114 protein-coding genes and 1 tRNA gene (2 of these 115 cut by a window edge) are annotated in these 115,343 nt (G+C 55.9%); 57 read left to right on the top strand and 58 right to left on the bottom strand.

Annotated features, from left to right (window positions below; genetic code table 11):
• From CA948_RS02150 to CA948_RS02100, 11 genes are all read right to left on the bottom strand, one after another.
• Window positions 1-1,973, bottom strand: partial view of a phage terminase large subunit family protein gene (locus CA948_RS02150; RefSeq protein WP_108727189.1) — the 5' portion only. 85 nt of this gene lie to the left of the window's left edge; the window shows 1,973 of its 2,058 coding nt (coding positions 1-1,973); it begins with the start codon at window positions 1,971-1,973; the stop codon falls past the left edge of the window.
• Window positions 1,973-2,464 carry a terminase small subunit gene (locus CA948_RS02145; RefSeq protein ID WP_042481300.1) on the bottom strand — a complete coding sequence of 164 codons (492 nt, stop codon included), beginning with the start codon at window positions 2,462-2,464 and terminating at the stop codon, window positions 1,973-1,975. Before CA948_RS02145 ends, CA948_RS02150 begins: the two co-directional genes overlap by 1 nt.
• Complete coding sequence (locus CA948_RS02140; RefSeq protein ID WP_108728679.1) at window positions 2,461-3,240, bottom strand: hypothetical protein; 780 nt, start codon at window positions 3,238-3,240, stop codon at window positions 2,461-2,463. The genes CA948_RS02145 and CA948_RS02140 overlap by 4 nt, the downstream gene beginning before the upstream one ends.
• 448 nt (window positions 3,241-3,688) lie before the next feature.
• Window positions 3,689-4,339, bottom strand: a complete 651-nt coding sequence (locus CA948_RS02135; protein ID WP_035267819.1) for a hypothetical protein — start codon at window positions 4,337-4,339, stop codon at window positions 3,689-3,691.
• A 70-nt stretch (window positions 4,340-4,409) separates the two neighbouring features.
• Entirely contained in the window at window positions 4,410-4,802 is a 393-nt protein-coding gene (locus tag CA948_RS02130; protein WP_108727188.1) for a DUF1492 domain-containing protein, read from the bottom strand.
• A complete protein-coding gene (locus CA948_RS02125; RefSeq protein WP_108727187.1) occupies window positions 4,799-5,179 on the bottom strand; it encodes a RusA family crossover junction endodeoxyribonuclease in 381 nt (126 codons plus the stop codon). Before CA948_RS02125 ends, CA948_RS02130 begins: the two co-directional genes overlap by 4 nt.
• A gap of 169 nt (window positions 5,180-5,348) precedes the next feature.
• A complete protein-coding gene (locus CA948_RS02120) occupies window positions 5,349-6,023 on the bottom strand; it encodes an ATP-binding protein (RefSeq protein ID WP_238988632.1) in 675 nt (224 codons plus the stop codon).
• Window positions 6,024-6,060: 37 nt separating this feature from the next.
• Window positions 6,061-6,879, bottom strand: coding sequence for a hypothetical protein (locus CA948_RS02115; RefSeq protein WP_108727185.1), 819 nt, complete (start codon window positions 6,877-6,879; stop codon window positions 6,061-6,063).
• Window positions 6,876-7,397, bottom strand: coding sequence for a DUF968 domain-containing protein (locus tag CA948_RS02110; protein WP_108727184.1), 522 nt, complete (start codon window positions 7,395-7,397; stop codon window positions 6,876-6,878). Before CA948_RS02110 ends, CA948_RS02115 begins: the two co-directional genes overlap by 4 nt.
• Window positions 7,394-7,654 (bottom strand): hypothetical protein, encoded by a 261-nt coding sequence (locus CA948_RS02105; protein ID WP_042481319.1) that lies wholly within the window; start codon window positions 7,652-7,654, stop codon window positions 7,394-7,396. Before CA948_RS02105 ends, CA948_RS02110 begins: the two co-directional genes overlap by 4 nt.
• A complete protein-coding gene (locus CA948_RS02100) occupies window positions 7,651-8,172 on the bottom strand; it encodes a phage regulatory CII family protein (protein WP_108727183.1) in 522 nt (173 codons plus the stop codon). The genes CA948_RS02105 and CA948_RS02100 overlap by 4 nt, the downstream gene beginning before the upstream one ends.
• A 103-nt stretch (window positions 8,173-8,275) precedes the next feature.
• Between CA948_RS02100 and CA948_RS02095 the strand changes: the two genes are divergently transcribed.
• The 5 genes from CA948_RS02095 to CA948_RS17545 all read left to right on the top strand — a co-directional run bounded on the left by CA948_RS02095 (window position 8,276) and on the right by CA948_RS17545 (window position 12,626).
• Window positions 8,276-8,479: a hypothetical protein gene (locus CA948_RS02095; RefSeq protein WP_108727182.1), complete on the top strand. Its 204-nt coding sequence runs from the start codon at window positions 8,276-8,278 to the stop codon at window positions 8,477-8,479.
• 67 nt (window positions 8,480-8,546) lie between these two features.
• Window positions 8,547-8,858, top strand: a complete 312-nt coding sequence (locus tag CA948_RS17550; protein WP_159086098.1) for a hypothetical protein — start codon at window positions 8,547-8,549, stop codon at window positions 8,856-8,858.
• Between the two features lie 479 nt (window positions 8,859-9,337).
• Window positions 9,338-9,715, top strand: coding sequence for a hypothetical protein (locus tag CA948_RS02080; RefSeq protein ID WP_159086097.1), 378 nt, complete (start codon window positions 9,338-9,340; stop codon window positions 9,713-9,715).
• A 230-nt stretch (window positions 9,716-9,945) separates the two neighbouring features.
• On the top strand, window positions 9,946-11,151 hold the full coding sequence (locus tag CA948_RS02075) for a P63C domain-containing protein (RefSeq protein WP_009459005.1): 1,206 nt from the start codon (window positions 9,946-9,948) through the stop codon (window positions 11,149-11,151).
• Between the two features lie 497 nt (window positions 11,152-11,648).
• Entirely contained in the window at window positions 11,649-12,626 is a 978-nt protein-coding gene (locus CA948_RS17545) for a BstA C-terminal domain-containing protein (RefSeq protein WP_152978304.1), read from the top strand.
• A 133-nt stretch (window positions 12,627-12,759) separates the two neighbouring features.
• Here CA948_RS17545 and CA948_RS02060 read toward each other — a convergent pair whose 3' ends face one another.
• Together CA948_RS02060 and CA948_RS02055 are read right to left on the bottom strand one after the other, a co-directional pair.
• Window positions 12,760-13,062, bottom strand: a complete 303-nt coding sequence (locus CA948_RS02060) for a hypothetical protein (RefSeq protein WP_108727178.1) — start codon at window positions 13,060-13,062, stop codon at window positions 12,760-12,762.
• An 84-nt stretch (window positions 13,063-13,146) separates the two neighbouring features.
• Complete coding sequence (locus tag CA948_RS02055; RefSeq protein WP_108727177.1) at window positions 13,147-14,526, bottom strand: SNIPE associated domain-containing protein; 1,380 nt, start codon at window positions 14,524-14,526, stop codon at window positions 13,147-13,149.
• Window positions 14,527-15,591: 1,065 nt separating this feature from the next.
• On the opposite strand from CA948_RS02055, the gene CA948_RS02045 reads away from it, so the two are divergent.
• Together CA948_RS02045 and CA948_RS02040 are read left to right on the top strand one after the other, a co-directional pair.
• Window positions 15,592-16,260, top strand: a complete 669-nt coding sequence (locus CA948_RS02045) for a hypothetical protein (RefSeq protein ID WP_108727175.1) — start codon at window positions 15,592-15,594, stop codon at window positions 16,258-16,260.
• 169 nt (window positions 16,261-16,429) lie between these two features.
• Window positions 16,430-16,657 carry a hypothetical protein gene (locus tag CA948_RS02040; protein ID WP_108727174.1) on the top strand — a complete coding sequence of 76 codons (228 nt, stop codon included), beginning with the start codon at window positions 16,430-16,432 and terminating at the stop codon, window positions 16,655-16,657.
• A 65-nt stretch (window positions 16,658-16,722) separates the two neighbouring features.
• Here CA948_RS02040 and CA948_RS02035 read toward each other — a convergent pair whose 3' ends face one another.
• A complete protein-coding gene (locus tag CA948_RS02035; RefSeq protein ID WP_159086096.1) occupies window positions 16,723-17,337 on the bottom strand; it encodes a hypothetical protein in 615 nt (204 codons plus the stop codon).
• A 66-nt stretch (window positions 17,338-17,403) separates the two neighbouring features.
• On the opposite strand from CA948_RS02035, the gene CA948_RS02030 reads away from it, so the two are divergent.
• The gene (locus CA948_RS02030; protein WP_108727172.1) at window positions 17,404-18,327 is read left to right on the top strand and encodes a recombination-associated protein RdgC; all 924 of its coding nucleotides are present in this window, start codon (window positions 17,404-17,406) and stop codon (window positions 18,325-18,327) included.
• On the opposite strand, the gene CA948_RS02025 is transcribed toward CA948_RS02030, so the two are convergent.
• Entirely contained in the window at window positions 18,314-18,964 is a 651-nt protein-coding gene (locus CA948_RS02025) for a hypothetical protein (protein ID WP_108727171.1), read from the bottom strand. The genes CA948_RS02030 and CA948_RS02025 overlap by 14 nt on opposite strands.
• A 168-nt stretch (window positions 18,965-19,132) precedes the next feature.
• Between CA948_RS02025 and CA948_RS02020 the strand changes: the two genes are divergently transcribed.
• The 6 genes from CA948_RS02020 to CA948_RS01990 all read left to right on the top strand — a co-directional run bounded on the left by CA948_RS02020 (window position 19,133) and on the right by CA948_RS01990 (window position 24,308).
• The gene (locus CA948_RS02020) at window positions 19,133-20,074 is read left to right on the top strand and encodes a phosphoadenosine phosphosulfate reductase domain-containing protein (protein ID WP_108727170.1); all 942 of its coding nucleotides are present in this window, start codon (window positions 19,133-19,135) and stop codon (window positions 20,072-20,074) included.
• 205 nt (window positions 20,075-20,279) lie between these two features.
• Window positions 20,280-21,227, top strand: coding sequence for a UvrB/UvrC motif-containing protein (locus CA948_RS02015; RefSeq protein ID WP_159086095.1), 948 nt, complete (start codon window positions 20,280-20,282; stop codon window positions 21,225-21,227).
• A gap of 151 nt (window positions 21,228-21,378) precedes the next feature.
• Window positions 21,379-22,278, top strand: coding sequence for a hypothetical protein (locus CA948_RS02010; RefSeq protein WP_108727168.1), 900 nt, complete (start codon window positions 21,379-21,381; stop codon window positions 22,276-22,278).
• Between the two features lie 189 nt (window positions 22,279-22,467).
• Window positions 22,468-22,740, top strand: a complete 273-nt coding sequence (locus CA948_RS02000) for a hypothetical protein (RefSeq protein ID WP_108727166.1) — start codon at window positions 22,468-22,470, stop codon at window positions 22,738-22,740.
• On the top strand, window positions 22,737-22,964 hold the full coding sequence (locus CA948_RS01995) for a hypothetical protein (RefSeq protein ID WP_108727165.1): 228 nt from the start codon (window positions 22,737-22,739) through the stop codon (window positions 22,962-22,964). Before CA948_RS02000 ends, CA948_RS01995 begins: the two co-directional genes overlap by 4 nt.
• Window positions 22,965-23,258: 294 nt before the next feature.
• Complete coding sequence (locus CA948_RS01990; RefSeq protein ID WP_108727164.1) at window positions 23,259-24,308, top strand: tyrosine-type recombinase/integrase; 1,050 nt, start codon at window positions 23,259-23,261, stop codon at window positions 24,306-24,308.
• A 38-nt stretch (window positions 24,309-24,346) separates the two neighbouring features.
• Here CA948_RS01990 and CA948_RS01985 read toward each other — a convergent pair.
• Window positions 24,347-24,423, bottom strand: a tRNA-Met gene (locus tag CA948_RS01985).
• A gap of 312 nt (window positions 24,424-24,735) precedes the next feature.
• On the opposite strand from CA948_RS01985, the gene CA948_RS01980 reads away from it, so the two are divergent.
• The 3 genes from CA948_RS01980 (at window position 24,736) to CA948_RS17670 (ending at window position 27,116) form a co-directional block, all read left to right on the top strand.
• Entirely contained in the window at window positions 24,736-26,139 is a 1,404-nt protein-coding gene (locus tag CA948_RS01980; RefSeq protein ID WP_108727163.1) for a GntP family permease, read from the top strand.
• Between the two features lie 188 nt (window positions 26,140-26,327).
• Window positions 26,328-26,600, top strand: coding sequence for a hypothetical protein (locus CA948_RS01975; protein WP_094196159.1), 273 nt, complete (start codon window positions 26,328-26,330; stop codon window positions 26,598-26,600).
• A 231-nt stretch (window positions 26,601-26,831) separates the two neighbouring features.
• A complete protein-coding gene (locus CA948_RS17670; protein WP_203226737.1) occupies window positions 26,832-27,116 on the top strand; it encodes a DUF6548 family protein in 285 nt (94 codons plus the stop codon).
• Window positions 27,117-27,134: 18 nt separating this feature from the next.
• Here the strand turns inward: CA948_RS17670 and CA948_RS01965 are convergent, their stop codons facing one another.
• From CA948_RS01965 to CA948_RS01955, 3 genes are all read right to left on the bottom strand, one after another.
• Window positions 27,135-28,154, bottom strand: coding sequence for a tripartite tricarboxylate transporter substrate binding protein (locus CA948_RS01965; RefSeq protein WP_108727162.1), 1,020 nt, complete (start codon window positions 28,152-28,154; stop codon window positions 27,135-27,137).
• Between the two features lie 22 nt (window positions 28,155-28,176).
• Complete coding sequence (nadC, locus tag CA948_RS01960) at window positions 28,177-29,076, bottom strand: carboxylating nicotinate-nucleotide diphosphorylase (protein ID WP_108727161.1); 900 nt, start codon at window positions 29,074-29,076, stop codon at window positions 28,177-28,179.
• Window positions 29,077-29,170: 94 nt separating this feature from the next.
• Entirely contained in the window at window positions 29,171-30,106 is a 936-nt protein-coding gene (locus CA948_RS01955) for an NUDIX hydrolase (protein ID WP_162496925.1), read from the bottom strand.
• Between the two features lie 407 nt (window positions 30,107-30,513).
• On the opposite strand from CA948_RS01955, the gene CA948_RS01950 reads away from it, so the two are divergent.
• Window positions 30,514-32,244 carry a methyl-accepting chemotaxis protein gene (locus tag CA948_RS01950; protein WP_108727159.1) on the top strand — a complete coding sequence of 577 codons (1,731 nt, stop codon included), beginning with the start codon at window positions 30,514-30,516 and terminating at the stop codon, window positions 32,242-32,244.
• A gap of 286 nt (window positions 32,245-32,530) precedes the next feature.
• Window positions 32,531-34,186 carry a methyl-accepting chemotaxis protein gene (locus CA948_RS01945; RefSeq protein WP_108727158.1) on the top strand — a complete coding sequence of 552 codons (1,656 nt, stop codon included), beginning with the start codon at window positions 32,531-32,533 and terminating at the stop codon, window positions 34,184-34,186.
• Between the two features lie 160 nt (window positions 34,187-34,346).
• Here the strand turns inward: CA948_RS01945 and CA948_RS01940 are convergent, their stop codons facing one another.
• Window positions 34,347-35,663, bottom strand: coding sequence for a DUF445 domain-containing protein (locus tag CA948_RS01940; protein ID WP_108727157.1), 1,317 nt, complete (start codon window positions 35,661-35,663; stop codon window positions 34,347-34,349).
• A gap of 129 nt (window positions 35,664-35,792) precedes the next feature.
• On the opposite strand from CA948_RS01940, the gene CA948_RS01935 reads away from it, so the two are divergent.
• The 3 genes from CA948_RS01935 (at window position 35,793) to CA948_RS01925 (ending at window position 42,742) form a co-directional block, all read left to right on the top strand.
• A complete protein-coding gene (locus CA948_RS01935; RefSeq protein ID WP_238988631.1) occupies window positions 35,793-37,934 on the top strand; it encodes a PhoX family protein in 2,142 nt (713 codons plus the stop codon).
• A 420-nt stretch (window positions 37,935-38,354) separates the two neighbouring features.
• Entirely contained in the window at window positions 38,355-39,431 is a 1,077-nt protein-coding gene (locus CA948_RS01930; RefSeq protein WP_108727156.1) for a FliC/FljB family flagellin, read from the top strand.
• Between the two features lie 158 nt (window positions 39,432-39,589).
• Window positions 39,590-42,742 carry an O-linked N-acetylglucosamine transferase, SPINDLY family protein gene (locus tag CA948_RS01925; protein ID WP_159086094.1) on the top strand — a complete coding sequence of 1,051 codons (3,153 nt, stop codon included), beginning with the start codon at window positions 39,590-39,592 and terminating at the stop codon, window positions 42,740-42,742.
• A 74-nt stretch (window positions 42,743-42,816) separates the two neighbouring features.
• Here CA948_RS01925 and CA948_RS01920 read toward each other — a convergent pair whose 3' ends face one another.
• Window positions 42,817-43,578, bottom strand: a complete 762-nt coding sequence (locus tag CA948_RS01920; protein ID WP_108727154.1) for an RNA polymerase sigma factor FliA — start codon at window positions 43,576-43,578, stop codon at window positions 42,817-42,819.
• Between the two features lie 238 nt (window positions 43,579-43,816).
• Here CA948_RS01920 and CA948_RS01915 point away from each other — a divergent pair, with 238 nt between their 5' ends.
• From CA948_RS01915 to fliR, 20 genes are all read left to right on the top strand, one after another.
• Window positions 43,817-44,218 carry a flagellar protein FlaG gene (locus CA948_RS01915; protein ID WP_230018696.1) on the top strand — a complete coding sequence of 134 codons (402 nt, stop codon included), beginning with the start codon at window positions 43,817-43,819 and terminating at the stop codon, window positions 44,216-44,218.
• 89 nt (window positions 44,219-44,307) lie between these two features.
• A complete protein-coding gene (fliD, locus tag CA948_RS01910) occupies window positions 44,308-45,693 on the top strand; it encodes a flagellar filament capping protein FliD (protein ID WP_108727153.1) in 1,386 nt (461 codons plus the stop codon).
• 6 nt (window positions 45,694-45,699) lie between these two features.
• Window positions 45,700-46,131 (top strand): flagellar export chaperone FliS, encoded by a 432-nt coding sequence (fliS, locus tag CA948_RS01905; RefSeq protein WP_094196137.1) that lies wholly within the window; start codon window positions 45,700-45,702, stop codon window positions 46,129-46,131.
• Between the two features lie 78 nt (window positions 46,132-46,209).
• The gene (locus tag CA948_RS01900; RefSeq protein WP_108727152.1) at window positions 46,210-46,545 is read left to right on the top strand and encodes a flagellar protein FliT; all 336 of its coding nucleotides are present in this window, start codon (window positions 46,210-46,212) and stop codon (window positions 46,543-46,545) included.
• Window positions 46,542-47,831, top strand: a complete 1,290-nt coding sequence (locus CA948_RS01895) for a flagellar hook-length control protein FliK (RefSeq protein ID WP_108727151.1) — start codon at window positions 46,542-46,544, stop codon at window positions 47,829-47,831. The genes CA948_RS01900 and CA948_RS01895 overlap by 4 nt, the downstream gene beginning before the upstream one ends.
• A complete protein-coding gene (locus tag CA948_RS01890) occupies window positions 47,821-48,141 on the top strand; it encodes an EscU/YscU/HrcU family type III secretion system export apparatus switch protein (RefSeq protein ID WP_108727150.1) in 321 nt (106 codons plus the stop codon). The genes CA948_RS01895 and CA948_RS01890 overlap by 11 nt, the downstream gene beginning before the upstream one ends.
• A 142-nt stretch (window positions 48,142-48,283) precedes the next feature.
• The gene (gene fliE, locus CA948_RS01885) at window positions 48,284-48,619 is read left to right on the top strand and encodes a flagellar hook-basal body complex protein FliE (RefSeq protein ID WP_094196133.1); all 336 of its coding nucleotides are present in this window, start codon (window positions 48,284-48,286) and stop codon (window positions 48,617-48,619) included.
• Window positions 48,620-48,732: 113 nt separating this feature from the next.
• Entirely contained in the window at window positions 48,733-50,457 is a 1,725-nt protein-coding gene (gene fliF, locus CA948_RS01880; protein WP_094196132.1) for a flagellar basal-body MS-ring/collar protein FliF, read from the top strand.
• Entirely contained in the window at window positions 50,444-51,454 is a 1,011-nt protein-coding gene (gene fliG, locus CA948_RS01875; protein WP_094196131.1) for a flagellar motor switch protein FliG, read from the top strand. Before fliF ends, fliG begins: the two co-directional genes overlap by 14 nt.
• An 85-nt stretch (window positions 51,455-51,539) precedes the next feature.
• Window positions 51,540-52,280: a flagellar assembly protein FliH gene (gene fliH / locus CA948_RS01870; protein WP_108727149.1), complete on the top strand. Its 741-nt coding sequence runs from the start codon at window positions 51,540-51,542 to the stop codon at window positions 52,278-52,280.
• Window positions 52,281-53,723 (top strand): flagellar protein export ATPase FliI, encoded by a 1,443-nt coding sequence (fliI, locus tag CA948_RS01865; RefSeq protein WP_108727148.1) that lies wholly within the window; start codon window positions 52,281-52,283, stop codon window positions 53,721-53,723. It abuts the gene before it with no gap.
• A gap of 2 nt (window positions 53,724-53,725) precedes the next feature.
• Complete coding sequence (fliJ, locus tag CA948_RS01860; RefSeq protein WP_108727147.1) at window positions 53,726-54,175, top strand: flagellar export protein FliJ; 450 nt, start codon at window positions 53,726-53,728, stop codon at window positions 54,173-54,175.
• Between the two features lie 12 nt (window positions 54,176-54,187).
• Window positions 54,188-55,543 carry a flagellar hook-length control protein FliK gene (locus CA948_RS01855; RefSeq protein ID WP_203226736.1) on the top strand — a complete coding sequence of 452 codons (1,356 nt, stop codon included), beginning with the start codon at window positions 54,188-54,190 and terminating at the stop codon, window positions 55,541-55,543.
• A gap of 176 nt (window positions 55,544-55,719) precedes the next feature.
• Entirely contained in the window at window positions 55,720-56,241 is a 522-nt protein-coding gene (locus CA948_RS01850; RefSeq protein ID WP_094196127.1) for a flagellar basal body-associated FliL family protein, read from the top strand.
• Window positions 56,242-57,249 (top strand): flagellar motor switch protein FliM, encoded by a 1,008-nt coding sequence (fliM, locus tag CA948_RS01845; protein ID WP_094196126.1) that lies wholly within the window; start codon window positions 56,242-56,244, stop codon window positions 57,247-57,249.
• Complete coding sequence (gene fliN, locus CA948_RS01840) at window positions 57,246-57,752, top strand: flagellar motor switch protein FliN (protein WP_094196125.1); 507 nt, start codon at window positions 57,246-57,248, stop codon at window positions 57,750-57,752. The genes fliM and fliN overlap by 4 nt, the downstream gene beginning before the upstream one ends.
• Before the next feature lie 30 nt (window positions 57,753-57,782).
• Window positions 57,783-58,058, top strand: a complete 276-nt coding sequence (fliO, locus tag CA948_RS01835) for a flagellar biosynthetic protein FliO (protein WP_094196124.1) — start codon at window positions 57,783-57,785, stop codon at window positions 58,056-58,058.
• A 7-nt stretch (window positions 58,059-58,065) separates the two neighbouring features.
• On the top strand, window positions 58,066-58,833 hold the full coding sequence (fliP, locus tag CA948_RS01830) for a flagellar type III secretion system pore protein FliP (protein ID WP_107685427.1): 768 nt from the start codon (window positions 58,066-58,068) through the stop codon (window positions 58,831-58,833).
• Window positions 58,834-58,842: 9 nt separating this feature from the next.
• On the top strand, window positions 58,843-59,112 hold the full coding sequence (gene fliQ / locus CA948_RS01825) for a flagellar biosynthesis protein FliQ (protein WP_003804652.1): 270 nt from the start codon (window positions 58,843-58,845) through the stop codon (window positions 59,110-59,112).
• Window positions 59,113-59,210: 98 nt separating this feature from the next.
• Window positions 59,211-59,996 (top strand): flagellar biosynthetic protein FliR, encoded by a 786-nt coding sequence (gene fliR / locus CA948_RS01820; RefSeq protein WP_094196122.1) that lies wholly within the window; start codon window positions 59,211-59,213, stop codon window positions 59,994-59,996.
• On the opposite strand, the gene CA948_RS01815 is transcribed toward fliR, so the two are convergent.
• The 16 genes from CA948_RS01815 to flgB form a co-directional block, all read right to left on the bottom strand.
• On the bottom strand, window positions 59,993-60,682 hold the full coding sequence (locus tag CA948_RS01815) for a 3'-5' exonuclease (protein WP_108727146.1): 690 nt from the start codon (window positions 60,680-60,682) through the stop codon (window positions 59,993-59,995). The two genes, fliR and CA948_RS01815, sit on opposite strands and share 4 nt — an antisense overlap.
• Window positions 60,679-62,589, bottom strand: coding sequence for a DUF294 nucleotidyltransferase-like domain-containing protein (locus tag CA948_RS01810; RefSeq protein ID WP_094196120.1), 1,911 nt, complete (start codon window positions 62,587-62,589; stop codon window positions 60,679-60,681). Before CA948_RS01810 ends, CA948_RS01815 begins: the two co-directional genes overlap by 4 nt.
• Before the next feature lie 121 nt (window positions 62,590-62,710).
• Window positions 62,711-64,417, bottom strand: coding sequence for a methyl-accepting chemotaxis protein (locus CA948_RS01805; protein WP_094196119.1), 1,707 nt, complete (start codon window positions 64,415-64,417; stop codon window positions 62,711-62,713).
• Between the two features lie 21 nt (window positions 64,418-64,438).
• Entirely contained in the window at window positions 64,439-64,876 is a 438-nt protein-coding gene (locus tag CA948_RS01800; protein ID WP_094196118.1) for a hypothetical protein, read from the bottom strand.
• Window positions 64,876-66,252 carry a methyl-accepting chemotaxis protein gene (locus tag CA948_RS01795; protein ID WP_319802199.1) on the bottom strand — a complete coding sequence of 459 codons (1,377 nt, stop codon included), beginning with the start codon at window positions 66,250-66,252 and terminating at the stop codon, window positions 64,876-64,878. Before CA948_RS01795 ends, CA948_RS01800 begins: the two co-directional genes overlap by 1 nt.
• A gap of 123 nt (window positions 66,253-66,375) precedes the next feature.
• Window positions 66,376-67,593, bottom strand: a complete 1,218-nt coding sequence (gene flgL, locus CA948_RS01790; RefSeq protein ID WP_094196116.1) for a flagellar hook-associated protein FlgL — start codon at window positions 67,591-67,593, stop codon at window positions 66,376-66,378.
• Between the two features lie 35 nt (window positions 67,594-67,628).
• Window positions 67,629-69,344, bottom strand: coding sequence for a flagellar hook-associated protein FlgK (gene flgK, locus CA948_RS01785; RefSeq protein ID WP_108727145.1), 1,716 nt, complete (start codon window positions 69,342-69,344; stop codon window positions 67,629-67,631).
• A gap of 105 nt (window positions 69,345-69,449) precedes the next feature.
• The gene (gene flgJ, locus CA948_RS01780) at window positions 69,450-70,415 is read right to left on the bottom strand and encodes a flagellar assembly peptidoglycan hydrolase FlgJ (RefSeq protein ID WP_108727144.1); all 966 of its coding nucleotides are present in this window, start codon (window positions 70,413-70,415) and stop codon (window positions 69,450-69,452) included.
• Complete coding sequence (locus tag CA948_RS01775) at window positions 70,415-71,545, bottom strand: flagellar basal body P-ring protein FlgI (RefSeq protein WP_108727143.1); 1,131 nt, start codon at window positions 71,543-71,545, stop codon at window positions 70,415-70,417. The genes flgJ and CA948_RS01775 overlap by 1 nt, the downstream gene beginning before the upstream one ends.
• Before the next feature lie 26 nt (window positions 71,546-71,571).
• Window positions 71,572-72,258: a flagellar basal body L-ring protein FlgH gene (locus CA948_RS01770; RefSeq protein WP_108727142.1), complete on the bottom strand. Its 687-nt coding sequence runs from the start codon at window positions 72,256-72,258 to the stop codon at window positions 71,572-71,574.
• 19 nt (window positions 72,259-72,277) lie between these two features.
• On the bottom strand, window positions 72,278-73,063 hold the full coding sequence (flgG, locus tag CA948_RS01765; RefSeq protein WP_094196111.1) for a flagellar basal-body rod protein FlgG: 786 nt from the start codon (window positions 73,061-73,063) through the stop codon (window positions 72,278-72,280).
• 44 nt (window positions 73,064-73,107) lie between these two features.
• On the bottom strand, window positions 73,108-73,857 hold the full coding sequence (gene flgF, locus CA948_RS01760) for a flagellar basal-body rod protein FlgF (RefSeq protein WP_108727141.1): 750 nt from the start codon (window positions 73,855-73,857) through the stop codon (window positions 73,108-73,110).
• Window positions 73,858-73,865: 8 nt separating this feature from the next.
• Entirely contained in the window at window positions 73,866-75,098 is a 1,233-nt protein-coding gene (flgE, locus tag CA948_RS01755) for a flagellar hook protein FlgE (RefSeq protein WP_108727140.1), read from the bottom strand.
• A 53-nt stretch (window positions 75,099-75,151) separates the two neighbouring features.
• A complete protein-coding gene (locus tag CA948_RS01750) occupies window positions 75,152-75,844 on the bottom strand; it encodes a flagellar hook capping FlgD N-terminal domain-containing protein (RefSeq protein WP_108727139.1) in 693 nt (230 codons plus the stop codon).
• A 23-nt stretch (window positions 75,845-75,867) separates the two neighbouring features.
• Window positions 75,868-76,272, bottom strand: a complete 405-nt coding sequence (gene flgC, locus CA948_RS01745) for a flagellar basal body rod protein FlgC (protein ID WP_094196107.1) — start codon at window positions 76,270-76,272, stop codon at window positions 75,868-75,870.
• Window positions 76,273-76,284: 12 nt separating this feature from the next.
• On the bottom strand, window positions 76,285-76,701 hold the full coding sequence (gene flgB, locus CA948_RS01740) for a flagellar basal body rod protein FlgB (protein WP_094196106.1): 417 nt from the start codon (window positions 76,699-76,701) through the stop codon (window positions 76,285-76,287).
• 174 nt (window positions 76,702-76,875) lie between these two features.
• On the opposite strand from flgB, the gene flgA reads away from it, so the two are divergent.
• From flgA to CA948_RS01715, 5 genes are all read left to right on the top strand, one after another.
• Window positions 76,876-77,580 carry a flagellar basal body P-ring formation chaperone FlgA gene (gene flgA / locus CA948_RS01735; protein ID WP_094196105.1) on the top strand — a complete coding sequence of 235 codons (705 nt, stop codon included), beginning with the start codon at window positions 76,876-76,878 and terminating at the stop codon, window positions 77,578-77,580.
• Window positions 77,581-77,664: 84 nt separating this feature from the next.
• A complete protein-coding gene (flgM, locus tag CA948_RS01730) occupies window positions 77,665-77,952 on the top strand; it encodes a flagellar biosynthesis anti-sigma factor FlgM (RefSeq protein WP_094196104.1) in 288 nt (95 codons plus the stop codon).
• 15 nt (window positions 77,953-77,967) lie between these two features.
• On the top strand, window positions 77,968-78,417 hold the full coding sequence (gene flgN / locus CA948_RS01725; RefSeq protein WP_108727138.1) for a flagellar export chaperone FlgN: 450 nt from the start codon (window positions 77,968-77,970) through the stop codon (window positions 78,415-78,417).
• A gap of 249 nt (window positions 78,418-78,666) precedes the next feature.
• Entirely contained in the window at window positions 78,667-78,930 is a 264-nt protein-coding gene (locus CA948_RS01720; RefSeq protein ID WP_052363008.1) for a helix-turn-helix domain-containing protein, read from the top strand.
• Between the two features lie 20 nt (window positions 78,931-78,950).
• Window positions 78,951-80,225 carry a type II toxin-antitoxin system HipA family toxin gene (locus CA948_RS01715; RefSeq protein WP_108728675.1) on the top strand — a complete coding sequence of 425 codons (1,275 nt, stop codon included), beginning with the start codon at window positions 78,951-78,953 and terminating at the stop codon, window positions 80,223-80,225.
• 41 nt (window positions 80,226-80,266) lie between these two features.
• On the opposite strand, the gene flhF is transcribed toward CA948_RS01715, so the two are convergent.
• From flhF to flhD, 14 genes are all read right to left on the bottom strand, one after another.
• Window positions 80,267-82,615, bottom strand: a complete 2,349-nt coding sequence (gene flhF / locus CA948_RS01710) for a flagellar biosynthesis GTPase FlhF (RefSeq protein ID WP_094196102.1) — start codon at window positions 82,613-82,615, stop codon at window positions 80,267-80,269.
• Window positions 82,612-84,723 (bottom strand): flagellar biosynthesis protein FlhA, encoded by a 2,112-nt coding sequence (gene flhA, locus CA948_RS01705; RefSeq protein ID WP_094196101.1) that lies wholly within the window; start codon window positions 84,721-84,723, stop codon window positions 82,612-82,614. The genes flhF and flhA overlap by 4 nt, the downstream gene beginning before the upstream one ends.
• A complete protein-coding gene (flhB, locus tag CA948_RS01700) occupies window positions 84,720-85,880 on the bottom strand; it encodes a flagellar biosynthesis protein FlhB (RefSeq protein ID WP_094196100.1) in 1,161 nt (386 codons plus the stop codon). Before flhB ends, flhA begins: the two co-directional genes overlap by 4 nt.
• A gap of 215 nt (window positions 85,881-86,095) precedes the next feature.
• Window positions 86,096-86,737: a protein phosphatase CheZ gene (gene cheZ / locus CA948_RS01695; RefSeq protein WP_108727136.1), complete on the bottom strand. Its 642-nt coding sequence runs from the start codon at window positions 86,735-86,737 to the stop codon at window positions 86,096-86,098.
• A 13-nt stretch (window positions 86,738-86,750) separates the two neighbouring features.
• A complete protein-coding gene (cheY, locus tag CA948_RS01690; protein WP_094196098.1) occupies window positions 86,751-87,140 on the bottom strand; it encodes a chemotaxis response regulator CheY in 390 nt (129 codons plus the stop codon).
• Window positions 87,141-87,184: 44 nt separating this feature from the next.
• The gene (locus CA948_RS01685) at window positions 87,185-88,243 is read right to left on the bottom strand and encodes a protein-glutamate methylesterase/protein-glutamine glutaminase (RefSeq protein ID WP_094196097.1); all 1,059 of its coding nucleotides are present in this window, start codon (window positions 88,241-88,243) and stop codon (window positions 87,185-87,187) included.
• Between the two features lie 63 nt (window positions 88,244-88,306).
• Window positions 88,307-89,149 (bottom strand): CheR family methyltransferase, encoded by an 843-nt coding sequence (locus tag CA948_RS01680; RefSeq protein ID WP_230018714.1) that lies wholly within the window; start codon window positions 89,147-89,149, stop codon window positions 88,307-88,309.
• A gap of 4 nt (window positions 89,150-89,153) precedes the next feature.
• Window positions 89,154-90,890: a methyl-accepting chemotaxis protein gene (locus CA948_RS01675; protein ID WP_108727135.1), complete on the bottom strand. Its 1,737-nt coding sequence runs from the start codon at window positions 90,888-90,890 to the stop codon at window positions 89,154-89,156.
• Between the two features lie 127 nt (window positions 90,891-91,017).
• Window positions 91,018-91,518: a chemotaxis protein CheW gene (locus CA948_RS01670; RefSeq protein ID WP_094196094.1), complete on the bottom strand. Its 501-nt coding sequence runs from the start codon at window positions 91,516-91,518 to the stop codon at window positions 91,018-91,020.
• Window positions 91,519-91,534: 16 nt separating this feature from the next.
• Window positions 91,535-93,631 (bottom strand): chemotaxis protein CheA, encoded by a 2,097-nt coding sequence (gene cheA, locus CA948_RS01665; protein ID WP_108727134.1) that lies wholly within the window; start codon window positions 93,629-93,631, stop codon window positions 91,535-91,537.
• Between the two features lie 86 nt (window positions 93,632-93,717).
• Window positions 93,718-94,656, bottom strand: a complete 939-nt coding sequence (gene motB / locus CA948_RS01660) for a flagellar motor protein MotB (protein ID WP_108727133.1) — start codon at window positions 94,654-94,656, stop codon at window positions 93,718-93,720.
• A 12-nt stretch (window positions 94,657-94,668) separates the two neighbouring features.
• Complete coding sequence (motA, locus tag CA948_RS01655; protein ID WP_108727132.1) at window positions 94,669-95,544, bottom strand: flagellar motor stator protein MotA; 876 nt, start codon at window positions 95,542-95,544, stop codon at window positions 94,669-94,671.
• A gap of 193 nt (window positions 95,545-95,737) precedes the next feature.
• A complete protein-coding gene (gene flhC, locus CA948_RS01650; protein ID WP_094196090.1) occupies window positions 95,738-96,388 on the bottom strand; it encodes a flagellar transcriptional regulator FlhC in 651 nt (216 codons plus the stop codon).
• A 30-nt stretch (window positions 96,389-96,418) separates the two neighbouring features.
• The gene (flhD, locus tag CA948_RS01645; protein ID WP_094196089.1) at window positions 96,419-96,745 is read right to left on the bottom strand and encodes a flagellar transcriptional regulator FlhD; all 327 of its coding nucleotides are present in this window, start codon (window positions 96,743-96,745) and stop codon (window positions 96,419-96,421) included.
• Window positions 96,746-97,180: 435 nt separating this feature from the next.
• Between flhD and CA948_RS01640 the strand changes: the two genes are divergently transcribed.
• A complete protein-coding gene (locus CA948_RS01640; protein ID WP_108727131.1) occupies window positions 97,181-97,678 on the top strand; it encodes a C40 family peptidase in 498 nt (165 codons plus the stop codon).
• Window positions 97,679-97,804: 126 nt separating this feature from the next.
• Here the strand turns inward: CA948_RS01640 and CA948_RS01635 are convergent, their stop codons facing one another.
• Entirely contained in the window at window positions 97,805-99,403 is a 1,599-nt protein-coding gene (locus CA948_RS01635) for a glycerol-3-phosphate dehydrogenase/oxidase (protein WP_108727130.1), read from the bottom strand.
• Between the two features lie 199 nt (window positions 99,404-99,602).
• On the opposite strand from CA948_RS01635, the gene glpK reads away from it, so the two are divergent.
• The 4 genes from glpK to CA948_RS01615 all read left to right on the top strand — a co-directional run bounded on the left by glpK (window position 99,603) and on the right by CA948_RS01615 (window position 104,928).
• Entirely contained in the window at window positions 99,603-101,096 is a 1,494-nt protein-coding gene (gene glpK / locus CA948_RS01630; RefSeq protein ID WP_108727129.1) for a glycerol kinase GlpK, read from the top strand.
• Window positions 101,097-101,123: 27 nt separating this feature from the next.
• Window positions 101,124-101,576, top strand: a complete 453-nt coding sequence (locus tag CA948_RS01625) for a TM2 domain-containing protein (RefSeq protein WP_108727128.1) — start codon at window positions 101,124-101,126, stop codon at window positions 101,574-101,576.
• Between the two features lie 528 nt (window positions 101,577-102,104).
• A complete protein-coding gene (locus tag CA948_RS01620; RefSeq protein WP_203226734.1) occupies window positions 102,105-103,826 on the top strand; it encodes an arylsulfatase in 1,722 nt (573 codons plus the stop codon).
• A complete protein-coding gene (locus tag CA948_RS01615) occupies window positions 103,813-104,928 on the top strand; it encodes a formylglycine-generating enzyme family protein (protein WP_108727127.1) in 1,116 nt (371 codons plus the stop codon). Before CA948_RS01620 ends, CA948_RS01615 begins: the two co-directional genes overlap by 14 nt.
• A 122-nt stretch (window positions 104,929-105,050) precedes the next feature.
• On the opposite strand, the gene CA948_RS01610 is transcribed toward CA948_RS01615, so the two are convergent.
• On the bottom strand, window positions 105,051-106,751 hold the full coding sequence (locus CA948_RS01610; RefSeq protein WP_108727126.1) for a SulP family inorganic anion transporter: 1,701 nt from the start codon (window positions 106,749-106,751) through the stop codon (window positions 105,051-105,053).
• A gap of 199 nt (window positions 106,752-106,950) precedes the next feature.
• Window positions 106,951-109,260 (bottom strand): heavy metal translocating P-type ATPase, encoded by a 2,310-nt coding sequence (locus CA948_RS01605; protein ID WP_108727125.1) that lies wholly within the window; start codon window positions 109,258-109,260, stop codon window positions 106,951-106,953.
• A 78-nt stretch (window positions 109,261-109,338) separates the two neighbouring features.
• Here CA948_RS01605 and cadR point away from each other — a divergent pair, with 78 nt between their 5' ends.
• Window positions 109,339-109,770, top strand: coding sequence for a Cd(II)/Pb(II)-responsive transcriptional regulator (gene cadR, locus CA948_RS01600; protein WP_094196082.1), 432 nt, complete (start codon window positions 109,339-109,341; stop codon window positions 109,768-109,770).
• An 18-nt stretch (window positions 109,771-109,788) separates the two neighbouring features.
• Here the strand turns inward: cadR and CA948_RS01595 are convergent, their stop codons facing one another.
• From CA948_RS01595 to CA948_RS01585, 3 genes are read right to left on the bottom strand one after another with little or no spacing between them, the layout of a single operon-like run.
• Window positions 109,789-110,199: a DUF6691 family protein gene (locus CA948_RS01595; protein WP_094196081.1), complete on the bottom strand. Its 411-nt coding sequence runs from the start codon at window positions 110,197-110,199 to the stop codon at window positions 109,789-109,791.
• 10 nt (window positions 110,200-110,209) lie between these two features.
• Window positions 110,210-110,641: a YeeE/YedE family protein gene (locus CA948_RS01590; RefSeq protein WP_199827863.1), complete on the bottom strand. Its 432-nt coding sequence runs from the start codon at window positions 110,639-110,641 to the stop codon at window positions 110,210-110,212.
• Entirely contained in the window at window positions 110,628-110,954 is a 327-nt protein-coding gene (locus CA948_RS01585; RefSeq protein WP_094196080.1) for an ArsR/SmtB family transcription factor, read from the bottom strand. The genes CA948_RS01590 and CA948_RS01585 overlap by 14 nt, the downstream gene beginning before the upstream one ends.
• A gap of 74 nt (window positions 110,955-111,028) precedes the next feature.
• Between CA948_RS01585 and CA948_RS01580 the strand changes: the two genes are divergently transcribed.
• Window positions 111,029-111,895: an MBL fold metallo-hydrolase gene (locus tag CA948_RS01580; protein ID WP_094196079.1), complete on the top strand. Its 867-nt coding sequence runs from the start codon at window positions 111,029-111,031 to the stop codon at window positions 111,893-111,895.
• Window positions 111,896-112,012: 117 nt separating this feature from the next.
• Window positions 112,013-112,393 carry a SirB2 family protein gene (locus CA948_RS01575; protein ID WP_094196078.1) on the top strand — a complete coding sequence of 127 codons (381 nt, stop codon included), beginning with the start codon at window positions 112,013-112,015 and terminating at the stop codon, window positions 112,391-112,393.
• Window positions 112,394-112,470: 77 nt separating this feature from the next.
• Here CA948_RS01575 and CA948_RS01570 read toward each other — a convergent pair whose 3' ends face one another.
• The gene (locus CA948_RS01570) at window positions 112,471-113,526 is read right to left on the bottom strand and encodes a YeiH family protein (protein ID WP_094196077.1); all 1,056 of its coding nucleotides are present in this window, start codon (window positions 113,524-113,526) and stop codon (window positions 112,471-112,473) included.
• 100 nt (window positions 113,527-113,626) lie between these two features.
• Between CA948_RS01570 and CA948_RS01565 the strand changes: the two genes are divergently transcribed.
• Window positions 113,627-114,532 carry a LysR family transcriptional regulator gene (locus CA948_RS01565; protein ID WP_108727124.1) on the top strand — a complete coding sequence of 302 codons (906 nt, stop codon included), beginning with the start codon at window positions 113,627-113,629 and terminating at the stop codon, window positions 114,530-114,532.
• Between the two features lie 122 nt (window positions 114,533-114,654).
• On the top strand, window positions 114,655-115,343 hold the 5' portion of the coding sequence (locus tag CA948_RS01560) for a patatin-like phospholipase family protein (protein WP_094196075.1). The gene runs 535 nt beyond the window's last position; the window shows 689 of its 1,224 coding nt (coding positions 1-689); its start codon is at window positions 114,655-114,657; its stop codon lies off the right edge, out of view.

Genomic DNA, 115,343 nt, shown 5'->3' with positions numbered 1-115,343 from the left:
GAAACAGAAACGCCCGCAGTTGCGGGCGTTTTCTGTGGAGTTTCGGTGGGACCTGGATCATCGCCAGGCTCGTCAACGCCGAGCTTCTCAGCGAAGTTCGCCCACCATCTGTCTGTCTTTCTGGCCAATTCAAGGTGAGCCTCAAGCCAAAGCGCATAGACACAGCAGTCGAGCACTTCGTTTCGCTTACGAATTGGCGTCCATACTGAACGTGAGCCGAATGCGGTACGACGCACCGCTCGAACTTCAGCGGCAAACTGTCTGAACCACTCTTGCGACATATCTGCCGCTAAGTGAACATAGCCTCGACCCGGTTCTTCAACCTGCAGTCGCCCAAACAAAAGATCCTTGGCCATATTGGTGCCGACGTACCAAAGCCGTACACCTTTCTTGACACGCTTCCCGCGCCAGTCGATGTCCACTTGTGTGACACCATCCTTGATGTGCTTCTCACCCGTCGGCCGTCCCCGGATCGCATATACTCGGCGTGCACGATTCTTCCGAGCATATTCATAGACAGCATGAGAGTGGTGGCCGCCCGTATCGATGGCAGTAGCGTAGATTGGCATCTGTTGCCCGCCCTCATGCAAATATCGGCGTTCAAACAGCAGCTCATCCAGCTTGGTCCACACCTCGTCCTCAGACGGGTTCCCAAATAGGATTTGGTGGTCTACGACCCACATTTCCCCGCCCTTACCTACTCCCCATACCCCAACCTCAATACGGTTACCCTGTATGTCAGCTCCCGCCAGCAACAGCATGCATCGTTTGGGGACCAACCCATCATCAAGACCAGGGGAGCGGTAGCCTTCAACTTCAGCTCGGCGCTGTAGCTCATCGGACTCCATGCGCTCGATTTCACCCTCCCAGGTGCGACCGAGTGTGGTGTTCCAGAATGTACGCAGCTCCTCATCCTCACCAGTAGATGCTTTCTTGTGGGCTTCCATAAACTCCTTAACGATCTTGGGCCATGAAACCAAGGGGCTATATGCGGTCCACACGTGGAAAGCAACACGCAGATGCGGCTGGATTAAATTACCTTCTGAGTCGCGGAACACGCCATCTTGATCAATGGTGGTCCCATCACTCCCAACCCAGATACCGCGCTCTGCAGCAGCTAAATACTCACCTTGAGTCGCCAAGGCACCGCAATGCGGGCAAAGATGGCGCACCGTTTCAGGATCACCATCAACCCACTTGAAGCCATGGGGCTCACCCTTCCCGCCCCACTCCAAGTCATGGAGCTCGTCACAATGGGCACAAGGGATATGGTAGGTATAGCGAGCGTCCGCCCCCTCTGCCCGCTTTTCCATTAAGCACAGGCCTTTGATCTTCGGTGTGGAACCGACAACCAACTTGGGGAATGTCGCCCCCTCCAATCGCTTCAGTGCGAGCTTGCCGGGATCGCCTTCCCCATCAATATTGCTATCGAACGAGCTGAACTCGTCCAAGTACCCGACGCTGACCGACAATCGACGGTAGTTATCTGCTGACTTCCCCCCGCGCAGGTGAAGCATGCTGCCAATGAACTTCTTTACCAGAAGCGTATTGTCTTTGTGCCTGGCCTCCCGCATGGGGAATATCGGATGAAGAACCGAAACGTCACGAATCATCGTGTCCAGTTCGGTTTTTACAAACTCATCCCGCGCCGAATCAGTCGGCTGCCACAATACTTGGTTGCGTCGTCTATGCTCCGCAAAGTATCCAACCGCCGCCAGCAAGATCTTGGTATAACCAACCCGCGCCGATTTGATGACATCCACCTCATGAACATCATCACAACCGATGCAGGCCAGAATGCCACGCTGAAACGGCCAGGCTTCCCAACGCTGCTCCACATACGAGGACTCAGCTGACAGATAAAAGTGACTTTCAGCCCACTCCCGCAAAGAAATTGGCTCTTGTGCGGCAAAGCCAGCCAGGCCACGGCGCAAAGCGCGTGCAATCGCTGCTCGATTCTGCGTGACCAGCATTATTTCGCCTCATTTTCGTCTGCCTCGACATCCTCCAGGTTCAGATTTGCAACCGCGTTGCGGGCCTTCGCAATTTCTCGCCTGACGAAACCGATGTCAGAATCCGTCAGTGACGGTATGCGGCGTTTTAAAGATGCCGGTATCGTGTCGAGCTGTGCTGCGATCTTGCCGCCTGCCCGCACAAGCACTTCCTCCAGCACAGCAACAGGAGCAAGCTCCCCCTTTTTGACGTTGTTTTCCATCTCAATCTTGTCTGCCTGGGCGGCAGCCAATCTCGCCTTCTCAGAGACCAGATCAATTGAGTCGTCAGACTGACGGGTGCGACCAGCCGCTATCTCACGCAAATGCCCACAGTACGACAAGAGCCAGTTTCCGGCGTTGTCGCCCACCGTTAAGACTCCTTGAGCAAGCAAGCCACTGACAGCAGGCTGAGTAATGCCCACAACTTGAGCAAACCTGGCCTGGGTGATTTTTTTATCTAGATCAATCATCGTGCGGTGGCCATGGCCTGCTCAAAAGCTTGGGTGAACTCATCCTCAAACCGCTTTCCATAAACCTCATCAGCGGTCTCATAAAAGGGTAGACGCTTCGTATAGCTCACGTTATCGACGTGTAGCAGCACCGGTGCCACGTCTGCCCCATGTGTACCAGTCTTACGCCATACGCCCGCTGGTAAATGCTGCGTCCGGTTCCCCGATACCGTGCCCTTTCCTCTGGAAATGAAGTACATGACCCCATTGATGCGACGGTAGCCAGCTTCACTGCGCCGTACCTTCTCGGTACGTGCACGACTCTTATCTGTCGCATTCGCCCGATATCCCTGCTCCCCAAAGGCCTGCAAGTAGGACAGCAGCTTGACGATCTGACCGCGTGACATATTCCCGTAGGCGTCTTGATCAGCACCACCAGCAGGAACGTAGTAACCGCTGGGGCCAATCCGGCCCAGGGCATTTTCGAATCGCTTCTGGCGACGCTTGCCGCCATCGACCTGGGGACGCAGATATTTACTTGCCGCCGTCCCCTTGCCTGCAAAGTCTTTATAAGCAACGGACGCTGTCAGGTTCTGTTTTGTTGCCCGCTGCAACCGCAGCGATCGCAATGTATAGGGCGTTGGGCGGTCAAACACTTGTCCCATTTGCTCAACAAGCGCTTTTTGAATTGCTGATGCCGTCTTATTAAGTGCCAGCGACGTTGCGTAGGGCACTTGGCGTTCGCCACGGCTGAGCCACCGAGCGCCCTCTTTCGCGGTGCTGGTGTATTCAAGCATGGGACGCCCCAAAAATATAACCCCCCTCGAAAAATATAACCCCCCTCTTTCAAGGGAGGCCATTTTTTTCAAGGAAGGCGCATGTGCATTAGCTTTAGAGGGGAAAAAATATAACCCCCCCATTGAAAAAACTCGTGAACAGCGAGAGTCCGGGGTTCGAATCCCCCTTACCGGGTCTATTGCCCTAGGGGCCCCCGGCTTTTCCCAAACAAAAGGGCCGCTCCAAAAAGGAACGGCCCTAGACCAGCAAAGCTTTCCCACCCTCTCAGGCTCGGCATCTACCGATTTAAGTATGCTTGGCCTTCAAGCAGAAACAAAAAGCCCCACCATCACTGGCAGGGCTCCTTTTGTCAGGCTGAGCAATATCCAGCCTACGGGATTTATTCTGATTGAGTATAGACACTTCGTCAACGTGTCTAGACAAAATAGTTTGATATACCTACGCAACTCACTTAATTTTGCTTACAGCCCAAACCAAGTACTGCTTCACCACGTTTAAACCATATACCTCACTAACTTGATCTTTATTGTTCTTATATGGCCAGCCAATATAGCGGGTCGCCACCTTATCCCCATCCTTAATCGAAGCTAGTATGTTTTTGCTTTGGCTCTTTGAAAACCCACTTGCCTCTCCGGCTGTAACTACTTGCCCGTTATTAACACGTATAGATATATTGCTACCCGGATATTTATCACCCATTAAGTCAACCAAGAACCCGTCGCTCTTCGAGTAAAACACCAACAGATCTCCTCTGTTTGCACGGCAAGTTACGCGGTCATTCATGGCATCCTTATTGCATGATATTGACCAATTCATCCCATCAAATCGGAGATACGACAAATCATTTTCAGCATCTCCAGCTATTCTTCCACTGCCATCTGAGTGATAAAACAGATACTTAGCTCCATCCTTTTCCCCTTCTTCTTTGATTGACAATCTCTTGCCACCGCCCAAGGCATCCTCTTCCGACCGAGTCTTCTTGGAGGAATCAGAAAAACTGTGCTCCTCCGAGATTAGGTCGCTCGCATAAGTAGATGACGTAATAAAAGAAAATGCCGCGACAGCCACGCAAGCAGATAGCGCTTTAAAGCCTTTCATCCTATTCCCCAGTGCAAAAGAATAGGAAATAGTAACAACCCATACGTATAAAGCGCCACCCATGCCCAAACTACGTGCCTCGCGCTGCAGCCCCCTGTTGAGCTGCCGATACACCAGGTGGCACAAACCCCATCTGAAACGCCAGCTGCTTGGTCGCGAACTCCAGCCGGAAGTAATACAGCGCTCTGGAGATATTCAGTCGTTCCAATTTCTCCTTGATAGCCCCTGGCCGGACATAATGCATGGACAGAATTGCTCGATATTCCGGGTGTATAGCATTTACCTCCACGTCCAAGCGCTCTACTTCTTTATCGGACACAAACTCTGATGGGTCCATGTGAGTACCGCCATCCACCCGCATGACCATGAAAGCCGCTTTTTTCGGATAGCCCAATACACTCCGATTCTCACCACGCTTCCAGCGGCCCCACTCACCCAGCAAGATTTCAATCTGCGATTTCATACATTCCCCACTTCAATCTTCAGATACCCGCGCTTAGCTGGGTCCAATCCATCATCAACAATCAGCGGTCGAAACCGTTTGTCATCCACCCCAAGGGCTTTGGCGATGCCGTCAATTTGCGGCTTGATGCAGGCCAGCAGGTTGTCCAGGTCGCGCCCTCTGCGGTCTGGTGACATGAAAGTCACTTTCACTGGGATGCGGTCCCCGCCGATAAAGCGCCGCCGACCAAGCTCTACGACTGCCGTCACACGCCCGTCGCGCCTGGCCTGCTCCTTGGCTGACTGGACGCCGCCCCAGTGTCGACCGTTCTTGCGATTAGGCATCAGCCGCATATCCGGCCAAGGCAGCAATAGAGCCAAACCCGTTACTTCACTCATTCCGCTTCTCCTACTGCTCGCTGAGCCATCCAAATCACTGTCGGTGACCGCCCTGCCGGGTTAGCGAGAATCTTCTTTGCCCAAGCCTTGTGATCTCGCTGCGGATCCACCACCGTCCATCCATCCAACTTTTGCATTGCCTTCTCTGCTGCTTCCCGCTTCTGCGGACTCATCCACGCCCCCGGTAGCTATCCCAGGCAAACGTCACAGCCCGACCGTCTCCCTCGCGTAATCGGTCAAAGACACGTTGGCCCAGGCAGTCCTTGATGCCAGCCATGTCCAGATTGCTGATCACGATGGTGGGCCGCATGCTCTCGTACCGGCCATTCAGGATTTCGAACAGATACAAGCGCTCGGTATCGCTGCTGAACTGCACACCGACCTCGTCCAGAATCAGCAGGTCAGGCTCAACCAGGCGGGCAATGGCCTGAGACTCGGTCAGCTCACGGCGCCCGTAGGTTTCCTTGATGCTGCGTACCGCCCCCATGACCGAAGTAAACAGTGCCGAATAGCCCTGTTGCATCACCTCATGAGCAATGCCCACGGCCAGGTGAGTCTTGCCCGCCCCCACGTTGCCGATGAAAATCAGGCTGCGTCCAGAACCCATGGCCTGCTGGAACGTGTCCGCGTACTGCTGGGCAACCTGCAAAGCCTTGGCCGCTTCCGGACAAGTGGGCAGATAGTTGCTCAGGCGACGATTGGCAAAGCGAGGTGGGATGGCGGCACGGGACAGAATCGAATGCGATATCGTCTTCGCCCGATCTGCCGCCACACCTGCCTGAATGCGTCGGATCTCGTCCTCGATCATGGCCTTTGGGTCCTTGCCAGCCGCAAGAGCGTTCATCGTGGAGCTCTCCAGCGCGGACAACATCCCGCCAAGGTTAGAAACGGCCATCATCGCCAATGCCCTCCCCGTAGTTTTTCTGATCAAACCCTGTGTGCTGGGGTGAGCCGGGCTTTCCGCCCCCTTGGCTGCTGTCCATTGGCACACCATCCTCCCAACGACGTTGGTTCAGGTACGTCAACGGCGCAGGCTCAAAGCCATCCTTCCACTGCGTCGTCTTGCACATTGCTCTGACGTGGCCTACCACCGTGTCGGCATCAGCATCGAGCTTGTGGGCCTTCCACTTCTCCAGGCACTTCGATTTCGCTACTCGGCGAGCAGTGTTCGGGTAGGCATCCCAGAACTCCTGGAATCGGCACCCGGACGAAATATCTTCTGTAATCTCTGCAGTAGTCTCTGTAGTAGTCTTCTCTATTAACGAACTGCGCTTTACGTCATCCCCCGATTGCGGAATGTGTTGTCCCCCAATTGCGTTTTCGTCGTTCGGGAAATGCGCTTTCGGTAGTTCGCCAATTTCAGAATCAGAGTCCTTAGAAAGGGTCTCAATCCAGGCGTTAAAAGCCTCACGGTCCAGCTTGTAGTAGATGCGGTGGTGTAGGCGTTCTGGGGTCTCCACCAGCAGACCGAGATCCCGCAGCTTCTTGCGTGCGGTCGTCTGCTCGCGGTAGGACAGCCCAGTCTCTTCCTCCCACTGCTTGGATTCTTTGTGGACGCCACGCTCGTCTGTGGATCGTTCATCCCAGTACATCAGCTGACCAAGAAAGATGGCCGTAGCAACGCCGCCTACATGGCGTGCCAGTGAAGCGTGATAAGCGATTGGCCTGCCAATAGCCCTGATAGTGTCTAGCGGCTTCATGCCAGTTGCCTCCTTAAATACGCCCCCACGAACGTCTCTACGTCGCGGTCGGCTTGCTCAGGCCATTGGCCCAAGCGTTTCAATTCATCGCGTGTGTTCTGCAGCCAAGTAAGCTGCAATCCCACGGCTGTACCTTTGTCGTAGATGCCGCCTTGGTCATGGAGTCCATGGCAACCCCGACGCAGGAAGCCATCAGCGCAGAGCGGAAAAACCAAAGCGTCTGAGACCTTTAGGCCCAAGCCTTTACCGAACTCAACCCCATTCATGTGCGCTGCTTGTGAGCGCTTCTCTAGGCCACAATTGGCGCAGGGTAATGCCGCTACATTCTTTAAATGCTGCTCAGAGCGGAATACGGCTGGCGGTTTGGGCTGGTGCTTGAAAAGAGTTCCTGCCATCTTGGCTACGACTAGAGGCATGCTCAGGCCCTTCTTCTGTTTGGGCTTGGCTTTGAATGCACTGCGCTTGAGTGCCTGGCGACGCTGCAACTGGGTGCGCTGTGGCCATTCTGTTTTCTTCATCGCAGCTGATCCTTGAGTGAGGTCGGCAGCGTGAAGAACAGGCCCATGCCGTCAAGGGTGCGCACGAAGTGCTGTGGGTTCACCATCGCCAGGCTATCCGTGCCGAACTCTGCGTAGAGACGGTCTTTGATCTGCTGTTGGCGTTCATGTGGCTCTTGGTCGAAAGCGACTTTCAGGATTTTGCATACCTGGGGGTTGTTGAACCAGCCCAGCTTGTACAGATCGGTGTAGTAAGTACCGTAAGGTGCTTTGGTCATACTGAGACCTCCTTGCGGTGCCAGCGGGTCACGTTGCGGATGATGCGAAAGCACAGGCGGATCAGATCCAAGGCTTTGGCCACCACACGCTCCCGCTCCTCATGAGTCACACGACCGTCGGCTGTGGTGCCGGTGATGGCGCTACACATTTCGCCAAGCTCAGCGGCTGCTTTGAGCGCCTTCTCGTTCAGAGCACCGGCCTCGTTCTCGAATCCCCCTACCGGCTCAGGTGGTAGATCAACTACATGCAGGCCTCCCTGCTGAGCAGCAGCGATGAGCCAGTCCCGTGCGCTTTCCCGGCAGTCGGCCAGCTCATCGAGCCACTCGGTCAGCAAGAAGGCCATGTCAATGTCCAGTTGCTCACCACCGGTCAGTTTCCGGCGCAGTGACTCGGGATGAATCGACAGGCCGCGCCGGTCAGAGAGAAACAAGGCAGCCGCGCCAACGCCGCCTGGGGCCTGACGGACGGCACTGTAGAGCGCGTCTCGCCAGTTCAAGGAAGAAAAACGTCTTGTCATTGGGCTGAACTCCTGTGTATTTCAGCGTTTCGCCCTCCCCTCACAATCGCTACAGTAAAAGTGTGAAAAGTACGTAGTGATAAATCAGGGACGGAAACTACAAATGGAAAAAATCGGTCGTGAAACTGAAAATGCAGGGATGGATAAAAAAGAACTCCCCCGCTTTGAAATCATTGATGGAGCTACTGAGCTGGCCTATCAGGCCTTCAACTGCCCTACCGATGACCACATCACCGGCATATACGACCGGCTTGTTTGGAATGAACTGCATGGTCTGGGTGAACTCGGGGCCGTTACCGTTCATTGAGGTGGTCAATCCCGATCAGCTATGCTTAGAAATGCAAGTAACTAAATTTTTCTGAAAAGGATTGACCGTGACTTCTACTGATCAGCAATTAAGAATCAATAGCGACTTGGTAAATACCGCACTCTCCTTAAATTCGACGGTCGGATCGCATAGCGTGCAGATCACAGCCTTGGAGATACTTCTTTCCGCCTTGCTAGATGAGGCGGCAACTGACCCTCAACGAGCGGAACGATTGAGGACGCTCATAAACCAAAAAGTACGAAGCCATGCCCGGTTCAGAGCCGGAGTAAGTGATGCCGACGAAGTGTCTGGCGAGCTGACTCAGCAGCTAAAGCGGCTTTTGCCGAAATCTCTGCATCCCGAGCCTCTTGATCTGTGAACCCTGCAGCCTGGGCTAGACGATCACCCTGGAGCTTGATGGCCGGTTGAATTAGCCACAACACCAGGCGGGCGTACAGGCGTTTAAGCATGTGCGCCCCCTTTCGTAATGCAGTCAGGGGGACCGATGGGGATACGGTCATCGGGTTTGGGGTCGGGGGTGTTGGGCATGTGGGGTTCCTTGGTCTGCTGCTCAGCAAACTCAGCGATTAAGTCTTTAGCTTTCAGACGACTATCCGCTTTCAAAAGGCGGTCCAGCACAAGCAGGGACGGGCGCTTACCTCTCCAACCTGTGGCGATCTGCCATAGATAGCCATGCCCAACGTCAGCTCGTTCCGCAAGAAGAGCACGCTCAGTTTTCGAAAGAGATTTGTAGAGTTCTGATAGCTTCATGCCCAAAGATTAGCGCAGCGCTATGTGCGATGTCAATAGCGCCGCGCTACGCCATTTGCTTAGCTCTGCGCTGTTTAATTAAGTTCTATGAAAACTGTTGAAGAAGTCCGCCGCATCAGACTAAAAATGCTCATCAAAGAGGTGGGCGGCACTGCTGCGGACTTAAATCGGGCTACCGGAAAGAATGATCGCGATTCAACCTATAGCCAAATCCTTAACCAGTCGCTAGGCAGCAAAACCGGAAAGCCAAAACAAATGGGCTCTCCATTGGCTAGAGCACTGGAGGAGGCTTGCGGGAAGCCCTTAGGATGGATGGACACAGATCCAGACCTCTCTAACGACGCATGGCCATTCCCTGCCATTCCTAAGAGTAAGCTTCTGACGTTGGAGCGCGCAGACGTGATTCGTCTCGAGTCTGCTATGCGCGTTGCTGCCAAAAACCTTGGACTGGAGATTGAGGATTGATAAGCAAAGATTTGACCCAGCCCAGGGAGGCTGTACGTAAGATGGATTGAGCAGGAAGAGACAAGGAGCCATTTGGCTCCTTATTTTTTAACCACGAAACACTTAGATTTAGCCTCACATGTGAAAACATGGAAGACAAGAGGCGGACAGAAGCGACAAATAAAGCTGACTAAAAAATAAAATCCATTAATAACTGACTGTAAATATCTCAAAACCCCTAGGAGAAGATCATGCACGCACGCGAAGTCATCAATCTATTCGGCGGCCAGTCTGCGCTAGCTCAACTCTTGGGAATAGCTCAAAGCACAGCAGCGTATTGGGCCAAGTCCGGGACCATTCCAGTGAAATGGCACCTTAAACTAATGGAATTAGCTCAGCAGTACGGCCTTGCGTTAAAGCCCGAGGATCTAATCAGCATTAACCCATTAAGTACTAGTATCTCAGAGCAACTGTTTTCAGATATTGGTCTGGCGAATCCATCTGTCAACAACCTGAAGCAATCAACCAACAACGAGCCCACCGAGAGAACAGAGCAGAGGACATCTCAATCTTTGCCCAAAGCGGTATATCCTGGGCTGCTTCCTATTGGAGACGTTGAATTAGAGTGCGCTGTGCTAGAGAATGAGACACGCGTGCTATCAGCAGCCTCGATCTTTAAGGCTTTTGGGAGGCCGCGAAAAGGGGCGAATTCCCGACTTGAGATAGATGGGACCAAAATCCCCCCTTTTATTGCCGCAAAAAACCTAGAACCTTTTATAAATCAAGAGGTTTTAGACCGGACCAAAGTAATTCGATACGTTGATGGAAGGCAGGAAAAAACCGGGTACTCAGCCGGGCTACTTCCAAAGATGTGTGAGGTTTATTTAGCAGCGCGACGTGCAGGGGATGACATCTTAACGGAACCACAGAAGAAACTTGCGATCCAGTCAGAAATACTCTTAAGCGCTTTAGCCGAAGTGGGTATAGACGCTCTGATTGACGAGGCTACAGGATTTCAGAAAGACCGTAAGCACGACGCTCTGCGTCTTCTGCTTTCCAAGTATCTGGCGGAAGGACTTCAAAAGTGGGTTCATACCTTTCCTGATTCGTTTTTCGCTGAACTGGACAGGCTGTACGGTAATCAACCTACCACATCTAGATCAAGGCCGCAGTACTACGGGAAATTTATCAACAAATACATCTACGAGCCTCTTGAGTACGGATTTTTGAAAAGTAAGTTGAACGAACTGAATATTACTTCGGACGGTAAGAGACGGGCGAGATTTCACCAATGGCTTAGCGTAGACGGTCGCAATATGCTAGTCCATCAAATTGGGCGGGTACAAGGAAAAATGGAAGACAGCCGAGATATAAAATACTTCGTAGGAAAAGCAGCTCATCAGAAGCAGATCTCAATTGCTCCATACCTATTTGAAGAAATGAACCATACAGACTGACGGTCCTAAATCCTACACCTAGAAGCTTTTTGCAAGACCATATCACCAGCCCCGCAAAGCGGGGCTTTTTGTTCGACGGTTGCTACTTGATTGTTTACCCAACTCCGTTTACTCCTACTCGGTGTGAGCTACATCGATACCCGCATCGACCAATCAATAAGTTACGCCGTAACGACCTAATTAAAACACATGTCTGGCCTCAAAAAACCACAACATATAGTGGTGTAAATAAACCCAAAACAAAAAAAACCAATAAAATCATGCACGTCTTTGTAACGCCTAGTACCTAAAGGCGACATCAAGAAGGACGCTAGTTCAAAGCAGTCATATAATGTATTGGCAGATAAAGAAAAAGCCACCTGAGTTTGCGCAAACTCAGGTGGCTATGAGATGTCTGCATTTCTTGCTAGCACCAAGAAAATGACATCCGTGTCGGTGAATATTGTCTGATTTTGTGGTGCTAGCGTCAACCAACCTTTACAAAAAGGTCTGTAATCATGCGAAAAAGAAACGGTAGTCACCACCCCATTATCAATAAAAATCAAATAGATACAAGCAAAAATGGGCCTAATAGTCACCACCCTTTGGTTGAGGCTGAAATTGATGGTGTGCACATGGGGGTCCTGGGTGACGGATCTCCGTTTATGGGCTTGCGTGGACTGGCCAGAATGTGCGGCATCGATCACTCTGGGCTGCTCCGCTTTGCCAATAACTGGGGAGATGAAGTTTCTAAGCCGCGCGGCAAAGTAATACTTCGACTCATCCTTGAACAAGGGCATCCCGGCGACTTTCTCTATACTCGTTTTGTCGGTAAGTATGGGGACACTCATGCGTTTCCCGACGCTGTGTGCATGGCTATCCTTGAATACTATGCTTTCGAGGCGGGAGCCCACAGTACCGATGATGCAAAACACAACTATCGCATCTTAGCCAGAAAATCATTCCGCGACTTCATCTACCAAAGCTGTGGGTACGATCCAGCAAATGCAGTGCCTTCCTTGTGGCAGCCATTCCATGACCGTGCATCCCTGCTTCATAACACGGTGCCAGAAGGATATTTTGGCATTTTTCACGCTATTCATGATCTCTTCATAACGCTTGGCCAGAACGGGATCCATACTGATCAGAGTTTTGTTCCTGATATCAGTGTGGGTATGGCGTGGTCAAAGCACTGGCTATCCATTTCTGGGGATGAGCTTTACGGCGCGCGCATCAAGTACGATCATGACTACCCCTCTTGTTATGCGCAAGCAAAATCAAACCCACAAGAACCATGGGCTTATCCTGAAATGGCGCTTGGAGCTTTCAAAAAATGGTTTAGAGAGGATTACATAAGGGGTGGCAAGTTGACCGGGTACCTTTCTCTGCAGGTTAAGAAGAAAGACCTACCAGCCCCTTTTGCCAATGCTGCCTTAACGGCGCTCGGACTGTCGGCTAACGCACCCCAAATAGAACAACGCAAACGTATTGCCTAAACTCAAGACTACATACTGAGCCCCTCCTGAGCTGCACCTCAAAAGCTGGACATTGAACCGACCTTTGGGGTGTTTTTCATGACGAAATACGATAGTCAGTTCACACGGGGCTTTTTTGTTGGTCGACACTTATTCAGGTAGGTAGATCAACTTTAGTCGGCGTAAATTTCTCAGGAGCAGCATTGCTGGCGGGTGCCGGGTGCCAGCCTTTCTGGCGCATGCACGCCATCGTTATCTCATTTCTCCTTAGCGCCATGTCCAGCGACGAACCAAACGCGCTCCTATAAGAGTTGTCGAACCCGCCAGCATATTTCAACGCTTCGTACTCGCATGCTGACTTATCTGCCTCAAAGTCCCAGACATTGGCGCCAGGTTTATACAAAACCTGCTTGGCACATCCAGCCAGGCCGATGGCCAGCACCACTCCCACGGTCATCCGACTAAGTCTGCTCATCTGTCCCTCTCGCCCCCAAAAATACAAAAAGTAATACCATCTTATCCTTCAATCACGTGCTGGCCACTACTCATCCAGCGCAGCCATTTCGGCCAGTTGGATTGCCTTTGAGGGAGCAGTCATCTGCAGGCTTTCGCGATATTGCTCAGCCGGAGCCTCATGCAATACCTCAATGGCTGAATCGTAATTTCTGCGAATAACATCCTCAATCTCTTTGATATCAGCCCGGAAAAACTCTTTTCTCCCGTTGATCTTATTCAATCGACCAGAGGAAAAATGCTCATGCAGCTTAGCTTCAAGGGCCGGGGCATTGTCCGAGAAAACCATTGCATGGACGTCAAACCAAAACGGCACGGAAGCATCGCCTAGCTCAGAAATGCGTTCCATCGGCTCTAACCGCCGCGTCATCCCAATCTTATAAACGCCCTCCCCAAAAGCGCCGATATTGGAAATGACATAAACATATCCAGCCTTGGCATTCTTTTCCCGGTAATCGATTGCCTTCTCTTCTGAGTCGATTGCTTCGCTCTGTGCCTGTATTTCGTTGATCCTAGCAAGGATGCCTTCGCGGTCTTGACCCTCCGGCGTTTGCTCAAGTCGGGTCTGTAGGGAAGACAAAGCCGCAGCGAAATGTTTGCGCTCTTTGTTAATCTTCTCTCTCGCTGCGCGAATTTCTTGTTCGAGCTTTTGCTGTTCCCTTAAGTCTTCCCTTGCCTTCTTGGCATCCTCCTTCTCTTCTTGCTTTTTTAATTGAAACTCATGCGCCAAATGGAGCTCATCGAGCTTAAGAGATAAGTACTCTCTAGATAGGGATACATTGGCAACCATACCTAGCTTATTGCATGTTTCAAAGGATTTTTGAATCCGGGCCTCAGAACGCTCGACATTGTTAAATTTAACGTGATCGACGCATTGATCGCATTCATTATTAAAAGACCGGATTAAAAGCTTCTTGATGTCATTGACCAGTTTCTTACCTTCCGACTTTTTCCCGTTTACCACCCAGTCAGTGCTACCTGTTGCCGCCGCATTTTCCTTGATCAGAGCCTTCTGTTGCTCGCGAATAGCATCCAGCCGTATCTTGTATTCAGAGCTATTAACAAAGTCATATTTTGGAATATAAAGAGCGAATGACTCCAGCGAGACAATTTCCTCATGAACAAGAATTTCTTTCCTTACATTCTTCAGACGTTCCTGAGAATAGCGAAAAGCTTCTTCGGCGCTCACGACACCGGTTTGAAATTCTTCCAACGACTTTTTCTCTGCTGCCACCAAGTTTCTGACAGCCTCAACATCCGGCACTCCACAATCTTTCGCTAGGCTTTCGAGATCAGTGTATTTGCTCATGAGCGTAGAGTACTCATCCTGACAAGCCTTCAATTCTTTATTCAATTTCTCGGCCTCAGACTTGTAGCCAGGGCCCTTCAGATAATCCATCAGGGACATGCCCCCTCCTCGCGATCAATCAATTAAGTCTGTGTGAGCACACCGAAGCGACTTCGTAACAGTAAATATCTGAATCGTACCAGTTTAGGCTGACGCAGAGCTTAGCGCCCCCTCATACAGTAGCCACCAATCCGCTACGTCTTGACCAAAAATACTGTATAGATATACAGTTAAATTATCCCATGCCCAGTAATGCCCGCGTCACCCTGACGCCAACTCTCCCATGCCACTGCTCAATGCAGGGCTCAATGGAGTGCGACATGCTTGGAGAATTAGATGAAGAAGCGGAAGTACAAGGCCAAGAAACAGAACACTGGAAATGCTAAAAATCGCAATCCCCAAATAGATCAACAACGGGCTGAACACCTGGAAACATACAACCCCAAAACCTTAACCCCTCAGATTGACTTTGATCTAGAACGAAAAGCAGTCCAAGAGATTTTGGATGCAGTGGTTCGGCTGCAAACATATTTATCCCTTAGAGAGAGGTGCGGCTGATCCAGCACTGGCACCGTTAAGGCTCACCCACCCGCGAAAGCGGGTTTATTTTTCTCATAATGATTAGCGCCCCGCTATTGACATTAAGAGTAGCGCGGCGCTAATATTTATCCATCGATCTTTAACAACCCACCTGCCGATGTTGCTCACCCCGCCTTGTGGAGGTGTTCGTCCGGCTCAATAGCACCCACAAGCATGGTTGTGGCTCTGCGCGGTATCTCTGCCGTCTCCAGTCCGTCAAAGCACGGTTTACGGAGAAAGAGGGTGAGGCGTAGACGGCCAAAAACGGAAACGGTCATGCCGGTTGGAATCCCGGCCTGGGCCCCTTTAGTGGGGCCGCATCTGAAACCGTCCTACTCAGGGCGGTTTTTCATGCGAACAAAGAAGTGAAAGTGACTTATAAGGAGAGCAGCAAATGGCCTATGTGCGCCTGAATGTCAATGTCGACATCAATATGTCTGAGCTTGAAGCCAGCGGGATGGCAGGCTTTATAGCAATTTGAATTTTCATAGAGTACTCTGCGTGCTAGACAAGCCTGTCTCATATTTTCTATTTTTTTAATAACGTATGCAGATTCAGCGCCAAAACTTTGCTCGCATTGGAACTCTCACAAGTGTCTTTGCTGATACTTGCGAACGAGGCTACGACCAATTCATCGAATTAAACAGAAAAATAAAATTACTAGAGCCGTCCGACTACGATCCTGAATATGTTGAAACCGAACGTTTGAGAGATATCGCAGGGTTGCAGACTATCGTTTTTTCCGGGATGTGCTTTGAGTCAGCCATTTACGAGTACGCAGCCGACCATCTTGGGGATGCTTACGTCAAAGATCACTTGGATAAGCTCGATGTCCTCTCAAAGTGGGTAATTGTTATGCGACTTGTCGCTGGATACGAATTCCAGAAGGAGCTAGCTCCGTACTCTGCGCTGAAAGGACTTGTTTTAGCTAGAAATAGACTTGTGCATAGTAAGTCTGAGCCTTTTAACTTCGAAAACCCTCAACATCAGATAAATAAACTTGCAGCTGAAGGTCAAAGGTTATTTCAGTCGGTTCACAACGCCTATCGTGCCATTCCACTGGTTTCACTGGAACTTGAATCTACCTTTGGCCCCTCAAGCAATCCTCTCCCGTCGTTTAATCCTGAGGTTTCTCCTCTACTTGAAATTCCTAAGAACCTTCAAAAAACGATCGCGGACTGCCGATCGATTATCTCAAAGGCGAAGAAAGGCTAAAAATATCATCCACAGTAGCTGCTGTTTCGCAGCTGGTCAAAAACACAGGCCCCTACGATAGCAGTCCTCCGTGGACGTACTAGTGACGTCGACACAACCTAACCTTCCGACCCTGCCCTCACTACTTGAGCGCGGGGTCTCTTTTTACCCATTCGCTTCAGGAGGCGCTATGACCGCGTTCGCAAATCTGTTTATGTGGGCTGGCGTGCTTTCCATCGCACTGCTGGCTGACAAGTTCTGGGTGCGCTCTGTGCGCCCTCCCCTGGCTGCTCACTTTGGGTGGGAGGCCCTTCCTGCTGGAAGCGAGACCCCGGCCAGTTGGTGCCTGGGGATGCCTGCTGCGTTCTTTGTTATCGCAGTGATCCTGAAATTCATCGCCCCCGCAGCGGGCTTCTAAATATGGCTTCAGTCAACAAAGTAATTCTCGTCGGTAACCTTGGGCGAGATCCCAAAAATTAGTCACTACTTATAAGTCGCATTAAAACTATTCATAGCATCTGTCACGCTGCCTCTAATTCTCTTTAGGTCAACACTTTTCGTAGTAGCCAGAAGTGGAGCATTACCTTTCTCGCGCAAAATCTCGAGAACTCTACGAATAACCCAACGGGCATCCATCTCCAAAATAGTAGCAAATAAGATTCTTTCCGAATTACCTAAGTCATACAGTGGAACTGAATTAATTGCCCGCAAACTAGCGTTGATGCTCTCTTCTGCGTACCTGTACCAATTGGTGCGTAAGCTATCAACACTCTCCGCTGTCTCTACGGTTGATATCACAGCGACCGTCTGTGCTGACAAAGTTCTAATAACTTCTCTGTATCCAGTTTCAATCCGCTTCCTCTCAGCTAAGTCCCGGTCTAATTGGAGCCGCTCCGCAGACCTCATGCTTTCCCGGCCAATAAAAACGGCAACAACTATTGCTCCAACTGAGCCCAATGCCTGCACCCAAGCCGCCCACTCTTTCGACTGAAAAATCGGATAAAAAGAAGCTAGTAATGCCGAGCCAATCAGCACCCCAAACCCCACCCCTACCACCAGCGCGATCAATGTACGCGCTTCACAATCCTCTTTCTTCATTTCCCTACCCACTCCACGCGATGATTTATCCGCGTGAGCATAGCCCATCCTGAAAGGAATATACCCATGTGGTTTAAAAACCTGCGTATCTATCGCCTGGACACCCGTTTTGGGGTTTCAGCCCAAGCGCTGGCAGAAATGTTGGCCAAGCATCAATTCGCGCCATGCGGCAGCCAAGAGCCTCTCAGCCTGGGCTGGGTACCGCCGCGTGAAGGTGGTGAGCTGGTGCATGAAGTGAATGGACAGTATCTGATCTGCATGCGTGCTGAAAAGAAACTGCTGCCGAGCGCTGTGGTTAACCAGGCAGCACGCGAGAAGGCCCGCGAAATCGAAGAGCAGCAAGGCTACAAGCCAGGCCGCAAGCAGATGAAGGAAATCAAAGAGCAGATCATCATTGATTTGATGCCCCGCTCTCATGCTGTGCAGCGCGACACTCTAGTGTGGATCGACACACGAAACCATTGGTTTGTGATTGATACCGCTGCCGTGGCTAAGAGTAATGAGGTGCTCGGCCTGTTCGCTAAGAGCGTAGACCCCTTCCCTGTCCTGCCGCTGTATACGGAGCAGTCACCGGCTCGGGCAATGACCTCCTGGCTGGTGGATGAAGAGCAACTAGCCAACTTCACCGTGGACCAGGACACCGAGCTACGCTCCACCGGAGACAGCGGTGCTGCCGTGCGTTACGTAAAGCAAAGCGCCGATATTGACGAAGTACGCAAGCACGTTGAAGCCGGCAAACAATGCACTCGTTTGGCCATGACCTGGGCTGATCGCATCAGCTTTGTGCTGACCGACGCGCTGGACGTCAAACGCGTGGCCCCGCTTGACATCCTGACTGAAAAACAAGACGTGACAGCCGTCAACGATGATGAAATCTTTGATGCCGACATGACCTTGATGACCGCCGAACTCGCAAACCTGATTGCCGATTTAGTGGGCGTGCTGGGCGGCGAACAAAGCCAAAACCCTCTCACTGCTAGTCTAGGGTAAAGGCCCCAGACAACTCAGCGCTGCCATCATAGTTACGAGCAAAATCAGCCTGCCGTTTAGATATATCGAGAATAATGGCGTGGGCCTTTCCTAGGACGATTTGTATGTCTTTAACATCTGACGCTGTCTTCGCCACACCAGCCCTCTCTACCGCCTGGTCAATACAATTTGCTTGATGTCGGAGATTAATAACAAATAACCCGAGAAAGATGTTGGGATATATGGATAAGTCAATGCCCTTCAATACCTCTTTGCCTAGATCAAATCTCTTGCTGTATTTGTGGACTGCAGCTTGAAGCTGAGAGACCGTTTCAATCTCAGCTTCACAGGTCTCACGGCAAAATGAAGCGAGCCCGGTGGTACCAAGCTCAATCAATCGTTGAAGAGCGAGCAGTCTCTGAAGCCGCTCTCTTTTTAGCTCGCTCTCTTTGTGATTTTTCTCACTGGCATCCCTCTCTGCGTTAAGGGCTGACTGTTTTGAGAATACCCAAATGGCACCTACTATCGCACCAATAGATCCAAATGCTTGAATCCAGGAGGCCCATTCGCCACTCGAATCAGGCCAGTTAAAAACAAAAGCCGTCAGACCAACTGCAACGCCCACTTTGCCCCAACACGGCCAGTCCCCCATATTCATATGATTCTCCTCAAATGATTTGTCTCATCCATTCCCACAAGGATCATAGCCGAACCTATGTGGCTAAAACATAGGATGCCTCCCCTATGAAGCATCACGATTACAGCAACACCCCATAACCCCGCTTGATTTACTCAACCGGGGTTTTTTCTTTTCTAGGATCAACCCATGACCCACAACGTCGTCTCAGTCTCGGGCGGAAAGGACAGCACTGCCCTACTGCTGCTGGCCATCGTTCAGGAAGCACCCAACCTGCAGGCCGTCTTTGCTGACACTGGGCATGAACATCAGCAGACCTATGACTATGTGCATTACCTAGCCCAGGCCACTGGTGTGCCGATCCGCTGGGTGAAAGCGGACTTCTCTGAGCAGATCGCCAGAAAGCGTCTTTATGTGGATACGAAGTGGCGTGAGCAGGGAGTGCCGGACTCGATTGTTGAGCAGGCCCTGGCAGTGCTGCATCCCACTGGCATCCCATTTCTGGACCTCTGCCTGTGGAAGGGCCGCTTCCCATCAACTAGAGCGAGATTCTGCTCAATAGAACTGAAACGCAACCCGCTTATCGAACAAGTCATGATGCCGCTAATGGACAAGGACCAGTTGGTACTTTCTTGGCAAGGCGTTCGAGCTGACGAAAGCCTGGCCCGACGCTGCCTGCCTGAGTGCGACGAGGTAGGAGGCGGTCTTTTCAACTACCGGCCAATTTTGCGCTGGAATGTCTCAGACGTTTTTAATGCGCATCGCGTCATGGGCATTGAGCCCAACCCTCTTTATCTTCAAGGCATGGGTCGCGTCGGCTGTATGCCCTGCATCCATGCCCGCAAAGATGAGCTACTTGAAATTTCTAAGCGCTTCCCCGAAGAGGTGGAGCGCGTTTCAGAATGGGAGCGCTTGGTAAGCAAGGCCAGTAAAAGAGGGCCTAGCACACTGTTCGAGGCCGACACTATCCCAGGCAATTCATGCGAAATGATCAGCATCAATCACGACACTCACGGCATCCAGTCGGTTATCCAGTGGGCGATGACAAGCCGTGGAGGCCGCCAGTTCGACCTTACGCGAATCTTTGCAGACGCCTCCAGCTGCTCGTCTATCTATGGATTATGCGAATGAACCAACAGCACTCCAACAAGCCCCTGCCCCGCCTTCGACACATCGAACCAGGGCAATTTTTTACCCTTCGCCATGACCCGGAAGTGCGCGTGCTCCTGCACAAGACACGCACTCACGGTCATTTCAATAACGGATATGCATCCCTGTGCCATGAGCTTGATTACAGCTGTGTGGTCTGGGGTGAGAACGGATGGGAAGCAAAGCCATGGCTCTAACCAAAGGACGCATCAACCGCACGGGCATTATCAAATTTCACGACGCAAAGCTGATGGTTTGGGAAGAAGGCATTGTAGAAGCAAGAAATGCCGGCGGCTGGGCTGGAGCCGCCGCTTGGGAGCGTCAATTCAAGCGTGACGTGTTCGCCCGCATCGTGCAGACACTCAACCGGATCGGATGGAGCGTGATGCCTTGGAACAATGCCGACGAATATAAGGACATCGCACTCAGCCATCGCAGTTGTTCCAAAGGTGATTTACAGGCAGAGCTTTCGGTCTCTGGGCGCTGCATAGAGCTTGAAATGTGGCAAGACATTCAGAATGGCGAGAACCCAAACGGTGGGAAGTACGACTTCGACAAAGAGGGCCGCATGACTTACCTGCAGCGCCTTGAAATGGAGCGTACGCGAAGCCGCATCCGGGACTATCTGTGCAACGTATTCACCGGCTATACCTTTGAGCCACCCAAGTTAAACAGTCCAAACCCTGACCCTTTGGCCTACTTCAATAGCACCTGGAATGGCGAATACGAAAAACATCGTGGCGTAGACCGATTCGAGCGTGGTGCTGACGGCTGGCCATCGGATAAAGCACTGTCATCGTGGTCCCGCACAGACCTGGATGGCTTGAAACTCAATCATGGCGACACCCGCTGGCTGCGGGACAGTAAGGGCCGATTACTCCGTGGACGAGTATACGGAGGCATCAACGATATGTGGATCTTCGTATACGGCCCAGGGCAGCGTGACTTCACTTACAGCCACTCAAGAAGCTTCTTTACCTACACCCCTTCGCTGCCAAGGAAGCACGTGGAGCCTTGTGTGCGGGAGAAGAAGCTCAAAGCCGAACTTCAAACAGCCATCGCTCACATGGCATTTGAGCGCGCAGCTGTCTTACGCGACATTCTGAAAATAGATGCCCAGGAGGCACTGGCATGAACACCCACCCACACAACCAGGCGCGGTCTACCCCGCAAGAAGCGTTCAACCTCGCCCGCGCAGCACAGGTATACGGCACACGCGCCTTCATTCCTGTTACGTCCAGAGCCGCCCCCAATCCTAATTACCCCCAACTGAGGGAGAAGAAGCGATGAGCACAGAACCACTTTTCTGGTATCGCCCGCGTACTGACGGCGGATACGAAGGTCCACTACACAATGGCCAGATCGAAGATGTACGCAAAGCATCCGGCGCTTGGGTGCCACTTTTCGCTGGTGCTGCCCCTGTGAGCGCGGAGCCGGTGGCGGTGCCGGATGGCTGGAAGCTGGTTCCGGTTGGGCCTACCGCGGGAATGCTGCAAGCACTTTCTGGGGAGTGGCATTCGTCTCGGCAGCAAGAAGCGCGAGCACGTTATGCAGACATGCTCACCGCCGCCCCCGTTGCCGCCCAGCCAGACGTCACACAGCAAACGCTCGATGATGTGAGGGCAGGTATCCCAGCAAGGGATGCAGAAATAGAAGCGCTGCGTAAGGAGATTGAGGCTCTGCAGGCCGCCCCGGTGAAGCCCTACTCCCTCGACCTGGACCCAGCAGGGATACGTGCTTTGACCGCAGATGCAATCTCAGGCGCGCTCGCACTTGGCTTCCAAGGCGTGAGCCCGCCTCCTAACAACGAGCACTGGCTTGCGCCATTTTGGGAGATCGGTCGTGAAAGTGCGGTCCAGGCACAGCAACCTGTAAGCGGTGCTGATAGGTTGCCGGTCAAAGGTGATCCGTGGAGTGGGTGGGCATGTCAGCACCCCGGCAAACTGCCCCGCCTCTATGGTGACAAGGCTATTGCTGAGCTGAACCACCACCCGGAGGAAGGTGATCGACTATTCCAGCTCGCAGAGTGCACCCAGCAGGACGCCGACAAGGTGGATGCGGCCCTGGCTGAAATGGTTCACGCCATGTTCCGAAGCGGAAACAGTGTGCCAGTCACACGCATCACGATTGACCGGAAGCAGTATGACGCCGCCATCGACGCAGCCCGTAAGGAGCCAGGCCAGTGACCGTCACCCTCTTCGGCATTGAGTTCAATTACCTAGTGATGCTGAGCAAGTTTCTTGACGGCTTTCTGCCAGGCCTTGGATTCACGATGGGCGTGGCTCTCGTCTATTTTCTGGCGCTCTGGCTCTCAAGGAAACCCAAGCCAATCCGGCGCAAAGTACATGTGAAGTTAATACGAAAGGAGGTAAGACATGGCCGGTAAGCTCGATGACAACGTGGTGCTTGCGATTTTGAGAGAGCATACGCGCCAGTTCAATGAATCTCATCAAATACTGACAACGCTGGCGATGCAGGCCAAGCAAGAGCAGGACCAGTGCCAAGCATTGCGGGAAGTCTTGGACAAAATTACAACATTCGTCGCCTGCGATGCGTCCGCTATCTCGTACCTGAGTCTGGGTGAGTACCGAACCGCCCTACTCAAGATGCTGCGCCAGGCGCCGGCCATAACCACGGAGAAAGAATGAAATACAGCTGCGAAAAACACAGTGAAGCCCAGGCGCATCGTGGTCGCACCTGCGTGGCTTGTGAAATCGATGAGCTGCAGCGCCAGATCACCGGCGCTCAAATGCTCAGCACGCGCATGTGGAACTGGATGAACAACCCTGAGAATACGAAGGTTCGCACCACGGACCTGGATACAGAGCAGTTCCGCCAGCGGTTCCTGCAGGAGTTTCGGCAGGCCCGCTAATGCAAGATCGAATTTTGGAAGTCCTGGCCAGAACGGCCAAAGATTGGAATCTACCCGCCCCCGTGGCGGGTTTTTGATGGGAGGAAGAATGGATAGCAAGCGAGCGCTGACCCTTCAGCAGGCAGCAGACCAGCTTGGGCTGTCGTACCACACCGTATTTATGAAGCGCCATGCCATCGCCTTTCGCCTTCCAGGGTCGAGGGTTTGGCGGGTTTGGCCAGAAACACTTGCAGCACTCGGACAGCCGCGCAACAATCTGATCCGATTATCGCTGCGACATGGACAGGAGAAACAATGTCTATTCGCAAACACAAACAGTCCGGCTTCTGGTGGGTTGACCTCACAGCACCAGGTGGCCAAAGAGTTAGGCGCTCTACTGGGACAACCGATAAAGCAGCCGCGCAGGAATTCCACGACCGGCTAAAAGCCGATCTCTGGCGTCAGCACCACTTTGGTGAGCAAGCACGGCGCAGCTTTGAAGAGGCCTGCGTGCAATTTCTGAATGCTAGCCAGGGCCAAAAGGATTACCGGACCAAGGTGCGGCATGTGAAGTACTGGCTAACAGTCTTTGGTGGCCGCTCCATCTGCTCTTTAACAACTGACGACATAATGAATGGCCTGCCGACTCACAGGACGTATGAAAGCGGGCCAGCGGCAAAGCTAACCCCGGCGACTCAGAACCGCTATCTGGCGAGCATGACGCGGATCTTGTCTCTTGCTGCAGACGCTGGATGGATCGATCGCAAGCCCAAGCTACAGATGGCAAGAGAAGCAGCCGTACGCGTTCGCTGGCTTACCCAGGCAAAGGCCGATCAATTCCTAAACGCTATCCGTTTGGATTGGGTGCGAGACTCCTGCGAGTTTGCGTTGGCAACGGGCTGCCGCGCTGCCGAAATATTCTCACTAACCTGGGACAAGGTGGATCTGGATAGGAGTCTGGCCTGGGTCACGAATGACTTGGCCAAGTCGGGCCGTGCACGAGCGGTCCCATTGAACGAGCATGCCGTGGAGGTGGTTCAGCGCAGGATAGGCACCCATGCCAGTCTGGTGTTCTCTCGGGTATGGGCTGGATCGCAAATTGAACAGATCGACCGCAGAGCATTTACTGCGGCAATGAAGGAGGTTGGGCTACGGGACTTCCGCTTTCACGATCTGCGTCACACCTGGGCGAGCTGGCATGTTCAGAACGGCACCCCACTCTTTGTATTGAAAGAGCTGGGTGGCTGGGAGACTTTGGACATGGTGAAGAAGTATGCCCACTTGGACGCAGGCCATCTGGCACAGTACGCCAATCACGTCACGTTTAGGTCACAGCAAACAGCAGGCAAGAAAAAAGCCGCCTAAAAAGGCGGCTTTAAAACCTTGATAAACAAGGATAATTCTGGTGGCGCATCCCTGATTCGAACAGGGGACCTGCGGATTATGATTCCGTCGCTCTAACCTGCTGAGCTAATGCGCCGAAGAAGAAATTATAGCAAGGTTTCTTCTTTTGGCAAGCACTTATCTCGAACTTTTTTCATCTTTTTGATGATTTTCTCCTATGGAAACGCTAAGCCCTTGTATTTATTAGGCTTAGCCATTTCCAGATGCCCTTACCCAAACCGGGCACATGCTACAAAAAGTAAGCACTCAAGCCATCCCCCCTTCTCTCCCCCTTGCGCGCTATCAATCCTGTTTGTCATTCTCTGTTGCTACACTGCCTGCTCGGCGCTAGATCCGTCTTCATTTAATGACTCGTCCGTGATCCGGACTTTCCACAGGAATTTTGTTTATGGCCAGTACGCTTGCTATTGTTGTCTCGCTTTTGCTGCTGATGTTTTTTGCTTATCGGGGGGTGACGGTTCTGTTGCTGGCTCCCTTGATGGCCGCCTTGGCTGTGCTGCTCTCGGGGGACTCCGGGTTTTTGTTGCCCATCTACACCTCCACCTTCATGAGCGCGCTTAGCGGCTATGTACTTCAGTTCTTGCCCATCTTCCTGTTAGGTGCCTTGTTTGGTCAGTTGATGGCAGACTCCGGAGCGGCTCAGGCAATTGCTCAATGGATTACACACAAACTGGGGCATCGCCATGCGATTGCCACCATTGTGTTGGTATGCGGCGTACTGACTTATGGGGGGGTGTCCTTGTTTGTGGTGGCCTTTGCCATCTACCCGATTGCCAAGGATCTGTTTCGTGCGGCAGGTATTCCCAAGCGTTTAATCCCGGCTTCGATTGCCTTGGGTTCCTTCACCTTCACCATGACTGCTCTGCCTGGCACGCCTGCCATTCAGAACGCGATTCCTATTCCTTACTACGGCACCAACGTGTTTGCGGCCCCTGGCCTGGGGATTATTGGTGCTTTGATCATGGCTTTGGGTGGTTTGTGGTGGCTACAGTCGCGAGCACGCAAAGCCATTGCCCAAGGTGAAGACTATGGCGATCACGGACAGGATCATTTTGATGCTAGCGCCGAAGACAGCACGCATACTCAGAAGCCCATGCCCATTTTCCTGGCTATCCTGCCTTTGATTCTGGTGATTGGCATCAACGCCTTGTTTACCTATCGCATTTTTCCCGGCACGAACTTTACATTCATGGCCGAGCGTTTCCCTCAAGTTGATCCTGCCAAGATTACGGGTCTGTGGGCGCTGATTATCGCCTTGATTACGGCAAGTCTGGTGCTGATCATCAGTCGTCTGGGTCACTGGAAAAGCCTGCGCGAGAGCATCAACAAAGGCGTGTTTGGTTTTATGCTGCCCTTGTTCAATACAGCCTCTGAAGTTGGTTACGGTGCCGTCATTGCCAGCCTGGCAGGTTTTGCGATTATTCGAGACTTTGTGTTGAACGTGGCCCCCGGCAATCCGCTGATTTCGGAAGCGGTCGCCATGACGACGCTGGCCGGGATTACAGGTTCGTCCTCGGGTGGTTTGAGCATTGCCTTGCAGACGCTGGGTTCAGATTATCTGGCGATGGCTCAACAAGCCGGCATCAGCCCGGAGCTACTGCACCGTGTGGCGGTGATGGCTGCCGGTGGTCTGGATACGCTCCCCCATTGCGGCGCGATTATTACCTTGCTGTCCATCTGCAAGCTCAATCACCGCCAGTCCTATGGCAATATCGCCATGGTGACCATGGTGACGCCTTTGATTGCGCTGATTGCAGTCATCACACTGGGGACGATTTTTGGCAGCTTCTAAGCAGGTTTAAAAAAACAGACTCTCTATAAAGCAGCGATGTGCGGATTTCCGCCTAGCTGCTTTTTTTATGGGCCCTATCTTTTTTTCGCGAAAATCCGTAACGCTTTGCCATCCGGCAACCACCCTCAGCGTGCTAGGATTCAGAAATAGGTTCCCGAGTCATCAAGATCAATAATCAGGAGCACACCATGAACTACACCTACACCCTTAATGAGTTAGGCACTGAAGCCATTCGTCAGTTTGTTCTGGATCGTGGCCAGCCTGATCTGAACCTGCAGGCTTATATGGCCGCCGCCGAGGTCGAAGCTGACAATTTCAATGCAGGCGGCAGCCAGCGCGGCCAGATAGAGATCGACTCCAACTGCAGCAAGGACGGTTTGACCCACACGTTGCTACTGGAAAAACACTGGTTTGCGACCCAGCCTGTTCCTGAAACTCCCAGCGAGGACAGCTTCTTCTAATAGAAGCTGGTTTGTCTGTAAGTGCATCATCAATAGACAGACACAAGCCCAGCTATCTCCCCCTCTCTATAGACATTGGCCCAGACACGCCCAAACGGCTGTCTGGGCCTGAAACTATCTGAAAGGCCGACACGACTCTATAGAGAAACTGGCCTATTGCCTTAGACGCTGATGCATTCGAGTGCCGGAGCACGATTAGAGGAAAAGCTTCCTGCAATCAGCGTGCCCGCCATGAAGGTTTTAGCTCCACAACAACAACAACAACAACAACAACAACAACAACAACAACAACAACAACAACAACAACAACAACAACAACAACAACAACAACAACAACAACAACAACAACAACAACAACAACTACAACTACTACTACTACTACTACTACTACTACTACTACTACTACTACTACTACTACTACTACTACTACTACTACTACTACTACTACTACTACTACTACTACTACTACTACTACTACTACTAGGGCTCACAGTCCTCGATCAGGCATTGCACTGAAACAAGTCCTTCCCCGTTCTAATCCACCTGCAAACCAATCCTGTACGCCAAGTCCCCAAAACGGTCGATATCATTCCAGATCATGGCCTTGAAGCCACTGGCTTGCGCTGATTGATTGCCTTCTTGCGGCGTATAGCCCAGTCCCAGCAGTTGCGATTGCATGGCTGGGTCCGCCACAATGTGTTGCACGACACGATTCAACGTTTTGATGATGTGTTCAGGCGTATGAGACGGCGCCAACAAACCGTGCCATTGGTCCAGCTCGAAATCAGTTTCACTGATTTCAGCCACGGTAGGCACATGGGGTAAAACCGGACTGCGCTGGGCTGAAGTGACGGCCAAGGCACGCAAGTGTCCAGACTCGATCAAGGTGGCCGCACTGGACAAGGTCACGATCCCGATAGGCACTTGCCCGGCAACCACGTCATTTAATGCCGGCCCGCAGCCACGATACGGGATGTGCAACAAGGTCGTGCTCCACAAGTCGTAAAGCATTTCCCCGGCCAGATGCTGGGGAGTGCCATTACCGCAGGAGGCATACGCCAACGACGGTTCGGACTTCTGCTCCAGCACCTGTTCCAGAGTCTGAATAGTCGAGTCATGCCCGGTGACAATCACGGAAGGTACAAAACCGATATTGGCGATCGGCGCAAAGTCTTCTTTGGGCTTGAAGCCCAGATTACGAAAAACACCGGGATTGATGGCAAAAGAGCTATTGGCCATCAACAAGGTATAGCCATCGGCACGGGCGTAGGCTACTGCTCGTGCGCCAATATTGCCGCTGGCACCGGGGCGGTTGTCGATAATGACGGGTTGACCCAGTTTTTTTTCCAGCTCGGGCCCCAACTTGCGGGCCAGCAAATCCGTCCCGCCCCCAGGCGGAAAGGTGACAATCACGGTAATAGGCCTGACGGGATACTTCTCCACCTGCCCGGCAGTCATCTCCTTGGCCTGCGCCGCCTGATGACTCATGCCCAACGCCACGATTGCCAGCAAGGCGGCGACCGCCGCCCGCTTACCCACCTGAAAACCCGCCATGACAGCCAACACGTTTCTCTACTCAAGCATCCAGACCAATATCCAGTACACGGGCACTGTGCGTAATCCAGCCCACGGCAATTCGGTCTACACCGCAACGGGCAATTTCTACGGCTGTTTCTGGGGTGATACGGCCAGAGGCTTCGGTTTTGGCACGGCCTGCCACACGGGCCACGGCCTCGGTCAAGGTTGCGGTGTCCATATTGTCCAGCAGAATGCTGTCCACCCCCAGTTCCAGCACCTCGTCCAGTTGCTCCAGGGTGTCAACTTCCACCTCGATGCAAACCAGATGACCAATGTAGGCACGGGCCGCTTCCACGGCGGCTTTGACGCCTCCGGCCACAGCGATGTGGTTATCTTTAATTAGTACCGCGTCATCCAGACCAAAGCGATGGTTGCTACCACCACCGACCCGCACCGCGTATTTCTGCACGGCACGCAGGCCTGGCATGGTTTTGCGGGTGCAGGTGACTTTGGTGCCATAAGGCGCAATCGCGCGGGCGATGGAGGCCGTTGCCGATGCCACGCCACTTAGATGCCCCAGAAAGTTCAAGGCGCAACGCTCTGCCGTCAACATGGAACGGGCCGAGCCGCTGATGACCGCAATCTGTGCACCTGGCGTCAAGGCATCCCCATCTTGCAATTGGGCTTCAAAGCGCAGCGTAGGGTCCAACAAGGTAAACGCCAAACGCGCCAAATCCAGACCCGCCAATACGCCTTCCTCTCGGGCAAGCAAACGCATTTGTGTGCGTGTTGCTGCAGGAACGATGGAATCCGTCGTCAAATCACCGGCGCGGCCCAAGTCTTCTTGCAAGGTGGCGCGCACCAAAGGCTCAAGAATAACGTCGGGCAAGGCAGGAATACGGTGAGCTCGTGTCTGTGCAGCTTGCGCTGCCGGCTCGGGGGCATTTGTTATGCTCATTATGAGTATTTAAATTACTAAAAATAAGGCCTACTGGCACGGTGCATTTATGCTATTCCTGAGCATAAGCACTGTCAAGCCATCGGCCCAATTTTTAGCGGGCTTGTTTGGCCAGCGGCAATTTACTGCCCGAAATGGCGCGCTCAAACAAAACGTCCCCACGGAAGCGAAACAGCTTGGCGGGTCGGCCTGACCCTCCCAGGCTCATGGCGCCAGTTTCTTCCACCAAAGCTTGCTGCTCGATCAAACGGCGGAAATTTTGCTTATGCAGTCCCCGCCCAGCCAAAGCTTCCACAGCCTGCTGCAATTGCAACAAGGTGAATTCTGGTGGCATCAGCTCAAACACCACGGGACGGTATTTGATTTTGGCACGCAGACGCGCCAAGCCAGTGGCCAGAATACGGCGGTGATCGTGGCGCATGCCCAGACCCAGCTCATCATGCTTGCCCAGCTCTTGCTGTTCACGCTGGCGACGGCGACAGGACTCGGGCAACAAGCCCGCCTCATACAGCAGCTCGTAGCGCTGCAAGACAAAGTCCTCGTTCCAGATTGCCCCTTCCAGGCCAAAGCTGTAATTGACTCGCTGACGACGCAAGGCGCGCAAGGATTCATCCTGTTCGCACCAGTTCAGCAGCGCAGGCACGATGGTGCTCTGAATAATGCTGGGCGCGCCGTCGCGCCAGTCTTCCCACGGGAAATAGCGGTAACAATCCTGCCAGATCACCTGGGCCACATCCGGTTGACCCACTTCACGTGTCAGCCCGACATAGCTGACCGACACAATACGCATGCCCTGCGCATCAAAACGATCCCTATCTGCAAAGGTATATAGCTGCTCCACATACCCTACCGGGTGATGAGTCTGGGTTTCCACCCAATCGCGCAGCCCCGTTTGCAAAGAACGGTGCGTGTGCTGAAACGGTCCGGCGGGCAAGGCCTGTCCGGCATCCGTGGTCAAAACACGAGGCTCACCGTCACTGACAGCCACCAAAACAGCCACCAGTTCCGCACTGACTACAGGTTCCTGCATATCGCTCACATATTCTCCTTCTGAATCGCGCCAGTGCGCGTCTGGCGGATTATAAGCGAGGCCCGCCCTGCTCCGGTTGACGACAGCCACACTACCGGCAAATACAGTCAGTACATTATTTTCAGATGATCAAATTATCATTCATGAACATCTAAGCCTAAAGAAATGAACCTGGCTGCCGTTAAGCGTTTGAACTGTATGTGTTTGCCATAAATGACAAGCAAGCGCTCAGTCAGAGGCCTGATCAGACAACAGTTTCACGCTTTGTTCTGCTCCGCCATTCGCAAAAATATAAGGCTTTTGACAATTTAGCTTGTTTCCAGACAAACCGAAGCCTATGCCTTTTGCATGGTCCATGCGGGCTTGACGGCCCCCCGCGCCCCCTTTGTTCTCCTCCAGGATGATGAATGCGTAAGAATTTCCCCATTACCCAGGACGAGGTTCGCGTCCGGGCCGATCAGTACCTCATTTCAAAGACCGATCTGAAAGGTCGGATTACCTACGCGAACGCGGCCTTTATTGCAATCAGCGGCTTTACCCGTGAGGAGCTGGTTGGCAAGGCTCATAATCTGGTCCGTCACCCCGACATGCCGCCCGAGGCCTTCCAGGATTTCTGGGATACCTTGCAAAGCAAACGCCCCTGGATGGGCGTGGTCAAAAACCGTCGCAAAGACGGTGGCTTTTACTGGGTGTACGCCATGGCGGTGCCCATTTATGAAAATGGCACAGTGGCCGGTTATGCATCCGTGCGCGTCAAACCCAGCCAGGAACAGATCGACGAGGCAGAAAGCCTGTATGCCGCCATCAATGAAGGACGCGCCAAGGGCGTGCGCTTGCATGAAGGCCGTGCCGTTCCCACAGGCTGGCGCAAAGCCCTGAGCCAACTACGCCGCCCTTTCAGCAATTCCCTGCGTGCCAGCCTGTTCCGCATGGGCACCTTGGCGCTGGCGACCACCGGCACGGCCCTATACTTCGCCCTGACCGGTGGAGTTCCCCAAGGTTCGGGCTTGTGGCTGACGGGCGGCTTGTGTCTGGCCAGTGCCGTGATGATGGGCTACGGCTGGCTGATTGCCCAACGCGTGATCCGCCCCCTGGACCAAGCCTCTCTGATTGCTCAACAAATTGCGACCGGCAACCTGCAACTGGACATTGACCTGAACTCCAGCGAAAGCAATTCGGAAATTGGTCAGCTTTACTTCTGTCTGGATTTGATGCGCAAGAGCCTGGTGGGGATTGCCAGCGACGCCCGCGCCGGCATTGACGCCTCTATCCATGCTGCGCGCATTTTGGAAGTGAACAATACCAATCTGGCCTCGCGCACTGAGGACCAGGCCGCGTCCTTGCAAGAAACTGCTGCCAGCATGGAAGAGCTGACGGTGACCGTACGCCAGAACGCCGACAACGCCAATCAAGCCAGCCAACTGGCCGATGCCAGTATGCAGATTGCCCAACGGGGTGGCGAAGTGGTCAATGAAGTGGTGCAGACCATGCAAGGCATTCACGACAGCTCGCGCCGTATTGGCGATATCGTCACCGTGATTGAAGGCATTGCCTTCCAGACCAATATCCTGGCGCTGAATGCGGCCGTGGAATCAGCCCGTGCTGGTGAAGCAGGCCGTGGTTTTGCTGTGGTGGCCGGTGAAGTGCGTAGTCTGGCCCAGAAAAGCTCGCAAGCCGCAGGCGAGATCAAAAACCTGATTGATGCTTCGGTGAACCGCATGGCTGTAGGTGCCGAGCAAGCCGCCCGCGCGGGCGACACCATGGGTGAGGTCGTCGATTCGGTTAAACGCGTCACCGACATTATTGGCGAGATTTCCACCGCCTCGATCGAACAAGCCAGCGGTTTGGATCAGATCAACGAAGCCATGGCCAAGATGGATGGAGTCACCCAGCAAAATGCAGCCTTGGTGCAGGATCTGGGCAACACCATGAGCGATCTGGCCACGGAAGCGTCCGAACTGGCTGACGCGATCAAGGCCTTGAATACCGGTTCAGCCGAAACCGCCCAAAATGCCCCCGCGTTGACCCAACTGAGCAAGGCGCCCACCATGCAGGTGCTGTCTTACCAGAACACGCCCCCCTTTCAGGCTCAAAGTGCCAAAACAGCGAACGCCCGCCTGGAAGCGATTCGCCGCTAAACCATAAAATCAGGCTCGGCGGTTCCCTCACCGAGCCTGACACAACTGACAGCTAGACAAAACAATAAATCTGGGATCGAGTTTTAAACCCGACATCCCTGAAAAAAATAATCAATAATAAAATCAACTAACTAAGACACAAAACCCTACCCCTGGAACCCTGGGTTCTGCATGTCATCACAATGAAACATTTAGACTCTAATACAAATACTAGGTAACAAAATTGAGTCGATATGCAACATAATGATCTGTCCTTTTCCGCCTACGTCTTTAACAGGGCCAGATCATGCGTGAAAATCAAGCCATTACGTCTCATGAAACACAGGTACCCGAAAAAACCTATTTAATCTCCAAAACAGACCTGAAGGGGCGCATCATTTACGCCAATCCGGTCTTTATCGAGGTTAGCGGCTACAGCCACAATGAGTTGATCGGGGCTCCCCACAATATCGTGCGCCACCCCCATATGCCCGCCGTGATTTTTCAGGATTTATGGCAGACCCTCAAGCAACGACGATCCTGGTCGGGACTGATCAAGAACCGCCGCAAAGACGGCGGCTTTTACTGGGTGAAGGCCCGCGTCATTCCTTTAATCGAAAACGGCCGCGTCAATGGCTATGCCTCGGTACGAGTACGCGCCCAGCCCAAAGAAATCAAAGAAGCAGAATATCTGTACCACTCCATCCAGCAACAAGGGCTGCGCGGCTTTCGTCTGCATGAAGGCCAGTTGCAAGCCAGAGGCTGGCGCTCTGCCCTGAGCACCCTGTTGCAGCCCTTGAACCGCAGCCTGCGCGCCAGCTTGCTGCGCTTCGGGGTTCTAACAGGCGCCTTGGTCAGCCTAAGCGTTGGCCTGCTCCTGGGCAGTGGTGCCTCGGGCACCTATCTGACAACCGGGCTAGCCTGCCTGGGGGTGGTCAGTCTGGCCACGCTGGCCTATGGCTGGATTGTGACCCAGCGCATGATGCAGCCCCTGCACAGTGCCACCCATATCGCCCAGCAAATTGCGACTGGCAATTTGCTGATCGACCTGAACCCGCAACACACCCGCAGCCAGGAAATTGCGCAACTGTACTTTTACATGGATATGATGCGCAAAAGCCTGCTGAGTCTGGCCACCGACGTGCATCAAGGCATTCAGGCCTCGTTGGATGTCTCCACGCAAATTGCAGACGGCAACCGCCAGTTATCCAACCGTACCGCCGCCCAATCCGGCTCCTTGCAACGCACAGCTGCAAACATGGAGCAACTGACCATGAATGTGCAGCAAACCGCAGACAATGCCCGACTGGCCAATCAGTTGGCCGACCAAAGCCTGTCCAACGCGCGCCGTGGAGGTGAAGTGGTCCAGGATATGGTCAGCACCATGCAGGACATCCACAATAGCTCCGAACGTATTGGCGATATTGTGTCAATTATTGAAGGGCTGGCGTTTCAGACCAATATTCTGGCGCTGAATGCCGCCGTGGAATCGGCTCGGGCCGGTGAGGCCGGCAAGGGTTTTGCGGTGGTGGCTGGTGAAGTACGCAGCCTGGCGCAAAAAAGCGCACAGGCCGCTGGGGAAATTAAAACCCTGGTGGAAGATTCCTTGGCCCGCATGGCAACTGGTGCTCATCATGCAAAACGCGCCGGCACCACCATGGATGAGATCATGCAATCGGTCTCGGATGTCACGCATCTGATCAGCGAGATCTCCACGGCTTCTAATGAACAAGCCAGCGGCTTGGCACAGATTAACGATGCTGTCTCTACCATGGACAATGACACCAACGACAATGCCGATCTGGCCCGCAGCCTGGGAGAGACCGTCCACGAGCTAAGTCGCCAGGCACAAGAGCTGAAACTGTCCATTCAACTGCTGAATACGGGTGTGGCTAGCCGCTCCACGTATGTCCCTGATCCGAATGCCACCCAGGAGCCTGTGCCCTTGCTGAAAGTGGCCTGATAAAAAATATTGGGGGCAAAGTGCCGAACGTCTCTCTGCCCCCCTTATATTCCACATTCGACAAGGCCGTGGATTAAGCTCATCCTGATCAGCAATGCCCTGTTATGTTTTCCAAGCACGGCCAAGGCGTTCGCATAAGGCTGATCTGGCAAGCTCTTTTTTAAACCAGACCCAATAACAGGATCGCGTGCAGGCCGACGCCAACCAAGCCGCCCACCACCGTGCCGTTAAAGCGTATGTATTGCAGATCCGTACCTACAGTCAGTTCCAGCTCGCGCACCAGTTGCCTGTCATCCCATTGACGCACGGTGCGCGCGATATGGTCTTTGGCCCCCTCGCGCAATTGCTCGGCCAGGCCCGCTGCCGCGGACAGCATATGTTCATTCAAGGTTTCACGCAGCGTCGCATCCGTATTCAAGCGCGTACCCAAATCCTGAGCGACCTGACGCAGATGGGCCGCCACAGAAGAGTCCTCTTTGGCCAGGTCATTGCGTACAACTCGCATGACATCCGTCCAGACACCATCAATGTACTCACCCACATCCTTATGGTGCAAAAAGCGCTGCTTGATGGCCTCCACCTGCTCCATCAACTCCGGGTCCTGACCCAAACGCTGAATATAGTCGTGTACCCATTGCTCGTAATCCTTGCGCAAAGGGTGCTCGGGTTCGCTCAAAATGGTTTGCACTTCGTCCACCAGGGCACGCGCCAGACGGTCCGCCATTTTGCCCGATAGCTCATCTACCGACGTGACCACTCCGACCATGGCCAGGAGCTTGGGCCATTCACGCTGGGCGTAGCGCACCAACACATCGGCCACGCGCTGCTTGACCGCCTCATTGGACAGATAGCCACCCAATTGCTGCAAGACCTCATCGAGCAGGCGCTGGTGCCGGGCATTGCGTGTCAGCAGCCCCAGAATCTGGGAACTGGAGCCAGCCATATCCACCCGCATCAAATAGCCGCGTACGCCATCGGTCAGTGCTTGTTTGACACTGCGCTCGTCCAGCAAACGCAGAGCCTCACCCATAGCGGTTTGCAAGGCACGGCTGACACGTTCACTTTGTTCGGGTTGCGACAGCCACTGCCCCAAGCGCGCCGCCGGGTCCAGACTACGCAGCTTTTCCAGCAGCATGGCGGAGTCCAGAAAGTGGTCGCGCACAAAGACGCCCAGGCTTTCACCCAGGCTGTTTTTCTTGTTGGGAATAATCGCAGTATGTGGAAACGGCAGACCCAGCGGGTGGCGGAACAAGGCGACGACAGCAAACCAGTCTGCCAACGCACCGACTGTGGCGGCTTCGCTAAAAGCACGCAGCCAGGGCCAGAATGCGGCGATAGGTGCCGCCTCGCCTTGCCGCATCATGGCGTGACTGAGCAGGAACAGACAGATAGTCAGCGCCAGCAAGGCCAAAGCGCTGCGCTTCATGCGACGCAGGCGGCGTTCGGGGGAATCAGGACGAGAGGGGGAGGTAGACATTGTCACAGTCTATGCCTAGTTCAATTGCACCATGCTATGGCCCCTTATTGTGACCCAATCCTGCTTGTCCTGTGCAGAAATACCTCCTGCAGGAAAAGTGTCATCGTCCTTTCACCTTGAGCCACTAGCATGAGCGCTACCCCCCACAACTCAGCCTTGGCGCTATTGATCACTATGAGCAAACATATCTCAGACAAGACAGTACGTAACGTCAGTCAGAACACCCCTTTCAGTGAAATTCTGGAAAAAAGCCTGTCACGCCGTGCCGTGATGCGCGGTGGTTTGGCGGCTGCCCTGGCCACCATGACCAGCTTTGGCCTGGCAGGCTGTGACAGCAACAGCACAGGTGGCAATTCCACTGATAACGGTGGCGGCGAGAAGCCGAACCCCGGTCCTGGCCCTGATCCGGAACCACCAACAAGCGTCAAACTGGGTTTTGAATCCCTGCCTACCTCCATGACCGACGGCTGTGTGGTTCCCCCCGGCTACATCGCCCACGTATTGGCTCCCTGGGGCACGCCCATCAATGACAACGCCCTACCCTGGGACAAGAACGGCAATAACAGCTCCAACGACTTGCTCAACTCCATGGGCATGCACCATGACGGCATGCACTTTTTCCCGCTGGAGGGCAGTTCTACCGAGGGCTTGCTGGCCGTCAACCACGAGTACATTGACTCAACAGCCCTGCACCCTAATGGTCCGACATTGGTCAATGGCAAGCGCCCGGCCGAGGAAGTGCGCAAGGAAATCAACGCCCACGGTGTGGCCATCATCCATATTCGCCGTAGCAATGGCCGTTGGGACATCGTTCAGAACTCGCGCTACAACCGTCGCTTTACCTCTGCCACTGCCATGAAACTGGCTGGCCCTATTGGCGGCACGGACTGGGTCAAAACCCCCTTCTCGCCCAATGGTACGCAGGTGCGCGGCACCAACAATAACTGCGGTAACGGCACCACACCGTGGGGCACGTACATCACCGCCGAAGAGAACTGGGCGGCCTGCTTTGTCAACACCGGCAATCGCCCCGCACACCAGCAGCGCGTCGGCGTATCGGCAGGCCCCACTGGCCGCTACAAGTGGGAAACGGCTGCCCAGGATCCTTCGGAAGTCCTGGGTGAATTCGCCCGCTTTAACGTAACCGAAACCGGCGCCAGTGCCACCGATGACTGGCGCAATGAAGTCAACGGCTTTGGTTACCTGGTCGAGATCGACCCGTACGACCCCAGCAGCATTGCCACCAAACGCACCTCCATGGGGCGTTTCGCGCACGAGGGCTGCGCCTACAGCAAACCCGAGGCCGGCAAACCCCTGGCTTTCTATAGCGGCGACGACTCGCGCTTTGAGTACGTCTACCGCTTCGTATCTGACGCCAACTGGGACCCGAAAGATGCCCAGCGCACCGACCGTCTGGCCGTGGGCGCGAAATATCTGGACAAAGGCACCCTGTATGTGGCCCGTTTTAACGAAGACGGCTCGGGCGAATGGCTGGCACTGACAGGCACCACCCCAGGCAAAGATGGCGGCACCTTGTCTGACAAGTTCAAAACCCTGGAAGAAATACTGATCAATACCCGTGGCGCAGCCGACTTTGTGGGGGCCACCCCAATGGATCGCCCCGAATGGACGGCCACCCACCCCAGCAATGGCGATATCTACCTGACGCTGACCAACAACACCAGCCGCAACGCGTCGACCGGCACCAACGCCGCCAACCCGCGACTGAACAACGTCAACGGTCACGTTATTCGCTGGCACGACGAACCCGGTTCAAACAAGTTCAAGTGGGACATCTTCGTATTCGGCTCGGACTCGGGTGCGGACGCAGAGACCAACCGCTCTGGCTTGACCGATCTGAACCAGTTGGCCAGCCCCGACGGTCTGGGTTTCGACAGCCGTGGCATCTTGTGGATTCAGACCGACAACGGTATTGACGGCGGTCGCAAGAACAATGTCGCCCGCGCCACCAACGACCAGATGCTGGCCGTTATCCCTGGCGCGCTAGCAGACAGCTCGGGCACTGGCCCGGCCATCAATGCCAACAATCAGTCCGATCTGCGTCGCTTCTTCGTGGGGCCAAACGAAGCCGAAATCACGGGCTTTTCCATGACACCCGACCACACCAGCCTGTTCCTGAACATTCAGCACCCAGTGAACTGGCCTGCCTATGACACCCATGACGCAACAGTGGCCAGCATGGATACGGTGCGTCCACGTTCTTCGACCGTGGTAATTCAACGTGCGGATGGTAAGCCTATTGCTGTGTAAACACAAAGGTGGGTTCGCGGCTTGAATCCACCTGATTCCGTTTTTTGCTCAATTTTTGCCAGGCGGGGCCGTCAATAGATGGCCCCGTTTGCTTTTTTACGTTTGCCTCTTTATGTAGATAGCGCAATTCAAACAAGACCTCTTGATTGCCTGCTACCGCCCAGAGATCTCTGTCCCATCCCCAAGCACCCGACAGGGAAAAGCTTGAAGCCGCCGCTATCAAGGCGTCAAGGTAAAGTGCAGAAAATTTTCTCAACAGCCCCCTAAAGAGTTTTTGGCCCCTTCCGTTAATGGTGCTGTACAGGAAGAACGCAGTGTGTCGAATGCGCGATCAGCCCCCTGGGGCCTAGCAGAACGCCAACGCTTTCCTGGGCAAAGGGCGAAACCGTTTCGCCGCTCTACTCAACATTGGGAGTTACCATGTCTGTTATCAATACGAACTCGCTTTCCCTCGTTGCCCAAGGCAATCTGAGCAAATCGCAAGGCGCACTGGGTCAAGCCATCGAGCGTCTGTCCTCCGGCCTGCGCATCAACAGCGCCAAAGACGACGCCGCCGGCCAGGCTATTGCCAACCGCTTCACCGCTAACGTGAACGGTCTGACCCAAGCTGCCCGCAACGCCAACGACGGTATCTCTATCGCTCAGACCACCGAAGGTTCGCTGAACGAAATCAACAACAACTTGCAGCGCATCCGTACCCTGAGCGTGCAAGCGACTACCGGCACCAACTCCGAAACCGACTTGGCTTCGATCCAGGCTGAAATCAACCAGCGTCTGGCCGAAATCAACCGCGTTTCCGAACAAACTCAGTTCAACGGCGTGAAAGTACTGGCCGAAGACCAGTCCCTGGCTATCCAGGTTGGCGCTAACGACGGTGAAACCATCTCGGTTAACCTGAAAAAGATCGACTCCGAAACGCTGAACCTGAAAGATCTGGACGTTTCCAAGCTGGCCAAGAAATTCGATGCTACCAAGTTCGAAATGAAAGCTGCTTCGGGCACCACCAGCACAGCCGTTCCTGCTGAAATGGGTAACGCCGACACCGTGGTTAACGCCGCTGGCGGTGGTACTGTTCTGACTCAGACCACAGGTGCAACTTCCACCAACTACATCCTGCACGAAGGCAAGGTATACGCTGCGAGCACCATGACCGCCAACGCGACAACCAACACCATCGCTGTGGCTCGTGGCGCTGAAGTGACCGACAAAGAAACACTGTCGCTGGTTGCTCCTTTGGCATCGATCGACGCCGCTATCCAGGACGTGGACAACCTGCGCTCCGACCTGGGTGCTGTGCAAAACCGTTTCGAGTCCACCATCGCCAACCTGAACAACACGGTTACCAACCTGTCTGCTTCGCGTTCGCGCATTGAAGACGCCGACTACGCTGTCGAAGTCTCCAACATGACTCGTGCTCAGATCCTGCAACAAGCTGGTACATCGGTTCTGGCCCAGGCCAACCAAGTTCCACAAACGGTTCTGTCGCTGCTGCGTTAATCAGCTGCTGCACACCGGGCCGACAGATTCATTTTGTCGGCCAGTTGCCCCAAAACCGGATATTGCCTGCAATATCCGGTTTTTTTTGGGCCAAAGACCTGAAAAACCGGTTTATTTCACGCATTGACCCTCAAGCGTGGCCGGTATGCTAGCCAGATTTGAACGAGACTTCAGCTTCCTACTACGCCATGTCCTCCTCTGACCGCTCTGCGTCCCCTGATACGCGCTACCAAGACGCCCTCCAGTTATTCAATAGCAGCCAATTCTGTGCCGCCATTCCCGTTCTGGAAGCGCTGCTTGCCCAACACCCCGAGCACCAGGCCAGCCTGTCGCTCATCATCAAGGCGCTGATCAACGAGAAACGCCCCCAGGATGCACGTAGCTACCTGCCCCGGCTCAAACTGACAAAAGATCTGACTGCACGCGATCTGGCGGTGGACGTCTACGTGGCTTGCCGAGACTATGCGGCCGCCCAAACCTTGCTGGAAGAGGAAATCAAGCAAAAGCCCAGCGCGGTAGCCTGGTTCAAACTGGCCGAGCTGCATGCAAAACGCGGTGATCTGGAGGGTTCGCGCAAGCTGCTGCGCCAGGCCCATCGCCAGGACCCCAAGAACGCTTTGATTCTGGGCAAGGTCATTACCGACGAGCACTTCAACCCGAATCTGGATCTGGCCGCTATTGCTCAACTGCAACAAGACTGGCAAAAGCGGTTTGCCTACCCCATGCGCGCAGCAGCAGACACACGTCGCCTGCCCGGCCGCACACTGCGTATCGGCTTGCTATCCGATGGCTTTAGCAATCATCCCGTCATTCGCATGACCAGCGGCTCGCTAACTTGTCTGCCCAAGAAAGAATTCAAGCTGTACGCCTACAGCAGCACCGACAAGCCCGACGATCTCACCGCGCAATTTCGTGAACAATGCCACGCCTGGCGCGAAATTGCTGCATTAAGCGATGATCAGCTCAATCAGCAAATCCGTCGCGACCGGATTGATATTCTGATCGACATGAGTGGCTATCACAAAGGCACCCGGCTGCGCATGCTGTCCATGAAACCCGCCCCGCTCATCGTGAAATGGGTAGGCGGCCTGAACAACTCCATGGGCCTGGACTATATCGACTACCTGATCTCGGACCGCTTCGAGAGCCCCGAGGGAACAGACTCGGACTACACGGAAAAGCTGATACGCATGCCCAACGGCTACATCAGCTATACCCCTCCGTTCTATGTTCCCGAGGTAGGCCCAGCCCCCTTGAGCGAAAATGGCCACATCACGTTTGGCTGCTTTAACAATGCCAACAAGATCAATGCGCCCACCATTGAGGCTTGGGCCGCTATTTTGAAAGCCGTACCCGATGCCCGCCTACTGCTCAAAGGCTCTTTGTACGAAGGCGAAGAGTTCAAACAGCGCATCAAGGACGGTTTCCAAGCTCAAGGCATTGATCCCGAGCGCCTGGACTTTGAAGGCCAGTCCAATCATCGCGAGCTACTCAGAACCTATAACCGAGTAGACATCACTCTGGACCCCTGGCCCTTCTCCGGTGGTCTGACCACGCTGGAATCCATGTTGATGGGTGTGCCGGTCATCACCCTGCCCGGCCCCACCTTTGCCAGCCGCCACTCCACCAGCCACATCAGCAACGCCGGGTATCCGCAGTTGGTTGCCCAGTCCTGGGATCACTACGTGTCCTTGGCCTGCCTGCTGGCTCAGGATCACGCCCTGCTGGCCTCCTTGCGCAGCGAAATGCGCCAGGTGTTCCTGAATTCTCCAGTCTGCGATCACGACTCTTTTGCTCAATCCTTACGTCAGGGATTGCGTGCGATCTGGCAACGTCACTGCGACGGTGTCGCCCCTGCCGCGCTTGGCATCCAGGCAGACCATCAAGTTCGCTTTGAAGACCAGGAAAGCGCCTCGCTTGCCGTACCCTTGCCAAAGGCCGATGACGATCAGGACTTCAATTTCGAACTAAAGAGCCCGGTGGTGCTTATTGATCACGGTGCACGTTTGCTGCAGGACGCCAAGTTCGAGCAGCTCTATGAAACCGGGGCTTTGCATGTCATCTGCTTTGATCCGGCCGCGACCACTCAGGACCTGCTTCTTCCCCTGAATCGCAACCGACTGCAAATCGTCCAGCAAGCGGTGCTGGGGCATGGCGGCGCTGTCAGCTTCCAGGCCCGTCTGGACAACCGGCAAAGCGGCACCTTGCCTCCCGTCATGAACGCTAGCCAGGAGCTGGCTCAGTTCGATCTGACGTCCATCCGACTAGATGATCTGGAACGAGATGCACCCATTGATTGGCTGATGCTGGCCGACAACTACGACAATCACGCTTTGCTCAGCCATGCGGCTCGTACGCTGGAGCAGGCCCTGGCCGTTTCCATCAAGGTACATTTTGCCCCAGGTGATGCCCAGCAACTGGACTTGTCCCAGGCTCGGGACCTGCTGGCACCGCATGGCCTGGAGTTCTACACGCTGATGGCCTTTGACTGTGAAAGTGGCTACACCGACGAGCAGCTCAAGGAAAGCCACAGCGGCAGCCGCATCCATTCAGCCATTGCCCTGTTCTTGCCGCGCAACACGCAAGACCTTCCCCTCGAACGCCTGGAAAAACTGGCCTTTATCCTGCACGCCTACTTTGGGGCGCACGATTACGCCCAGCGCTTGCTGACACAGCATCAGCACCCCAAAGCCGAGCAGTACCTGCGGCAAGCCCGCTTGCGCAATCTGCCCAGCATGACGATTCCCGATATCCCGGCCATGACGGCTGCCGAGATCGAGTTTTTTGAGTCTTGCCTGGATCAGGCCCAGCATTACTACGAATTTGGTAGTGGCGGCTCGACCAAGCTGGCTGCCAGCATGGGTCTGAATGTGCATGGCGTAGAAAGCGACCGCCGCTGGCTGGAACAACTGCACGCTGAAGTCGGCCAGGCCTGCAAGGTCAATCACGTTGATATCGGCCCCACCCGAGAATGGGGCTACCCCGTTGATCTACGTGCCGCAGATCAATTCCCCCACTACAGCCGCTCCATCCACACCCAGGACCTGCCCTTTGATCTGATCCTGGTCGATGGCCGCTTCCGCGTGGCCAGCACGCTAGAGAGCATTGACTACGTACTGGAGAAGGGAGATCCCACCTCGGCACGGATCTTCATCCATGACTTCTGGAACCGCGATTTCTACAAGCCAGTTCTGGAATTCCTGGACGCCGAGAAAACCGTTGAAACAGCGGGCCTGTTCAAAATCAAGGCCAACATCAACCGGGAGCGGCTGAACACCGTCAAAACCAACTTCCAGCAAGACTACCGCTAAAACAAATCTGGCCTTTCCCGCACGACAAGGGCGGGAAAGGCCAGATCGACTATCACTAAAAAATCAGAAAACGCTTACAGAAGCACCTGAAACTCAGCACTGTCAGAAATAGCGTCCCACTTGTCTTTTGCCAGACTGGCACGGATACGGGCCACGGCCTGGCTACGAAGTTGAGACACCCGACCTTCGGTCACCCCCAGCACCAGCGCGATTTCTTTCTGGTTCAAGTCTTGCTCGAATTGCAGCGCAAAAAGCAGTTTTTCACGCTCGGGCAGTTGATCGATGGCGGTAATCAAGGCTTGTCGCAGCCCCTGGGAGGTCAACAGGTTCAGCGGGTTGTCAAAGTATGCCTGCTCCCGCGAATTGTCCTCCAGAAACTCCAGCGCATCGGCTGATGGGTCAGCATGGCGTTTCAGGTCTTCGTAGTGAATCACCTGAACCCCCACTGCCTCGTCCAGCAGCTCGTAATAATCGTCCATGCTCATGGACAGGGCTTGGGCAATTTCCGACTCGGTGGGCTCGCGCAACAGCTCCTGACGCAAGGTGCTGACGGCCACTTCAATCTGACGAGCTTTGGTGCGCACACTGCGTGGCAACCAGTCCTGACTGCGTAATTCGTCCAGCATGGCCCCACGGATACGGGTCACGGCATAGGTTTCAAACTGAGCCTCGGCCACCACCTGGTAGCGGCGTACGGCATCGAGCAGGCCCATCATGCCCGCTTGCATCAGATCATCCAGCTCCACACTGGGGGGCAGGCGCGACACAAGCTGAAGCGCCTGGCGGCGCACCAGTGGGGCGTACTGCTCAACCAGGACGTCTTCTGAACGAGGCATGGACGGGCACGAATCCGGACAATAAAGATGGGACTATTTTGCCTGTCGCCCCTGCCACACAGTCCCCAAATCAAACTGTCTTTCGCCATCTTATTCAGGCTTTAAACGGGATGGATGCGCTTGAAAACCGAAATACCGCCTAAAGATACGCGCCAAGGTGCCGTAATTGGAGCGTTAAAGGTGCCAAGCCCTGCCTTACTTTCGCGGCCTGCCACCAAGCCCCTTCTGGAGTGATGTCATGATTAACTCTGTTTCATCTCAAACGACGGCCTTGGTGCCCCCGGTTTCTCCTGTAGAGCAAAACCCTGGCACCCCTATGCCTTCGGCGGCCACCACGGTGACCCCCATCAAGGAAAGCAGTACCGATACCCAGTTGCAGCAGCGCTGGCCCGATAAACAGGAACCCGTGCCTGGCATGGTCAACTCACTGGACGACACGCTGGACCAGATCAACGATTCCCTGCAGGCCTGGTCCACCGGGATTCGCTTCAATATGGATGACGAGGCGCAACGTCTGGTGGTCTCGATCGTGGACAACACGACCGGCGAGGTCCTGCGCACCGTACCGTCCGACGCCGTGATCCAGATTGCCAAAATGATCGTTCAACTGCAGGGCAACGCGGTCAGCGTGAAGGTTTAAAAACCAAACTGGCATCGAAACTTCCCATTGACATGGGCTTTGCGCGCGGCATATCCGCGACAAAATAGGACACTACAGGAGTATTTGATATGGCTATTTCTTCAATTGGCGTGGGCTCTGGCCTGAAGCTGGACGAGCTGCTGGAAAACTTGCGAACCACGGAAAAGAAGAGCCTTGCTGTCATCCAGAACCGCCAGATTGCCAATACCAACAAGATCTCGGCCTATGGCCAACTCAAAAGCAGTCTGGGTGAGCTGCAGTCGGCCACCAAAGCTCTTTCGGAAGACTCGTTTGGCGCGGTGAAAGTGACCGCCAACAGCGAAAACATCCAAATCACCGGCAAGGCCAACGCAGCACCCGGCCAGTACGTCATCAAAGTCGACAATCTGGCCACTCGCCAGACCCTGACGGCGGCCGCTCATGGTTCGCGCGACAGTGCAATTGGCGAGGGTGGAAAAATTACGGTTCGCCTGGCCAATGGCAAAGAACACACGCTGGACATGAAGGGCAAGGACACGTCCCTGCAAGGTGTGATGAACGCCATCAACGCCGATGCCGAACTGGGGATGAAAGCCACCATTATCAATACGGGCAACCCAAGCGAGCCATATCGTCTGCAACTGTCAGCCGAGGCGACCGGTGAAGCGGCCTCGATCAGCACCATTAACGTTGAGGGCAACGACGACTTGGCCGCCGTGCTCAACGTGGATGCCAGCGACCCGGCTGCCAGCGGCTTTGAGCAGACCAAGGCGACCAACGCCAAACTGACGGTGAACGGCATTGCCATCACCAGCCAGAGCAACACCTTGAAAAACACCATTGAAGGGCTGGAAATCACCCTGAACAAGGCGGGTGAGGATCCCATCAATGTAGAGGTTGCCAAAGACGACGGTGTAGCCCTTAATGCGGTGAAAGACTATGTGGCAGCGTACAACAAATTCAACAATGCCATTCGTTCCCTGACTGCCTATAACGTCGATCTGAAAAAAGGCGCTGCCTTGACGGGCGACTCCATGGCTCGTGAAGCGCAAAACGCCATGCGTGATGCCACGCTGGGCTTTGTCCCTGGCGAAGGCCAGATCCGCTCCATGGTTGGCCTGGGTATTACCGTCGACCCCAAAACGGGCGATTTGCAGCTGGATGAGAAAAAGCTGACTGAAGTCCTGAAAACCAATATGGCGGACGTCAAGAACATGTTCCTTGGCGAACAAGGTATTGCCGGTCGTGTCCATGCCGCTGCGGACGAGTTCATCAAAAAAGGCGGCCGCATTGACAATGTCCAGGAAGGCGCCGAAAAGGTCGGCAAAAGACTGCAGGATCAGTTTGATGCCGCCGACCAGCGCATTGAAAACAAGATCGAGGCCTATCGCAAACAGTTTGTCCAACTGGACGTCATGATCAACCGCATGCAAGGCACCAGTAACTACCTGAGCCAGCAGTTATCCATGCTGGGCAATATGAACAGCAACAAATAAACCCCTATGAGCTATCCTGCCCCTTCCCGTCGCTTTGGCCAACAATCGGTCCGCGCCTACGCTCAAGTAGGTCTGGAAACCGAGGTCCTGAGCGCAAGCCCCGAGCATCTGATTACCCTGCTCTTTAACGGTGCGCGCACCGCCATGCTGCAAGCACGCCTGCATATGGAACAGGGCAATATTGCCGGGCGGGGGCAGTCTTTATCGAAGGCTATTGATATTGTCGATAGCGGCCTGAAAATGGCGGTCGATACTGAAAAGGGCGGAGAACTGGCGCGCAATCTAGTTGCCACCTACGATCTGATCTTGCATAACCTGATGCTGGCCAATCTTCGCAATGACGCGGAAAAGCTGGCGCTGGCCGAGCGTTTACTGACCGATATTGCCGATGCCTGGCGCAGCAATGTTGATACCCAACGTGCCAAGCAACCAGCTTGACCCCGAGGTTCACAGGACAGACTCTATTTCTGACCTGCACCTCCAACCTCCTTTGCGCCTTTAGCGCCTGGTACGAACATGAGCGAGACCTCTAACCCGATCGTCGATCAATATCAAATTATCGCCAGCATCACCCGTCACATGCTGGAGCTTGCCCAAATGGCACGCTGGGAGGATGTGTTTGAGCAGTCCGAACACTATCAGCTCGCCGTAGAAAAGCTCAAGAACATGGAAGACCTGTCTATCACTGAGAAACAGGCACGCCGTCAGTTGCTGACCCAGATTCTGGAAGACGATGCCCAGATCCGCCATCTGGCCACCCCTGAACTGGGCCGCCTGGGTGCGTTGCTGGGCAATATGAAGCGCCAGCAGACCGTTTTGCAAGCGTATTACACGCCTAGCGTCCTTCCATGAGCGTAGGCGGCCCCTCCCCTTTGGGGACGCTGCTTATTCAACGGCTCGATGCCGTTTTGGGTATCAGCACCGGACAGCAAAGCAATATTGCCACGGGCGCCCGCCCAGATGCGATCAGCCAAACACCGGGCAGCCAACGCCCCGAGCGCGTTGAGAACCAAACCGCTCGCGATCAACGCCAAAGTGTCGATCAAGCCCGCGCCCACACACAGGGCCGCGACAGCCGGAATCTGCGTACTCAACAGGGTCAAACCTCGACAGATCCCAGCGTCAATGCGCGTGGCCCTAACACGGCCACCACCAGCTCGGCCCCCACAACTTTGGGGCGCACGGCCCAATTGATTTTGTCCTTGCTGGAGCGCTTCCCGGACCGTGCCCCAGCCATCCAGGGACGACACGCCTTATTACCCGGCCGCCCCGGCGTGCAAACAGACGGGAATGAATCCGCGCGCCCCGGCGCTGACTCCCAGGCAGGAGCACGTGCAGGCTCCACCCAGAACACCGCCAGTACCATCGCGACCCTGGACCAACAAAGACTGCCCTTGCCCGGCAGCGCCGCAACAGGTGGCGCCAACGCAAGCTCTGCCAGCGCAAGCACAGCAGGCACCAATGCCACTGGAACAGCGTCACCCACAGGCATGCCCGGCACCGGAACACCGGCCACAGGCGCCACAGCGCATAGCGCACTGCCCACCGGCAGCACCGCCGCACTGGCCCAGCATTTCACCCAAGCCTTGCCGCAAGCCCTGCAACAGAGCGGGCTGTTTTACGAGTCCCACCTAAGTGATCTGCACTTTGGACAACGCAACGTAGGACAACTGCAGCAAGAGCCACAAAACCTGCATCGTCCCGTGGCTGAAGCCAACACGGGCACAAACCACACGACTCAAGCCCAGACGAATACTCAGGACCCAGCCAATAGCCTGCTGGTGCGGCAGCAACTGGACACGCTGGCCCACCAGAATCTGCAATGGCAGGGTCAAGCCTGGCCGGATGCCGACATGAACTGGGCCGTGCAACGACACCAAGCCCAATCAGAGGAAGAAACTGAGCACTGGTCCAGCACCTTGCAACTGAATCTGCCCACCCTGGGGGCAATCACCTTGCGGCTCAATCTCCTAAATCAGCAATTGCTGGTTCATATCCAGGCCGATCAGTGTGCAGATTATCTGGGCGAAAACAGCCTGCCCTTGCGCGAGCGCTTGCAAGACCAGGGCCTGTTCCTGAGTCAACTGCAAATTGAAGCCGACCCGAACCTGCCGCAGGACGTACCCGATGAGCCATGATGTCCCGACCCCTCGCCCACAGGCGCTGGCCTTGCGCTACGACCCTCAGGACGGCGCACCACGGGTGGTGGCAAAAGGCTATGGCACGCTGGCCGAGAAAATCATCGAAACCGCGCGCGAGCACAATCTGTATGTACACGAGTCCCCCGAGCTGGTCGGCCTGCTGATGCAGGTGGATCTGGACCGCCACATTCCCCCTCAGCTCTATCAAGCCGTGGCCGAGTTGCTGGCCTGGCTCTACGCCCTGGAACAGGGCCATCCCCAGGCTACACAAGCCTTGCAGGCCTTGCACGACGCATCCAAACCTTGATGCCCTTGTTTATAAGGGCTGAAAAGCCCCTGTTTTTGGGCTTAGATACCCTGCTTAGCCTGGCCTTCTACCCGTTACATTAAGCACGGCAAGCTGCCCACACCTGTGCGCGTGGCCTATCCTGACTTTCTGGCAAGCGAATATGTCGATTTCCAATCTTTCCAGCATTGAAAACCTTTTGGCCCAGATGCGCGCAGTCGCGCAAGCGGCCGGGGCTTCCAGTTCTGTGTCCTCCTCGGCCAGCAGCGCCGCCCCCGGTGGCTTTGCCGCCGAGCTGGCACGCTCTTTGAACCGGGTGTCCCAGGCGCAAAATGAAGCCAGCGCCCAGGCCCAGGCCTTTGAAATGGGCGAGCCCGGCGTTTCTTTGAATGACGTGATGATAGACCTGCAAAAAGCCAGCGTCGGTTTTCAGGCCACCGTTCAGTTACGCAACCGCTTAGTGGCTGCCTACCAAGAAATTGCCAGTATGCCGGTATAAGTGCCTGATTCTTTCGTACCCGCCGCCCTTTCCTTAATGCTGCCTGAGCACGCCCTGATTTGAACTCCCCTGATTCCATGCAGAACCCTGCCTCTGCCTCACCAAGGTCATCCATGAGTCAGACCGCACAGTTGCTGAACAAACTCCCTGGCTACGACACGCTACGCACCCTACCCAAAGTGGTGCTGATCGGGCTGGGTGCCGCACTGATTGCTCTGATTGTCGCCCTCTTGCTGTGGAGCCGTGGGCCTGCTTACCAGGTTCTGTTCTCCAACCTGGACGACCGCGATGGCGGTGCGATTGTCTCGGCCCTGGGCCAGATGAACGTGCCTTACCAATTCAACAGCAACGGCACCGCCATTTTGGTGCCGCAGGATCGTGTGCACGATGTGCGTATGCAAATGGCCTCGCAAGGTCTGCCACGCAGCGGCAATGCCGGTTTCGAGCTGCTCGATCAAAGCCGTTTTGGCGCCAGCCAGTTCACCGAACAAGTGACGTATCAGCGGGCCCTGGAAGGCGAACTGGCTAACTCCATCAAGGCCGTGCATGCCGTCAAGGAAGCGCGTGTTCACCTGGCCATGCCACGTGAAACCTTGTTTGTGCGCGATCGTCAGTCTCCCACCGCCTCTGTCGTGCTGTCGCTGTACCCAGGCCGTGACCTGAGCGAGGGCCAGGTTTCCGCCATCAGTTGGCTGATCTCTTCCAGCGTACCCAATCTGCAGGCCGACAAGGTTTCCATCATTGACCAGAATGGCCGCTTGCTGACAGCGCCCACCGGTGAGATGGGCGCTGATAATCAGCAACGCAATTTTGTAAACGATATTGAATACCGCGCCGTCCAACGTATTCTGACCTTGCTGAACCCCCTGGTCGGTGCCGGCAACGTCCGTGCGCAAGTTACCGCCGAAGTGGACTTCTCGCGCCGCGAACACACCTCCGAGGTCTACAAGCCCAACCAGCTGCCCGGCCAGGCCGCAGTGCGTAGCCAGCAGACCAGTTCGTCCCTGCAGCGCAATCCGCAACAGCCTCAGGGCGTACCCGGCGCTTTGAGCAATCAGGCCCCCAATAATGCCGTCGCCAATCTGGTGAACCCGCCTGCCGCGCCCAATCAGCCCCAGGCTCCTGCGGCCGACCCGGCCAATGCGGCAACACAAACGGCCAATGCCGCGAACGCGACGGCTGCCGGTACAGACCCGTCGCTGGTATCCCTGGCCGAGCAAGCCCGCTTGCTGCAAAACACCGGCAATGCGCGTAACGACTCCACCGTGAACTACGAAGTGGATCGCACCATCAGCCACGTCAAAGGTCCCTTGGGCCAATTAAACCGCCTGTCGGTGGCCGTGGTGGTGAACTACCGTGATACGGACAAGGACAAGCAGCCGCTGGATCAGGCAGAACTGGACAAGATCAGCGATCTGGTCAAGCAAGCCGTTGGTTATTCGGCTGAACGAGGCGATAGCCTGAGCGTGGTGAACGGACAGTTCAACGAGCAAGGCGATATTGATACCCCCTTCTGGAAAAATCCGGAGTACCGCGAGCTCGCCATGGAACTGGTCAAATATCTAGTCTTTGCATTCATTTTGTTCATGGCGTGGCGCATCGTCATCAACCCCATCATCCAGGGCCTGATCCAGGCCAAGGCGGTCGCTGACGCGCGCGTCGAACGCCAGAAAGAGGAATCCGCTCGCGAGCAGGCCGCCGAACAACGTGCCGCTGAGATGAGCCGCTACGAAGAGAATCTGAACACCGCCCGCACGATGGCTCACGATGATCCACGCGCTGTGGCTATGGTGTTGCGCTCCTGGTTAAACAAAGATGAAAAAAATGAAAACGGCTAAACCGGACGATTCCATCGAACGCAGTGCGATTTTGATGATGTCCTTGGGGGAAGATGCCGCCGCCGAGGTGTTTCGCCACCTCTCGCCTCGTGAGGTACAGCAGCTCAGTACCGCCATGGCGTCCTTAAAGCAACTGACCCGTGCCGATATGGACGATGCTCTGGAGAGCTTTCGCCAGGAAGCCGACCAGTTCATGGCGGTGGCGCTGGACTCCAATGCCTACATCCGCTCCGTACTGAACAAGGCTCTGGGCTCGGACCGAGCCGCAGGTCTGATCGAGGACTTGCTGGAGAACGGCGAAGGCAGCAGCAGTGGTATTGATGCCCTGAACTGGCTGGATGCGTCCAGCGTGGCCGAGCTGATTGCCGACGAACACCCCCAAATTATTGCCACGATTCTGGTGCATCTGGAGCGTGATCGCGCTGCCGACATTCTGGGCTACATTCCGGATCGTTTGCGCGATGATGTGGTCCTGCGTATTGCCACGTTTGGTGGCGTACAGCCCACTGCCCTGAACGAGCTGACCGAAGTGCTGAACGGCATGCTGTCGGGTCAGGGCGCCAAACGCAGCAAGATGGGTGGCCCGCGCACAGCAGCGGAGATGCTGAACTACATGAACGCCAACCTGGAAGAGTCCGTGCTGACCAGCTTGCGCAGCATGGACGCGGACCTGACCCAGCGCATCGTGGACGAGATGTTCGTATTCGAGAACCTGGCCGATGTGGAAGACATTGCCATCCAGTTGTTGCTCAAGGAAATCGAAACCTCTGCATTGACCATTGCCCTGAAAGGTGCGCCCGAGGAGTTGCGCGACAAGTTCTTCCGCAATATGTCCAACCGTGCCGCCGAAATGCTGCGCGAAGACATCGACGCCCAAGGCCCGATCCGCATGTCCAAGGTGGAGCAAGAGCAAAAAGCCATTGTGCAGGTGGCCCGTCGTCTGGCCGAAGCCGGTCAGATTACGCTGGGTGGCCTAAGTGGGGACGAGTATGTCTAAGACGGCCCCGTTTGGGCAGTGCTTACCCGCCCAAACCCGTACGGTCCTGTGTCCAGGCACAAACCACCTGCGCGGGAGCCTGTAAATGTCCAGCCACCGTAAAGCCTCGGCCTATTCGGACCTTCAGGAAAGCTGGAGCCGCTGGCAAATGCAGGGGCTGGATGATCCTGTTGCCGCCCCGGAACCGGAAGAATCGGAATTCGTCCCGCCTACGCAGGAAGAACTGCAACGCGATCTGGAAAACCAGCGCAGTCAGGCCCAGGAAGAAGGTCATGCCCAAGGCTATCAGGCTGGCTTCAACCAGGGGCATGCCGCTGGTCTGGCAGCAGGCCAGGAAAGCGGTCACGCACAGGGCTATGAAGCGGGACTGGCGGCTGGCATGGCCAAGGCCCAGGAACAGATCGACCAGTACATCAAGGAATTTGTTGCTCTGAATAAGAACTGCGCCCAGTCCATCGAACTGATGGATCAGGAAATGGGCCAGTCCCTGATTGAGCTGGCCACGCGCATTGCCGAGCATGTGTTGCAAAGCACCATCAAGACCGAACCCAGCCGCATTCGCGATCTGGTGGCTGAGGTGCTGCGCAGCGATCCGGGCGATACCAGCGCCCTGGAGCTGACTTTGCACCCGGACGACATCAGCCTGGTGCGTGAATTTCTGATCGAGCAAGGCGAGCCCCGCGCCTGGCGTCTGCAAGAAGATCCCCAGCTACAACGCGGCGAATGCCGTGTGCGCTCCAGCTATGGCGATATTGACGCCACCTTTGCCACCCGCTGGAAACGAGCCCTGGCCAGCCTGGGCTTGCCCGTGGCCTCGGAGCCTTGAATGGCAACGCCCCTATTGGCCTCCTCCCCCGAACGCTGGCGCGCCCAGTTGCTGTCCGCACAGCAGCGGGTTCAGGCCATTGAGCCGAACCTGCGCAGTGGCCGCGTGGTCCGCGCCACGGGTCTGGTATTGGAAGCCACCGGTTTGAAGCTGGCAGTAGGGGCTGCCTGCAAAGTGGAGCTGTCGGCTGCGCAAAACATCTGGGCCGAAGCCGAAGTCGTGGGCTTTGAGGGCAGATCCCTCTATTTGATGCCCTTAAGTGAAATCTCCGGCCTGCCTCCCGGCGCCCGCGTAGTACCGGTTGAGGCGCAATTGCAGCCACCGGTGCCACTACCCGACTCCGATCAGCCCGACAGCCTGCCTGCTCAGGCGCGCTCCCGCCATGTCCCGGTTGGGCCCGGCTTGTTAGGCCGAGTCGTCGACGGCAGTGGCAATCCGCTGGACGGTCTGGGTCCGATCGACGCACAAGCCTGCGTCTCGCTCAGCCACACCACCCCCAATCCGCTCAAGCGCAGCCCCATCGACACCGTGCTGGACGTGGGCGTGCGTGCCATCAATGGTTTGCTGACGGTGGGCCGTGGTCAGCGCATGGGCCTGTTTGCCGGCTCCGGCGTCGGCAAGAGTGTGCTCCTGGGCATGATGGCCCGCTACACCCAGGCCGACATCATTGTCGTGGGCCTGATCGGCGAGCGGGGTCGCGAAGTTAAAGAGTTTATTGAACACAACCTGGGTGAAGAGGGTCTGCGGCGCTCGGTCGTGGTCGCAGCACCTGCTGACGTCTCACCCTTGCTGCGTTTGCAAGGGGCGGTATACGCCACCCGTCTGGCCGAGTTTTTCCGTGATGAAGGCAAAAACGTCTTGCTGATCATGGATTCGCTAACCCGTTATGCCATGGCCCAGCGTGAAATCGCGCTGGCCATTGGCGAGCCTCCCGCCACCAAGGGCTACCCTCCCTCTGTGTTTGCCAAGCTGCCTGCCCTGGTGGAGCGCGCCGGCAATGGCGAGCCCAATGCACAAGGTCGTTGCGGCTCGATCACCGCGTTCTACACCGTGCTGACCGAGGGTGATGACCAGCAAGACCCCATTGCCGATTCGGCCCGCGCGATTCTGGACGGCCACATTGTGCTGTCGCGCAGTCTGGCGGAAACCGGCCATTACCCAGCCATTGATATCGAAGCCTCCATCTCGCGGGTCATGCCCAGCATTGTGGATCCGGAGCAGATCAAGATGGTGCATCGCTTCAAGAGCCTGCTCTCCAGCTATCAGCGTAACCGCGACCTGATTGCCGTTGGCGCCTATACCCGTGGCAATGATCCCACCATTGATCAGGCCATTGACCGTTTCCCCTGGCTGCAAGCCTATCTGTGCCAGGGTATGCAACAACGTGTGGACGTGCCACGCGCCTTTGATGAATTGAACGCCGTTTTAAATAGCGAGCAATAGCCATGAAAGCCAATGCCTCTTTACAAACGCTGGTCGATCTCAGTCAGAACAATGTGGACGATGCGGCCCGCCATTTGCAAGAGCTGCGCACGGAGCGCGATGCCGCCCATTCGCAGCTGGACATGTTGCAAACCTATCGCCAGGACTACGCCCAGCGCTTGCTGAATGTGGGTCAAACCGGGGTAACCATGGCGAATTACCACAATTTCCGCCGCTTTATCGTGACATTGGACCAAGCCATTTCCCAGCAAAATAGTGTTATCCAAGCGCTGGAAGAGAAAATGGAGCAGGGACGCCAGCTCTGGTATGGCCACCTGCAACGCTTGAAGGCCTATGAAACCTTGATCGACCGCCGGCTCCAGACTCAACAAGTCCAGCAACAAAGAATGGAACAACGAAACAGCGATGAAATCGCTGCTCGTCTCTTTACCCGTAGCCAGACCGCCTATTAAACAAGCGCCGCCATGACTTCGCCCTCTCTTTCGGTTTTACCTGCGGCCCCTGCCGCACCCTCGGCCCCCGCCACTCACACGGCCGGGCCTGCGGCTGCGCATGCGCCCAAAGACGAAGGTTTTGCCCGGCACTTGCACACGCAACAGCAACAGGTGCAAAACAAAGGAGCTGGCAAAACACCGGCACCTGCCAAACAGGACAGCGCCAAAACCCAAGTTCCTACAGACAATCCCAAACTGGCAGACGCGGTAGCCGAACAAGCCGACACCAGCGAGCTGGACACCCTGATCAAGGACCCTGCCCTGCTGCTTGCCGATCAAAGCGATTTGAACCTGGACACCGAGGCTCAGGCCAATAGTGGCCTACCCGCCATGGCCTTGTCGATTCTGTCTCAAGTGCAGGCCATCAAAAATGGCAAGGCCGATCTCAACGCGGCACAAACCGATAGCAAGCTGCCTCTGAAAGGGGCTGATACACGCCAGATTCTGGCGACCGACTTGAATGACAACATCCGCCGACAGCCTCAGACGCTCCCCCTGAGCGCGGCTGAGGTGCGAACCGACGTTGACCTGAAGGCTGAACTGACTACGCCCAAAACCGTGGAAATCAGCAATCCAGTCGCTGCCATAGCTGCCCGCAAACCTGCCATCCATGCCACGCAAGTGCTCAATCACAAGCCGCTTAGCGCCGACATCTCCACCACGGCGGTCTGGTCCCAGACTCAGTTGATGGATGAAGCATCGGCCAGCCTGGCGGCCTTTGGTCGACAAATTGCTGAAGATGCACGTGCTGGCGTGAACCTGAACCTGCCGGCGCTAGATGCGTCCTTGCTGGCCCAACTGACCGCCACACCGGGCGCTACCCAGACCCACAGCCCAGCGACTTTGCCCAGTCCCATGACGCTGGCCGTTGCCACGCCGGTTCACTCCCCCGAATGGGGAGCCGCCATGGGCCGTCAAATGATCTCTTTGGCCCAACAGGCTCAGGGGGGCGTTCAAAGTGCTGATATTCGCCTGGATCCACCCGAACTGGGCCCCTTGCGCATTACCTTGCAGATGCAAGATGGCGTGGCCCACGCCATGATTACCTCGCCCCACGCCCAAGTCCGCCACACCCTGGAACAGTCCTTGCAACAACTGCAACAGCAGTTTGCAGACAGTGGCCTGAGCCTGGGACAGGCTGATGTAGGTGACCAGCACGCCTCGCACCAAGCTTTTCACGAGCAATTGGCGGCCAAGGGCAATCAGGGCGATCAACCCCGCTTCAGCCTGGACGGGATGGCTTTGCCTGACGAGACCGGCTCCTTGGTGAACAGCAGCACTACCCGCTCGCTCAATCCTGACGCGCTGGTTGATACCTTCGCCTGACTCACAGCCTCACAGACAGCCCGGCAAAAAGCATGATTAAGCTCGAAAAGCAGCGTCTATTCGCCGGGCCTGTCCTGTCTGACCTCCGGCACAATAGCTCAGGCATGCAGTCAGGCTCAGGCCAGACATGCGTTTGTCTGTTTGTCATACGCTAGAAAATTCAACGCTCACATCACATGGCCCGAAAAGCACCCACCAAACTTGCACGCCTGATGAAAACCGGTCTGCTGGTTCTGTTTATTATCGCCGCTAGCGTGGGCGCAACGCTGTACTACTCCCTGCAACAAAGCAGCACGCCTGCCTGGTTGGCCTGGGCAGAAAAAGGCCAGTCGGTTGAAGCCGCAACTGCGCCTGATGCCCCCCCGGAGGTCAAAGTCAACGTCAAGCCCATCTTTGCGCCCCTGGATCCCTTTACCGTCACCCTGAACGAGAATGGTCGCTCGCGCATCCTGTACGTAGGCATCACCTTGCGTGTTCAGGACGATGGCTCGCGTGCCATGCTGGTGGAGTACATGCCGATGGTGCGTGACCGCGTACTCAAGATTCTGGCTGAACAGCGCCCCACCTACATCCAGACTTCCGAAGGGCGTCAAGCCTTGGTTGCACAGCTTAGCGCCGGCCTGAAAGAGCCCTACGCGCTCAATACCGCTGTACCGACCATCAATGATGTCCTGTTCACCGCCTTTGTCATCCAATAAATGTCGTATCAGAGCTTCCTATCCCAAGACGAAGTCGATGCACTGCTGGCCGGTGTTACCGGCGAAGGCGCTGACACCAAGCCCTTAAATGAAAACCTGACTGGCGTACGGGCCTATGACCTGACTTCGCCAGACCGGGTAGTGCGTCACCGCATGCAGACCCTGGAGCTGATCAACGAGCGTTTTGCCCGTCGCTTGCGCTCGACCATGCTCAGCTTCATGCGCCGCAACGCGGACATTACCGTCGGCTCCATTCGTATTCAGAAGTACTCGGACTTCGAGCGCAACCTGCCCGTGCCCAGCAATCTGAACATGGTGTCCTTAAAGCCCTTGCGCGGCGTGTCGCTGTTTACCTTCGACCCGAACCTGGTCTTTTTGATTATCGACAGCCTGTTTGGTGGCCATGGCCGCTACAACACCCGTGTCGAGGGCCGCGACTTCACCACCACCGAGCAGCGCATCATCCAGCGTTTACTGACCCTGACCCTGGAGAGCTACTGTGGTGCCTGGGAGTCCATCTACCCGCTGGAAGCGGAGTACATGCGCTCAGAGATGCACACCAAGTTTGCCAGCATCAGCAGCAGCAACGACATCGTGGTGGTGACCTCGTTCAATATTGAATTTGGTGCCCAAGGCGGCAATCTGAACATCTGCCTGCCCTACTCCATGATCGAGCCGGTGCGCGACCTTCTGACGCGCCCCTTGCAAGACAAAGGCACCAACGACATTGACCAGCGCTGGACTCACCAGCTCTCGCGCCAGGTGCGCAGCGCCGAGGTCGAACTGATTGCCAACTTCGTCAACATAGACATGACCATTGCCGAACTGACTCAGCTCAAGGTCAATGATGTGTTGCCGATTGAAATCCCCACCCTTATTGAAGCCCACGTGGATGGTGTACCGATTCTGGAATGCCAGTATGGCACCTCCGGCGGCCGCTACTCCTTGCGGGTAGAAAACATCTTGGCCACCCACGACAGCGATTTGACTAAAGGTAAGTCCCTATGAGCGACCCTCACAACCCTAACGACCGGTCTGCGCCCGAGGACGACTGGGCAGCCGCGATGGCTGAGCAACAGGCTGGCAGCCAAAGCAGCACCCAAGCCCAAGGATTGGAACAGCCCCTGCAGGATGACTGGGCCTCGGCCCTGGCCGAGCAAAGCGCCGCCGCTCCTGTGCACGACGAGCCCAGCCCAGCCAGCAATCTGTTCCCGCCCATAGAGCACGCCCAGACCAATGCCACCACCGATATCGACATGATCATGGACATTCCAGTCCAGTTGTCGGTGGAACTGGGCCGCACACGTCTGACCATCAAGAACATTCTGCAACTGGGCCAGGGCTCGGTGGTGGAACTGGACGGCCTGGCCGGTGAGCCGCTGGATATTTACGTGAACGGCTACCTGATTGCTCAAGGCGAAGTGGTCGTGGTGGACGATAAATACGGTATTCGCGTCACCGACATCGTGACCCCATCGGACCGTATCCAGCGCCTGAACGGCCGCCGCTAGAGCATGGAACAAGCCCAGCTCGTCAGAATCATGCTTAGCCTGCTGCTGGTTGTAGGCCTGATTCTGGCAGCCGCCTGGGTTGCCCGTCGTGGCGGGCTGCTGAAAAACAAGAACCAGCAACGTATCAAGATTCTGGACAATCAACGCCTGGGGCCACGCAGCAGTGTGGCCTTGGTGCAGATCGATGGCCAGGAAATTCTGATTGGCATCACCCCTCAACAGATCAGCCTGCTGCACACCGCGAACCCTGCTGGCTCCGAACCAAACTTCCAGGCCCATCTGGACCAGCACCGTGCGCCCCGCTGACCGCCTCATGACCGCACACCTTTCTCCCGCCCAGCGCACTGGCCTGATCGTGCTTCTGGCCTTGATTGGCCTGTTCCTGCCGTCCCAGACCTGGGCACAGGCTATTCCGGCCATTACCAGCACAGCCGGCCCGAACGGTTCGCAGACCTGGTCACTCAGCATCCAGACACTGGCTATGCTGACCATGATGTCCTTTCTGCCAGCCGCCTTGCTGATGATGACCGGTTTTACCCGCGTCATCATTGTGCTGGGGCTGCTGCGAAATGCGATGGGTACGGGTACAGCACCACCTAACACCGTGCTGGTGGGCCTGGCCCTGTTTCTGACCTTCTTTGTCATGTCGCCGGTGTTTGATCAGGTCTATCAAGACGCCTACAAACCTTTGTCGGAAAACAAGATCAGCTTTGAGACCGCGCTGGAGCAAGGCGCACAGCCCCTGAAAACATTCATGCTGCATCAGACCCGCGAGGCGGACTTGAAGCTGTTTGGCGATATGGCAGGCGTGGCTGAGCTGCAGACGCCGGAAGACGTGCCCTTGCGCGTGCTGGTGCCCGCTTTTGTGACCAGCGAGCTGAAAACTGCCTTCCAGATCGGCTTTACGATTTTCATTCCCTTTCTGATCATTGACCTGGTCATTGCCAGCGTCCTGATGTCCCTGGGGATGATGATGGTCCCGCCGGTGACCATCTCGCTGCCCTTTAAGCTCATGCTGTTTGTGCTGGCCGATGGCTGGCATCTGCTGCTTGGCTCCCTGGCCCGCAGCTTCTACCAATAAAGGACTGCCATGACTCCCGAGACCGTCATGTCCATGACCTATACCGCCCTGAAACTGGCCCTGTCCATGGCCGGCCCCATGTTGATTGTGGTGCTGGTGGTCGGTTTGGGCATCAGTATTTTTCAAGCGGCTACCCAGATCAACGAGATGACACTGTCCTTCATCCCCAAGCTGCTGGCGATGGGTATTACCGTTGTGCTGCTGGGCCCTTGGCTGATCAACAATATGGTCGACTACATGCAGGGCCTCTTGCGAGGCATTCCTGGACTGGTCAACTAAGACCGGCCACCGCGACAAGGAGCCCTTTGTGAGTACACCACCGTGTGACTGGCCAAGCGCAGGGCCTTGTTCACTCAACAGGCCCTAGGTTTGCTGCCGTGCTCGACCTGAATTCTGCCCAGCTCTATGCCTGGCTTAATGCCTTTTTGTGGCCCTTCATCCGTATTCTGGCCACCCTGGCCACCGTTCCCTTTTTCAGCGAATCTGCGATCCCCAAGCGGGCCAAAGTGGGTCTGGGTTTTGTCCTGACCCTGATTATCGCGCCCTCCCTGCCGCCCCTGCCTGACCTGCCCACCGCCTCTTACGAGGCTTTGCTGATTGCAGCTCAACAAGTCTTCATCGGGATTGCGCTAGGGTTGACCATGCGTATCGTGTTTGCGGCGGTGCAAACGGCAGGCGAGTTTATCGGTCTGCAAATGGGTTTGTCTTTTGCCTCATTTTTTGACCCGGCTACCGGCGCCAATACCGCCGTGCTGTCACGTTTGCTGAACGTGATTGCCGTGCTGACCTTTCTGGCCCTGAACGGTCACCTGCTCTTGCTCGGTGTTCTGGTTCGCACCTTCCATGTGCTGCCTATCGGAGCCGACCTGCACATCAATGGCTGGGGTGCCTTGCTGGATTGGAGCAGTGAGCTCTGGGTCTCAGGCATGTTGCTGGCCCTGCCGCTGATTATTGTGCTGCTGACGATTAACCTGGCCTTCGGAATCTTGAACCGGACCGCCCAGCAACTGACCATTTTTGCCGTTGGTTTCCCAATTACGCTGACGGTCGGTCTGACGTTGCTCGTGGTCGTGATCCCGCAAACCACCCCATTCCTGGCCCAACTGTTCAATTCCGGCTACGAAGCCATGATGCGAGTTGCCTTCGGGCTGGCCGGCCCTTAAAACGCGTGGGCCTGCCGTTGCTTGTGTGACTGCATCAGGCGCCGGGCCTGCCCGATGGTCACCACGCCTTTTTGCCGGGCACGCCCAATCAAGAGCTGCATCAACTGCGCACTGACCAAGGCATCACCCAAGGCATCATGGCGGTCACTGACGGGCAAGCCACAATATCTCAGACAATCGTCCAGACCCAGGCGGCGGCCACGCCACTCAGGCAGTACACAAGCAGCCAGCTCGGCCAGGTCCAGAATCAAAGGCCGGGCTTGCTCCAGACCTGCCTGCGGCCAGGCACGATCCAGAAATGCCAGATCAAAGTCGGCGTCCCAGGCCACCCACACCGTGTTCTCTGAATAACGCGCAAAGTCACGCATGAGCTGTGGCAGTGGCTCGCCTTGCTCCTGTCGCTGTGGGCTGATCTCATGAATCAGCAGGCTTTCCGGGCTGCGCTCACCATGAGTCCGAACCAGACCGGACCAGACATTACCCAAGGCAATGGAACCGCTTTCCAACCGTACCGCACCGATCTGCACAATATGGTGACGCTTGGGATCCAAACCGCTGGTCTCCAGATCCAGCACGGTAAAAGCGGCGTTATCCAACGCCTGCTCGTCTATTGCGCTCCAGGACAAGGAGAGGCTGCGTGCAGCAAACGAGGGTTTGCGCCAAGGTAGCCAGGAGAGCCATTTCATAAGCGATACCGGAAAGCCAGAATACGTTGGGCACGACGCACTTGGGACAAGGCCTCACGCAAGACACGCGCATCCAATGCGCCCAAAGTACTCAAGCGCACCAGATTGTCAGGTTCCTGCCCCTCCTGCAACTGGGTCTGATGATGCTGCAAGCGCAACAATTGCAGATAACGGTAGGCCTCACGCAGGCCTTCTGACTCCTCGGCCGTAAAAACACCACGCTGGGTCAGCACGGCCAGCCTGTCCATGGAGGAGGGCAATTCGCAACCATGTGCCAGAGCCAGCACACGCAGCACATCCACCATCGGTGCCAAAGCCTGTTTCTTGATATCCAACTTGTCATCGCCCTGCCCCATCAAGGCTTCCAGGCGACTACGTTTTTTACCGCTGGGAATACGGGTCTGACAGGTACTTTGGGCCAGCATGCGCTGGAACACAGGATTATCATTCACCATACCCAGAACCCGACGCTGCATGCGCTGCAACACGCTGCTTTGGCCCCAGATGGCACGGCAATCAAAATAAATCGTGGACTCCAGCAACTGCTCGGGGGCAGGCCGTTCGATCATGATCTGAAAGCGATGCAACCACTCGGCCTCAGACAGGCACAGCTCAGGATTGCTGGCCATGATATTGCCAGTACACCAGACCATCCCGCAGCGATCCAGGGCTTCATTGACCCGACGCGCAAAAGGCAAGAGCAAGGCTCGATAGGCCTTAGCCTGTTCGGGGGAGTTGGCGACAAACACAATCCCGTTGTCCTGATCCGTGTGACGGGTTTGCTCACCACGGGCCTGGCTACCAAAAGCCAGCCAGCAAAACTCGATCTCATCCAAGCCGGAGCCGGGCAAGGTCAATTCAATCGTGCGCTGAACCGTGTGGTCATTCAGGCGCGTAATGACAGCCGTCAATTGCTCGGATCGTGCACCGTGAGCCAGCATGGCATCGACCAGCCGCCCAATATCCGACTGCAAGCGCACCAGCACCGACACGTCCTGTGCACAGCGCAAGGCACGCGACAAATGCACCAGATCCACGCGTTGCAAAGAAAACACATCACGCTCGGACACCATGCCCACGACCTTGTGGTCTTGAACCAGGCAAATATGGCCGATTTGGTGCTCCACCATCAGCAAGGCCGCATCAAAGGCCGAAGACTGTGGCACCAGCCAGACCGGATCCGGTGTCATGACTTGCGACATGGCCTGGGTCGGGTCGTACTGGCCGCCCGCCACCAAGCGACGCAAATCTCGCAAGGTAAAGATGCCCAGCAAATGCTGGTCGGGATTAACGACCACTATGCTGCTGACCTGACGCTCATGCATGTCTTTAACGGCCTGCTCTACCGGACAGTCTGGCAAGCAACTGAGCAAACCGCGTTCTGTCATCGCCTGCAGACTCATGTCCAAGGTATAGCTGGCACCCAAATCCGCACTGGCACTTTGCTGGGCACTGCGCCAGACCGAAGCCAGCAAGCTGCTGGTACCTCGCAGGCAGTAATCCCGAAATGGTTCGCTCGTACTGAGCAGATGGGCAACGGCTTCACCGGACACGCACAAGGTAAAGCAGTCTTCCTGCACCTGGTAAGCACTACCCAGGGCCTGTCCCGAGACCAGCTCACGCACGGGCAGAAGATCTCCTTCCACATAGTCGTGCGTCTCGCCATGCTCCTGGCAGCTAATTTGCCCTTGGCGAACAATGTAAAGCTGATCAACCCGCGCGCCTTCTTCCAGCAGCACCTGTCCGGCTGAAAAGAACCGTAGCTCGCTATGTTCGATCAGGTAATCGCCATGCTGGGCCTGCATCTGATCAAAAGGCGGGTAAGCAATCAACCAGGCCAAGATGCCGGGCGCCTTTTGGCGCACCGCCGTCTTGGCCACGGATTCACCGGGAATCGCGAAGGACATGGGGCGTCTCTGCTGGCTATAGACAAAGAATTATTGTGCCATGCAGCATGGCCTTCACAAGCCCTGTTTTTCTAGGGGATTTCAACTATAGGCATAGGCCTGTTTTTTCCCCGCAAAACGCTTAACGCAAACGATCGTAGTCGCGCTCGCTCATGTCGATCACGTCGCCTTCCTGCACCTTGAACTGGGATACGGCCTCGGCCAGGGTCTCGGATTGCGACTGCAAGGAGCCTGCCGCGGCCGCCGCCTCTTCCACTAGTGATGCATTTTGCTGCACCACAGCATCCATCTGAGCCACTGCCGTATTGATCTGTTCGATACCGGCAGTTTGCTCTTGGGAAGCGGAAGAAATCTCGCTCATCAAGGTGGTCACGCTGTTCACCGCACGCACCACTTCTTGAATAATGTCGCCCGCACTGGCCACTTGCTGTGTACCCGTCTGCACTTCGTTTTGCGAGGCTTCAATCAAACCCTTGATTTCCTTGGCCGCTTGCGCACTACGCTGGGCCAGACTGCGTACTTCACCGGCCACCACCGCAAAACCCTTGCCTTGCTCACCAGCGCGAGCTGCTTCCACGGCCGCGTTCAGGGCCAGAATATTCGTTTGGAAGGCAATGCCATCGATCACATTCACGATGTCAGCCACCTGACCAGAACGGGCAGAAATCTGATTCATGGTGTTGACCACCGCGCCAACCGACTCCCCTCCCTGGCGAGCCACCTTGGCAGCGTTATGAGCCAATTGGTCTGCCTGACCTGCATTGTCCGCGTTCTGACGCACTGTGCTGGCCAACTCTTCCAGACTGGCTGCGGTTTCCTGCAAGGCGGCAGCCTGTTGCTCGGTACGGGAGCTCAGGTCCGTATTGCCTGCAAAAATCTGCGAAGAACCCGACGCAATTTCGTCCACACCTTGGCGCACGGTCAGCACAATGCTTTGCAAACTTTGTTGCATGCGACGCATGGAGTCATACAAAACCCCCACCTCATTGGCCGAGCGGTAGGTAATTTTTTTGGTCAGATCACCATTGGCAATATAGTCAAAGTGCATGCCGGCTTCACGCAAGGGCTTCAAAGCGGCACGACCCAGTATCAGACGCATTGCCACAATAATGGCGAGCCCCAGCAACAAGGCCACCGCAATGACGATGTTGGCCACACGGGTTTGCAGCTCGGTCTGCTCCAGCAGCACATCCGTCTGGTCGTTGTAGAACTTGCTCAGCTCCTCAATGCGAAACTGGAAGGTGGCAGCACGCAAAACACCAAAACCCTCACTGACAAAGTAGAACGTACTGTAGTCACGGGTTTCCAGGGCCTGGACCATGGGTTCAATCCCGTCGTCCAGATAGGCCTGGTAGGACGCAACCAGCCCCATAGCCAAGCGGCGCAACTCAGGCTCGGTAGGCATATTGGCGCGAATATCGGCAAAGGCCTTACGCACTTCATCCAGCTTCTGATTGGCCATGATCACCAGATTGTCTGCGCTTTGCAGCATATTGGCGTCATTATCAATGCCCGCTTCCTGATAAAAGCGCGCCGCACTCATCAGGCTGACGCGGGCTTCCATCATATTGTTGTTCAGTTGCAGAATCTGCATGGCACGCTGATCCTGGCGATTGATCGTGCGCAAGGCATCACCGCTTTGCTGCAGAAAATAGGCGGCCAGCCCCCCTACCGCGACAATCAGAACCAGGAAAAAAGCCATGCAAATCATCAGCATGGTGCTGATTTTCAGCCCCGAAGCCGACTTCAGGCTGGGGCGAAACGATTTGGAGGAACGACGTTTAGAAGCGCGGGACGCGGACGGAAGACTGCTTTCAATACCCAGCATTTGCTAAATCCAAAGAAAACTCTAGTGGCTGACCGGCAAGATGGTGATCATGTCCGTGCCAGGGTGTTCAATCGTGACCGAGCCGGTGGCGGCGCTGCGCGCCTGCTCGCGGTACACGGAAGGAATGTGACTGCGCTTGACCACTTGCTGGAAACGCCCCTGGGCATCAAACTGAAGCCACAGTTCCTGTCGAAAATAGACCGCATCCGTTGCCAGGGTTGTGCCCTGGAACCAAACGGCCATTTCACTGCCATCGAGCTGTCGGTAAACCTGATGAGGGCGGCCTTGCAAGGACAGCTCGGCATCGGCACGCGTACTCTGGCCCAGAATCAGATCATTCAAGCCCGAAGCCTTGAAAGAGGAACCCTGGGTAGCGCACGCTGCCAGGGTGAACAAACACAAACCTATCAGCGCCTTACGTCCCCGCCCGACCCAGAGGCTTAGTCGGGAGAAAGACATTAAAACTCCTCCCAATCATCATCGGAAGATGCGCTGTTTTGTTTGCCGCTCAAATCGGGGCGCAGCAGGCGCTGGCTATCGTCCTGAGCGGTTGCCGAAGCTTTGGCGGGCGCTGCCGCCTTGACCGGCGCGGACAAGCCTTTAGTTGCCGTACCGGCCGGTTTGCCGGCTGGCGTACTGCCTTTCAAGGAGGGGCTGCGGCGCTGTTCGGAGTCAGAGCTGGAGACACTGGCACTGCGGCGATTGGCAACACGACGAGCGCTGACATCAATGACCTCCGTACCCGGAGAGCGAAAGAACCCGATGGCCTGGTTAACCTTGGTCACCTGCTCGCTCAGGCCAGACGATGCCAGGGCTGCCTGCTCCACCAGACGGGCGTTGTACTGTGTCGTTTCGTCCATTTGCGACACGGCACGGTTCACCTGATCAATCCCGGAAGATTGCTCAATCGTGGCGGCGGTGATCTCGCCCATAATGTCGGTCACACGACGCACGGAATCCACAATTTCCTGCATGGTGGCGCCAGCACGTTCCACTTGCGAGGAACCTTCCGTTACTTTACGCACCGAGTCTTCGATCAAAGCGGTAATTTCACGCGCGGCCTGGGCACTGCGCTGCGCCAAGGCTCGCACCTCTGCCGCCACCACCGCAAAACCCTTGCCCTGCTCACCTGCTCGCGCGGCTTCCACCGCAGCGTTCAAAGCCAGAATATTGGTCTGGAAGGCAATACTGTCGATCACGCCCACAATGTCGGAAATCTTGTTGGAGCTGGCCGAAATGCCTTGCATGGTTGCAACCACTTCATTGACAGCACTGCCACCACGATGGGCGACATCCGAGGCCGTCGCAGCCAGTTGGTTGGCTTGTTGAGCGTTATCCGCATTCTGACGGACGGTACCAGCCAACTGTTCCATGCTGGCTGCGGTCTGCTGCAAGGAGGCGGCCTGCTCTTCAGTACGGCTGCTGATATTGGTATTGCCCTGGGCAATTTCCTGAGCACCGGCGTGGATCTCTTCCAGGCCCAGACGCACTGTGGTGGTCGTCTTGACCAAGGACTCCTGCATGCGGCCCAGCGACTCGAACAAATCACCAATTTCATTGGCGGTCAGCACACGGATACGCTGGGTCAGATCACCTTTGGCAATCGCATCAAAGTAGCTGGCAAAATCGCCCAAAGGACGCACCACACGGCGAAAGAAGTAACTGATAGCAGCCAGGCCCAACAGCACGGCCAGCACCAGCACAATGGTCAGAACGATATTGAACGTGCTTTGCTGCTCTTGCAAGGTACGCAATACCTTGTCGCCCGAGCCCAAGGCCAACAGACCATGAAAGTAATACAGGGCCCAGCCTGCCATGGCTACTGTCAATGCCATCAAAGCAGCAATACAAAAGGTCATACCGACCTTTAGACTCAAATTCTTAAAAAGCATAGAAGATTCCCGCATGTGGTGCTTGACTGCCGGTTAAGGAAAAACCACCCAAAAAAGAACGCAGACTTAGCGATTCATATTGAACAAACTCATGCTCTGAATCGTCTGAAACGCCATGGCTGACATTTCCAACGCCGCCTTGCGCAACTCCAGATCCGTGGAAGCCTGAAAAACATTCAGATCTTCCAGACGTGAAAGCTCATTGGTGTAGTTCAAGGCGCGGGCCGCGCCGTTGGCGCTCAAAGCATCAATTTCGTTCATACGCGTACCGACCGAGGAGATCACGGTTTGTACGTTATCGAAGTTCTCACCCAGGCGCTGCATGGCTGAGTTCATCGTATTGCGGAACTCGGCCTGAGCAACCGGATCACCGCTGACAGGTTTACGCAAAGCCTCAACCACCGACTGCAAGGTGTTGAACATGTTCATGTCAGCCGAGCTGGTGCTATCTACCGAACTGACCTCAAAGCTGTCGCCCACAGCAGGCTTGCCTTCAATCTGGACACTGACGCCACCGGGCAGGTTGATGCGCTGGCGCTCGTTCTCATCCAGTACACCCTGGCTGACCACCGCACCATTCACTTCAATGTCGTACTCGGTCTCCGACGTAAAGCGGATGGTGTAGTTGGCCTCTGCCCCCGTTAAGGAAGAGTTGCCATTGGGCGCACTGACCACAGCCGAACCAGTATTGGCATTGGCCTGCGTGAAGTAGGCCGTGGAACCTGGATTGGCGCGCTCGAAAATGGTACGACCGTGGTCGGCTGAGTCCATCTGACGGGTTTGCTCAACCTGAATATCGCGACCATTGGTATCGCCGGTATAGGTAAAGGTACTGCCCGAGCGCTCGAACGCTTGCGTCGTGCCTTTTGAGCCGGAGAACAAGTACTGTCCTGAACCATCCTTGGTGTTGGCAAAGCCAAACAAGGTATCCAGAGCACTTTCCATCACCGTGGCCAAGGTGCTGCGATCAGCATCGGACATGGTGCCGGTAGACGCTTCCACCAGACGGGTCTGAATACCTTGCAACTGCAGGTTGACGGCGTTGAGCAGGTTTTCCTCTTCCCCCAACGAACGCATGGCCACCTCGCGGTTTTCACCGTAACGCTTGTCCATGGCCTGGGATTGCGCCAGATTGATCGTCTGCGCCGAAGCCAGTGGATCATCCGACGGGGTGATCATCCGCTTTTGCGAGCCCATCTGCTGAAAAACCCGCATCAGATCGGACTGCTGCTTGTTGATCGAGGTCAGGCCCGTCTGAAAGAAAAGAGAAGAACTAATACGCATAGCAAGTTTCCAATTTCAAGACCAAAGAGCCGTACTCAACTACGCAGGCCTAAAAGGGTGTCAAACATCTTCGAACTGGTATCAATCAGGCGGGCAGCCGCCTGATATTGCTCCTGAAAACGTTGGAGCATGATGTATTCCTCGTCCTTGTTCACGCCGGACAAGGATTGCTGAGCGGCGTAGTTTTGCTCGATCAACTTTAATTGCGCCTTGGCCGCCGTGCCGTTTTGCTGTGTTTGCACCGCAATACGGTTCACGATCTGACCAAAAGAATCGTTCAGGCTCAACGACCCGTCAGCCAGCACCTTGGTATTGCGCAGATCGGCCAGTTGTTGAGCGATCGCGCCGTTGGCCGAACCGGTGTCTTTATCAGCGGCCGCAATATCTTGCGGACGCTTGATCTCTACCTGCAAGCTGCTGCCTGCATTGACGGTGGGCTGCACCAACCAGGAATCCCCATCCTGAGACTGGTTCTTTAAGCTGGACACATCAATTTCCAGACCATCTACCCGTGTAATCCCGCCGTTCGTATCCGGACCATTCAGGGCGGTCACATCGTTGCTGCTCAAGTTGCGCAACTGAAAACCACCCTCCACGCGCTCGATGCGGTAGTTATCACCCGTTAGCTTGTCGACGGGCTGGGTGTAACCCTTGCTGGGATCAGCCGGATCAACCAGGTCTTTGTAAAAAGACACACCAGGCACACCGCTGCTGACCGGGTTATTCCCATTGGCAATGACTTTGGGGCCACTGACGCTGAACACATCTTTGCCCGCCTCCCCTTTCAAATCTACGCCTTGGCGGTGAATGTCATTTACGGTGTGGGCCAGCCCCACGGCCAAACGCCCCAGGGCATTGATGGCAGGTTCCAGGCTTTCCTGACGGAACTGCAGCAAGCCACCCAAGGTGCCACCTTTAATGGCACCTTCGCGGAACTCGGACACCACCATCTTGCCGTCCACGTTCAAGGCAGACGTAAAGCCGACCACCATACGCTCGGGATTTTCAGCCGAACGCACGGCGTGCAAGGGGTAAACACGATCACCGCCCAGCAGCATCTGACCGCCTGCCGTGGTCACGCTCAACCGTCCGTCCTGCTCAACCGTACTCACGTCCACCAGTTGGCCCAGCTCGGCCACCAGTTGTTCACGCTGATCAAGCAAGTCATTGGGTTCGTGACCGGGCGTGGTGCCTTTGGCCGCCACGATCTGTTTATTGACGTTATCAATACGTTCCAGATAGCTGTTGATCTGGGTAACCGTGGTGCCCACCTGCGTATTGATGTTCTCGTTAACGCGGTTCATGTAGGCCGTCGCGTCACGAACCTGCGTGGCCAGGCTTTCGGCACGGCCCAGCAACTCCTGACGAGCAGAAGAATCTGCTGGCTGCGAGGCGACGGCTTCCAGGCCATTGAAGAAGTTTTGCAAAGCCGGGCTGATACCAACCGTGCGGTCCGAGAACAGATTGTCCAGTTGGGAGATTTCGGTTCCATAGCTGACCAGAGCCGCGCCAGCCGTTTGCGAGCGCATCAACTGCTGATACAGGAAATTGTCATGGGAGCGCTGCACAGTGACCACCTGCACGCCACGGCCATAGTAGCCACTGCCGCTTCCCACCGACCCCGCCGTCTCGACCAGAACCGATTGGCGGTTATAACCAGGGGTATCGATATTATTAATATTGTGGCCCGTCACCTGCATGCGCTTTTGAGCGGCAAACAAGCCGGAAATACCAAGGTTGGCGAGATTCATATCAAATCCTTTCTGTCCTGCCCGGCCCGTAGTGTCCAAGGCGAAAAATGAACATGCTGCTTTTTAACGACCACCTTGGTGCAATATTTAGACCTGTATCAATAATTAAGACTTGCCACCATCAAAGTAGGCCATGATGGAGATCAGTTTTTTGGCGTAGGAAGGGTCGGTGGCGTAGCCCGCATCCTGAATACGCTGAGCGGCTTCTTGAGGCGAAGCGGCTTGTTTTACACTTTCATAACGTTTGTTATTACCAATCAGGCGGGCATAATCCGCAAAAGACTCGGCATAGGAGTCATAGGCACGGAAAGTCTGCGTCATTTTGCGCGCCACGCCGTTCTGATATTCCGTGGTCATGACCTCGACCGTTTTACCCTTCCAGGAAGGGGTCGCCTTGATACCAAACAGATTGTGGCTGGTGGTGCCATCGGGGTGCATGATTTCACGCTTGCCCCACCCCGACTCCAGGGCGGCCTGGCTCAGGATCAACTTGGCCGGAACACCGCTGTCTTCGGCGGCCACTTTGGCGGCCGTATTCATGCGGTCTACAAACTGGCGAATATGGTTGGGTGCGCCCTGAATCGAGGAATACACGCGCTGCACTGTGCTGTTATTGCTGAGCTTGTCGATCAGTTCGGCAATGGAAGCTGCGTCAATGGAGCGGTCATTGGGCATGCGCGAGCGAAGATCCGCACGACGTGACTGAGCGGCTTCTGGATCATAGGACGCAGCACCAAAGGGCTCACTGAACTGCCCGCTCATCTGCGCTTGCAAGGCTTTGGCCAAGCCAATGCCTGGGTCAGCCAATTGCATGGCCAGTTGCTCGTCCCCCAGGCTTTGCGCCATACGCACGGACTGCGTGTCAAACATGCCGCCCGGGAGGTTGGCGGCCCGCGCCTGCTTCAAAATATTCTGAATAAACAGGGACTCGAATTGGCGGGCCACTTGCAGTTGGGTCGCCTGATTCTGGCCGTCTTGTCCGGCCCGCTGACGCAACTGGGCCAGTTGTTGCGGGTCAAAAATCGAAACCTGCGTTCCTGTACCAGGACGCGGGAAATACTGCACCGTCATTAGATGATCTCCAGATCGGCCCGCAAAGCGCCTGCGCTTTTCAGGTTCTGCAAAATGGACAACAAGTCTTGAGGGGTAGCACCCAAAGCATTCAAGGCGCGGACGACATCGGCCAAATTGGCGCTGGTCTTGACGCGTTGCAAAGAGCCGCTGTCACTGCGCATTTCAATCTGGGTGCTATCGGCCACAACGGTCTGACCGCCGCCAAATGGCGTATCCGGCTGGCTAACTTGCGGTTGTCGGCTAATGACCACAGACAGATTGCCGTAGGCAATGGCGGCTTCATCAATCGTGACGGTACGGTTCATGACCACTGAGCCGGTACGAGCATTGATCACCACGCGCGCCCGTGCCGGTGGCAGGTTCACTTGCAGGTTTTCCACATGCGAAATAAAGGCAGTTTGAGCTTGCGGATCCAAAGGACCACGCACCTGAATCAGACGGCCATCCAGGGCGGTCGCCGTGGACGGGCCAAACTGCTTGTTCAAGGCCGCCACCACGTTCTGGGCTGTACCAAAATCCGACGAATTCATTTCCAGATTGATCACGCCATCTCGTGCGTAGGTCGTGGGCACGCTTTGCTCGACCGTTGCGCCACCGGGAATCGTGCCGCCATTGAGCTGATTGACCTGCACGCTGGAACCACCGGCTTCAGCCCCCGCTCCGCCGACCAGCAAATTGCCTTGGGCAATGGCGTAGACCTGTCCGTTCGCGCCTTTGAGAGGCGTCATCAACAAGGTGCCACCACGCAAACTCTTGGCGTTACCCATGGAAGACACCACCACATCCACAGACTGCCCAGGGCGGGCAAAAGCAGGTAAACGAGCCGTCACCATGACGGCTGCGACGTTCTTGAGCTGCATATTGCTGCCCTGGGGAATCGTTACTCCCAACTGGGACAGCATATTGGTCAAGCTTTGCTGGGTGAAGGGGGCCTGACGCACCTGGTCGCCACTGCCATCCAGACCTACGACCAGGCCATAACCGATCAGCGGATTATCACGCACGCCCTGAATAGAGGCCAGATCCTTGATACGCTCGGCCTGGCTGGCCGGTGCCAACAACAGGCCCGCCGCCAGCATGGCTGCTTGCAGCACATGGCGATAAGAAAAAAAACGAGTACGACTCATGGAAAACGCCATATCAAGCAAAAGGCTCAGAACGGGGAAATATTCAGGAAAAAACGCTGTAGCCAGCCCATGGTCTGGACTTCATCCATGACCCCTTTGCTACGAAACTCGATACGGGCATCAGCCACCTGAGTGGAGGGCACGGTACTGCTGCCGGAAATGGAGCGCGGGTCCACCACGCCGGAAAAACGAATGTATTCGCTGCCACGGTTAATGGCGATCTGCTTTTCACCCGCAACCTGCAGGTTGCCATTGGGCAAAACGCCCACTACCGTGGTCGTCAAGGTGCCAGTAAAGGTATTATCGGCACGACTGGAACCCTTGCCCTGCGCCTTGTTCGAGCCGCTGACCTCAAAGTTCTGTTTGCTGCCTATTTCATTGGGCAGGAAAGCCGGGACACCCGTAAAGTCCAGACCACCGCTCCCCGTCCGATCCGTGTTGGTCGAGACATTCTTGGCAGCGTTGGTACGCTCCTGAATCATGATGGTGACAATGTCGCCCACATTGCGGGGCCGTCTGTCTTCAAACAGCGGGTAGTTGCCATACGCCGAGGGTTGGTAGATAGAGCCATTGGCCACCACGGCCGCCGGAACGGCCGGTGGCGGGGCCGCGGTCAAGGGGCCAGTGACCACATCTTCAGGGGGCACCAGCGCGCAACCGGACAGGACAACAAGCGCACCCAGTGCAAGACGGCTCAACAGAGCTTGGAACATTGTCACGATCTCTTCAGGTTTACAGCTGCGTCAGTCGAGCCAACATCTGGTCAGCGGTGGACACGGCCTTGCTATTGATTTCGTAGGCGCGCTGGGCACTGATCATATTGACCAGTTCCTCGGCCACGTTGACGTTGGAGGTTTCGTTGTACTTGTGCATGACCAGACCTGCGCCATCCATACCGGGCTGCAGGAAGTTGGCAGCACCCGAGGCATCGGTTTCGATGTACAGGTTCTCGCCCATGCTTTGCAAGCCAGCCGGATTCACGAAGGTGCTCAGTTGCAACTGGCCCACTTCCACACTGGCACCTGCGGCACCAGGCTGAGTGACCGATACCGTGCCATCACGGGCAATCGTCAGTTCCAGTGCGTTATCGGGAATATTGATAGGAGGCTGAATAGGATAGCCACCTGCGGTAACCAGTTGACCATTCTGGTCGCGCTGCAAACTGCCATCGCGCGTGTAGGCGAAGGTGCCGTCCGGCATTTCCACTTGCAGAAAACCGCTACCCTGAATGGCAATATCCATATTGTGACCCGTATGCTTCATGTCACCTTGGCTATGGATACGCTCGGTCGCCACCGTGCGCACACCGGTACCGATCTGCAAGCCCGTAGGTAACTGATTGGCCGCACCTACTTGAGCACCGGGCTGACGAAGGGTTTGATACATCAAGTCTTCAAACACCGCACGGGTCCGTTTGAAACCGGTGGTATTTACGTTGGCCAAGTTATTGGAGATAACGTCCATATTGGTCTGCTGGGCTTCCAGACCGGTCTTGGCAATCCACAGAGAGCGAATCATATGTGTGTAATCCTTAAAGCCAATGCCTGCGCTATCGGCGCGGCTTAGCCATTAAATGAAAGTAGAGAATTGGCCCGATCTTCGCGGGCGCTGGCGTCCTGGATGACCTTCATCTGGGTCTCAAAACGACGCGCATTGGCAATCATCGCGACCATCGCCTCCGCCGGGTTCACATTGCTTTTTTCGATGAAGCCCGACACCATGCGCACCGACGGATCAGCCGGGGCCGGCGCGCCATTGTTCATGCGAAACAAGCCATCCTGGCCACGCAGCAAATCGGCTGACGGGGGATTGACCATCTTTAACTGGCCCATCACCTGGATATCGCGCGGGTTGTCACCGGCACCCAAGGCGGTCAATTGACCGTCGCTGGAGAAGGTAATCGAACCGCGATCCGGAATTTCAATGGCCTGCCCATCGGCGCTTAGCACGGGCAAGCCACCTTGTGTCACCAACTGGTTCTGGGCGTTGACCACCAGATCGCCCGCCCGCGTGTAGGCTTCCTGGCCATCCAGCGCACGAACGGCAAACCAGCCCTCGCCCGCAATGGCCACATCCAGCGCATTGCCGGTCTCGGCCATGGCACCAGGCTGAAAGCGGCTGCCCGGCGTCACCGTGGCCGTGCCGACGCGGGTTTGCGAACCCACGTCGCTGGTAACGGGAACAGAACGGTAGTACGCCAGTTGCTGGCGGAAACCGGACGTGTTCACGTTGGCCAGATTGTTGGTAATGACGTCTTGTTGTTCCAGCGTGCGCTGGGCGCCATTCATGGCGGTATAAATCAGGCGATCCATGACAAGACTTAACGCAGGTTGACCAGGGTTTGCAGAACCTGATCCTGTGTCTTGATGGTCTGGGCATTGGCCTGGTAAGTACGCTGGGCAATAATCATATTGACCAGTTCCTGTCCCATATCCACGTTGGAATCTTCCACCGCCTGACCTTTGATCGACGCCAGACCGTTCTCGCCAGGACGACCCAAGATAGGCTGACCCGATGCGCCGGTCTCGGCCCAGGCATTACCGCCCACTGGGCTCAGGCCTTGCAGGTTGCTGAAGTCAGCCAACACCAGCGAGCCCAGACGCTGCGTGACACCGTTGGTATAGGACGCGACCATGGTGCCGTCCTTGTCGATGTTCATGCCAGCGTACTCACCCGTGGCATAGCCGTCCTGGTAAGGCTTGCCCTTGGCAAACTCGCCACCGAACTGGGTGGTGCCGGTGTAACGCATATCAAACACCAGATCATCCGCGGGCGAGGCATTGCCACCGGGATTGGCCAGGGTGACGTTGACGGTAGCCGGATTGGGGCTGGTCATCACGCCTGAACCGTTAAAGGTCAGGGTCGCGCTGGCAGGCGACAACGGTGTGCTGCCTTTCATGTAGTACACGTCCCACACACTCTCACCGGCCGCATTGGCGGGGCGCTTGACAAAGTATTGGGAAATTTCGTGGCTGTTACCCAGCGAATCGTAGACGGAATAGCTAAATGAGTTGCTGTACGTCGTGTCGTCTGTGGGATCGAATGCGTTAATGGGATTACCACTGGCATCTTCTGTAGGAATCGCCGCAGCATCCGCAGGCAAGTTGGGCTTGAAATCCAGAGCCGTCGTGGCCTTGGGAGGTACGTTGGCCGACGGCACTTGCAGGCGTTGCAACTGCGTGCTGCCTGCGCCGTAACCGGTCAGGTAATGACCTTGGGCATTGACCAGGTAGCCGGCCTTATCTGGATAGAACTGGCCATTGCGCGAGAACAGTACCGCGCCGTTGCTTTGCTCCAGACGGAACAAGCCATTTGCCCCGTCAATGGCCATATCGAACATATTGCCCGAGTTACTGATGTTGCCGACCGAAAAACGTTGGCTGACACGCGATACCTGCACACCCAGACCGATACGGGAGTTGGCATACACATCCGCAAACTGAACCGTCGAGGCCTTGTAGCCCACGGTACCCGAGTTGGCAATGTTATTACCGATAGAATCCAGGTTTTGGGAGGCGGCGTTCAAGCCACTCAATCCTTGTCCGAAGCTCATGAACTTTCCTTTTAATGTCGTGTTGGCCCAGCCCGCTCAAGGGCTGGTGGCACTTACATGATTTTGCGTATATCCAGCAGGGAGAACGAACCGGTCAGGCCAAGATCCAGCATCAAACCGCTGGAGGTATAAGCCACGCTATCGACCTTGCCATGCGTCAATGGACTGGCGGTGACGGCCGTGCCGTCATTGCTGGCCAAGACACTGACGGTGTACGAGGCGTCGGCCAGCGGTAAACCATCGTTATCCAGGCCGTCCCACTCCATGGAGTACACACCCGCCTCTTTAGGGCCCAGATCGTATTCACGCACCACTTTGCCGCTGCTGTCCTTGATCTGCACCACGGTCGAAGTCGTCCCGCTGACCAGATCAATTCCGTAGGGCATAGCCACTTTCTCGCCGTTCTGGCTGGTACCCAGAGACACTTTCGCGCCCGGCACCAGCACTTGCTTGCCGATCAGATTAGCGGCCTGCATGGACTGGCTGACGTCCATTTGTCCGGCCACCGCCAGCAGGGTGTTGTTCAGTTGCTGAATCCCCGCCACCGTGGACATCTGCGCCATCTGAGTCGTGACCTGGGCGTTATCCATAGGGTTGAGTGGGTCCTGATTACGCAACTGCGTAATCAGCATGGTCAGAAAACGGTCTTCCGTCTCGGCCATGGCGCTTTTGTTACGGGCATCCACCCCGGCCATCGCTCCTGCGGTGGGGTCCAGGGAGGTACGATCGTTATTGACTGTGCTCATGCTCTCTTTTTCCGTAAACCGGCTTACTGACCAATGGTCAAGGTACGCAACATCAGATTCTTGGACGTGTTCACCACTTCCACATTGGCCTGATAGGAGCGCGAGGCGGCCAGCATATTGACGGTCTCGGCCACCACATCCACGTTGGGCAGGGTCACGTAACCTTGCTCGTCCGCGTACGGGTTGCCAGGGTCATATTGCAGACGGCCAGGTGCGGTACTCTCTTGCACGCCCACCACCTGCACACCACCCACGGGACTATTGCCCTGGGGTGTCATTTGAAACACCACCTGGCGAGCTTTGTAAGGCTGGCCATCGGGCCCAACCACACTGTCGGCGTTCGCCAGATTGCTGGCCGACACGTTCATGCGTTGGGACTGAGCCGTCAGCGCGGAGCCGGCTATCTGGAAAATACTGAAACTGGACATGAAGACTCGCTATTACTGTTGCAAGGCCGCCATCAAGCCTTTCAATCGCTGGGACGCCAGGTTGATCGTGCTTTGATAGTGCAAGGTGTTATCGGCAAATTGCATGCGCTCCACGTCCATCTCGACCGTATTGCCGTCTAAAGAAGGTTGTACAGGAACGCGATAGAGCAACTCGTCCGTACTGGGCGGACGGCTTGCCTGGGCGGGGATATGGCGGGCGGACGTCAGGGCCAAGCTGGTATTGGGCAAGGCCATCTGCCCTTGCCCCCCTAAAGCCGCCTTCATGGCGGCCGTAAAGTCCATATCTCTGGCCTTGTAGTTGGGCGTGTCGGCATTGGCAATATTGGAGGCCAACACCTCCTGGCGCTCCTGGCGCAAAGCCAGTGCCGTTTGGTAAAACTTCAGGTGCTCACCGATGCGATCAATCATGGAGTCAAGCCAATATTCTGTGTTCAAGTTTGAGATCCAGTGAACGCGCGCACGCCTTTTCACCGTCATAACAGCATGGTAGCCAGAGGTACTGCTTCACAAACCCGGGAACAAAACGCAATTTATCGGCCAATTCAGCTCTTGACCTGGCTGCCGAGTCCGTAAAATTCAGTCATGACCTTATATAGACTCCTGACCTGCCTGTGTCTGTTTACCTTGGGTGCGACAGCAAGCGTGCGCGCTCAAGAGGACGTTCAGGCTCTCAGTGTGCAAGCTATGCAGGATCAGGCGCAGGACTACCTGCTCCAGCAAGCGCAGATGTATCCTGGCATCGCCACCATCACACTGGATGCATCGCGCCTGCACGCCATGCCCGCCTGCACTCAGAACCAGTTTTTTCTGCCCAGCGGCCAGCGCCTGCGATCGCGTATGAGCATCGGTGTGCGCTGCCTGAGCCCACAAAGCTGGAGCACCTCTATTGGTGCCACCCTTTCTATTCAAGGACACTATTACGTCCCCAACCGCCGCATCAATCCGGGCGAGACGATCCATCAGGACGACCTGCTTGAACGCGAAGGAGATTTGCTGGCCCTGGCCAACGGCGTGGTCATCAACCCCGAGCAGATCATCGGTTATGTCGCCAGCCAGCGTATTCCTTTAGGCAGTGCGATACGCGCCTCGGCGCTGCGCGATCCACAGTCGATTATGCGCGGCCAGACAGTGCGAACCGTTGCACGTGGCGCGGGCTTTGTCGCCACCGGCGAGGGCCAGGCCTTGCAAAGTGGCGCACCGGGCACCCAGATTCAGATCAAGGCCAGTTCAGGGCAAGTGATTTCAGCCACGGTACTGGATGCGTCCACGGTTCAGGTCGTTCTCTAAACTAAATCCGATGAGCATGCTAAAGTTTGCCTCCAGAGCGCCGTTACAAGATCAACGCAAAGAACAGGCCGCACGGAGAAACACGTGAAGATCAGCCCCTCCTCCCTCAAGACACCGCTTGCTGAAACCACTACCGCAGAACGCAGTACGGGTTCGAATCGTGCGCACCAAGCGTACAACAGCGGCAGCACCAACGAAGTGGACTTCAGCGCCGCCGCCCGCCAGCTCAATTCGCTGCAAGACAGCAGCGCCGATGTAGACATGCAAAAAGTCCAGGCCTTGCGCGAGGCCATTGCAGCAGGCGAGCTCAAGATTGATACCAGTCGGATTGCCGACTCCCTGATTGCCTCCGTGCGCGATCTTCTCAAGTAACCTCCCGAAACGGCCATGTCTTTGCAAACCTGTCTTGCCGATCAACACCAGAGCCTGTTGGATTTTGAGCAGCTATTGGTAGAAGAACACACCCTGCTGCTGCGCAGCTTCGTGCCCGAAGAGCTGGCCCAGATTACCCTGCGCAAGTACCAGTTACTTGAACGCATCGAACAACTGGACCAGAGCCGTGCTCAACTCCTGCAAGAGCGCGAACTGGAGAACAACCTTCAAGGTCTGCGCTACGCCGCGGAAGAAGACGAACTGGAAGACGAGCTGGAACAACTGATCGAGCTCAGCGAGAAAGTGCGCAACGCCAGCGACAATAACCGCATTCTGGTTGACACCTTTTTGATCGATACCCAACAGAACCTGGACGCGCTGGAAGCCTTTACAGGCCGCAACACGTTTTACGACGCATCCGGGAAAACACAGAACACGCAGTCTTCCTTGAGCTTGAAGGCTTAATCCCCAGCAGACTCAAGCAGGGTCATGCCAGAGACTGAAAGCGCCAACTAAATAGTTGGCGCTTTTTTTGTCCTGCCTGAATACGGAGAACGCTGCAAGCCACGCTAAGGTACAAGGGCTGAACGCCTGAATGTCCGAATGCCTGAACTCCATTACATTAAATATGATGTATTCTTTGAATACATCAAAAACGATGTATGTTTAAAATACATCAAATTTATTGTATTTCAAATTCAAAGGAGCCAGGCGATGCCAACAAGACTAGACGCCATTGCACTGCACAGCCCGGAGCAAATGCCCAAGCTCATCCGCTCGCTGCGCAAGCGTAAAGGCTGGAGTCAGATAGAGCTGGCAGACAAGCTGAACACGACGCAGCAAGCCATTTCGCGCATGGAAAATGACGCGTCGGGCTTATCGCTTAAAAACCTGTTTTCGGTTCTGGCCGTCCTGGAAGCCAAGATCTCCATTATTGACGCTCACGAACCTGACAAACCTGAATCTATGGAGTGGTGATGCCTGTTCTGGACCTGTGGATGAATAGTCTCTTCGTTGGAAAGTGGCATAAGCCTACCCGCGGCCCATCACAACTTCGCTACGCACCAGACTGGATCGCCCATCCTCAAGGCCGGCCGCTGTCTCTATCCCTACCCTTTACATTCAACAATGAAGCACTTCGTGGCGAGGTCGTAGACAACTACTTTGACAATCTACTGCCCGACAATCCCGGGATTCGCCAACGCATTGCCTCCCGCTTCAAGACCCGTTCGCTGGAAACGTTTGCCTTGCTCGAAGCAATAGGTCGGGATGCTGCTGGTGCCGTGCAACTTCTGCCTGAGAACTCTCCAGCGCCGGATATTCACACCCTCACGGCCCGCCCTCTCACTGAAAGCGACGTTGCCGAGCATTTACGCGGCACAATTACCGCCCGCCAGGATCTGGCCCCCGAAGACTTTCGTTTTTCACTGGCAGGTGCCCAGGAAAAAACGGCGCTGTTATGGCATCACGGGCAATGGCACATTCCGCAGGGATCGACACCCAGCTCACACATCTTCAAACTACCCTTAGGATTGGCGGGCAATGTCCGCTTTGATCTGAGCCACTCGGTGGAAAACGAATGGCTCTGCATGGAGCTGCTCAAAGAACTGGGCTTGAATGTCGCCCAAACCCAAATTGGCCAGTTTGAAGATCAAAAGGTTCTCATCGTGGAGCGCTTTGACCGTGCCTGGAGCCGTCATGGTCACTTGATACGCCTGCCCCATGAAGACCTGTTACAGGCAAGTGGTTTGCCTTCCCATGCCAAATACGAGTCCGACGGTGGCCCTGGCATCCATGCCATCATGCAGGTCTTATCCGGCTCGTCCAATGCTCTGGCTGACCGACAGGCTTTCTTCAAAACCTTGTTGGTGTTCTACTTGCTGGCCGCCCCAGATGGCCATGCCAAGAACTTCAGCCTGGCCATAGAACCTGGCGGCTACTTCCGTCTGGCACCACTTTACGATGTGCTCTCGGCCTGGCCTTGGGTAGGCACAAAACAAAATCAATGCCCTATTCAGCGCGTCAAAATGGCGATGGCACTACGCACCAGCAACACTCGCTACAAGATGCAGGAAATGCTTCTCCGGCATTGGCTTGCCGTAGGAAAAACCTATATAGGACAGCAAGCCACTGAATCCTTGATCGAAGACCTTCACCAGCTTGTGGAGCCAGCCATTCAAAATGTCGCGGCACGATTGCCAGCGCATTTCCCTGAACACATCAAAGACGCCCTCTTCCAGGGACTAAGCAGCAATTTGCAGCGCTTGAAATAAAAAAGCCTGCCGTGTGGCAGGCTTTTTCAATCTCGCTGGATTTAGCTCATCGCTTCTTTCAGCACCAGCATCTTTACCAGCGCATCGACTGACTGCCCGGACTTCAGGTTCGGCTTGCCCAGCAAACGCGCACTGAGTTGCCGCACTCCCCGATTATCCGGCGCCTGCAACAAATCCCAGGAAGCCAGCGTTAATTGAGCAGCAGCCAGCAAATGGAGCTCTTCTTCAAACTCGGAATTGCTGGCAGGCAACAAGCCACGCACCGCATTAAACAAACGTGCCATTTCCTGTACCTCGCTACGCAGCATCATGTAGCAGGCCAGACTAGCCGGGGCAATGACCTCAGAACCGACGCAATGATGCATCAAGGCAAAGCGGGTTTTCAACACTTTGCCATCGTGACGAGCGACGGTACGCAAGACGATCAAATCCAGATGAACAGGCTCGGCATTGCGGTGCCGCAATTGCACCGGCTCCACGGCATACCACAAGGCAATTTCACCCAGCTTGGCACGTCCCAGCGTTTCCAGATGCAGGCGCGCTGCCAAATCAGGAATGGCGTGAAAAGCCAACTGTTTGCTCAAGGCATTAGGCGTGGTCTTGCCGTCTTTGTGCCACAAGGAAGTCGCGCCTGGAATCAGAGCCAGCCAATCGGCTTGCATATCGGCCCATTGACGCCACATCGTGGGCGAACCACCTTCGAAAATATGCAGCAAATTCACAGGCTGGGCCTGAGCGTTCAGAACCTGCATGGCCTGATTCAGTGCCTGAGTGGGGCTGGGCCGCTCCATACTGCGCACACCACGCACATCCGACCACTGCGACGGAGTTTGTCGCTGATAGTACGGAATACTGAGGGCCTGCCCTTTGGGGCTGAACAGAAAGCTAAAAGAGCATTGTTCCTGAGCACCCGCCGGTTGATGGTCTGCGTGGATCACAAGCAGACGGGACATATTGCCTTCGCTGACTTCCTGACACGCGGCACGCATCAAGCCTTGCGCCCGTTGCGCCGCCGCCCCATCCTGAACGGAGGCATTGGGCGCATGCAAATCACGCCAAAAATCATAGGCTTCGGCGCAGGCCAAGCGTTCGTCCAGATCCGCCGCAGCGCGACGGGCCTGCTCCAGGGAAATAGGGCCACCGGCAGAGGCTGCCGACAACAGGCGCGGCAAAACCCGCGCCCGGCGCTCTTGTTCGGCTTGCAGTTCCTGTGCGGAGTGCCCGCCGCTTTCCAGCAAGGCCGCCAGATCGCCAGAACTGGGCGCGTACAGGGGGCGCTGACCCTCGCGTACCTGCAAGGCCGAGTCGACCAGTTCGGCAGCGCTCATAAAGCGTAGATCCTCGGGCACTTTCTGACCATTGGACACGTAATGAATGGGCAATTTGAAGCGGATGGCAGTATCCAGAGGGCCGCCCAGCTTGATGGCCTCGTCCACCTTGGAGATGATGCAGCCACTGAGTGCAGTGCCACCATCGTGCGTATAGCTACGTGCCACCTCATCCAGGGTATCGCCTTGGCTGGCCGCATTGAGCACCAGCAAACGCTGCACCCGGCGTCCGGCACCGGCCAGCAAAGCGGCCTGCTCGCGCACATAGCGGTCACGCTGGCTGATGCCCATATTGTCGATCAGGATCACCTGATCGGGTCGCACGCCGAGCATCACACTACGCAGTTGCGCCACATCCTGGACAATATGCACGGCGACCCGCATCAAATCGCCATAAATTTTCAATTGCTCATGCGCACCGATCCGATACGTATCGGTAGTTAGCAAAACCACTTTATCGGGACCGAAACGACGCACGGCTCGAGCCGCCAATTTGGCCAGCGTGGTGGTCTTGCCCACTCCCGTGGGCCCCACCAAGGCCAAGGCCAAGCCAGGCTGCCACAAGGAGTCCTCAGAACGCAGCACCGGCAAATGGGTTTCCAACTCTGTACGTACCCATTGCAAGGCCGCACGCGCGCCCAGCTCCTCGGGCAAACGCTTGAGCATGGCACGCAACAAGGCGGTACTGAAACCTTGCGACAACAGACTCTGAAACAGATTCACCGCCACAGGCGTGCGACGCATCTGGTGGCTCCAGACCAAATCATCCATGCGTCCTTCCAATGCGCCACGCAATGCCCCAATCGCGCCCATGACATTGTCAGCCGCTGGGGGCGGAGCCACTTCCTGCTGACGAATGCCGGCGGCCTGATGAGGCACGCTGCCTGGCATGGGCGCACGCTCGGTGGCGGCGCCGGGCACGGAGCTGGAATCCGTCGCCAGAATCTCCACCCCGCCATTGACACGACGGTTGGACACAATCAGGGCATCGGGGCCCAAGGCAATGCGTACCTGACGCATGGCTTCACGGCTGGTACTACCAAAAAAGCGACTTATATTCATTCAGACTGACCAATAATGGTGGTGACCCGAAGGATGCGTTCTTCAGGAATTTCAGCGTTAGACAAGACACCCAGCTGGGGAATGTGGTGTCGCAGGAAACGGGACAAGGTGGCCCGCAAAATGGGGGGCACAACCAGCACAGGCGGATCACCATGCTCTTCCTGGAACTGTGTCGCCCGCATGGCATCGGTCAATACCGACTCGGCCAGTCCGGGTTCGAGCGCACCGCTGCTGGTCAGCGCCTGCGTCATGACCCGCTCCAGACGAGCATCCAGACCGATCACACGCAACTCGCCTTCGCCAGGGAACCACTGCTGCACAATGGCGCGGCCCAGCGCCACGCGCAAGACAGCCAGCAGCTCACCGGCCTCCTGGCCAGGCTGAACCGCGCCAGGAGCCAGAATACGCGGCGCATGCTCGGCCAAGGTTTCCACAATGCTGCGCATATCACGAATAGGGACGTCCTCAGCCAGCAGGCCGCGCAAGACCTTGAGCAACAGGCTAAGAGACAGGGTTTGCGGCACAAAATCCTCGACCAGCTTGGGCGCTTCGCGGCCCACATGATCGAGCAGTTGCTGCACTTCCTGACGACCCAGCAAATCGGCCCCGTGGCGATGCAGCAAATGGTTGATGTGCGTGGCAATGACCGTGCTGGCATCGACCACGGTATAGCCCGCGATCTGAGCTTGCTCACGCATACTGACATCCACCCATACTGCCGGCAAACCGAAAGCCGGATCCGTAGTCGGTGTACCGGGCAGCTTCATGGTGACGCCACCGGGATCAATGGCCAGCCACTGGCCTGGCGTTGCGGTACCACGGCCAATTTCCACCCCAGCCAGCAAAATGCGATAGTCGTTAGGCTTGAGTTCCAGATTGTCCCGAATGTGAACCACAGGCGGTAAAAAGCCCACTTCCTGCGCAAACTTTTTACGCAAGCTGCGGATACGATGCAGCAGCTCGCCATTTTGCGCATGGTCTACCAAAGAGATCAGGCGATAGCCCACTTCCAGGCCCAAGGGGTCCACCATGGACACATCATTCCAGCTAGCTTCGCTGGCAGCAGAGTCAGCCGCTGCCAAGACTTCGTCGTTGGGTTCAGTGGCTTGCTGCACCTGTTCGTTCTGATGCTTTTGCATCAGCCAGGCGCCCGCTCCCAAAATCGCAGCCAGCAGCAAGAACACCAGATTGGGCATGCCGGGAATCAAACCCATCAAGCCTAAAATTGCGGCCGTGATATATAGCACCACAGGGTTGCGGAAAAGCTGGTTGACCATCTGCTGGCCCACGTCTTCGTCCGTCGCCACGCGCGAGACCACCACACCGGCAGCCGTCGAGATGATCAAAGCAGGAATCTGGGCAACCAGACCATCACCAATGGTCAACAAGGTGTAGACGCGGCCGGCCTCCGAAAAGCTCAAACCATGCTGCACGACACCAATAACCAGACCACCAATCACGTTGATGACCATAATCAGCAGGCCCGCTACGGCGTCACCGCGCACGAACTTACTGGCACCATCCATGGAACCGTAGAACTCGGCCTCTTGCGACACCTCAGCGCGGCGGCGCCGTGCATCGTCCTCGCCGATCAAACCGGCATTCAGGTCCGCATCAATGGCCATCTGCTTGCCTGGCAAGGCATCCAGGGTAAAGCGTGCGCCCACCTCCGCAATACGCCCGGCGCCCTTGGTAATCACCACAAAGTTGATGATGACCAAAATCACGAACACGATCAGGCCAACAGCAAAACTGCCACCGACCAGAAAGTGGCCAAAGGCCTCAATGACCTGGCCAGCCGCATCCGGGCCCTTGTGACCGTTCATCAGCACCACACGCGTGGAGGCCACATTCAAGGCCAGGCGCAGCAAGGTGGCAAACAACAGCACGGCCGGGAAAGCGGCAAAGTCCAATGGCTTTTTGGTGAACATGGCCACCAGCAAGATCATGACGGCCAGAGCGATGTTAAAGGTAAACAACAGGTCCAGGAAAAACGGGGGCAAGGGCAAAATCATCATGGCCATCACCATGAGGATCAGCACCGGACCCGCTAAAAGCCGGGCGTGTTGGCCACCATTTTGTTTGAGTAAGGCAAAAAAATTGTTCATTGCTTTTCATGTTTGCGCGAACGCAGTGGGCCTTCATCCATGCCTGTCGGCACGTTCAATCGGGTGGGCATGATCGGGCGCTCGCCCTGCCCCTTGTTCCAGTTACGAAGCTGATAAACCCAGGCCAGCACTTCGGCCACCGCCGAGTACAAATCCACGGGAATCTCGCGCTCCAGTTCAACGTTAAAGTACAGGGCCCGCGCCAGCGCAGGCGCCTGCAACGTGGCCACGTTATGCTCCGCCGCCAGTCCTCGGATCTTGGCGGCAATCAAGCCCGTGCCTTTGGCCACCACACGGGGAGCACCGCCCTTGCCGTCCTGATACTTCAAGGCCACCGCGTAATGCGTGGGGTTGGTCACCACCACATCAGCGCCCGGTACCTGAGACATCATGCGCGAACGGGCCATGGACCGTTGCTGCTGCCGAATGCGACCTTTGACGTGCGGGTCACCTTCGCTTTCCTTATGCTCTTCTTTCACATCCTGATGCGACATGCGCAGCTTCTTGTAAAAGCTCCACAACTGCCAGGGCGCATCAATCAATACAATCACCAGCAAACTGGCAGCGATCAGGGCACAACACTTGATGATCAGCTCCATCCCCGTGGCAATGGCCGCCGTGGGATGCACATACATCAAGGCCGTCATCTGTTCGCGCTCGGTCCAGATGACATACATTGCCACCGAACCCACCAGACCAGCTTTGGCCAGGGTTTTGATCAGCTCCACGACAGTCTGCATGGAAAACATGCGCTTGATGCCCTTGGCCGGATTCATGCGCTCGAACTTGGGCTGCAGGGCCTTGCCGCTAAAACTCATGCCTCCCAGTGCCATCGAGGCCATCACCGCGACCACCACCAGCAGCAAAAACAAGGGCGCCAACCCCTTTAGCGCCTCACCAGCCAGACTGGCCGCCTGCATCACCATGGCACTGGGATCGTGCGCGACACGTGGATCAAACCAGACGCTGCGCCGCACAATACCGCCAAAGGTCTCGTACAGATAGCCGGCCCCAATCCAGATTCCGCCTATCCCGGCCAGCAGCATCAGGAAGGTAGTCAGCTCTCTGGAACGCGCTACCTGCCCTTCCTCCCGCGCCTTTTCCAGGCGCCGGGGTGAGGCCGGTTCTGTTTTTTCGAGATCGCTGTCTTCTGCCATGGACTGCCAAGACGCAGGAGTTGAAAGAATGAATCACGCGCGCAGCACACGTTTTGCGCTCGCACGGCATGCTGCGGGGTCATTCTAAAAGAGGGCTGTGGCTCTGATAGCGCGGAGAAAGCCTAATAAAAGCAGGCTGTTCCTCACAAGCAAAAAGGCGCTGCAATGCGCAGCGCCTTAAGAAAGCAAACCCAATGATCAGGTAGGGCCAGAAATCAAAAGCCCAGATTGGCCAGCAAATCGTCCACTTGATCCTGGCTGGTGACCACTTCCGAGGCTACGGGCGAGACCACCGGACCATTGATAAGGCTATGAGTTTCTTCACGTTTTTCTGTAGGAACGTTATCGACCAGCACCTGAACCAGTTCGGTTTCAATCGTACCGACCACACCGAGCATGCGCGTGATCACCTGACCGGTCAGATCCTGAAAATCCTGAGCCATGATGATTTCCAGCAGATTGTCCTGCGTCTGCTGGGCCTTGACAGGCACATCGCGCAAAAAGCCACGAGTGCGCTTGACCAGTTCGCGAGCCTGATCCTGGTCCAGGGGCTGTTCAAACCATTGGTCCCATTCGGCATCCAGCGCCTGGGCGTCTGCCTGCAGGGACTCTTGCAAAGGACGCACTTGCTCGGCTGCATTGAGCACCCGGTTGGCGGCCTGCTCAGTCATGCGAGCCACATAGTGCAGACGATCGCGGGCATCCGGAATCGCGTGCGCGGCATCTTTAATGGCCTGATCCAGACCCAATTCGCGCATGCTTTCCCGCAACAGACGGGTCAGGTTGGCGATGCGGTAAACCAGATCAACCGGTACGCTCTGGGGGTCGGGATGATTCGATGTTTGCTGTGGATCCATGACGTACTCCGTATTAACCGGCCATTTTCTCGAAGATCTTGTTCAGCTTCTCTTCCAGCGTTGCGGCGGTAAAGGGCTTGACGACGTAGCCATTGGCGCCCGCCTGAGCGGCGGCAATAATGTTCTCTTTTTTGGCCTCGGCCGTCACCATCAGCACCGGCAAAGAAGACAGGCTGGCATCGGCACGAATCTGCTTGAGCATCTCCAGCCCGTCCAGATTCGGCATGTTCCAGTCAGAGACTACAAACTCAAAATTGCCATTACGCAATTTTTCCAAGCCCATCTGACCATCTTCTGCTTCGTCTACATTCTCGTACCCCAGATCCTTGAGCAGGTTCTTGATAATCCGGCGCATGGTGGGAAAGTCATCGACGACGAGAATTTTTATATTTTTTTGTACCATTTACATTCTCCAAATGAGTAGCATGCCAGTGCGTTCAGGACCGTTTATACACGGTGCCCAAAAGCCCCCACACTGGCCAGAATTCGTTCGCTAATCTGCCCCAAGGGCAACGCTATGTCGGTCGCGCCAATTTGCAAGGCTTCACGCGGCATGCCAAAGACCACGCTGGTGGCCTCGTCCTGGGCAAACGTCATAGCACCGGCCTGTTTCATGGCCAGCAAACCTTGCGCGCCATCCTTGCCCATACCAGTCAGAATGACCCCCACGGCATTGCGTCCGGCCAGTTCGGCGGCAGAGTGAAACAACACATCGACCGAGGGCCGGTGGCGGTTGACGGGTTCACTGTCCACCAGTTTGACCACATAGTTGGCACCCGAGCGGGCCAGCTTCATGTGCGCCACGCCACCAGGAGCCAGATACACGTGACCGGGCAACACGCGCTGGCCATCTTCCGCCTCGTGCACCTGCATGGAGCACAGACCATCCAGCCGGTTCACGAACGAGCGCGTGAAACCGGCTGGCATATGTTGAGTGATCATGATGGCCGGGCAGTTGGCGGGCAAGGGCTCCAGCACCTGACGAATCGCCTCGGTGCCACCGGTGGAGGCGCCAATCATGATGAGTTTTTCAGTCGTTGAAAAGTTATGCGTCAAGCGACGCACCGGGGCCGAGCCTGGCACTGCCGGGACAGCACGGCGCGGACGGGCAATGGAGGCGGCACGGATCTTGTCGGCAATCAGGTCCGAATAATCGAGCAGACCATCGCGCAGACCCAGCTTGGGTTTGGTCACAAAGTCCACTGCACCCAGCTCCAACGCGCGCAAGGTCACGTCCGAATTGCGCTCGGTCAGCGAGGACACCATCACCACGGGCATGGGACGCAAGCGCATCAGACGCTCCAGAAAGTCCAGACCGTCCATGCGGGGCATCTCGACATCCAGCGTCAAGACATCCGGATTGTGCTCTTTGATCAGCTCTCGCGCCACCAGCGGATCGGGGGCAACGGCCACCACTTCCATATCCGCATGGCTATTGATAATTTCCACCATCAGGCTGCGCACCAAGGCGGAGTCATCTACACACAAAACTCGAATTTTCTTCATGCTACTCATAATCCCGATTTCAAGCGCCAACAGAGCTCAGGGCGTGCAAGCCCCCCTTGGACCCTAGTTCCGGACATACACCGTCTGACCCAGCAGGCGAAAGGCTTTGGTCAGGTAGGAGAAGTTCTCGGAATGCCCCACAAACAACAGGCCACCCGGTTTGGTCACAGCGGCGAATCGCTCCAGAATGCGCGTCTGATCGTCCCGGTCAAAATAAATCATGGTGTTTCGACAGAAAATCACATCAAAACGACTGGACGAAGGCCAGGCCGACCCCACCAGATTGAACTCCTCGAACTCCACCATATTGCGCAGCACCGGTTTGACACGCGCCAGGCCTTTGCGAGCCCCCACACCGCGCTGAAAATAACGCGGCAGCCACAAATCGGGTACGGGCTGGATACGCTCCAGGGTGTACACGCCCTGACGGGCCTTATCCAAGGCGGCCGAATCAATGTCGCTGGCCAGGATAGACACATTCACATCCGGCGAAGGGCAATGTTCGCGCACCGTCATGGCAATGGAATAGGCTTCCTCGCCGGTGGACGCTGCGCTGCACCAGATATCCAGAGGTTTGCCGCGTGTACTGACAAACTTGCCCAGAATATCGAAGTGATGCTGTTCACGGAAAAATGCCGTGTGATTGATGGTGAACGCGTTAACGAAGTCCTGCCACTCCTGGCTATGGGTGTCCTGCTCCAGAATATCCAGGTACTGTCGCACCTCCCGCATACCCGCGTTCTGGCTGCGCATACCCAGTGTGCGGGCCACCATATCTTCTTTGTGGGTACCTAAGATGATGCCCGCATACGACTTGAGCAAGCGCGCGGCTCGCTCACAGTCGGCCCTCGAGGCCTGCGGGATCGAGGGCAATGTATAAACAAAAGGTTCCACAGATGTGCTCATATAACTACAGGCTGGCCAAGGTCCCGCTAAAAGGCCCCGTCGACAGACGCTCGCCGGAACGCAATCGCTCCGGCTCGGGCGCCTCATACGGATCATCGATAATGTCTTGTGCGCTCACTTTGAACGCCGACACCGCGTCGGACAGACGGGTTGCCTGATCCTGCAAGGAGCCCGCTGCTGCGGTTGCCTGCTCGACCAAGGCCGCATTTTGCTGCACAACCACATCCATTTGTGCAACTGCCCGGTTAACCTGCTCAATTCCTTCTGACTGTTCGTTCGAGGCTGACGAAATTTCCGCCATGATAGTGGTCACACTCTGTACCGAACTGACCACCTCCATAACCACTTTGCCCGCCTCATCGACCTGACGGGTTCCTTCTTTAACTTTGGCCAACGACTGCTCGATCAAACCCTTGATCTCACGGGCCGCTTGCGCGCTGCGCTGAGCCAGGCTGCGAACTTCGCCGGCCACCACGGCAAAGCCCTTGCCCTGCTCCCCTGCCCGGGCCGCCTCTACCGCCGCGTTCAAGGCCAGAATATTGGTCTGGAAGGCAATACCATCAATGACATTTACAATCTGGGCAATTTGTCCCGAACTGGCCGACAAGTCTTCCATGGTCTGCACCACAGTCGAGACCGCCTGTCCGCCACGCAGCGCCACATCCGACGCACTCTTGGCGACCTGATCCGCTTGCTGGGCATTGTCCGAGTTCTGACGTACGGTGCTGGCCAACTGCTCCATGCTGGCCGCAGTTTGCTGCAAGGAGGCCGCCTGTTCTTCCGTGCGGCTGCTCAAATCCGTATTGCCCACATAGATTTCACGCGAGCCAAACGTAATTTCTTCCACCCCCTGACGCACGGTATGCACCATGGACTGCAAACTGTTTTGCATGCGTCGTACGGCGTCATACAGCACACCGATTTCATTGGTGGACTTCACTTCCACACGCTGGGTCAAATCGCCGCTGGCAATGCGATCAAAATGTGCACCCGCCTGACGCAAGGGACGCAGCACCATGCGGTTCAGGAACACATACACCGCCAAGGAGATAAACAGGCAAAACACCATCGCCAGCCCCACCAGACGGACCACCATGTTGTACTGCTCGTTTTCTTTCTGGTACTGCTCATCGATAGAGCGCTGCTGAGCTTGCTGCAAGGAATTCAAGGCGCTATAGAGATCTTCTTCCAAAAACTTGGTCGTGGTGGCCACATAGCCACGAAAACCAGCGATATCGCCCTGCTCCAGATAGGCAATCAAGGGCAGCACCCCACCTTGCATCAAGGACATGAAGGCGGCATCCACGCGCTGATAATAGTCGTTGGTGCCTTCCAGTTGCGTGGCAATGCCCTGATACTCAAAAAATGCTTCCTGCGCCAGCTCGAACTGCTTGCGTGTTGCCTCCAGGGCATCCTGGGTCGCCGAGCTGATTGCCGAGGTTTTGGGAGCAACGTCGCTCCACTCGGCCATCAGGTCCTGATTTTGCAGATCGTTGCTGACCACATAGCTGATAGCCGCTCGTCCAATCAGGGTTTGGGTCTCTTTGTAGCTCTCAATGGCCTGATACATGGCCGAGCCTACTCGCTGGTTGACCACGATGCTTTGCAGCGCACCGTTATTGGCGCGCAGGGACAAAATCCCCAACGCAGCACCTGCCACCAGCATGACTAAAAAAAACACCAGTACCAGAATCAGACTGGTCCGCACCTTCAGATTGGCCAAACGTAATCCATCCAGCATTGCAAGCACCTTGTCTAGAGTAGATCCGAACATCAGAGGCGCTTGTGACGCCTCCCCCGACCCGAACATTCCTTAAAGGACCCGGTAAACAGGTCCCCGCTTTGCCAGTCTTTGCAGACTCGGGCGATCAGGCCACTGCGCTATCGACCAGCGCCATCTCTTCGCTGGTCATCAATTTTTCAATATCCACCAAAATCAGCATACGTTCACCCAGCGTACCGATCCCGGTCAGGTATTCGGTCGAGAACGCCGTGCCAAAGCTGGGGGCGGCGCTGATCTGGGACGACTGCAAAACCAGCACGTCCGACACACCATCGACCACCACACCGACCACACGGTCGCGCAGATTCAGAATCACCACCACGGTCTGGTGGTCGTACTCCACCCGCTCCATGTTAAAGCGCACCCGCAAGTCCGCGATCGGCACAATCACGCCGCGCAGATTGGTGACACCCTTGATGAAGTTGGGTACGTTGGCAATGCGGGTTACGGTCTGGGAGTCGTAGCCCCGGATCTCCTGAACTTTCAGAATATCGATGCCGTATTCCTGGTCGCCCAGAGTAAATACCAGATACTCCTTGCCGCCAGCCTCGGCAGCTTCGGAGTGGGAAGTAAAGTCGTTGGACATAAAGATCTCCGAATAATCAGGCCCACGTCGAGGCGGGGTCACGCGCCAGACGTTGCAAGGCAAAAACATCAACAATCAGGGCTACGCTGCCATCGCCCAAAATGGTGGCAGCAGAAATACCCGGAATTTTTCGGTAGTTGGCTTCCAGGTTCTTGACCACGACTTGATGCTGACCAATCAGGTGATCGACCAGCAAGGCAAAGCGCATGTCTTCGGCCTGCAAGATAACGGCAATTGCGCGGGTCACATCTTTCTCGGCCTCTTCAACCGAGAAAATATCCCGCAGGGAAATCAGGGGCAGATACTCGCCGCGCACAAACATCACGTGATCGGTATCGGATACACGGCGCAACTGCTCTTCGGTGGGCTGCATGGATTCGGTCACGTGGGCCAACGGCAAGATAAAGACCTCATTGCCTACCTGCACCGACATGCCATCCAAAATGGCCAGGGTCAGGGGCAGGACAATACGGGTGGTGGTGCCCTGACCCGCACGTGAGTACAGTTGCACGTGACCACCCATGCTTTGAATATTGCGTCGCACCACGTCCATACCCACGCCACGCCCGGAAATTTCCGTCACTTTCTCGGCCGTAGAAAAGCCCGGTGCAAAAATCAGTTGCCAGACCTCATCGTCCGGCATGGTATCGGTCACTGGCAAGCCCGAGGACATGGCTTTTTTCAGAATGCGTTCGCGGTTCAGACCAGCGCCATCGTCCACCACCTCGATAATGATGTGGCCACCCTGATGCTGGGCCGACAAGGTCAGCACGCCCTCTTCTTCCTTGCCCACAGCCAGACGATCCTCAGGCATTTCAATGCCGTGGTCGATACTGTTGCGCACCAGGTGGGTTAGCGGGTCAATAATGCGTTCGATCAGGCTCTTGTCCAGCTCGGTGGCCTGCCCTTTGGTAACCAAACGAATTTTCTTGTTCATGCGCGCGGCGCTTTCACGCACCACACGCGGGAAGCGGCTGAACACATAGTCCATGGGCATCATGCGGATGGACATCACGGACTCTTGCAAATCACGTGCATTGCGTTCCAGTTGCTCAATACCGTTGAGCAAACGATCATGGACGACTGGATCCAGCGTCGAGGCCGTTTGCACCAACATGGCTTGGGTAATGACCAGCTCGCCCACCAGGTTGATGATTTGATCCACTTTCTCCACACCGACACGGATAGTGCCGGACTCTTTGGGAGCGGCAGCCTTGGCCGGTTTTTCTGCTGCTTTGGCCGTGGCAGCAGGCACAACCGCCTGGGTTTTCTCAGGTTCGGCAGCCGCAGCAACTGGCGGAACTGGCGCAGCAGTCGCTTGTGCTGTCACGGGAGGCTCGGCAGCCTCGGTACTCACAGCAGCCACGGTCGCCTCTGAAGCCTGAGCAGGTGCAGCGGCTTGTCCCGGCACAGCGGCCGGTTTTACCGACACCTGATCGGCATTCAAAATAAAGCAGCACACAGCCAGAATATCGTCAGCCGAACCCGTGGTTTCCACCCAGATATCCAGGCGGTCACCCTCGCGTGTCTGATGGACGATGGTGCCCATCAACTCCATTTCCTGTTGCAAAGCCTGGGCATCTTTATCCGACACCGGTCCCATGGACACCCGCAGCGGCAGGCCGGTTGTATCGGCAGCCGGTTCGGGTTCCGGTTCAGGCTCGGCCTGCAAAATCGCTTCGGTGCCTTTCGTATCGGTTGCCAAAATGCCCTTTTGTTCCAGGGCCAATTGCCTCAGTTGCGCGCAGATGCGGGTGTAGGCTTCCTCGTCAGGCTCCTGTTCCTCGCGGTAGGCATTGACTTGTCCGGTTAGCACGTCCTTGGTTTCCAGAAAGAGGTCAATCATGTCCTTGCGCAATTGCATTTCGCCATTACGGACCAGATCGAGCAGATTTTCGAGTAAGTGGGTGGTTTCAGCCAGCTGACCGAAGCAACCAAACGTGCCAGCACCACCCTTGATTGAGTGCGCGGCCCGGAAGATGGCATTGAGCTGATCGCGATCAGGCTCGTCCAGATCCAGCTCCAGCAGCAAGCGCTCCATGTCCGCCAGCAACTCATCGGCTTCATCGAAAAAGGTTTCGTAAAACTGACTCAGATCTACGCCGGAGCTCATGAACACTTCCTTCCTGGTTATGGCTTAGAACAACAAAACAAAAAGCACAGCCCAATCGCGTAGGCCATCGGGCCTATTAACAGGCCTTAAGGCACCATTGGCAAGGCAGAAGGCATTTCAGGCAGACCGGGAATATGAATACTGATGGGTCCCTCGGTCTCCTGCATGGCTTCGCGCAAATCAAACTCTTCCGAACCGCTTGCGGCCTGCTCATCCATGCGTCGTTCCGCCCGGCTATTGAGCACGAGCAGGCTGATACGTCGATTTACGGCTGCAGCCGGGTTATCTTTAACCAGACTTACACTATCGGCCAAACCCACCACCTGCTTGACTTTGGCCTCGGCCAGGCCGCCGGCCACCAGTTCCTGTCGAGCGGCATTGGCACGGTCGGCGGACAACTCCCAGTTACTGTACAAACGCTCGCCGCTGGCGTACTGCAGCGAATCGGTGTGACCGGAAATCAGAATCCGGTTAGGCATCTCGTTCAAGGGGGAACTTAGCGAGCGCAAAATGGCCCGCATGTAAAGTTGCACCTGGGCACTGCCCGTAGAGAACATGGGGCGGCTTTGACGGTCAATAATCTGAATACGCAAACCGTCCTGGGTCATGTCCAGCAACAACTGCGGACGGAACTCTTTCAGGACGGGATCAATACGAATCAACTCCTCCAGCGCTGATTTCAAATCCTCCAGACGCTCGACGTCCTGACGGTCGTCGGCGGCCTGGTTGTTGCTGACACCAGGATGAGGATTGGGAACCAGACTGGGCTGACCACCCGGGATGACACTGCGTGAATAGTCTGACTGATGGCCACCAGAGACGGCATCCATCAAGGGCATGCGAAAGTAATCGGCGATTTCCTTCAAGTCCTGCTTGGGAACCAGAGAAAGAATCCACATCACCAGAAAAAAAGCCATCATTGCCGTCATGAAATCGGCATAGGCAATTTTCCAGCTACCACCATGGTGCTCGGCATGGGCCATCTTCTTGCGACGGATGACCACGCGATCCTTATGATTGCTCATGAGCGCATCCGCTTACGCTTTGCGACCAGCACCCGAGCGGGCCTGACGCACATGCTCCTCCAGTTCCTGGAACGAGGGGCGATCGGAGGAAAACAGCACTTTACGGCCAAACTCCACCGCCAGTTGGGGAGGGTAGCCATTCAGGTTGGCCAGCAAGGTCACCTTGATGCATTCCAGAACCTTGACCGAGTCCGACGTACGGCGCTCGATCGTTGCGGCCAGTGGCGCGACAAAACCGTAGGCCATCAAAATACCCAGAAAGGTCCCCACCATGGCCTTGGAAATCAGATCAGCCAGCACGGCGGGCGGCTGGTCAACCGAAGCCAGGGCTTTCACCACCCCCAGCACCGCCGCCACAATCCCGAAAGCGGGCAAGGCATCAGCCACTTCACGCAAGGCGCGCGCTGGCACATTCAGCTCATGCTCGTGGGTTTCAATGTCCTGATCCATCAGCGTTTCAATTTCAAACGAGCTCATATTGCCGCTGATCATCAAACGCAAGTAGTCGGACACAAAGTTCATCAGAACCGGATCCTTCACCACATTGGGGTAATCGGAAAAGATAGGACTTTGCTGAGGATTTTCGATATCGGCCTCGATAGACATCATGCCATCGCGCCGTGCCTTGTTCAGCAGCACCGACAGCATGCCCATCAGTTGCATGTATAACTGCTTGTTGTAGGGGCTACTGCGAAAGGCGGTCGGCAAGGCTCTGGCCAGCAGCTTGATGGACTTACCGCTGTTGGACGCAAAGTAGGCCCCAAGGGCCGCGCCACCAATCAGCAATAACTCAAAAGGCTGGTAGAGCGCACCCAGATGCCCACCCAGCCCCACAAAGCTCCCGAAAACGGAAACGAAAACAATGATATATCCAAGGATGATAAGCACGGATACGCCTTCTTCAAATACACGCTGCTAATGATGGCGGCAAGCAACCGGGCTAAAACGACGCGTTAATGGCCTTTTTCCAGCCTAGATCGACGCTTCCAGTTGCCTTGACACGTTCAGATTCTTATCAGATCCACATCAAAAACCAGCATCCATCCGGCTTTGCTGCACACTGACGATACAAAAGCTCTTGTTAAACGGGCACGTCTACCTGGACGTTGACATGCCCCGGGGCTCTGGATTGCGACTGCCTGACAGGCTCCGATTTTCGGCTTTTGCTAGCAGGAGACGTAGAGGCGCTGCGCGCCTTGCTGGCACGCGTCTTGCCTGCCCGTGGGGGCGGACGGCAAATGGCACAAATAAAGCCCGCGTCAGGGTCGTGCGCATGGGCCACAAAGCCCCCTTTGCAGCGTTCGCATTGGGACAGTTGCAGCAAGCCACTATCAAAAAAGCGCAACAGCATCCACGCACGGGTAAAACTGAGCACAGGCTCTTCATCTGGCTCGAGCTCCGAGCGCCCGGCCGAGGATTGCTCCAGGTACAAACGATAGGCCTCAACCAGCGCACGACTTTTGTCGCAAGGCGTATGCACAGCCATGAACTGGTAAATACTGAAGAAAAGACTGGAGTGGATATTGGGCAGCCAGGTCATGAACCAGTCGACAGAAAAAGGGAGCATGCCTTTAGGCGGCGAGCAGCCTTTGACTTCGCGGTATAAACGGGCCAGCCGGTCATAGCTCAATGATGTTTCTGCTTGCAAAACCTGCAAGCGCGCCCCCAGCTCAATCATGTCGGAAGCCAGCCCAATTTCCTGGGCTTCTTTGGCGACGCTTTTTATAGCCATAGTTCTTGATGTAATAAGTTCGCAGCGGGTTTAACCGGCTTGCTCTGCCGTCGCGCGTTGGGACAGAAGAATGGTGGAGTGGGCCTGCTGCAATACCCCTCCGAGCACATCCTGCGTCAAGGTGGTAAGCAGGTCGTAATCGTTGAAACGGAAACCGCAAATCAACGAACTGGAGCTGGCCAGTTTGACCAATTGAGCAGGTGACAGACGCAGCAAAGTCTCTGCCACATCGGAGTCAAAGCCCAAACGGAACATACCTGCCGAAAAATTCTCCCGCAGCAAACGTTGTGCGAGTAACAAGTACGACAAATTGACTTCCTGAATATCATTCAGCAGCGAATTTTCCGATACGGGCATGTCAGCCATCCTTGTAAAACTGTTAATCAGCTAGTTCTGTAACGAAACATATTTAAAACATATAAAGTTACATAAATATGTATCATGCCTTGCAATATATTGCATAGATACATTTTTTACATTATCAACGCTATCGACACAAACTGTCCATGAATACTCTAAAAACATGGAAAACGTCGGATATATGCAATAAACGTATCAAGACACAGCAGAATATTATCAGATGCTCACTTAATGTTGTATATATAAACTAGATGTAACATGACAAAAATCAAAACGCTTGTATCAAAAATGTGTTTTGTTGCATGTATTAATCATTAATTCATGACTATTTCGTCGATCCCGCTTAGGCTCTGCCTGAAAATCGACGAAATATCGGATATTCTTCCGATAAGCGTTTGTGCCGCCAACCCCACATCCGTTTTGTAACAGCCCATGATTCCTGCTGCTTTTACGCAACGTCTGCTTACCCTGTGCCTGACTCTGCTTCTGGCGGCTTGCGCACATACCCCTTCTTCACGCCCTCCAACTACCCATACCTTTGAGCTTGATGAGCAACGGCGTTCCGCCGTGGTCCTATCCGCCTTGAGCCTGCTGGATACCCCGTATCGCTACGGCGGGCACAAACCATCTACCGGCTTTGATTGCAGTGGGCTGGTGCATTATGTATTCAGTCAGGAATCCAGCTCCCCTGTTCCGCGTCGTACCAGCGATCAGGCCGGCGCGGCGCGGCGCGTCAGCCGCTCGCAGCTACGCCCTGGCGATCTGGTGTTTTTTAATACACTGGGCACGCCCAACTCGCATGTCGGTATCTATATAGGCAAGCAACAGTTCATCAATGCGCCCTCCAGTGGTGGGCGCGTACGAATTGATTCTTTGGATAATCCCTATTTCGCCAAACGCTTTGAAACGGCTCGCACATTCTTTGATTGATTCATCGACAAGCCTGCAGTATCGGGATTGAATGGAACATGAGCCTGTATGACAAGACCCTGTTCCATTGAGCACAAATAACAAAAGGGCCCATGATGAGTGGGCCCCTTTTTTATTGCGATGCGGCTAGCACGTCGGCACGGTGGCGTATTGCTCGGCCAACGCCAGAAAAGCATCCAGCTCGGGCGAACGCCCCGTTTCCTCTTGCATAATCGCCGCCACCGCCGGGGCAAGTGATTGCGCCAGGCGCGCATCCAGGAACAAAAGCCGAGAACGACGGGCCAGCATGTCTTCCACGGTACGGGCATATTCAAAGCGGCAGGCAAAGCGCACCATGGCGACGCTCAGGCCTGGAGCCAGCTCTTGATCGGCTCCGGGCAAGGTCTGCACCCAATCAGCCTCACTGCCATAAGCATCCAGGCCAGCGGTACGCCCCAAAGAGCGCCGATCGCCTACATAAGAAGCCCCCACCAAGCGTTGTTCCTGAGTCCGGCAGGCAGGCAAAGGCCCCAGCAAACCGGACTGCTGGCAACGTTCCAGCACATCCTCAGCCATCGCTCGGTACGTTGTCCACTTGCCACCCGTTACCGTCAATAAACCATTGGTGCTCACCGTAATGCTGTGTTCCCGGCTGATCGATTGCGTTTTCCCCGCAGCCGACTCGGCAGCCGGACGCACCAAGGGCCGCAAGCCTACCCAGATACTGCGCACGTCCCGCGCAGTCGGGGCTTTTTGCAGATAATTCGCAGATTCTTTCAGAATGAAATCCACTTCCTGGGCCATAGGACGCGGCTCCAAAGGAACATCATCCCGGGGGGTATCCGTGGTTCCCAGAATCAGCTTGCCCAGCCAAGGCACGGCAAACAGCACTCGGCCATCCTTGGTACGCGGCACCAGCAAAGCGTGTTCACCGGGCAGAAATGTCTGATCGACCACCAAGTGCACCCCCTGGCTGGGCGAGACCATAGGCCGCAATTGACGCCCGGCTTCCCGCGCATCCAGTTCTCGAACCTGATCCACCCACACCCCCGTGGCATTGACCACGCAGTGACTCTGGATCGTATAGGTTTGACCACTTTCTCCGTCCTGGCAGCGCACCCCGGACACCTTACCGTCGCGGTGCATCACTTCTACAACCGGGCAGTAATTGACCAGCAAGGCACCATTCAAGGCTGCCGTACGGGCCAGGGCCAAAGCCAGACGCGCATCGTCAAACTGACCATCCCAATATTTGACACCGCCTTTCAAGCCACTTTGACGGGCGCCCGGCAACAGTTGCCGAATTTTAGAAGCGCTCAGAAACTGGGTATGGCCCAACCCTTCCCGCCCTGCCAAACCGTCGTACGCCATCAAGCCAACCCCATAGAACGGGGTTTCCCAGCATTTGTAGCTGGGCATGACAAAAGGCAGGCGCTGCGCCAGATGCGGCGCATTACTGAGCAAATGCATGCGTTCGCGCAAGGCCTCGCGTACCAGGCTGACGTTGCCCTGAGCCAGATAACGCACCCCACCGTGTACCAGCTTGGTGGCCCGCGAGGATGTGCCCTTGGCAAAATCCTGGGCTTCCAACACCACCACACTCAAGCCGCGCAGGGCCGCGTCCAGGGCCACACCCAGGCCGGTTGCCCCGCCCCCCACCACGACCATATCCGCCTGAGTGGTGCGCGCCAAGGCGCCCATCATCTGGGCTCTATCGGTTAATAAGGGGGAACTTAATGTAGTCATAAGATGAGCTTTGGACCTGAAATTAGCAGACACCCGAAAAATCACTGGCTGGCTCGGGATTTACCCTGATTTTAGCCCCTGAACTCTTACCGTCCAGTGAAACTTGTTTGCTCGCGTATCAAGGTGCCTTCAGCTACCGGACACAGGCTACACAGAGCCAGTACACTGTGGTCTGCTCCGCTTTTACTGCCTCATTCGCATGACATTCATACTTGCTCTTGATCAGGGAACTTCCAGCTCGCGCAGCCTTGTTGTCGCGGCAGACGGCCGCATTCTGGCCAAGGCGCAGCAGGAAACCCAGCAATACTATCCACGCACAGACTGGGTGGAACACGATCCCCAGGAAATTCTGGACACACAGTTTCGGACCGCCCGACAAGCGATTGAGCAGGCCGGTCTGCGCCCCCAGGACATTCACGCCATAGGCATTACCAATCAGCGTGAAACCACCGTGCTGTGGGACCGGAAAACGGGACAGGCCCTGCACAAGGCCATCGTCTGGCAAGACAGGCGCGCCGAGGACTTCTGCGCCCAGTTGCGCGAGCAGGGGTACGAAGCCACCATTACCAACAAAACCGGCCTGCCCATCGATGCCTATTTTTCAGCCTCCAAGCTGCGCTGGCTGCTGGACTCCATTCCCGGCGCCCGTGAGCGGGCACAGCGCGGTGAACTGGCTTTCGGCACAATTGATAGCTGGCTGATCTGGCATTTAAGCGGCGGCAAGATCCACGCCACTGATGTCACCAATGCCTCGCGCACCCTGCTCTACAACATTCATAGCCAGCAATGGGACGAGGAGCTGCTGACCCTGTTCAACATCCCGGCCAGCGTATTGCCCCAGGTACAAAGCTCTGCCTCTGAGTTTGGCTGTTGCAGCCCCGAGATTCTGGGCAGCCCCATCCCTATTTGCGGTGTGGCGGGCGACCAACAAAGCGCCCTGTTCGGGCAGGCCTGTACCAAGCCCGGCATGGCCAAAAATACGTACGGCACGGGCTGCTTCCTGTTAATGCACTGTGGCTCGCACGTTCCCCAATCCCATAACGGGCTGATCGCGACCAGTGCAGCCCATCACGGCGACACTCCTGCCTACGCACTGGAAGGCAGTGTTTTCATTGGCGGAGCAGTCGTCCAATGGCTACGCGACGGGCTGGGCGCTCTGGAACACAGCGCCCAAGTTGAAGAGCTGGCCCGCAGCGTGCCCGATGCCCAGGGCGTACGGCTGGTTCCCGCCTTCACTGGCCTGGGCGCCCCCTATTGGGATGCCCAAGCCCGAGGCACCATTACCGGTCTGACACGTGCCTCTACCATGGCCCACATTGCCCGCGCGGCCCTGGACAGCATTGCCTACCAAAGCGCCGCCGTGCTGCAAGCCATGAATCGAGATGTACAAGCCAACGGCGGCCCGACCTTGCACGAGCTGCGTGTGGATGGCGGAGCCTGCGCCAATAATCTTCTGATGCAATTTCAGGCAGACTTGTTGGGCCTGCCTGTCGTGCGTCCCGTTACTATTGAGACGACCGCCCTGGGCGCAGCCTATCTGGCGGGCCTGGGCAGCGGTCTGTATTCAGGTCTGCCGGAAATCGCGGCGCTGTGGCAATGCGATCGGGTGTTCGAGCCTGCCATGTCGCGCGACGAAGCTCAAACCCTGATGCTCAGTTGGGAACAAGCCGTGCGTCAGGCGCGTACTTATTGAATTTGCTGTTTTTTTGACGGAAACACCATGCTGCAAAAAATCATTCTAGGCATCGCCATTTTCCTGATCGTCATGTTGGGCTTGACCTTTGGCGAGGCCATCATCCGCTACCTCTCCTCCTACCTGGGGTTTCTGTTTGATGACTTCGTCCACTTGATGCGTGAAGTCCAGCATTACCTGACGGTCCACTGGGGTAAGGCCTTGATTGCCTTGCTCATTACCATCCCGCTGGTCATCTGGATTTCCAAGAACAAAAAAGATGAGATGTCCAAACCCAACAGCCACCGCAAGATTGCGATTGTGTTGGCGATTTTCCTGGGCTGGCTAGGCGTACACCGCTTTTACCTGGGCCAGATCGGCATGGGACTGCTGTTCCTGGTACTGTTTGCCATCTGGGCCCCGCTGGCTTACTTCCTGGCCCTGATCGACGCCTTGCGCTACGCCTTCATGGGCGACGACGAGTTCAAGCTGGTTCGTTAATTTTCATCATTCCCCCCCTTACTCGGTAACGACACCCCAAAAGTTGGAGACAGATCCAACCTTTGGGGATGAGCCGGGACACACAGCAGTCCATTGCGGGCTGCTGTGCGCCAGACGAATCCGGGCGGCATGCAGGCTGCAAGGTGGAGCGCAAGCCAAAGGCGTAGCGTGGGGGTATTTTTCTGGCTGACCGCTTGGTGCGTTCCCCAAACTTGATAGCGGCAAATGAACACACTCCATTCAGAAGGTTTTGTGGCTCTATCAGGGAAAACCACAGCGCGCGCGGCACCCAAGCCTAGCTCCTTGATTTTCAACATTTATATTAGCCACCATACTTTTTAGGTATTCAAGTAAACCTTTTTAGTCTTGGAAATCTCCAAGCTGCTTCGTGTTCAATCAAATCCGGGAGGACACTCCCTATGGCACTCGCATCCACGGCTTCATAAGCGGGCACATCTGCAACTTGCATCGGAGGTCCGCCAGATGACGAGAGTCACGACAAACATAACTAGATTGAGACACAAGACAATGCGATGCACTAAAACTACCTATTTGCTGCGCAGCGTGCTGGGCCTGGCCTTGGCCGCCTGCACGCTAAGCAGCCACGCCGCCACAAAGACACAACGCCCCAATATTTTGCTGATCGTGGCCGATGATCTGGGCTATTCAGACATAGGTGCGTTTGGCGGGGAAATCTCCACCCCCAACCTGGACGCCCTGGTCAAAGACGGCGTAGCCCTGACCGACTTTTACGCCTCCCCCTTCTGTTCCCCAACCCGCGCCATGCTGATGTCCGGCGCGGACAACCACCAGGTCGGCTTTGGTGGCATGGCCGAACTGATGACACCTCAGCAGCGCGCCCTACCGGGCTACGAAGGCTTTCTGAGCGACCGGGCCCTGCCCTTTCCACTGGTCCTGCAAGACAATGGCTACCGCACCTATATGGCGGGCAAATGGCATTTAGGCGTGACCGAAGAGGTCGCCCCACCCAATCGCGGCTTTGACCAGTCCTATGCCTTGATGCACGGCGGCGCCAGCCACTTTGACCAAAGCGGCATCATCACGTTCGACGCCAACAAAGCGCCGGTTGCCCTGTACCGTGAGAACGGCAAGCAAGTGCAGTTGCCCAAGGACTTTTACTCCAGCGAGTTTTTTGCCTCGCGCCTGCTGTCCTACATGAACGCAGACACGCGCCAGGACCAGCCTTTCTTCGCTTACCTGGCCTTTACCGCGCCGCATTGGCCTTTGCATGCGCCCGAAGAATACATACGTAAATATGAAGGCCGCTACGATGCAGGCTATGACGTGCTGCGTGAAGAACGCCTGGAACGCATGAAGAAACTGGGGCTAGTCCCCCAGGACATGCAAGGCTATGTGGGCAATCCAGCCTGGCCACGCTGGAAAGCGCTGAGTCCTGAGCAGCAGCGCGTAGAAAGCAAACGAATGGCCGTCTACGCCGCCATGGTGGAATCCATGGACGCGCAAATTGGCCGCGTCATCGACCACCTGAAACAAACCGGCCAATACGACAACACCGTCGTGATCTTCCTGTCCGACAACGGTGCCGACGGCAATACCGTGCTGGATGAAGGTGAAACCCGCGCCTGGGCGCACAAGCATCGCGACAACAGCTACGAGAACACAGGCCGTCCCGGCTCCTTTGTCGAATACGGCCCAGGCTGGGCACAAGTTGGCTCCACGCCATTCAACCTTTACAAAGCCTTTATGTATGAAGGCGGTATCTCGGTGCCCAGCATCATGCGCGTACCCGGTGCTACACGTCAGGGCGAGTTTGTGCGCGCCCCAGCTCACGTCACCGACATCGCCCCCACAATTCTGGCCTTGGCCCAGATCGAGCAACCCAAGGGCGAATACCGTGGCCGCCAAGTTATCCCCATGCAGGGTAGCTCCATGGTGGATGTGCTGACAGGTCGCAGCGATCAAGTGCATGAAACCTTCCGCCAAGGCTGGGAGCTGAATGGCCGGCGCGCCATGCGCCTGGGTGACTGGAAAATCGTCTACGCCAATGCACCGTGGGGCAAAGACCGCTGGGAGCTGTTCAATCTGGCCGAAGACCGCGCCGAGCTGAACGATCTGTCCGAAACACATCCTGAAAAGCTGAAAGAGCTGATTGCCGAGTACGAGCACTATGCCAAGCGTAACGGTGTGGAGGATTTTGAAGGTCTGGCGTCCCGCCCTGGCTACAGCAACAGCCTGAACTACTACAAGGATCTGGATGAAGTCCTTTAAGCTCCCCCGAGCCAAGGCACTGCTGACGGTATGCGGACTGCTGGCAACAGCTCCGCTGCCCGCAGCGGCACAAGGCTCCGTCCTGCCCCCTCCCCCGATGCCAGCGCACGATTGCCAGGCGTATAGCGGCATACCGGCAGGCTTCGGCCCAGCCAAACAAGGCGTCGCCAATCAGGCCGGTTTGGTCGCCATTGCTGGCGGGCGCTTTCTGATGGGTTCCGACGAGGGCTACCCTGAAGAAAGGCCGGTACACCCCGTGCAAGTCCAGGCCTTTCAGATAGATCAGCACGAAGTCACCAATGCCCAATTCGCGCAATTTGTGGCGGCCACAGGCTATGTCACCCAGGCAGAACGGGTGCCGGAATTCCCATCGAATGCTCAGGTTCCCGAGCAGTATCGTCAGCCCGGATCCGCCGTCTTTACGCCACCGGCAGCGACGCATGACCACGATCACGATCACCACGACGGGCACAATCAGCATGCCCCTACCAGCAATTACAACTGGTGGGTATGGGTACCGGGTGCCAACTGGCGCCACCCCGGTGGCCCCGATACCAATCTGAATGGCCGGGACAATCATCCGGTCGTCCATATTGCTTACGAGGATGCGCTGGCCTACGCCCGCTGGTTAGGACGCGATTTGCCTACGGAGGAGCAATGGGAATTTGCGGCGCGCGGCGGACTGGAAAGTGCACGCTACCCTTGGGGCAATACGCCTGAAGTGCGTGGCCGTTTGATGGCCAACACCTGGCAAGGTAACTTCCCCGCCAAAAACCTGCTGCGTGATGGCTACGAAGGCACTGCCCCTGTGGGCTGTTTTCCGGCCAACAACTATGGCCTGTGGGATTCAGTCGGTAATGTCTGGGAATGGACACGCAGTGCATGGCAGCCCCAACATCGGCCCCTGACACCCAAACCCCTTGTCGCAGCGGCAAAGGATGCCAAGGCAAACCCGGCAACGGGCGTCATCAAGGGCGGCTCGTTTCTGTGTGCGGCCAATTTCTGCGTACGCTATCGTCCAGCCTCACGACAGCCACAGGAAACCACCCTGTCTACCCAGCATGTGGGCTTTCGTACCGTGCTGAATAGGGAACAAAAGTGAAAACTGGAAAAACAGGATTGGTTCTTGCCAAGCCTGGCTCCAAACAATCATCCCCTCGTTGTTGACGAGGGGATGATTCCACACAAGGTCTTGTCACGAGCAGGCTAACAAAAACGCTTCGCTTAAGTCATCACGCCTGTTTCGGACAGGGCCACGTCTTTCTCCTTGCCGGCCCGGTGGTCCAGAGTCTCGCTGACACTTTCCCAAGCGTTCTGCAAACTATCAAACACACGACTGGCGTGAATCTGCTTGAACAGTCCCATGCGTACCAGCTTACGAGTCACTTTCTCGTTGGCTTCGCAAAGAGCCACCATGACATTGCGCTGCTCCAGCTCCGCCAGGGCGGTTTCCAGAGCCTGCATGGCCGTCGCATCCACAAAAGGCACGTAATTCAGACGCAGGACCACGGCCCGAACCGGCTCGGGCACCGTCAGCAAGGAACGATTCACCGCCTCCACGCTGGCAAAAAAGTAGGGCCCTTCCAAGGTGAGCACCGAAATATCCTGGCGCAGCTCCTGGTTAAGGGGCAAATCCAATGCCCGCTGCAAACGACGGCCTTCCAGCGCCCGCACCTGCACCCCATCTGAGGTGCGTTTGAGCACATACAACATGGCCAGAACCACCCCGATGTTGACGGCCACGACCAGATCCGCAAATACCGTCAGCGCAAACGTCACCCATAAAATGAATAAGTCAGCCGGGGGCATGCGACGCTGCAAACGAAGCACCAGCTTGGCCTGACTCATGTTCCAGGCCACCATGAACAGAATGGCAGCCAGCACCGTCAGCGGAATATAGGCGGCCATCGGCGCTAACAGTAACAAAACCAGCACCAGGAAAACCGCATGCACGATACCGGCGATGGGGCTGTCGCCACCATTACGAATATTGGTAGCGGTACGGGCAATCGCCCCGGTCGCCGCGATTCCGCCGAACAAGGGCGAGAGCACGTTGGCAATCCCCTGCCCGACCAGCTCCTGATTGGAGTCGTGGCGGGTCCCAGTCATGGAATCGGCCACGACCGCGGACAGCAAGGACTCGATCGCGCCCAGCATGGCAATGGCAAAGGCAGGCCCGATCAACTCCACCACACGGGTCAAGGTAATGTCTGGCCATTGGAACGACGGCAAGCCACTGGGCAAGGCCCCGAAGCTGGAACCGATCGTGGCCACCGACTCAAAACGGAATATCGCCTGGATAAGCGTGATGAGCACCAAGGCCACCAAAGGGCCGGGTAAACGCACCAGACTGGGAACCTTGGGGACCAGAATCAAAATAGCCAAGGACAAGGCACCTAAAAGCGTGGTTGCCCCATCCAGTGAAGGCAGGTTCTGTAGCAAGAACCAGAGCTTCTCGTGAAAGTGCTGCCCCTCGACAACGGGAAGGCCAAAAAAGTCCCGCCACTGGCCCACCCAGATAATCACCCCAATACCTGCGGTAAAACCCACAATGACCGGATCGGGGATAAAGCGGATGACCGCCCCCAGGCGCAACAGGCCCAGCAGCAGCAAAATCACCCCAGCCATCAGCGTGGCAATTTGCAGCCCAGCCACGCCATGCTGGGCCACCACCCCGGACAAGATGACAATGAAAGCGCCCGTCGGCCCGGCAATCTGGACCCGACTGCCACCAAATAAAGAAACCGCCAAACCGGCAATAATGGCGGTATACAAACCCTGCTCGGGCTTGACTCCAGATGCAATAGCAAAAGCCATGGCCAGCGGCAAGGCCACCACCCCCACCACCAAACCAGCCAGCAGGTTATTTAGCCAATGTTTTCGCCCCAGGAGCCCGGCTCGACCCGCTTCCAGCAGTGCAATCATCGCGCGTCCTTGTCATGCCCAGCCTGCTCGACACAGATGAGAAACAAGCGGGGCCCAAACTCAAATGAAGCCTTAATGATACTACTGTGTGTCAAATCAACTTCACGTTAGTGATGGGCTTATTTGACGCAACATAAGAATGAAGCATAAAAAAACCCCACCTAAAAGAGGTGGGGCTCAATTGCACGAAACACGGAACTCAAGGATGGCGGGCGCGAAGCAGACGCAAGCTGTTCAGCACCACCAGCAAGCTGGCACCCACGTCGGCAAACACCGCCATCCACATGGTGGCCTGTCCGGTCAGGGCCATCACCAAAAATACCGCCTTGATGCCCAAGGCCAGGCTGATGTTCTGCCACAGCACCGCATGCAAGGCGCGCGACTGACGCATCAGCAAGGCAATCTTGCCCAGATCATCGTCCATCAAGGCCACGTCAGCAGTTTCAATTGCAATGTCTGAACCCAGCGCCCCCATGGCGATACCTACATCCGCACGGGCCAGGGCAGGCGCATCATTGATGCCATCGCCCACCATCGCCACCAGGCCCTTGCCCAGCTTTTCCTCGATACGGTCCAGCTTATCCTGTGGCAGCAACCCGCCTCGGAAATCCTTGATTCCGGCTTGCCGAGCTACATGGCGCACAGCTTGTTCGTGGTCGCCCGAGAGCACCTCCACTTGCACGCCCTGCGCCTGCAGATCACGGATCGCTGGGGTGGTGGTGGGACGCAGGGTATCCATCATGGCGAACCAGGCCAGCAGCCCTTGCTCATCACCCAGATACACCATGGTGGCACCGCTCTCTACGGCTTGCTGTTCGCCCTGACTGGACTGGGCCTGGTTCTGGCCCAGCACCCAGCTACGCTTGCCCAGACGCAATTGGCCTGTCGCCCCTTGTGCCTGCACACCATTGCCGGCCAAGGCCTCGAACTGGTCCAGGCTTAGCAGGCCCGATGCCACGCGACCACGTGCAATCGCTTGCGAAGCGGGGTGATCCGAACGCTCGGCCAAGGCAAGCGCCATATCCAGCACTTCGCTATCCGACAGGCTTGGACGCAAACTGCCGTATTCGCTCAAGGAAGGTTCGCCCAAAGTCAGGGTGCCAGTCTTGTCCACCGCCAGGTAGCGCAATTGACGAGCCCGTTCCAGATACACGCCGCCTTTAATCAAGATACCGGCACGTGCGGCACTGGCCAAGGCACTGACCACCGCCACCGGGGTGGAAATCACCAGTGCGCAAGGGCAGGCAATCACCAGCAGAACCAGAGCACGGTACACGGACTCAGACCAGCTCACGTCCCAGATCAGGGGCAAGGCCACGGCCATCAAGGCTGCCGCCACCACCACCAAGGGGGTGTAGATGCGAGAGAACTGGTCCACAAAACGCTGAATCGGGGCCTTGTTGGCTTGGGCTTCCTGTACCGAGCGCGTAATGCGGGCCAGCAAGGTGTCATCATGCGCAGCCTGGACTTGATAGACCAGCTCGCCCATACCATTGATGGTGCCTGCAAAGACTTCATCACCAGGGGCTTTATCTACGGGGGCGCTTTCTCCCGTAATAGGTGCTTGATTTACCGTGCTTTGACCTTGTAGAACTTCACCATCCAGACCAAACCGTTCACCAGGGGCCACTCGCACCTGCCAGCCAGCCTGTACCTGATTGGCCGGTACGCGTTGCCAGTCCTTGCCATCGGCACTGACCAGCACCTCATCGGGCACCAGCTTAAGCAGACTGTCCACCGCGTTACGGGCGCGGTCCAGGGAACGGGCCTCAATCCATTCAGCCAGGCTGAACAAGGACATCACCATGGCGGCTTCGGGCCATTGGGCCAACAGCACCGCGCCGGTAACGGCAATACTCATCAAGGCATTGATATTGAGCTGACCATTACGCAGCGCAATCCAGCCTTTTTTGTAGACCTGAACGCCGCCGGACAAGATCGCCGCCAGAGCCAGAATAATGACCAGCCACTCGGGTGCCGCCAGCCAATGACTGATCTCGGCGGCCAAAGCCAGCACCACAGCCCCGGCAATGCGGATCAGACCTTGTTTAGGCGAGACCTGCTTTACAGGCTTCTCGTCAGCCATGCGGGGCTCAAAACCCAGGCCACGCAGGGCACTGAGCACCTTGTCGCGAGCGCCCTCCACGTGATCCACGGTCAAAACCCGCTGCATCAAATCAAAACCCAGACTCTGGACCTGATCCAGCTTTTTCAGGCCGGAGCGAATCATGTTCTCTTCCGCCGGGCAGTCCATGTCGGCAATATGCACCACCAGACGGGTAGAAGTACTGGCCGCCAACGCGACCGATGGCCCCAAAACAGGCGCCGAGCAGCACGCCCCTTCGTGAGCGTGTGACGCCTGCGCAGCATGGTCGTGACGGTGATCATGCCCATGGTTGTGATCGCTCATCGCATGGCCATGATCATGGCTATGCTCATGGCCGGTCTGGCAGGCCGATGATGTGCGCTGCCCCACCTCGGGCTTGGACGTATTGTTCGCTGATGTCATAGCAGTTCCTCGCTTCTTGCATGAGACCAGTAGAAAGCCTAAAGTAACTACAAGGTCAAGCCTATTGGAGGCAAAGCAATGAAAATTGGCGAGCTGGCTGAAAAAAGCCACTGCAACACCGAAACCATCCGCTATTACGAGAAGGTCGGGCTGCTGCCCGAACCTGAGCGCAGCGAGGGCAACTACCGCCTATATCGCACTATCCATCTGGAACGGCTGCGTTTTATCCGCAACTGCCGCAGCCTGGACATGACGCACGAAGAAATTCGCGGTCTGTTGGCGTTCATGGACGGTCCGGCGCAAGACTGCGCCCCGGTAAACGAATTGCTCGATGAGCACATCGAGCACGTTGCCGTACGAATTGCGGAACTGGAACACCTGCAAAAGCAATTGATTGAGCTTCGCCACCGCTGCGGACAAGCTGGTGGCCTGGAGCATTGCGGCATTTTGCAGGGTTTGGTGAATATGGAGCCGGATCAGGTTCCGGCTCCCAGCACTCATTTGGGTTAAGGCTGTGTGACGTGGCATTTAGCCACGCACCCGCCCTGCCACCCACATTCCGATCAGCATTGCGACTAAAAACAACACCGCCAAGGGCGCGCCCGACGCCGCCAGCACAACGGCCGGTCCCGGACAAAAGCCCGCTATCCCCCAACCAGCACCAAAAATCAGGGAACCCAATACCAAAGGACGGTCTATTTGACGTTGCTTGGGCAGGTTCATGGGCTGACCCGTCACAAACGCACAAGGACGACGACGCGCCAGAGTGAAGGGCACAATCGCCACCGCAATCGCCGCAGCCATCACCAAGGCCAAAGACGGGTCCCAGGCCCCGGCCAGATCCAGAAACGCCAGCACCTTGCCAGGATTGGCCAAGCCGGAAATCAATAAGCCCAAACCAAAAATCAGGCCGGAAATTAAAGCGATGAAATATTGCATGGCAAGCTCCTTACACCAGATGACGCAGCACAAACACAGTCAAAAAACCGCTGGCCATGAAAGCAAGCGTTGCGACCAAAGAGCGAGGCGACAGGCGCGACAGGCCGCACACACCGTGCCCGCTGGTGCAACCTGAACCCAGACGAGTTCCAAAACCCACCAGCAAACCGGCCACGACCACCCACATCCAGGGCTGCGGCTGTACGGCAGGCACACTTTCCCCGAGCAAGCGATACAGCCAGGGTGCCGCCGCCAAACCTAACAGAGCCATCCAACGCCAGCCCTTGTCCCCCGCCTCCCCGCTCCAGGTGCCGGACAACAAGCCGGATATGCCAAACACCCGACCATTGAACAGCACCAGAATAGAGGCTGCCAAACCCACCAAAGCGCCCCCAAACAAGGCGCTCCACGGTGTAAACGAAGCCCAATCAATTGTGATCATCAGTGCCTCCCGGGGCGCAAAAGATTCCATATAAAGTCTGCATTACCGCCAGCACCGCTGGATTCTCCAAACGGTAATAAACGTATTTACCCTCTTTGCGGCTGGCAATTAACTCTTCGCGCCGCAAAACTGTTAATTGCTGCGATAAAGTAGGCTGAGCAATGCCACTGCGCTGTGCCAACTCTCCCACATTGCATTCTCCCTGCACCAGGGTGCAAAGAATCATCAGGCGGTCGGGATTGGCCAGGCTGGCCAGCAGGCTGCTGGCTTGGCCTGCTACCTGCCGCAAGGCGTCCAATTTTGTTTGATCCATATCGTTCTACAAAAACACAATATATATTATTATATAATATCTTTTAATATTTTATAAGCAACAAGAGGTCTGACATGCTACAAGCCCAGGTCGCCAGCTTCTTTCACACAGACACCTCCACGTTCACCTACGTGGTCTATGCCGCAGGCCAACGCGAATGCGCCATCATCGACTCGGTGCTGGACTATGACGCCGCCTCTGGCCGCAGCAGCACTGTCTCGGCTCAAAAGGTCGTGGATTTTGTGCGCCAGCAGCAGTTGGACGTGCAATGGATCCTGGAAACTCACGCCCATGCCGACCATCTGTCTGCTGCGGTCTGGTTGCAAGAACAAGTGGGCGGCAAAATCGCCATTGGTGAGCACATCAAGCAAGTGCAGTCCACGTTCAGCCGCATCTTTAATATAGAGGCCGAAATTCAGGCCAATGGCACGCCCTTTGATACGCTGTTCAAGGATCAGGAACAGTTCCAGATTGGTGCGATTCAGGTGCAAGCCCTGCACGTACCCGGCCACACGCCAGCCGATATGGCCTATCACGTTCAAGGGCTGGGCGTCTTTGTAGGCGACACCTTGTTTTTGCCCGATGTCGGCACCGCCCGTTGCGACTTTCCGGGGGGCAGCGCCAGCCAGTTGTATGAATCCATCCAGCGCTTGCTGGCCTTGCCCGCAGAGACGGTCTTGTTCATGTGTCACGACTATCCGCCTGAAGGGCGGGAACCTCAATGTCAATGCACGGTTCAAGAACAAAAAGAGGGCAACATCCATGTACACGATGGCATCAGCGTGGAGCAATTTTGCGAGCGCCGCACAGCACGCGATAAAACCCTGGGCATGCCGCGCCTGATCCTGCCATCCATCCAAGTCAATATCCGGGCAGGCCACTTCCCCAAGCCAGAAAGTAATGGCCAGGTCTATCTGAAGCTGCCCGTCAATCAACTCTGAATACGGCTGTACTTTGCGCCCAGGCAGACACAGGCCCGGGCGCAAAAAAACTTTTAAGTCCCAGCCTGCGTATACTGCCTTTTTCTGCAACCTGAACTTCAGAAGGAAATACCAGGCATGACTTACATGGCCCTCAAACACTTGCACATGACAGCCGCCGGGCTGAGCATCTTGTTTTTTATTATTCGGGCCTTCTGGTCAGTGTCCGGCTCATCCTGTTTGCAGAATCGCTTTGTGCGCATTGCCCCACATGTGATCGATACCGTCTTGCTGGTCTGTGGTCTAGCACTGGCCGGCATGTTGGGCGCCGCGGCCAACCAACCCTGGCTGATAACCAAAATTGTGCTGTTGGTGGTTTATATCGTGGTAGGCAGCTATGCCATCAAACGCGGTAAAACCCCCTTTAGCCGAGGTGTGGCCGCACTGATCGCGATTGCCATCTTTGCCTATATCGTGGGCGTGGCGCTGAACCGCAGCCCGGCTTCCTGGTTCGTTTAAGCACACAAGCAGCACATAAAAAAACCCCTGGCAGTGGAGGATTATCCCCACTGCCAGGGGCTTTTTACTGCCCCGCCTTACCAGACACCTATCCAGCGCTGAACCAACAAGCTGCTGACGGCAACTGCAATCCAGACTCCCAGGCCCAGCAAGGCAGGTCGCGCGCCGGCTCGTGCCATCACCTTTAAATCCGAGCACAAGCCAATCGCAGCCAGGGCCAGCACCATCAGGAATTCAGCCAGGAAACGCAGCGGTTCCAACCACTCCACCGGCACCCACCCGAGCGAGCGCATTGCCGAGGCCACCATGAACCAGACAATGAACCAAGGAAACACCCGCATCAGGTCAAAATCCCGACCCGCCTGACGCGAACGCCACATTTCCAGGCCAGCCAGAATCAGGCAGATAGGAATAATCAGGGTGGCACGCGTCAATTTCACGATCGTGGCGTGGTCACCAGCCTGACGGCTGTAGCTATACCCTGCCGCCACCACCGAGGACGTATCGTTGATGGCCGTGCCCGCCCATACCCCAAAACCGGCGTCGGACATATTCATCATGTGACCGGCCAAGGGGAAAATCAGCACCGCCACAATATTGAAGATAAAAATGGTCGAGATCGCCAGAGCCGTTTCATGCTCTTCGGGTTTAAGAATCGGTGTCACCGCCGCAATCGCCGAACCGCCACAAATCGCCGTCCCCACCCCGATCAAGGTACGCAGCTTGGACGGAATTCCCAAGGCACGGCCCAGCAGCAATGCTGTCACAAACGCCACCGTCAGCGTCACCAAGGTGACGGCCAGTGAATCCATGCCGGTACGCATCACTTGCGGCAGGCTCAGGCCAAAACCCAGGCCAATAATCGACCATTGCAACAGCACTTTGGACGAAAAACGCAAACCAGGTTGAAACACCGGAGCCACGCCCATGCTGTTACGCACTACCATTCCCAGCACAATGGCAAAGACAGGACCGCCAATCAAAGGCCACAATTTTCCCAGGCCCATGGCGGTAACCCCCACAGCCACCGCCAGTAAAAAACCCCACCAACGCGACGGCTTCAGAGAGAAACCCGATTTGCCCTGCGCTTTCAGGGCTGTGCTTCCTGCGGGTAAATCGGTCACACTGCTCATCTCGTCATTCCAGGTATGTAATAAGTAAAAGTAATTTTAGGTTGACCCCGAGTATTAAAAAATTCATTATTACTTATCGTAAGTATCAATTTTATTTATCATGAATGCGATCAGCATCAGACAACTGGAAGTGTTTGTCGGCATTGCCACTTTGGGCACGGTGCGCGCTTGCGCGGCCAACATTCACTTGTCCCAACCCGCCGCCAGCATGGCCTTGGCCGAACTGGAAAAGCAGCTGGATTGCCCCTTGTTTGAACGCACACCAGGGCGCATGCAGTTGACCAGTCGTGGCAAGCAATTGCTGCCGCACGCGCGCGAAATCCTGGAGCGTCTGCGAGAGATGCAAAGCCAGCAGGACGAGCGCGAGCTGCGTGGCGAAATTCGCATTGGGGCCAGCAATACGGTCGGTAACTACCTGATCGGGGATCTGGTGGGGCCATTTGTACGCCAGCATCCGCGCGTGTCCCTGCATGTGTCGGTGGACAACACGGCCAACATCATCAACCAGTTGCTCGAGCACAGCTGCGACATCGCTTGCGTGGAGGGTCCGGTCAACCATCCGCAATTGGAAGCCTGGATCTGGCGCGACGATGCGCTGGTGGTCTGCGCCGCCCCCGACCACCCACTGGCCACCAAAACCACTTTGAAAAAACAGGACTTTGCGGGCATGAGCTGGATCATGCGCGAACGTGGCTCGGCCTCCCGTGCGCTGACCGAACAAGCCCTGAATGTGCTGCCTGGCGGGCATGTGCTGATGGAGCTGGGCCAGGTGGAAGCCATTAAACAGGCCGTCATCGCCGGGCTAGGTCTGGCCTGCCTGCCACAAGCGGCCACCCAGGATGCTGTTGCCAATCAGCGACTACGTATTCTGGATACGCCCTTTCTGGACTTAAAGCGTCGTCTATCTCTGGTGCTACACAAGGAACGCTACCGCAGCCAGGTTTTAAGCGCCTTTGCGCAACATCTGCACAGCCCGGAACCGGGCTCGTCAGGCACGGAAAATTGACGCAAGTTTGCATTCTTGAAAGGGTGAAGACCGGCGGCAATGGTATCCTTGCTGCAGTGCAGCATAAACAGAAGGGATCATAAGTCCCGCTCTCCTGCCCACCTCTTGAACCGAGTGATGCCATGAATACTGTTCCTACGCCACAAGCGCAAGACGTCCCCGCTTTTGCCCGTCCCTCTTATTTGCCACCCTACGAAACCGTCGCCCTGGTGTTGCAAGGTGGTGGCGCCTTGGGGGCTTACCAAGCCGGTGTGTATGAAGGTTTGCTGGAAGCAGGAATCGAGCCCGACTGTTTGTCCGGCATCTCTATTGGGGCCCTGAACACCGCGATTATTGCGGGCAATCCCCCCGAGCGGCAGGTAGAGCGCTTGCGAGAGTTCTGGAACACCATTTGTGAGCCCTACTATGGCTGGTCAAGTCCGGCCTGCCTGGAGCGCGCCCTGTTTGGCATTAACGATGTGATGCGCGAGGCCATCAGCGCCTTCAATGCCAGCAATGCCCTGGTTTTGGGACAGCGCGGCTTTTTCCGCCCCCGTTTCCCCCCACCGATGCAAGCCACACCGGGCGTGCCCGAAGGGGCCAGTTATTACGACACCAGCGCACTGAAAGACACGCTGGAGCGCTTGTGTGACTTTGATCGCATCAACGACAAACGTCAGCGCATTTCGGTCGGCGCGGTCAATGTGGGCACGGGTAACTTTGTGTACTTTGATAACCATCGCACCACGCTGCGGGCCGAGCACTTCATGGCCTCGGGCGCTCTGCCCCCAGCTTTCGCCCCTGTGGAAATTGATGGGCAGTATTACTGGGA

Origin of the sequence: Alcaligenes aquatilis, from assembly GCF_003076515.1 — a bacterium.
In the GTDB taxonomy this organism is placed as follows: Bacteria; Pseudomonadota; Gammaproteobacteria; order Burkholderiales; family Burkholderiaceae_B; genus Alcaligenes; species Alcaligenes aquatilis.
Note: the sequence above shows the minus strand (reverse complement) of the source record. Positions and strands in the feature narration are given on the sequence as shown.

Coding starts and splice junctions, on each gene's coding strand:
- CA948_RS02075 (WP_009459005.1), top strand. CDS start 9,946: ATGCACGCACGCGAAGTCATCAATCTATTCGGCGGCCAGTCTGCGCTA.
- CA948_RS17670 (WP_203226737.1), top strand. CDS start 26,832: ATGAAGGTTTTAGCTCCACAACAACAACAACAACAACAACAACAACAA.
- CA948_RS02045 (WP_108727175.1), top strand. CDS start 15,592: ATGCAGATTCAGCGCCAAAACTTTGCTCGCATTGGAACTCTCACAAGT.
- CA948_RS01680 (WP_230018714.1), bottom strand. CDS start 89,149: ATGAGCACATCTGTGGAACCTTTTGTTTATACATTGCCCTCGATCCCG.
- CA948_RS02055 (WP_108727177.1), bottom strand. CDS start 14,526: ATGTCCCTGATGGATTATCTGAAGGGCCCTGGCTACAAGTCTGAGGCC.
- fliG (WP_094196131.1), top strand. CDS start 50,444: ATGAAAACGGCTAAACCGGACGATTCCATCGAACGCAGTGCGATTTTG.
- CA948_RS02115 (WP_108727185.1), bottom strand. CDS start 6,879: ATGAAGCCGCTAGACACTATCAGGGCTATTGGCAGGCCAATCGCTTAT.
- fliI (WP_108727148.1), top strand. CDS start 52,281: ATGGCAACGCCCCTATTGGCCTCCTCCCCCGAACGCTGGCGCGCCCAG.
- CA948_RS02030 (WP_108727172.1), top strand. CDS start 17,404: ATGTGGTTTAAAAACCTGCGTATCTATCGCCTGGACACCCGTTTTGGG.
- flhB (WP_094196100.1), bottom strand. CDS start 85,880: ATGGCAGAAGACAGCGATCTCGAAAAAACAGAACCGGCCTCACCCCGG.
- cadR (WP_094196082.1), top strand. CDS start 109,339: ATGAAAATTGGCGAGCTGGCTGAAAAAAGCCACTGCAACACCGAAACC.
- flhF (WP_094196102.1), bottom strand. CDS start 82,615: ATGAATATAAGTCGCTTTTTTGGTAGTACCAGCCGTGAAGCCATGCGT.
- fliO (WP_094196124.1), top strand. CDS start 57,783: ATGCTTAGCCTGCTGCTGGTTGTAGGCCTGATTCTGGCAGCCGCCTGG.
- flgN (WP_108727138.1), top strand. CDS start 77,968: ATGTCTTTGCAAACCTGTCTTGCCGATCAACACCAGAGCCTGTTGGAT.
- fliM (WP_094196126.1), top strand. CDS start 56,242: ATGTCGTATCAGAGCTTCCTATCCCAAGACGAAGTCGATGCACTGCTG.
- cheA (WP_108727134.1), bottom strand. CDS start 93,631: ATGAGCTCCGGCGTAGATCTGAGTCAGTTTTACGAAACCTTTTTCGAT.
- CA948_RS02135 (WP_035267819.1), bottom strand. CDS start 4,339: ATGAAAGGCTTTAAAGCGCTATCTGCTTGCGTGGCTGTCGCGGCATTT.
- nadC (WP_108727161.1), bottom strand. CDS start 29,076: ATGAGCATAACAAATGCCCCCGAGCCGGCAGCGCAAGCTGCACAGACA.
- CA948_RS01900 (WP_108727152.1), top strand. CDS start 46,210: ATGAGCGAGACCTCTAACCCGATCGTCGATCAATATCAAATTATCGCC.
- fliJ (WP_108727147.1), top strand. CDS start 53,726: ATGAAAGCCAATGCCTCTTTACAAACGCTGGTCGATCTCAGTCAGAAC.
- CA948_RS02000 (WP_108727166.1), top strand. CDS start 22,468: ATGGCCGGTAAGCTCGATGACAACGTGGTGCTTGCGATTTTGAGAGAG.
- CA948_RS01750 (WP_108727139.1), bottom strand. CDS start 75,844: ATGAGCACAGTCAATAACGATCGTACCTCCCTGGACCCCACCGCAGGA.
- CA948_RS01775 (WP_108727143.1), bottom strand. CDS start 71,545: ATGAGTCGTACTCGTTTTTTTTCTTATCGCCATGTGCTGCAAGCAGCC.
- CA948_RS01895 (WP_108727151.1), top strand. CDS start 46,542: ATGAGCGTAGGCGGCCCCTCCCCTTTGGGGACGCTGCTTATTCAACGG.
- flgJ (WP_108727144.1), bottom strand. CDS start 70,415: ATGACGGTGCAGTATTTCCCGCGTCCTGGTACAGGAACGCAGGTTTCG.
- CA948_RS01675 (WP_108727135.1), bottom strand. CDS start 90,890: ATGCTGGATGGATTACGTTTGGCCAATCTGAAGGTGCGGACCAGTCTG.
- CA948_RS02040 (WP_108727174.1), top strand. CDS start 16,430: ATGACCGCGTTCGCAAATCTGTTTATGTGGGCTGGCGTGCTTTCCATC.
- flhC (WP_094196090.1), bottom strand. CDS start 96,388: ATGGCTATAAAAAGCGTCGCCAAAGAAGCCCAGGAAATTGGGCTGGCT.
- CA948_RS01795 (WP_319802199.1), bottom strand. CDS start 66,252: ATGGCATTGACAGTAGCCATGGCAGGCTGGGCCCTGTATTACTTTCAT.
- CA948_RS01915 (WP_230018696.1), top strand. CDS start 43,817: ATGATTAACTCTGTTTCATCTCAAACGACGGCCTTGGTGCCCCCGGTT.
- CA948_RS02140 (WP_108728679.1), bottom strand. CDS start 3,240: ATGCTTGAATACACCAGCACCGCGAAAGAGGGCGCTCGGTGGCTCAGC.
- CA948_RS01810 (WP_094196120.1), bottom strand. CDS start 62,589: ATGTCCTTCGCGATTCCCGGTGAATCCGTGGCCAAGACGGCGGTGCGC.
- flgA (WP_094196105.1), top strand. CDS start 76,876: ATGACCTTATATAGACTCCTGACCTGCCTGTGTCTGTTTACCTTGGGT.
- CA948_RS01640 (WP_108727131.1), top strand. CDS start 97,181: ATGATTCCTGCTGCTTTTACGCAACGTCTGCTTACCCTGTGCCTGACT.
- CA948_RS01770 (WP_108727142.1), bottom strand. CDS start 72,258: ATGTTCCAAGCTCTGTTGAGCCGTCTTGCACTGGGTGCGCTTGTTGTC.
- glpK (WP_108727129.1), top strand. CDS start 99,603: ATGACATTCATACTTGCTCTTGATCAGGGAACTTCCAGCTCGCGCAGC.
- CA948_RS02130 (WP_108727188.1), bottom strand. CDS start 4,802: ATGAAATCGCAGATTGAAATCTTGCTGGGTGAGTGGGGCCGCTGGAAG.
- CA948_RS01610 (WP_108727126.1), bottom strand. CDS start 106,751: ATGATTGCACTGCTGGAAGCGGGTCGAGCCGGGCTCCTGGGGCGAAAA.
- CA948_RS02020 (WP_108727170.1), top strand. CDS start 19,133: ATGACCCACAACGTCGTCTCAGTCTCGGGCGGAAAGGACAGCACTGCC.
- cheY (WP_094196098.1), bottom strand. CDS start 87,140: ATGGTACAAAAAAATATAAAAATTCTCGTCGTCGATGACTTTCCCACC.
- flgC (WP_094196107.1), bottom strand. CDS start 76,272: ATGTCCAGTTTCAGTATTTTCCAGATAGCCGGCTCCGCGCTGACGGCT.
- CA948_RS01605 (WP_108727125.1), bottom strand. CDS start 109,260: ATGACATCAGCGAACAATACGTCCAAGCCCGAGGTGGGGCAGCGCACA.
- CA948_RS01935 (WP_238988631.1), top strand. CDS start 35,793: ATGAGCGCTACCCCCCACAACTCAGCCTTGGCGCTATTGATCACTATG.
- CA948_RS02095 (WP_108727182.1), top strand. CDS start 8,276: ATGGAAAAAATCGGTCGTGAAACTGAAAATGCAGGGATGGATAAAAAA.
- fliE (WP_094196133.1), top strand. CDS start 48,284: ATGTCGATTTCCAATCTTTCCAGCATTGAAAACCTTTTGGCCCAGATG.
- fliH (WP_108727149.1), top strand. CDS start 51,540: ATGTCCAGCCACCGTAAAGCCTCGGCCTATTCGGACCTTCAGGAAAGC.
- CA948_RS02120 (WP_238988632.1), bottom strand. CDS start 6,023: ATGAACGCTCTTGCGGCTGGCAAGGACCCAAAGGCCATGATCGAGGAC.
- CA948_RS01940 (WP_108727157.1), bottom strand. CDS start 35,663: ATGTCTACCTCCCCCTCTCGTCCTGATTCCCCCGAACGCCGCCTGCGT.
- fliS (WP_094196137.1), top strand. CDS start 45,700: ATGAGCTATCCTGCCCCTTCCCGTCGCTTTGGCCAACAATCGGTCCGC.
- CA948_RS02145 (WP_042481300.1), bottom strand. CDS start 2,464: ATGATTGATCTAGATAAAAAAATCACCCAGGCCAGGTTTGCTCAAGTT.
- CA948_RS01595 (WP_094196081.1), bottom strand. CDS start 110,199: ATGCAATATTTCATCGCTTTAATTTCCGGCCTGATTTTTGGTTTGGGC.
- CA948_RS01995 (WP_108727165.1), top strand. CDS start 22,737: ATGAAATACAGCTGCGAAAAACACAGTGAAGCCCAGGCGCATCGTGGT.
- CA948_RS01800 (WP_094196118.1), bottom strand. CDS start 64,876: ATGTCTTTCTCCCGACTAAGCCTCTGGGTCGGGCGGGGACGTAAGGCG.
- CA948_RS02105 (WP_042481319.1), bottom strand. CDS start 7,654: ATGACCAAAGCACCTTACGGTACTTACTACACCGATCTGTACAAGCTG.
- CA948_RS01570 (WP_094196077.1), bottom strand. CDS start 113,526: ATGAGCAGTGTGACCGATTTACCCGCAGGAAGCACAGCCCTGAAAGCG.
- CA948_RS02080 (WP_159086097.1), top strand. CDS start 9,338: ATGAAAACTGTTGAAGAAGTCCGCCGCATCAGACTAAAAATGCTCATC.
- fliD (WP_108727153.1), top strand. CDS start 44,308: ATGGCTATTTCTTCAATTGGCGTGGGCTCTGGCCTGAAGCTGGACGAG.
- fliP (WP_107685427.1), top strand. CDS start 58,066: ATGACCGCACACCTTTCTCCCGCCCAGCGCACTGGCCTGATCGTGCTT.
- CA948_RS01815 (WP_108727146.1), bottom strand. CDS start 60,682: ATGAAATGGCTCTCCTGGCTACCTTGGCGCAAACCCTCGTTTGCTGCA.
- CA948_RS01980 (WP_108727163.1), top strand. CDS start 24,736: ATGGCCAGTACGCTTGCTATTGTTGTCTCGCTTTTGCTGCTGATGTTT.
- CA948_RS01715 (WP_108728675.1), top strand. CDS start 78,951: ATGAATAGTCTCTTCGTTGGAAAGTGGCATAAGCCTACCCGCGGCCCA.
- CA948_RS01945 (WP_108727158.1), top strand. CDS start 32,531: ATGCGTGAAAATCAAGCCATTACGTCTCATGAAACACAGGTACCCGAA.
- flgB (WP_094196106.1), bottom strand. CDS start 76,701: ATGATTGATCGCATCGGTGAGCACCTGAAGTTTTACCAAACGGCACTG.
- CA948_RS01805 (WP_094196119.1), bottom strand. CDS start 64,417: ATGCTGGGTATTGAAAGCAGTCTTCCGTCCGCGTCCCGCGCTTCTAAA.
- fliQ (WP_003804652.1), top strand. CDS start 58,843: ATGACTCCCGAGACCGTCATGTCCATGACCTATACCGCCCTGAAACTG.
- CA948_RS01625 (WP_108727128.1), top strand. CDS start 101,124: ATGCTGCAAAAAATCATTCTAGGCATCGCCATTTTCCTGATCGTCATG.
- CA948_RS01920 (WP_108727154.1), bottom strand. CDS start 43,578: ATGCCTCGTTCAGAAGACGTCCTGGTTGAGCAGTACGCCCCACTGGTG.
- CA948_RS01855 (WP_203226736.1), top strand. CDS start 54,188: ATGACTTCGCCCTCTCTTTCGGTTTTACCTGCGGCCCCTGCCGCACCC.
- flhA (WP_094196101.1), bottom strand. CDS start 84,723: ATGAACAATTTTTTTGCCTTACTCAAACAAAATGGTGGCCAACACGCC.
- CA948_RS01670 (WP_094196094.1), bottom strand. CDS start 91,518: ATGTCCAACGACTTTACTTCCCACTCCGAAGCTGCCGAGGCTGGCGGC.
- CA948_RS02110 (WP_108727184.1), bottom strand. CDS start 7,397: ATGAAGAAAACAGAATGGCCACAGCGCACCCAGTTGCAGCGTCGCCAG.
- CA948_RS02035 (WP_159086096.1), bottom strand. CDS start 17,337: ATGAAGAAAGAGGATTGTGAAGCGCGTACATTGATCGCGCTGGTGGTA.
- CA948_RS01620 (WP_203226734.1), top strand. CDS start 102,105: ATGCGATGCACTAAAACTACCTATTTGCTGCGCAGCGTGCTGGGCCTG.
- CA948_RS01685 (WP_094196097.1), bottom strand. CDS start 88,243: ATGAAGAAAATTCGAGTTTTGTGTGTAGATGACTCCGCCTTGGTGCGC.
- CA948_RS01965 (WP_108727162.1), bottom strand. CDS start 28,154: ATGGCGGGTTTTCAGGTGGGTAAGCGGGCGGCGGTCGCCGCCTTGCTG.
- CA948_RS17545 (WP_152978304.1), top strand. CDS start 11,649: ATGCGAAAAAGAAACGGTAGTCACCACCCCATTATCAATAAAAATCAA.
- fliF (WP_094196132.1), top strand. CDS start 48,733: ATGAGTCAGACCGCACAGTTGCTGAACAAACTCCCTGGCTACGACACG.
- CA948_RS01975 (WP_094196159.1), top strand. CDS start 26,328: ATGAACTACACCTACACCCTTAATGAGTTAGGCACTGAAGCCATTCGT.
- CA948_RS01615 (WP_108727127.1), top strand. CDS start 103,813: ATGAAGTCCTTTAAGCTCCCCCGAGCCAAGGCACTGCTGACGGTATGC.
- flgF (WP_108727141.1), bottom strand. CDS start 73,857: ATGGATCGCCTGATTTATACCGCCATGAATGGCGCCCAGCGCACGCTG.
- CA948_RS02015 (WP_159086095.1), top strand. CDS start 20,280: ATGGCTCTAACCAAAGGACGCATCAACCGCACGGGCATTATCAAATTT.
- CA948_RS01930 (WP_108727156.1), top strand. CDS start 38,355: ATGTCTGTTATCAATACGAACTCGCTTTCCCTCGTTGCCCAAGGCAAT.
- flhD (WP_094196089.1), bottom strand. CDS start 96,745: ATGCCCGTATCGGAAAATTCGCTGCTGAATGATATTCAGGAAGTCAAT.
- cheZ (WP_108727136.1), bottom strand. CDS start 86,737: ATGGATCCACAGCAAACATCGAATCATCCCGACCCCCAGAGCGTACCG.
- CA948_RS02025 (WP_108727171.1), bottom strand. CDS start 18,964: ATGAATATGGGGGACTGGCCGTGTTGGGGCAAAGTGGGCGTTGCAGTT.
- flgK (WP_108727145.1), bottom strand. CDS start 69,344: ATGAATCTCGCCAACCTTGGTATTTCCGGCTTGTTTGCCGCTCAAAAG.
- CA948_RS01720 (WP_052363008.1), top strand. CDS start 78,667: ATGCCAACAAGACTAGACGCCATTGCACTGCACAGCCCGGAGCAAATG.
- CA948_RS01955 (WP_162496925.1), bottom strand. CDS start 30,106: ATGCAGGAACCTGTAGTCAGTGCGGAACTGGTGGCTGTTTTGGTGGCT.
- CA948_RS02010 (WP_108727168.1), top strand. CDS start 21,379: ATGAGCACAGAACCACTTTTCTGGTATCGCCCGCGTACTGACGGCGGA.
- CA948_RS01565 (WP_108727124.1), top strand. CDS start 113,627: ATGAATGCGATCAGCATCAGACAACTGGAAGTGTTTGTCGGCATTGCC.
- CA948_RS01890 (WP_108727150.1), top strand. CDS start 47,821: ATGAGCCATGATGTCCCGACCCCTCGCCCACAGGCGCTGGCCTTGCGC.
- flgG (WP_094196111.1), bottom strand. CDS start 73,063: ATGATTCGCTCTCTGTGGATTGCCAAGACCGGTCTGGAAGCCCAGCAG.
- flgE (WP_108727140.1), bottom strand. CDS start 75,098: ATGAGCTTCGGACAAGGATTGAGTGGCTTGAACGCCGCCTCCCAAAAC.
- CA948_RS01990 (WP_108727164.1), top strand. CDS start 23,259: ATGTCTATTCGCAAACACAAACAGTCCGGCTTCTGGTGGGTTGACCTC.
- CA948_RS01580 (WP_094196079.1), top strand. CDS start 111,029: ATGCTACAAGCCCAGGTCGCCAGCTTCTTTCACACAGACACCTCCACG.
- fliN (WP_094196125.1), top strand. CDS start 57,246: ATGAGCGACCCTCACAACCCTAACGACCGGTCTGCGCCCGAGGACGAC.
- CA948_RS02100 (WP_108727183.1), bottom strand. CDS start 8,172: ATGACAAGACGTTTTTCTTCCTTGAACTGGCGAGACGCGCTCTACAGT.
- CA948_RS01950 (WP_108727159.1), top strand. CDS start 30,514: ATGCGTAAGAATTTCCCCATTACCCAGGACGAGGTTCGCGTCCGGGCC.
- CA948_RS01590 (WP_199827863.1), bottom strand. CDS start 110,641: ATGATCACAATTGATTGGGCTTCGTTTACACCGTGGAGCGCCTTGTTT.
- CA948_RS01585 (WP_094196080.1), bottom strand. CDS start 110,954: ATGGATCAAACAAAATTGGACGCCTTGCGGCAGGTAGCAGGCCAAGCC.
- motB (WP_108727133.1), bottom strand. CDS start 94,656: ATGAGCAATCATAAGGATCGCGTGGTCATCCGTCGCAAGAAGATGGCC.
- flgL (WP_094196116.1), bottom strand. CDS start 67,593: ATGCGTATTAGTTCTTCTCTTTTCTTTCAGACGGGCCTGACCTCGATC.
- CA948_RS01575 (WP_094196078.1), top strand. CDS start 112,013: ATGACTTACATGGCCCTCAAACACTTGCACATGACAGCCGCCGGGCTG.
- CA948_RS01635 (WP_108727130.1), bottom strand. CDS start 99,403: ATGACTACATTAAGTTCCCCCTTATTAACCGATAGAGCCCAGATGATG.
- CA948_RS01850 (WP_094196127.1), top strand. CDS start 55,720: ATGGCCCGAAAAGCACCCACCAAACTTGCACGCCTGATGAAAACCGGT.
- CA948_RS02125 (WP_108727187.1), bottom strand. CDS start 5,179: ATGAGTGAAGTAACGGGTTTGGCTCTATTGCTGCCTTGGCCGGATATG.
- CA948_RS02060 (WP_108727178.1), bottom strand. CDS start 13,062: ATGACCGTGGGAGTGGTGCTGGCCATCGGCCTGGCTGGATGTGCCAAG.